Annotated in this window: 88 protein-coding genes, 1 other RNA gene, 20 pseudogenes and 1 riboswitch (1 of these 110 running past the window's edge); of the genes and pseudogenes, 58 read left to right on the forward strand and 51 right to left on the reverse strand. The window is 65.6% G+C overall.

Features of this window, described 5'->3' with window-relative positions; translation table 11 throughout:
- Positions 1-1,968: pseudogene (locus G205_RS03735) on the reverse strand (TPM domain-containing protein); the annotation flags it as partial.
- A gap of 287 nt (positions 1,969-2,255) precedes the next feature.
- On the opposite strand from G205_RS03735, the gene G205_RS03740 reads away from it, so the two are divergent.
- The 4 genes and pseudogenes from G205_RS03740 (at position 2,256) to G205_RS03755 (ending at position 6,618) form a co-directional block, all read left to right on the forward strand.
- Positions 2,256-3,842 (forward strand): S1C family serine protease, encoded by a 1,587-nt coding sequence (locus tag G205_RS03740; RefSeq protein ID WP_009356808.1) that lies wholly within the window; start codon positions 2,256-2,258, stop codon positions 3,840-3,842.
- A gap of 240 nt (positions 3,843-4,082) precedes the next feature.
- Entirely contained in the window at positions 4,083-4,874 is a 792-nt protein-coding gene (locus G205_RS03745) for an electron transfer flavoprotein subunit beta/FixA family protein (protein WP_009356809.1), read from the forward strand.
- Between the two features lie 14 nt (positions 4,875-4,888).
- Positions 4,889-5,834, forward strand: a pseudogene (locus G205_RS03750) (electron transfer flavoprotein subunit alpha/FixB family protein).
- A gap of 4 nt (positions 5,835-5,838) precedes the next feature.
- Positions 5,839-6,618 carry a PIG-L deacetylase family protein gene (locus tag G205_RS03755; protein ID WP_009356810.1) on the forward strand — a complete coding sequence of 260 codons (780 nt, stop codon included), beginning with the start codon at positions 5,839-5,841 and terminating at the stop codon, positions 6,616-6,618.
- Between the two features lie 69 nt (positions 6,619-6,687).
- Here the strand turns inward: G205_RS03755 and G205_RS03760 are convergent.
- The 4 genes and pseudogenes from G205_RS03760 to G205_RS03775 all read right to left on the reverse strand — a co-directional run bounded on the left by G205_RS03760 (position 6,688) and on the right by G205_RS03775 (position 9,820).
- Positions 6,688-7,553 (reverse strand): annotated as a pseudogene (locus G205_RS03760) (anti-sigma factor).
- Position 7,554: 1 nt separating this feature from the next.
- The gene (locus tag G205_RS03765) at positions 7,555-8,163 is read right to left on the reverse strand and encodes a sigma-70 family RNA polymerase sigma factor (RefSeq protein WP_009356811.1); all 609 of its coding nucleotides are present in this window, start codon (positions 8,161-8,163) and stop codon (positions 7,555-7,557) included.
- A 204-nt stretch (positions 8,164-8,367) separates the two neighbouring features.
- Positions 8,368-8,835, reverse strand: coding sequence for a tRNA (cytidine(34)-2'-O)-methyltransferase (locus G205_RS03770; protein ID WP_009356812.1), 468 nt, complete (start codon positions 8,833-8,835; stop codon positions 8,368-8,370).
- Between the two features lie 37 nt (positions 8,836-8,872).
- Positions 8,873-9,820: a J domain-containing protein gene (locus tag G205_RS03775; protein ID WP_009356813.1), complete on the reverse strand. Its 948-nt coding sequence runs from the start codon at positions 9,818-9,820 to the stop codon at positions 8,873-8,875.
- A gap of 181 nt (positions 9,821-10,001) precedes the next feature.
- Between G205_RS03775 and G205_RS23660 the strand changes: the two genes are divergently transcribed.
- From G205_RS23660 to G205_RS03820, 10 genes and pseudogenes are all read left to right on the forward strand, one after another.
- Positions 10,002-10,328, forward strand: a complete 327-nt coding sequence (locus G205_RS23660; protein ID WP_338058370.1) for a hypothetical protein — start codon at positions 10,002-10,004, stop codon at positions 10,326-10,328.
- Positions 10,304-10,690: a hypothetical protein gene (locus G205_RS23665; protein WP_338058371.1), complete on the forward strand. Its 387-nt coding sequence runs from the start codon at positions 10,304-10,306 to the stop codon at positions 10,688-10,690. The genes G205_RS23660 and G205_RS23665 overlap by 25 nt, the downstream gene beginning before the upstream one ends.
- Before the next feature lie 80 nt (positions 10,691-10,770).
- On the forward strand, positions 10,771-12,000 hold the full coding sequence (locus G205_RS03785; RefSeq protein WP_009356814.1) for a cysteine desulfurase family protein: 1,230 nt from the start codon (positions 10,771-10,773) through the stop codon (positions 11,998-12,000).
- Positions 12,001-12,182: 182 nt separating this feature from the next.
- The gene (gene mnmA, locus G205_RS03790) at positions 12,183-13,310 is read left to right on the forward strand and encodes a tRNA 2-thiouridine(34) synthase MnmA (protein ID WP_052014019.1); all 1,128 of its coding nucleotides are present in this window, start codon (positions 12,183-12,185) and stop codon (positions 13,308-13,310) included.
- 246 nt (positions 13,311-13,556) lie between these two features.
- Positions 13,557-15,186: pseudogene (locus tag G205_RS03795) on the forward strand (ABC transporter substrate-binding protein).
- A 109-nt stretch (positions 15,187-15,295) separates the two neighbouring features.
- Complete coding sequence (locus G205_RS03800; protein WP_009356816.1) at positions 15,296-16,387, forward strand: ABC transporter permease; 1,092 nt, start codon at positions 15,296-15,298, stop codon at positions 16,385-16,387.
- A gap of 1 nt (position 16,388) precedes the next feature.
- Positions 16,389-17,426 (forward strand): ABC transporter permease, encoded by a 1,038-nt coding sequence (locus tag G205_RS03805; RefSeq protein ID WP_009356817.1) that lies wholly within the window; start codon positions 16,389-16,391, stop codon positions 17,424-17,426.
- A pseudogene (locus G205_RS03810) lies at positions 17,423-19,137 on the forward strand (dipeptide ABC transporter ATP-binding protein). Before G205_RS03805 ends, G205_RS03810 begins: the two are co-directional and overlap by 4 nt.
- A 93-nt stretch (positions 19,138-19,230) precedes the next feature.
- Positions 19,231-19,638: a chorismate mutase gene (locus G205_RS03815; protein ID WP_009356818.1), complete on the forward strand. Its 408-nt coding sequence runs from the start codon at positions 19,231-19,233 to the stop codon at positions 19,636-19,638.
- 2 nt (positions 19,639-19,640) lie between these two features.
- A pseudogene (locus G205_RS03820) lies at positions 19,641-20,698 on the forward strand (uroporphyrinogen decarboxylase/cobalamine-independent methonine synthase family protein).
- Positions 20,699-20,726: 28 nt separating this feature from the next.
- On the opposite strand, the gene G205_RS03825 reads toward G205_RS03820, so the two are convergent.
- Genes G205_RS03825 through G205_RS03850 form a run of 7 tightly spaced genes read right to left on the reverse strand, consistent with a single transcriptional unit; the run spans position 20,727 to position 26,654 of the window.
- On the reverse strand, positions 20,727-21,440 hold the full coding sequence (locus G205_RS03825) for a DUF4166 domain-containing protein (RefSeq protein ID WP_009356820.1): 714 nt from the start codon (positions 21,438-21,440) through the stop codon (positions 20,727-20,729).
- Positions 21,441-21,473: 33 nt separating this feature from the next.
- Positions 21,474-22,766, reverse strand: a complete 1,293-nt coding sequence (locus G205_RS03830; RefSeq protein WP_009356821.1) for a DUF58 domain-containing protein — start codon at positions 22,764-22,766, stop codon at positions 21,474-21,476.
- Complete coding sequence (locus G205_RS03835) at positions 22,766-23,761, reverse strand: AAA family ATPase (protein ID WP_009356822.1); 996 nt, start codon at positions 23,759-23,761, stop codon at positions 22,766-22,768. The genes G205_RS03830 and G205_RS03835 overlap by 1 nt, the downstream gene beginning before the upstream one ends.
- Positions 23,758-24,948: a DUF4350 domain-containing protein gene (locus tag G205_RS03840; protein WP_035751981.1), complete on the reverse strand. Its 1,191-nt coding sequence runs from the start codon at positions 24,946-24,948 to the stop codon at positions 23,758-23,760. The genes G205_RS03835 and G205_RS03840 overlap by 4 nt, the downstream gene beginning before the upstream one ends.
- Positions 24,945-25,586 (reverse strand): DUF4129 domain-containing protein, encoded by a 642-nt coding sequence (locus G205_RS03845; RefSeq protein WP_009356824.1) that lies wholly within the window; start codon positions 25,584-25,586, stop codon positions 24,945-24,947. Before G205_RS03845 ends, G205_RS03840 begins: the two co-directional genes overlap by 4 nt.
- Positions 25,576-25,746, reverse strand: coding sequence for a hypothetical protein (locus G205_RS22465; RefSeq protein ID WP_235046772.1), 171 nt, complete (start codon positions 25,744-25,746; stop codon positions 25,576-25,578). The genes G205_RS03845 and G205_RS22465 overlap by 11 nt, the downstream gene beginning before the upstream one ends.
- Entirely contained in the window at positions 25,746-26,654 is a 909-nt protein-coding gene (locus tag G205_RS03850) for a DUF7847 domain-containing protein (protein WP_235046773.1), read from the reverse strand. The genes G205_RS22465 and G205_RS03850 overlap by 1 nt, the downstream gene beginning before the upstream one ends.
- Positions 26,655-27,063: 409 nt before the next feature.
- Here G205_RS03850 and mtrA point away from each other — a divergent pair, with 409 nt between their 5' ends.
- From mtrA to secA, 7 genes and pseudogenes are all read left to right on the forward strand, one after another.
- Positions 27,064-27,738 carry an MtrAB system response regulator MtrA gene (gene mtrA / locus G205_RS03855; RefSeq protein WP_009356825.1) on the forward strand — a complete coding sequence of 225 codons (675 nt, stop codon included), beginning with the start codon at positions 27,064-27,066 and terminating at the stop codon, positions 27,736-27,738.
- A 124-nt stretch (positions 27,739-27,862) separates the two neighbouring features.
- Positions 27,863-29,656 carry an MtrAB system histidine kinase MtrB gene (gene mtrB, locus G205_RS03860; RefSeq protein WP_052014025.1) on the forward strand — a complete coding sequence of 598 codons (1,794 nt, stop codon included), beginning with the start codon at positions 27,863-27,865 and terminating at the stop codon, positions 29,654-29,656.
- A complete protein-coding gene (locus G205_RS03865; RefSeq protein WP_009356827.1) occupies positions 29,656-31,368 on the forward strand; it encodes an LpqB family beta-propeller domain-containing protein in 1,713 nt (570 codons plus the stop codon). Before mtrB ends, G205_RS03865 begins: the two co-directional genes overlap by 1 nt.
- Positions 31,369-31,418: 50 nt before the next feature.
- The gene (locus G205_RS03870) at positions 31,419-32,360 is read left to right on the forward strand and encodes a ComF family protein (protein WP_083875001.1); all 942 of its coding nucleotides are present in this window, start codon (positions 31,419-31,421) and stop codon (positions 32,358-32,360) included.
- A gap of 173 nt (positions 32,361-32,533) precedes the next feature.
- A pseudogene (gene hpf / locus G205_RS03875) lies at positions 32,534-33,258 on the forward strand (ribosome hibernation-promoting factor, HPF/YfiA family).
- Between the two features lie 29 nt (positions 33,259-33,287).
- Positions 33,288-34,493, forward strand: a complete 1,206-nt coding sequence (locus G205_RS03880; RefSeq protein ID WP_009356830.1) for a winged helix-turn-helix domain-containing protein — start codon at positions 33,288-33,290, stop codon at positions 34,491-34,493.
- A gap of 99 nt (positions 34,494-34,592) precedes the next feature.
- A pseudogene (gene secA / locus G205_RS03885) lies at positions 34,593-37,332 on the forward strand (preprotein translocase subunit SecA).
- Positions 37,333-37,445: 113 nt separating this feature from the next.
- Here secA and G205_RS22035 read toward each other — a convergent pair.
- From G205_RS22035 to G205_RS23670, 3 genes are all read right to left on the reverse strand, one after another.
- Positions 37,446-37,775 (reverse strand): Rv3235 family protein, encoded by a 330-nt coding sequence (locus G205_RS22035; RefSeq protein ID WP_235046774.1) that lies wholly within the window; start codon positions 37,773-37,775, stop codon positions 37,446-37,448.
- A 230-nt stretch (positions 37,776-38,005) separates the two neighbouring features.
- Positions 38,006-38,152: a hypothetical protein gene (locus tag G205_RS21885; protein WP_160166590.1), complete on the reverse strand. Its 147-nt coding sequence runs from the start codon at positions 38,150-38,152 to the stop codon at positions 38,006-38,008.
- A gap of 859 nt (positions 38,153-39,011) precedes the next feature.
- The gene (locus G205_RS23670; protein WP_338058372.1) at positions 39,012-39,251 is read right to left on the reverse strand and encodes a hypothetical protein; all 240 of its coding nucleotides are present in this window, start codon (positions 39,249-39,251) and stop codon (positions 39,012-39,014) included.
- Positions 39,252-39,337: 86 nt separating this feature from the next.
- Here G205_RS23670 and G205_RS23675 point away from each other — a divergent pair, with 86 nt between their 5' ends.
- Entirely contained in the window at positions 39,338-39,520 is a 183-nt protein-coding gene (locus G205_RS23675) for a hypothetical protein (RefSeq protein ID WP_009356833.1), read from the forward strand.
- Positions 39,521-39,558: 38 nt separating this feature from the next.
- Here G205_RS23675 and G205_RS03905 read toward each other — a convergent pair whose 3' ends face one another.
- Entirely contained in the window at positions 39,559-39,774 is a 216-nt protein-coding gene (locus G205_RS03905; protein ID WP_009356834.1) for a helix-turn-helix domain-containing protein, read from the reverse strand.
- 152 nt (positions 39,775-39,926) lie between these two features.
- On the opposite strand from G205_RS03905, the gene G205_RS03910 reads away from it, so the two are divergent.
- From G205_RS03910 to G205_RS03925, 4 genes and pseudogenes are all read left to right on the forward strand, one after another.
- Positions 39,927-40,577 (forward strand): hypothetical protein, encoded by a 651-nt coding sequence (locus tag G205_RS03910; protein WP_035751987.1) that lies wholly within the window; start codon positions 39,927-39,929, stop codon positions 40,575-40,577.
- Positions 40,574-41,886: pseudogene (locus G205_RS03915) on the forward strand (CpaE/TadZ family protein). The gene G205_RS03910 and the pseudogene G205_RS03915 overlap by 4 nt, the downstream one beginning before the upstream one ends.
- Before the next feature lie 56 nt (positions 41,887-41,942).
- Positions 41,943-46,793 (forward strand): annotated as a pseudogene (locus tag G205_RS03920) (NAD-glutamate dehydrogenase).
- Between the two features lie 27 nt (positions 46,794-46,820).
- Positions 46,821-48,287 carry a sensor histidine kinase gene (locus G205_RS03925; protein ID WP_009356836.1) on the forward strand — a complete coding sequence of 489 codons (1,467 nt, stop codon included), beginning with the start codon at positions 46,821-46,823 and terminating at the stop codon, positions 48,285-48,287.
- A gap of 84 nt (positions 48,288-48,371) precedes the next feature.
- Here G205_RS03925 and G205_RS03930 read toward each other — a convergent pair whose 3' ends face one another.
- On the reverse strand, positions 48,372-48,620 hold the full coding sequence (locus G205_RS03930) for a WhiB family transcriptional regulator (protein WP_009356837.1): 249 nt from the start codon (positions 48,618-48,620) through the stop codon (positions 48,372-48,374).
- 338 nt (positions 48,621-48,958) lie between these two features.
- On the opposite strand from G205_RS03930, the gene G205_RS03935 reads away from it, so the two are divergent.
- Positions 48,959-49,336, forward strand: a complete 378-nt coding sequence (locus G205_RS03935) for a hypothetical protein (RefSeq protein ID WP_200859129.1) — start codon at positions 48,959-48,961, stop codon at positions 49,334-49,336.
- On the opposite strand, the gene G205_RS03940 is transcribed toward G205_RS03935, so the two are convergent.
- On the reverse strand, positions 49,297-53,373 hold the full coding sequence (locus tag G205_RS03940; protein WP_009356839.1) for an FtsK/SpoIIIE domain-containing protein: 4,077 nt from the start codon (positions 53,371-53,373) through the stop codon (positions 49,297-49,299). The genes G205_RS03935 and G205_RS03940 overlap by 40 nt on opposite strands.
- Positions 53,374-53,584: 211 nt before the next feature.
- Here G205_RS03940 and glf point away from each other — a divergent pair, with 211 nt between their 5' ends.
- The 3 genes from glf (at position 53,585) to G205_RS03950 (ending at position 56,792) form a co-directional block, all read left to right on the forward strand.
- The gene (gene glf, locus G205_RS03945) at positions 53,585-54,772 is read left to right on the forward strand and encodes a UDP-galactopyranose mutase (protein ID WP_009356840.1); all 1,188 of its coding nucleotides are present in this window, start codon (positions 53,585-53,587) and stop codon (positions 54,770-54,772) included.
- Between the two features lie 65 nt (positions 54,773-54,837).
- Positions 54,838-55,491 carry a hypothetical protein gene (locus G205_RS23680; RefSeq protein WP_338058373.1) on the forward strand — a complete coding sequence of 218 codons (654 nt, stop codon included), beginning with the start codon at positions 54,838-54,840 and terminating at the stop codon, positions 55,489-55,491.
- Entirely contained in the window at positions 55,413-56,792 is a 1,380-nt protein-coding gene (locus G205_RS03950) for a glycosyltransferase (protein ID WP_338058374.1), read from the forward strand. The genes G205_RS23680 and G205_RS03950 overlap by 79 nt, the downstream gene beginning before the upstream one ends.
- Here the strand turns inward: G205_RS03950 and G205_RS22470 are convergent, their stop codons facing one another.
- Together G205_RS22470 and G205_RS23955 are read right to left on the reverse strand one after the other, a co-directional pair.
- A complete protein-coding gene (locus G205_RS22470; protein ID WP_009356841.1) occupies positions 56,793-57,623 on the reverse strand; it encodes a DUF2142 domain-containing protein in 831 nt (276 codons plus the stop codon).
- Positions 57,624-57,634: 11 nt separating this feature from the next.
- Positions 57,635-58,120: pseudogene (locus G205_RS23955) on the reverse strand (DUF2142 domain-containing protein); the annotation flags it as partial.
- A gap of 499 nt (positions 58,121-58,619) precedes the next feature.
- On the opposite strand from G205_RS23955, the gene G205_RS03960 reads away from it, so the two are divergent.
- Positions 58,620-58,925 carry a GtrA family protein gene (locus G205_RS03960; protein WP_235046778.1) on the forward strand — a complete coding sequence of 102 codons (306 nt, stop codon included), beginning with the start codon at positions 58,620-58,622 and terminating at the stop codon, positions 58,923-58,925.
- 253 nt (positions 58,926-59,178) lie between these two features.
- Here G205_RS03960 and G205_RS03965 read toward each other — a convergent pair whose 3' ends face one another.
- The 8 genes from G205_RS03965 to G205_RS04000 all read right to left on the reverse strand — a co-directional run bounded on the left by G205_RS03965 (position 59,179) and on the right by G205_RS04000 (position 68,017).
- Complete coding sequence (locus G205_RS03965; protein ID WP_009356843.1) at positions 59,179-60,873, reverse strand: DUF2142 domain-containing protein; 1,695 nt, start codon at positions 60,871-60,873, stop codon at positions 59,179-59,181.
- Positions 60,870-61,877, reverse strand: coding sequence for a substrate-binding domain-containing protein (locus G205_RS20555; RefSeq protein ID WP_009356844.1), 1,008 nt, complete (start codon positions 61,875-61,877; stop codon positions 60,870-60,872). Before G205_RS20555 ends, G205_RS03965 begins: the two co-directional genes overlap by 4 nt.
- Positions 61,878-62,000: 123 nt before the next feature.
- Entirely contained in the window at positions 62,001-63,974 is a 1,974-nt protein-coding gene (locus tag G205_RS03975) for a DUF6541 family protein (protein ID WP_009356845.1), read from the reverse strand.
- A complete protein-coding gene (locus tag G205_RS03980; protein WP_009356846.1) occupies positions 63,971-65,203 on the reverse strand; it encodes a lipopolysaccharide biosynthesis protein in 1,233 nt (410 codons plus the stop codon). The genes G205_RS03975 and G205_RS03980 overlap by 4 nt, the downstream gene beginning before the upstream one ends.
- Positions 65,204-65,230: 27 nt before the next feature.
- Positions 65,231-65,944, reverse strand: a complete 714-nt coding sequence (locus tag G205_RS03985) for a hypothetical protein (RefSeq protein ID WP_160166594.1) — start codon at positions 65,942-65,944, stop codon at positions 65,231-65,233.
- Entirely contained in the window at positions 65,863-66,273 is a 411-nt protein-coding gene (locus tag G205_RS03990; RefSeq protein ID WP_035751991.1) for a hypothetical protein, read from the reverse strand. The genes G205_RS03985 and G205_RS03990 overlap by 82 nt, the downstream gene beginning before the upstream one ends.
- 53 nt (positions 66,274-66,326) lie before the next feature.
- Complete coding sequence (locus G205_RS03995) at positions 66,327-67,262, reverse strand: glycosyltransferase (RefSeq protein WP_009356847.1); 936 nt, start codon at positions 67,260-67,262, stop codon at positions 66,327-66,329.
- On the reverse strand, positions 67,262-68,017 hold the full coding sequence (locus tag G205_RS04000; protein WP_009356848.1) for a glycosyltransferase: 756 nt from the start codon (positions 68,015-68,017) through the stop codon (positions 67,262-67,264). The genes G205_RS03995 and G205_RS04000 overlap by 1 nt, the downstream gene beginning before the upstream one ends.
- A gap of 164 nt (positions 68,018-68,181) precedes the next feature.
- Between G205_RS04000 and G205_RS04005 the strand changes: the two genes are divergently transcribed.
- Complete coding sequence (locus tag G205_RS04005; protein WP_009356849.1) at positions 68,182-69,063, forward strand: glycosyltransferase family 2 protein; 882 nt, start codon at positions 68,182-68,184, stop codon at positions 69,061-69,063.
- Positions 69,064-69,157: 94 nt separating this feature from the next.
- Here G205_RS04005 and G205_RS04010 read toward each other — a convergent pair whose 3' ends face one another.
- The 4 genes and pseudogenes from G205_RS04010 to rfbB form a co-directional block, all read right to left on the reverse strand.
- Positions 69,158-69,547 carry a DUF2304 domain-containing protein gene (locus tag G205_RS04010; RefSeq protein ID WP_009356850.1) on the reverse strand — a complete coding sequence of 130 codons (390 nt, stop codon included), beginning with the start codon at positions 69,545-69,547 and terminating at the stop codon, positions 69,158-69,160.
- Between the two features lie 9 nt (positions 69,548-69,556).
- Positions 69,557-70,248 (reverse strand): annotated as a pseudogene (locus G205_RS04015) (glycosyltransferase family 2 protein).
- 35 nt (positions 70,249-70,283) lie between these two features.
- Complete coding sequence (locus tag G205_RS04020; RefSeq protein WP_009356852.1) at positions 70,284-71,708, reverse strand: sugar nucleotide-binding protein; 1,425 nt, start codon at positions 71,706-71,708, stop codon at positions 70,284-70,286.
- A gap of 3 nt (positions 71,709-71,711) precedes the next feature.
- On the reverse strand, positions 71,712-72,710 hold the full coding sequence (rfbB, locus tag G205_RS04025; protein ID WP_009356853.1) for a dTDP-glucose 4,6-dehydratase: 999 nt from the start codon (positions 72,708-72,710) through the stop codon (positions 71,712-71,714).
- A 56-nt stretch (positions 72,711-72,766) separates the two neighbouring features.
- Here rfbB and rfbA point away from each other — a divergent pair.
- A pseudogene (rfbA, locus tag G205_RS04030) lies at positions 72,767-73,635 on the forward strand (glucose-1-phosphate thymidylyltransferase RfbA).
- Positions 73,636-73,701: 66 nt separating this feature from the next.
- Here rfbA and G205_RS04035 read toward each other — a convergent pair.
- A pseudogene (locus G205_RS04035) lies at positions 73,702-76,601 on the reverse strand (GH25 family lysozyme).
- 285 nt (positions 76,602-76,886) lie between these two features.
- Between G205_RS04035 and G205_RS04045 the strand changes: the two are divergent.
- The 14 genes and pseudogenes from G205_RS04045 to G205_RS04105 all read left to right on the forward strand — a co-directional run bounded on the left by G205_RS04045 (position 76,887) and on the right by G205_RS04105 (position 88,284).
- Positions 76,887-78,108: pseudogene (locus tag G205_RS04045) on the forward strand (CpaF family protein).
- Positions 78,105-78,962 (forward strand): type II secretion system F family protein, encoded by an 858-nt coding sequence (locus G205_RS04050; protein WP_200859128.1) that lies wholly within the window; start codon positions 78,105-78,107, stop codon positions 78,960-78,962. Before G205_RS04045 ends, G205_RS04050 begins: the two are co-directional and overlap by 4 nt.
- Positions 78,959-79,900: a type II secretion system F family protein gene (locus tag G205_RS04055; protein ID WP_009356856.1), complete on the forward strand. Its 942-nt coding sequence runs from the start codon at positions 78,959-78,961 to the stop codon at positions 79,898-79,900. Before G205_RS04050 ends, G205_RS04055 begins: the two co-directional genes overlap by 4 nt.
- Positions 79,901-79,978: 78 nt before the next feature.
- Entirely contained in the window at positions 79,979-80,188 is a 210-nt protein-coding gene (locus G205_RS04060) for a hypothetical protein (RefSeq protein ID WP_009356857.1), read from the forward strand.
- A 5-nt stretch (positions 80,189-80,193) separates the two neighbouring features.
- Positions 80,194-80,610, forward strand: a complete 417-nt coding sequence (locus tag G205_RS04065) for a TadE/TadG family type IV pilus assembly protein (protein ID WP_009356858.1) — start codon at positions 80,194-80,196, stop codon at positions 80,608-80,610.
- 82 nt (positions 80,611-80,692) lie between these two features.
- The gene (locus G205_RS04070; protein ID WP_009356859.1) at positions 80,693-81,085 is read left to right on the forward strand and encodes a hypothetical protein; all 393 of its coding nucleotides are present in this window, start codon (positions 80,693-80,695) and stop codon (positions 81,083-81,085) included.
- A 29-nt stretch (positions 81,086-81,114) separates the two neighbouring features.
- On the forward strand, positions 81,115-81,528 hold the full coding sequence (locus tag G205_RS04075; protein ID WP_009356860.1) for a pilus assembly protein TadG-related protein: 414 nt from the start codon (positions 81,115-81,117) through the stop codon (positions 81,526-81,528).
- 87 nt (positions 81,529-81,615) lie between these two features.
- On the forward strand, positions 81,616-82,731 hold the full coding sequence (gene prfB, locus G205_RS04080) for a peptide chain release factor 2 (protein WP_009356861.1): 1,116 nt from the start codon (positions 81,616-81,618) through the stop codon (positions 82,729-82,731).
- Between the two features lie 184 nt (positions 82,732-82,915).
- Entirely contained in the window at positions 82,916-83,704 is a 789-nt protein-coding gene (ftsE, locus tag G205_RS04085) for a cell division ATP-binding protein FtsE (protein ID WP_009356862.1), read from the forward strand.
- Positions 83,701-84,615, forward strand: a complete 915-nt coding sequence (gene ftsX, locus G205_RS04090; RefSeq protein WP_009356863.1) for a permease-like cell division protein FtsX — start codon at positions 83,701-83,703, stop codon at positions 84,613-84,615. The genes ftsE and ftsX overlap by 4 nt, the downstream gene beginning before the upstream one ends.
- Positions 84,616-84,641: 26 nt before the next feature.
- A complete protein-coding gene (locus tag G205_RS04095) occupies positions 84,642-86,066 on the forward strand; it encodes a M23 family metallopeptidase (RefSeq protein WP_009356864.1) in 1,425 nt (474 codons plus the stop codon).
- 88 nt (positions 86,067-86,154) lie between these two features.
- A complete protein-coding gene (gene smpB, locus G205_RS04100) occupies positions 86,155-86,628 on the forward strand; it encodes an SsrA-binding protein SmpB (protein ID WP_009356865.1) in 474 nt (157 codons plus the stop codon).
- A 73-nt stretch (positions 86,629-86,701) separates the two neighbouring features.
- Positions 86,702-87,070, forward strand: a transfer-messenger RNA (tmRNA) gene (ssrA, locus tag G205_RS20930).
- A gap of 230 nt (positions 87,071-87,300) precedes the next feature.
- Positions 87,301-88,284 (forward strand): S1C family serine protease, encoded by a 984-nt coding sequence (locus tag G205_RS04105; protein ID WP_009356866.1) that lies wholly within the window; start codon positions 87,301-87,303, stop codon positions 88,282-88,284.
- A 30-nt stretch (positions 88,285-88,314) separates the two neighbouring features.
- On the opposite strand, the gene G205_RS04110 is transcribed toward G205_RS04105, so the two are convergent.
- The 10 genes and pseudogenes from G205_RS04110 to G205_RS04155 form a co-directional block, all read right to left on the reverse strand.
- Positions 88,315-88,692 (reverse strand): hypothetical protein, encoded by a 378-nt coding sequence (locus G205_RS04110; RefSeq protein ID WP_009356867.1) that lies wholly within the window; start codon positions 88,690-88,692, stop codon positions 88,315-88,317.
- 77 nt (positions 88,693-88,769) lie between these two features.
- Entirely contained in the window at positions 88,770-89,171 is a 402-nt protein-coding gene (locus tag G205_RS04115) for a fluoride efflux transporter FluC (RefSeq protein WP_009356868.1), read from the reverse strand.
- The gene (locus tag G205_RS04120; RefSeq protein ID WP_009356869.1) at positions 89,168-89,596 is read right to left on the reverse strand and encodes a fluoride efflux transporter FluC; all 429 of its coding nucleotides are present in this window, start codon (positions 89,594-89,596) and stop codon (positions 89,168-89,170) included. The genes G205_RS04115 and G205_RS04120 overlap by 4 nt, the downstream gene beginning before the upstream one ends.
- A 1-nt stretch (position 89,597) precedes the next feature.
- Positions 89,598-90,311: a metal-dependent transcriptional regulator gene (locus G205_RS04125; RefSeq protein WP_009356870.1), complete on the reverse strand. Its 714-nt coding sequence runs from the start codon at positions 90,309-90,311 to the stop codon at positions 89,598-89,600.
- Between the two features lie 43 nt (positions 90,312-90,354).
- Complete coding sequence (locus G205_RS04130) at positions 90,355-91,113, reverse strand: class I SAM-dependent methyltransferase (protein WP_009356871.1); 759 nt, start codon at positions 91,111-91,113, stop codon at positions 90,355-90,357.
- 63 nt (positions 91,114-91,176) lie between these two features.
- A pseudogene (locus G205_RS04135) lies at positions 91,177-92,594 on the reverse strand (aminotransferase class V-fold PLP-dependent enzyme).
- A gap of 38 nt (positions 92,595-92,632) precedes the next feature.
- Positions 92,633-92,746, reverse strand: a riboswitch (SAM riboswitch).
- Positions 92,747-92,906: 160 nt separating this feature from the next.
- The gene (hisN, locus tag G205_RS04140; protein ID WP_009356872.1) at positions 92,907-93,719 is read right to left on the reverse strand and encodes a histidinol-phosphatase; all 813 of its coding nucleotides are present in this window, start codon (positions 93,717-93,719) and stop codon (positions 92,907-92,909) included.
- A 48-nt stretch (positions 93,720-93,767) separates the two neighbouring features.
- Entirely contained in the window at positions 93,768-94,883 is a 1,116-nt protein-coding gene (rsgA, locus tag G205_RS04145) for a ribosome small subunit-dependent GTPase A (protein WP_009356873.1), read from the reverse strand.
- A gap of 2 nt (positions 94,884-94,885) precedes the next feature.
- On the reverse strand, positions 94,886-96,265 hold the full coding sequence (gene aroA, locus G205_RS04150) for a 3-phosphoshikimate 1-carboxyvinyltransferase (protein WP_009356874.1): 1,380 nt from the start codon (positions 96,263-96,265) through the stop codon (positions 94,886-94,888).
- Between the two features lie 6 nt (positions 96,266-96,271).
- Entirely contained in the window at positions 96,272-96,820 is a 549-nt protein-coding gene (locus G205_RS04155) for a DoxX family protein (RefSeq protein WP_009356875.1), read from the reverse strand.
- Between the two features lie 295 nt (positions 96,821-97,115).
- Here G205_RS04155 and G205_RS04160 point away from each other — a divergent pair, with 295 nt between their 5' ends.
- Together G205_RS04160 and rsrA are read left to right on the forward strand one after the other, a co-directional pair.
- Complete coding sequence (locus G205_RS04160; RefSeq protein WP_083875007.1) at positions 97,116-97,880, forward strand: sigma-70 family RNA polymerase sigma factor; 765 nt, start codon at positions 97,116-97,118, stop codon at positions 97,878-97,880.
- The gene (gene rsrA, locus G205_RS04165; RefSeq protein WP_009356877.1) at positions 97,877-98,137 is read left to right on the forward strand and encodes a mycothiol system anti-sigma-R factor; all 261 of its coding nucleotides are present in this window, start codon (positions 97,877-97,879) and stop codon (positions 98,135-98,137) included. Before G205_RS04160 ends, rsrA begins: the two co-directional genes overlap by 4 nt.
- 103 nt (positions 98,138-98,240) lie before the next feature.
- On the opposite strand, the gene G205_RS23960 is transcribed toward rsrA, so the two are convergent.
- From G205_RS23960 to G205_RS04185, 5 genes and pseudogenes are all read right to left on the reverse strand, one after another.
- Positions 98,241-98,315: a 50S ribosomal protein bL37 gene (locus tag G205_RS23960; protein WP_369299106.1), complete on the reverse strand. Its 75-nt coding sequence runs from the start codon at positions 98,313-98,315 to the stop codon at positions 98,241-98,243.
- 118 nt (positions 98,316-98,433) lie between these two features.
- Positions 98,434-99,048: a PadR family transcriptional regulator gene (locus G205_RS04170; RefSeq protein ID WP_009356878.1), complete on the reverse strand. Its 615-nt coding sequence runs from the start codon at positions 99,046-99,048 to the stop codon at positions 98,434-98,436.
- A complete protein-coding gene (locus G205_RS04175) occupies positions 99,048-99,875 on the reverse strand; it encodes a DUF4097 family beta strand repeat-containing protein (RefSeq protein WP_009356879.1) in 828 nt (275 codons plus the stop codon). Before G205_RS04175 ends, G205_RS04170 begins: the two co-directional genes overlap by 1 nt.
- 80 nt (positions 99,876-99,955) lie before the next feature.
- Entirely contained in the window at positions 99,956-100,555 is a 600-nt protein-coding gene (locus tag G205_RS04180) for a GDSL-type esterase/lipase family protein (protein ID WP_009356880.1), read from the reverse strand.
- 129 nt (positions 100,556-100,684) lie between these two features.
- Positions 100,685-104,488 (reverse strand): annotated as a pseudogene (locus G205_RS04185) (multifunctional oxoglutarate decarboxylase/oxoglutarate dehydrogenase thiamine pyrophosphate-binding subunit/dihydrolipoyllysine-residue succinyltransferase subunit).
- A 524-nt stretch (positions 104,489-105,012) separates the two neighbouring features.
- Here G205_RS04185 and G205_RS04190 point away from each other — a divergent pair.
- The 5 genes and pseudogenes from G205_RS04190 to G205_RS04210 all read left to right on the forward strand — a co-directional run bounded on the left by G205_RS04190 (position 105,013) and on the right by G205_RS04210 (position 110,217).
- Positions 105,013-106,351: pseudogene (locus G205_RS04190) on the forward strand (hemolysin family protein).
- Positions 106,348-107,418, forward strand: a complete 1,071-nt coding sequence (locus G205_RS04195; protein ID WP_009356881.1) for a hemolysin family protein — start codon at positions 106,348-106,350, stop codon at positions 107,416-107,418. The pseudogene G205_RS04190 and the gene G205_RS04195 overlap by 4 nt, the downstream one beginning before the upstream one ends.
- A gap of 127 nt (positions 107,419-107,545) precedes the next feature.
- Positions 107,546-108,526 carry a metal ABC transporter solute-binding protein, Zn/Mn family gene (locus G205_RS04200; RefSeq protein WP_009356882.1) on the forward strand — a complete coding sequence of 327 codons (981 nt, stop codon included), beginning with the start codon at positions 107,546-107,548 and terminating at the stop codon, positions 108,524-108,526.
- Positions 108,527-109,342 carry a metal ABC transporter ATP-binding protein gene (locus G205_RS04205; RefSeq protein WP_009356883.1) on the forward strand — a complete coding sequence of 272 codons (816 nt, stop codon included), beginning with the start codon at positions 108,527-108,529 and terminating at the stop codon, positions 109,340-109,342.
- Entirely contained in the window at positions 109,342-110,217 is an 876-nt protein-coding gene (locus G205_RS04210; protein ID WP_009356884.1) for a metal ABC transporter permease, read from the forward strand. The genes G205_RS04205 and G205_RS04210 overlap by 1 nt, the downstream gene beginning before the upstream one ends.
- A 19-nt stretch (positions 110,218-110,236) precedes the next feature.
- On the opposite strand, the gene G205_RS04215 is transcribed toward G205_RS04210, so the two are convergent.
- Positions 110,237-110,698 carry a Fur family transcriptional regulator gene (locus G205_RS04215; RefSeq protein WP_009356885.1) on the reverse strand — a complete coding sequence of 154 codons (462 nt, stop codon included), beginning with the start codon at positions 110,696-110,698 and terminating at the stop codon, positions 110,237-110,239.
- 95 nt (positions 110,699-110,793) lie between these two features.
- Here G205_RS04215 and G205_RS04220 point away from each other — a divergent pair, with 95 nt between their 5' ends.
- The gene (locus G205_RS04220; RefSeq protein WP_009356886.1) at positions 110,794-111,450 is read left to right on the forward strand and encodes an MBL fold metallo-hydrolase; all 657 of its coding nucleotides are present in this window, start codon (positions 110,794-110,796) and stop codon (positions 111,448-111,450) included.
- On the opposite strand, the pseudogene G205_RS04225 reads toward G205_RS04220, so the two are convergent.
- Positions 111,447-112,492, reverse strand: a pseudogene (locus G205_RS04225) (PLP-dependent cysteine synthase family protein). The gene G205_RS04220 and the pseudogene G205_RS04225 sit on opposite strands and share 4 nt — an antisense overlap.
- A gap of 175 nt (positions 112,493-112,667) precedes the next feature.
- Here G205_RS04225 and G205_RS04230 point away from each other — a divergent pair.
- Genes G205_RS04230 through G205_RS04240 form a run of 3 tightly spaced genes read left to right on the forward strand, consistent with a single transcriptional unit; the run spans position 112,668 to position 115,113 of the window.
- Entirely contained in the window at positions 112,668-113,552 is an 885-nt protein-coding gene (locus tag G205_RS04230) for a sulfurtransferase (RefSeq protein ID WP_009356887.1), read from the forward strand.
- Between the two features lie 2 nt (positions 113,553-113,554).
- Entirely contained in the window at positions 113,555-114,688 is a 1,134-nt protein-coding gene (locus G205_RS04235; RefSeq protein ID WP_009356888.1) for an NAD(P)-dependent alcohol dehydrogenase, read from the forward strand.
- Complete coding sequence (locus tag G205_RS04240; protein WP_009356889.1) at positions 114,685-115,113, forward strand: HIT family protein; 429 nt, start codon at positions 114,685-114,687, stop codon at positions 115,111-115,113. The genes G205_RS04235 and G205_RS04240 overlap by 4 nt, the downstream gene beginning before the upstream one ends.
- Before the next feature lie 48 nt (positions 115,114-115,161).
- On the opposite strand, the pseudogene hrpA reads toward G205_RS04240, so the two are convergent.
- Positions 115,162-115,343, reverse strand: a pseudogene (gene hrpA / locus G205_RS04245) (ATP-dependent RNA helicase HrpA); it runs 3,825 nt beyond the window's last position.

The raw sequence follows: 115,343 nt of genomic DNA on the forward strand, positions 1-115,343 counted from the left end.
CCCAGCCGCCGCCGTCGCTGTGGCCGCCGCCCCAGCCGGCGCCACCTCCGCCGTTGAGGATGGAGTTGATCAGGATGCCGCCCAGGATGGCGCCGCCCAGGCCGCCGCCTCCGCCTCCGCCGAACATGCCGCCCCGGCCGTAGCCCTGGTTGGCGTAGCCGCCGAAGTGGTCCACGTCCGCCTGTGCCAGCTGGGCTGCCTGCGCCGCCAGGGCGTGGGCCTGCTGGGCGTAGGTCAGGGCCGTGACGGGATCGGTCCGCGAGATGGAGAGGGCGTAGTCCAGATTGCGCTGCGACTCGGCCAGCCGGGTCCGGGCCTCTGTCCCCACGCCGCCGCGGCGGGCCGTGATGTAGTCCGAGGTGGCGCTGATCTGGGCCTGTGCGGACATGATGGTCTGCTGGAGCGAGGCCTGCGCACGGCGGGACTGTTCCTGCTGGTCCCGGATGCCGGTCAGGGCCTGGTCCAGGGACTGGTGGGCTGTTTCCACGCGCTGGAGCGTGGCGATCGGATCGATCTTGCCGCCCTGGATCTCCGACTTCACCTGTGCCAGCGCAGCTTCCACGCCGGCCACCGGCCCTGCCAGTTCGGGGTGGGCCCCGGACTGAATCATGGCCCGGGCCTGGGCGAGGTCCTGGGATGTGTCCACGACCGACGCTTCGAGCCTGTTCCGTGCCTCGTCGAGGTTGGACGAGACCTTGGAGATTGCGTCCAGCAGGACATTGGTCTGGTGCAGGCTCTCTTCGGCGGCACGGACAGCGACGGCCGCCAGGCTGCCCTCCCTTCACTGAGCTTTTGCTCCGCGGTGGCCGTGGCATTCTGGACGAAGGCCAGGCGTTCCTTGGCCTGCAGGATGTTGTCGGCGACCTGCGTCAGGGCACTTTCGGCATACTTTTCACGCAGGCCGGCCAGGGACTGCTCCGCGCTGGCAATCTTGGCATCGGCCTCGCGCGCTCCGGCGTTGACGGTGGCGAGGGCCTGCGGGGCGTTCTTCTCAAGCTCGCGCAGGGAATCGAAGTCCGCCTTCTGCTCCTGGAGCGACGCCAACGCGGCCTCGGAACGGCGGATGATTTCGCCGTACCACGTGCGCTGCTGCTCCTCGGTGTCCGGGATATGGTCGTCCAGTTGCTGCTGGAGCTTGAAGGACTCGCTCATGTGGCCCTTGGCTTCATCCAGCGCCTTGGTGAAGTTCCCGACGGCGGCGTCCCCGTACTGCGCCTGGGCGAACATGAGCTCCTGCTCGCTGGACTTGATGGCGTCGTCGGCCTCGATCAACAGCGAACCGCTCTTGCGCCGCAGCTCCTCGAGGCTCAGCGACGCCAGCGGGTCCACATGCTCGCCCTGGGGCCCATAGCTGGCACTGGACGCCTGGCCGGCGGCCTTCCTGCGCTTGTTGCGGAAGTACAAGTAGGCGCCCGCACCGCCTGCGGCCACAACGCCTGCCCCTACGAGAACAGCCGCACCGGCACCGTCACCCGGGACGTTGCCGCTTCCGCCGCCTGCTGCATCACCGATTGCGGCTGCAGCATTGATTGCGGCTTGGGCGTAATTGTCATTGGCAAGTTGCGGACCGATGGCCTTGCTCTTAATGTTTTCGAGCTGGGCATTGGTGATCTTGCTGCCGCCCTTGTTCAGGGTGTACTGGCGGGTTTCGGTGGCAATCGCGAAAATCAGGGCGTTGGACCCGAGGCCTGCCTTTTCCGCCACTGCATCCGTCCAAGCCTCCCGGTCACTGGGGTTCTCGAACCTCTTGACGGTGACGACGTGGAGCACGGTGGAATGCTCGGCCCCAAGCTTTTTGATGGCGTCCTGGACCTCACCCTTTTGAGACCCCAGGACGCCGGCGGAGTCCACAATCTTTGTTGCCGGATCCAGGGTGACCGGGTCCTCGGCCCAGGCCGCGCCGGCCGGCACCGAAAACAGGCCCGCAAGGCCGATCACGGCGAATGTACGTATGAACTTTGACCGCATGTGCAACCCTTCAGCACGCCTGACACCGATTCGGGACGAATCAGTCGTCTCAGAATCCAGCAGCGCCCCCACGCTTGGTGTGAAGCCGCAGGTCGCTGTGGCAATTCATCTTGATTCTATGGTGCACCCCACACCCCGTCCATTGGGGTGAATATGCCACCAGCGAAACGGTGAGGGGGCGGTCCTGAAGGGCCGCATGGACCCTTCAGGAAGCTCTCAGCAAACATCCGAGATTGATCCAGCGAAGGGGGCCATAGTTAATGCAGACGAGGATGAAAGGAAGTCCCATGACTGAGAACCAAACTCCCGGACCGGCTCCGGACGGCCGCGCCGGCCGCCAGAACCCCTGGGAGCAGCACTCCGCCCGCCAGGAGGAACGGAGCCCGGAGGCTCGGCATGAGGACAATGCGGGGGCGGCGAACGGGACAGCTCCGGCTGCCGGCGGACCGGGCACTCCGCCGTCGCAGCACCCCACCGAAAACCTGGGCCAGTACGGCACGAACCCCACCCAGGAGCTTCCCGGCGCGTCCCGCCCGGACTACCCGCAGCGCCAGCCGTTCTATGGGCAGCAAAACTACGACCAAGGCCAGTGGTCCGGCCAGCAGTACCAGCAGCACGGCCCACAGCAGCCCGGGAGCTATACCCCCAACCCCAAGGATGCGCCGCGCCGGAAGGCAAGTTTCGGCGTCGGAACCCTGGTGGCCAGCATCCTCGCTGCCGGCCTGGTGGGCGGCGGCGTGGCGACGGTCGGGTCGGCGGAGTTCTTCGGCAACACCGGGTCCTCGACGGTCGCGGGCAGCAACAGCCAGCCCGGCACCGTCATCGTCAACAACCAGGATTCCGTGAACGAGATCACCGCAGCGGCGGTGAAGGCATCCCCGAGCGTCGTGACCATCAGTGCATCCAGCGGCAGCGCGGGCGGAACCGGCTCGGGCATCGTGCTGGACGACGATGGCCACATCCTGACCAACACGCATGTCGTCACCCTCGACGGCCAGACTGCGAATGCTGCCCTTGAGGTCCGCGCCAGTGACGGCCGGGTCATCCCCGCCAAGCTGGTGGGTACCGACCCGCTCTCGGACCTCGCCGTCATTAAGGTGGACGCCGGCTCGGGCCTGACGCCCGCCACCCTGGGAGATTCCGGGAAGCTCAACGTGGGTGACACCGCGATCGCCATCGGTTCCCCCCTCGGCCTCACCGGAACCGTCACGGACGGCATTGTTTCCACCCTCAACAGGACCATCAGCGTGGCCTCCGCAGCAGCCCCCGAAGAGGGTGACAACGCCGAGGGCGACGACGAGGGCGGCTTCCAGTTCGCGCCTCCGGGCGGCGGCCAGAGCCAGCAGACGGCGGACCAGGGCGAGATTTCCATCAACGTGATCCAGACAGACGCGGCCATCAACCCCGGCAACTCCGGCGGCGCCCTGGTCAACACCAGCGGCGAGGTCATCGGCGTCAACGTGGCCATCGCCTCCGCGGGCTCCAGCGCCTCGTCCACGAGCGGCAACATCGGCGTCGGCTTCAGCATCCCGATCAACCACGCCAAGCGGGTGGCCCAGGAGATCATCGACACCGGCAAGGCTTCCCACGGGCAGCTGGGTGTCAGTGTCAAGCCGAAGGCCGCCTCCAGCACGTCGTCCGAATTCTCGGTGGGCGCGGAGGTGGCCACCGTTGAGCCGGACTCGGCAGCCGCCAAGGCCGGGATCAAGGTGGGCGACGTGATCACCAGGTTCAACGACCTCACCGTCGGTGAACCCGAGCAGCTGACCGCGGCGGTCCGCGAACAGCCCGCCGGGTCCAAGGTCAGCATCACGGTCCTGCGCAACGGCCAGGAACAGGCCCTGGACGTCACGCTGGGCGCCGCGGCCAGCTAGGCACCATAAGGCAGGACCAGCAGGCAGTGCGACGGCGGCGTCCCCACCTTGGGCGTGGACGCCGCCGTCGCACGTTCTTGATGGGTGGTGCTGACACAGGCGTTAACGGAAGAGGGCACAGGGGCGCGCCTTTGTGGTTAGCTAGGAGCTACCCGTATGCCGGGCATCCCGCGGCCATGACCTCACCCGGCTGGCTGTCCACAAGCATGGAAGGCTGCTGTCACTACAGTGGAAGATACATTGAAGATCATCGTCCTGGTCAAGCATGTACCGGACGCCCAGTTCGACCGTCACCTCAACGGGGAGGGCTTCACGACGGACCGCGATGAGAGCATCCTGTCCGAACTTGACGAATACGCGCTGGAGGCGGCACTGCAGCTGGCCGAGGCGCGCGGCGGAAGCAAGGCCGGCAACCAGGTCATTGCACTCACCATGGGCCCGGCGGGCGCGGCCAACGCCGTCAAGAAGACCCTGCAGATGGGCGCCACCGAGGGCGTCCACCTTTCCGACGATGCCTTGGCAGGTTCGGATGCCGCTGCAACCTCCCTGGCGCTGGCCGCTGCAGTCCGCCACGTGGGCCAGGCGGACCTGATCATTACCGGCATGGCCTCCACGGACGGGGAAACCTCGCTGGTGCCGGCACAGCTGGCGGAACGCCTCGGCCTGCCGCAGGTCACGTTCGCCTCGTCACTTGAGGTGTCCGGCGGGCGACTGACCGCACGCCGGGATGCGGATACCTCCTCGGAGACCGTGGAAGCGCCGCTGCCCGCCGTCGTGTCCGTCACGGACCAGATCAACGAGCCCCGCTACCCCAACTTCAAGGGCATCATTGCCGCCAAGCGCAAGAGCATCACCACCCTGTCGCTGTCGGACATCGGCGTGGACCCCTCCCAGGTGGGACACAGCGGTTCCTGGACCAGTGTGGTCAACGCCGAGGAACGGCCGCCGCGGACCGCAGGCACCATCATCACTGACGAAGGCGACGCCGGCATCAAGCTGGTCGACTTCCTGGCCGCACAGAAGCTGCTCTAAGAGGGATCACAGACATGGCAAAAGTACTCGTATTTCTTGACAACCCCGGCGCTGAACTGAAGAAGAGCAGCCTGGAGCTGCTGACGCTTGCCCGTTCCCTGGGGGAAAGCGCTGTCGCCGTGAACGGCGAGGTCTCTGACGCTGCCGCGGCAACGCTCGCCGAATACGGCGTCAGCACGGTGGTCCGGCCTTCCGCCCAGGACCTCAACGACTACCTGGTCGCTCCCAAGGCGGCCTACGTGGCAGCCGCCGCTGAGGCAACGGGTGCCGGCGTCGTCCTGCTGGACAACTCACCCGAGGGCAAGGAGATTGCCGCCCGCGTCGGGATCCGCCTCAACGCCGGCGTGATCACCGACGCCGTGGGCGTGGACGCGGACGGAACAGCGCACAAGTCCGTCCTGGCCGGTTCGTACAACACGTCCTGCAAGGCAAAGACCGCTGTGTCCGTTGTGACCCTGAAGGCCAACAACGTAACCCCCGAGCCCGCCGCCGCTCCGTCCGCACCGGAATCCCTGACCGTGGAAGTGCCCGCAACGGCAGCGGTTGCCCGCATCACCGCCCGCGAGCAGAAGGTCGCCAGCGGCCGGCCGGACCTCACCGACGCCCGAATCGTGGTGGCCGGCGGACGCGGCCTGGACGGCGACTTCGGACCAGTCGAGGAGCTCGCCGACGCCTGGGTGCAGCAGTGGGGGCGTCACGCGCCGCCACCGACGCCGGCTGGATCAGCACGATGCGCAGGTTGGCCAGACAGGCAAGACAGTCTCGCCGCAGCTGTACATCTCCGCGGGCATCTCGGGTGCCATCCAGCAGAAGGCCGGCATGCAGACCTCCAAGGTCATCGTCGCCGTCAACAAGGACGCAGAGTCGCCGGTGTTCGAAATCGCCGACTTTGGCATCATCGGTGACGTCTTCGACGTGCTGCCGCAGGCCACCGCGGAGATCAAGAAGCGTAAAGGCTGAGTCTTTGACTGCACTGGACCAGCAGGCACAGAGCCCGTTCAACCCGGCCACGGACCGGGTTGGGCGGGTCCTCTGTTTTGCGGCGCACCCTGACGACATCGACTTCGGCGCCGCCGGCACCATCGCCGCCTGGACGGCAGCGGGCGTCGAGGTGAGCTACTGCATCATGACCGACGGCGATGCAGGCGGCTTCGACCCCGCCCACCGCGCGGACATTATCGCCCTGCGGGACGCGGAGCAGCGCCGTGCCGCCAAACTGGTGGGTGTCACCGATATCCATTACCTCCACCAGCGGGACGGGTACCTGGAGCCCTCGCACGAGGTGATGAAGGAAGTGGTGCGGCTGATCCGGAAGATCCGGCCCGACGTCGTGCTGTCCATGCACCCCGAGCGGAACTGGCGGCGCATCCAGAAGAGCCACCCCGACCATCTGGCGGTGGGCGAAGCGGTGACCCGCGCCGTCTACCCGGCCCTGGAAAACCCGTTCGCCTACCCGGAACTTACCGAATCCGGACTGGAGGCTTTCAAGCTGCCGTGGCTCTGGCTGTACGCCGGTCCGGAGGAGCGGGAAAACCACTTCGTGGACGTCACCGGCCAGGTGGAGGCAAAGCTGGCCGCCATCCACGTCCACGTCAGCCAGCACCCGGACGTGGAAGCCATGGAAGCAACCGTCCGCCACGGCATGCGGGCCAATGCGGCCCGCGCGGGACTCCCTGAGGGCAACAGCGCGGAAGCCTTCCATGTGGTGGCCATCAACGGACCCGGCACCATCGCCGGGTTCTAGCCTGCAACAGGAAACGCCCCGTCCCCTTCCAGCGAAGGGGACGGGGCGTTTGCCTTTTGTCGTTCGGTCCTAGGCGCCGAGGGGTGCTGCGGCGACTGTGGGCAGGGTGGGGGACTGGGACCCGCCCACCGGTTCCACCGTGATGCCCAGGGCGGACGCGGACGAGATGCCCTGGACAACGGCCGGCTTGGACAGCGCGTCCTCGTCCATCAGGCCCTGCGAGACGGGGGCCGAGCCGTCCTTGGGGATCAGCCACATCTGGTAGACCTTGCCCTCCGGCGGAGCGGGGACATCGTTCATCTTGACCACCGCGGCGTCTTCGGACGCGAGATGAGCAGTGTGGCGGTGCCGCCTGCGGACACGTCCACGGACGCCTCGCGAAGGTCGCCGGCCCGGATCACCTGGTTCACGGGATCGTTCTGGTCCGCAAGGTAGGAACCCACGCCCACGCCGCCCAGCGCAATGGCTGCGGCAGCCGCAACCCCGGCAAGCCAGCGGCGCGCTCCACCGGGCCGTCGCCGTTCCTCCCGCCGCTGCCGTGCGGCGGCGAGTTCATCCACGCCGGCCGTTCCCGCAGCCGTGGCCGGCGGCGCCGAGATGGTTCCGGCGTTGGGCTGCCGGTCGTTCCGCTGGGTGGTGGCGTCAGGCAGTTGGGCAACGATGCGGTTGAAGAGGTCGGCCGGCGGCTCCTCCTCGAACCGGAATGTCGTGGCGAGGGTCTCGCGGGCCTGGCGGACACGCTCCAGGAAAGCAAGGCGCTCCGCGTCCGGGGCGGCCGAGATGTAGTCCTCAATAGCCTGGCGCTCGTGGTCCGCCACGGCGTCCAGGGCGTAGAGTTCTGCAAGGTCCACGGCACGGCCGGAGGCAAGGTCCATGGCAACGGTGTCGCCGAAAGCTCCGGAGCGGCCGTTAGGTCCTTGGTTCATTTCTGTCATCTCAACTCACCCCCAAACAGGTCTTCAGTCGGATCAGTCCGTCGCGGATGCGGGACTTGATGGTTGGTACTGCTGCGTTCAGCCGCTCTGCCACCTCGCGGTAGGTGAGGCCGCCGTAGTAGGCCAGGCGTACGGATTCCTGCTGTGTTTCGGTCAGGGTTCCCAGGCAGCGGACCACCGCTTCGGCCTCGAGCCTGCTGCCTACTTCATCGGAAACCGTGTCATGGTCAATGTCCTGCGTGCTTGCCCCGTACTTCGCCTCGCGGTCCGTAGAGGACTGCGAGGACCTGACCTTGTCCACCGCACGCCGGTGCGAAATGGTCATCAGCCAGGACAGCGGGCTGCCGGCGGCGGGATCGAACTTCGCCGCGCTCTGCCACACCTGCAGGAAGACCTCCTGCGTGGTGTCCTCGCTGAGCTCGGGGTCGATCAGCACCCTGCGCGCCATGCCGAACACCCTGCGGGACGTCAGCTGGTAAAACTCCGCGAAGGCCGCCTGGTCCCCCTGGGCAATGCCCGCCAGGAGAAGCGCAAGGCGGTGGCTAAGGTCAGCCGGCGGATCTGTCACCGCGGCAGAAGCCTCGGCATTTGGCGCATTGGGAGTTTCCATTACTACCAAGCATAAGTCTCCCGGCGGTGAATCCTTAGCAGTTCCGCTCCGGCTGGTGGGGTTAGCCCGAGAGCCTGCTTCCAGTAGTGTCACCTGCCGCTCCTTGATCAGCGCCGGAAATGTTTCCAGGAGTCATTCGGGGCAGAACGGGAAATGGATGGGTGGTGCAGAAGAATCTTTTGGACCGGGGGCGCGCCCGGGGTTTCAGATGCGCGCGCCCGCAAATCCCTGTTGCCGCCAGGCCTCGTAGACGGCGATGGAGGCGGCGTTGGCAAGGTTGAGCGAGCGCAGGGCAGGCAGCATGGGCAGCCGCACGGTGGCAGTGACGTGGGGGTCCTTCTTCAGCTCTTCCGGAAGCCCCACGGATTCCCTGCCGAACATCAGCACGTCGCCGGGCTGGTAGGAGATGTCCGTGTAGCTTGCCGTTCCGTCCGACGTGAAGGCATACACGCGTTCCGGCTGCAGGTGCTGCCAGGCGTCCTCGAGGGTCTTGTGGACCGTGACGACGGCGAGGTCATGGTAGTCGAGGCCGGCGCGGCGGAGTTTGGCGTCGGAGAAATCGAAGCCCAGCGGTTCCACAAGGTGCAGTTCAGCCCCCGTAATGGCGGCAAGCCGGATGGCGTTGCCGGTATTGCCGGGGATTTCAGGGGCGTGGAAGAGAATGCGGAACACGGTTCCATCCTAGCGACAGCCCGCTGGCCATGGCGTTTCAGTGCATGCCGCGCAGCAGCCGGGCCAGGACGGGGACGTTGACGGTGTTCGGCGCCGGTCCGGAGGCCAGGAACTCCTTGATGCCCCGGACCATGCCGGCCGCGTTGACGATCTGGACGGTTTCCAGGGCTCCGGACGGGCGCCGGTGGTGGTCGATGACGGGCTCGTGCAGGTTGCCGGTGGGACTGAGGACCACGGTCCAGCCGGTTACATTCAGTTCCGGAAAGATGTCCTGCATCGCCCGGACCAGGTGGGCCAGCTGCGGTGGGGCTATGGTGCGGGCGCCATGATTGAGGGTCCTGCCGTCCCAGGCATACGCGCCTTTGGGGAGGAGCATGGAATTGACCAGGGCCAACCGGTATCCGGAGAGGACCGCGTGGTCGATGTGGCTGTTGTCTGCCGGCGACTGGAGGCCGTTGACAAGCCGGGCGGCCGGAATCGCCGGCAGGACCTGGCGGGTCAGGAGCTGCACCGTGCGCATCTCCCGCTGGATCCGGGCCTCGGCGCCGAAGATGCCGCGCTTGCGTGGCATGCCGTGTACCTGCTGGCTGGCCTGTGCCAGGGGGATGAGTGGGACGCTGCCCGGCGTCACGCCGTCGTAGGCAGGTACGTAGATGGGCGGGTCTCCGGCAGTGTTCCGGGCGCTCCCCGGCCGGTGGACGGTGGCTGACGCGCGGCTGCCCGCTGGAGGGGCGTCGAAGTGGGCTTCATCGTTGGCGGTATCGCGGACAGTACCTGCCGCGTAGGACCGGTCATAGGCCTTGCGGCGTTGCGGATCGATGAGGGTCTCGTAGGCGGCAGTCACCCGGCGGAAGGCAGCAGCGTCACCCCCGTGGTCCGGATGGGCGGTGCGGGCGGCACGGCGGTACGCCACCTTGATCTCCTTGTCAGTGGCAGTGACCGCGACCTGGAGGACCTGGTAGTGGGAGCTGTTGCGCTCGCTCAAGCACACATCCTTTTCCTTGTGGACCGGCCCGTGAATGGAGCCGGGCCAGCCCAGTTTAGCCAGCATTGCTGCCGGCCCTGATGTGACAACGAGCGCCCGGGTTCCGCAGGTTCCCGCGTACCCGCAGTCTAGACTCGTGGGGGCACGGCTGGGCGGCCGATGGGGAAGGCAGTGGGTGGAGATGGAAACACCGACGGCGGGACGGCCTGCCGGAGACGGCCGGCGGAGGGCGGTGCTGGCGGCCGCGCTCGTCACGGTCCTGCTCAGCGGGTGCAGCCTGGACGTGCGGGATCCCGCCGCACCGGAAGCCGCGGAGAGTCCAACGGTACCCGCCACCCCCACCATCACCCCGGGGCATGATGCCGAAGCCGTGGCCGCGCAGGACCTGCCCTTCAGCGCCGGCGGCATCCTTGCCCGCGGCGTGCCCGTCGGGATTTCCGACGGGTTGAGGGAGGCGCCGGCTGGCAGGTCGTCAAGGAAAACGTGGCGGGGGAAAGCCAGTACCTGAAGGCGGACGGTTGCCTGGTTTCTGCCAGGGTCCGCGGCAACCAGGAAGCCCTTGCCCGGGCGGACGACCGTGAATCGACTGTTGCGCTGTTCCAGTACCTGGACCCCACTGTCCTGCCGGGCTACCTGAAGACAGACTCGTTGCGGTGGGGTGAAGATCTGGAAGCACCGGAGCGCCGGGTGGAGGTCCTGCTTCTCGAGCAGGCCGCGCCCGGCGGCAGGGCAACAGCTGTCATGGCGCGGCTCTTCGCAACGGCAGGCTCTTCGGTCTACGTCTCCGTTTCCTGTCCCGATGCCCCCTCCCTCGCGGGAGCCCGTGCGGACGTGGCCACCCGGCTCCAGGTCCTGCCGCCGTCGAACTAGGCTGCGAGGTAAACGTGGGCCATGCTTCCCGGCATGTTTTGCCGGGAAGCCGCCGCACCCGAAACGGCTAGAATTACAGGGTGCCCGCCTACCTCGATCATGCTGCAACTACCCCGCTTTCCGCTGAGGCTTTGGCTGCCCTGACCCGCGAACTGGCCCGCACCGGCAACCCGTCGTCGCTGCACGGCTCGGGCCGGCGGGCGCGCCGGACGGTGGAGGACGCCCGGGAAACAATAGCCGCTGCCGCCGGGGCGCACCCGTCCGAAGTGATCTTCACCTCCGGTGGCACCGAATCGGACAACCTTGCCGTCAAAGGCCTCTACTGGGCCCGCCGGGCCGAAGACCCTGCGCGGCGGCGCATCCTGTGTTCCGCCGTCGAACACCATGCAGTGCTGGACACCGTGGAGTGGCTGGAGCGCCATGAAGGCGCGGAGGTGACGTGGCTGCCCGTTGACGGCGAAGGTGTGGTGGACCTGCCGTTCCTCGAGGCCGAACTCGCCCGTGATCCGGCCGGCGTCGCGCTGGTGACCGTGATGTGGGCCAACAATGAGGTGGGTACCATCCAGCCGGTCCACCGCGTGGTGGAGCTTGCCCATGCCGCGGGCGTTCCGGTGCATTCGGACGCCGTGCAGGCGTTTGGTTCCCTGCCCGTGCATTTCAGGGACTCCGGCCTGGACGCCATGTCCATCAGCGGCCACAAGATCGGGGGACCGGTGGGCGTGGGTGCCCTCCTGCTCGGCCGTGCGGTCAAACTGACGCCGGTCCAGCACGGCGGCGGCCAGGAACGCGACGTCCGGTCCGGCACCCTGGACACCGCCTCCATAGCCGCCTTCGCCGCTGCCGCTGCCGGGGTAACCGCGAATCCAGCCGACGAAGCCGCGCGCATCGCTGCCCTGCGGGACCGCCTGGTCGAGGGCGTCCTCGAACGGATTCCGGAAGCCGTCCTTCGAGGCGCCCCGGGAGCCGGGCGGCTCCCGGGCAATGCGCACTTCACCTTCCCGGGCTGCGAAGGTGACTCACTGTTGTTCCTTCTGGACCTCGCAGGGGTGGAGTCATCAACGGGATCCGCGTGCACCGCCGGAGTGCCGCGCCCCTCCCACGTCCTGCTGGCCATGGGGCTTGACGAGGAGACCGCCCGGGGTGCCCAGCGCTTCACGCTGGGCCACGCTTCCACGGACGCCGATGTCGACGCCCTCCTGGCTGCCCTGCCGGATGCGTATGCACGTGCCCGCCAGGCCGGTATGGCCGGTCACGAGTCCTCGATCCAGACAGCCGGGACCATTGCCCGCCAGGTGCCGGGCAGCCGCTGACCCGGCACCCGCGGCGGACGACTTTACTCGAGGCCGTAGAATAGATAGGCAAGGATCGTCTCCGGGAGCCTGCCTGGTCGATTTGCGCAGTCCATTTGCGCAGCCGATCCGGGCAGTCGATTTTCACAGCCGGTCCGCGCCACCGGGCGCCGGCCAAAAACCTTCCCCTACAGAAAGCCAGCATGCGAGTTCTAGCAGCCATGAGCGGTGGAGTTGACTCCGCCGTTGCCGCCGCCCGCGCCGTCGAGGCCGGGCACGACGTCGTCGGCGTCCACCTGGCGCTGTCACGGATGCCGGGCACCCTGCGGACGGGCAGCCGCGGCTGCTGCACCATCGAGGACTCGCGCGACGCGTGGCGGGCCTGCGACGTGCTGGGCATTCCGTACTACGTGTGGGACTTCTCGGAGCGCTTCAAGGAAGACGTGGTCCAGGACTTCATTGACGAGTACGCTGCCGGCCGCACTCCCAACCCCTGCATGCGCTGCAACGAGCGCATCAAGTTCGCGGCGTTGCTGGAGAAGGCGATCGCCCTGGGCTTCGACGCCGTCTGCACCGGCCATTACGCCAAGGTCATCGAGGACGCCGACGGAAACCGCGAACTGCACCGCGCCGCGGACTGGGCGAAGGACCAAAGCTATGTCCTGGGCGTCCTGACCCACGAACAGCTCAAGCACTCCATGTTTCCGCTGGCCGATACACCGTCCAAGGCGGAAGTCCGGGCAGAGGCCGAACGCCGCGGGCTGTCGGTGGCCAACAAGCCGGACAGCCATGACATCTGCTTCATTCCCGACGGCGACACGGCAGGGTGGCTCGCCGAGAAGATCGAGATGACCCGCGGCGACATCGTCGACGAGACCGGAGCCAAGGTGGGCGAGCACCCGGGCGCCAACGCGTTCACCGTCGGCCAGCGCCGGGGCCTGAAACTGGGTACCCCTGCCGCCGACGGGAAGCCGCGCTTCGTGCTCGAGATCAGGCCCAAGGAGAACAAGGTGGTCGTCGGCCCCCAGGCATTGCTGGCCATCGACGAGATCCGCGGCATCAAGGTGTCCTGGGCGGGCCTGCCCATCCGGGAAGTCGAAACCGGCGAGGAGTTCGATTGCTACGCCCAGGTGCGTGCCCACGGCGACCCGGTGCCCGCCGCCGCCCGCATGGAGACGGCCGGGGACTCAGCTGGGCAGCTGGTGGTCCGGCTGGCAGACCCCCTCCGCGGGGTGGCGCCCGGGCAGACCGTTGTCCTTTACCAGGGCAGCCGGGTCCTTGGCCAGGCCACCATCGACGCCGCCCGGTCCCTGCAGCGGGCCGTGCTGTAGCCCACGAATCCCACTAACGCCGCCCCGGTCCCCGGGGCGGCGTTTTTGTTGTGGAAGCACATTTCTGCGGACCGGACGGGGCGGATCGGGCCGGCACTTAAATTTTGTGGCGCGACTCACACAAATGGTCCGAGCTGAGTGTTGACTCTCTGATTGAATCTTTCCCATCCGTACAGCGTCCCCCGCCTAAGCAGACGAACCCCATGTGGTCGGCGGGCGCGCACTCATCGAACAGAAAGTTCACTGATGACGAAGAGCACCAAAACCCTGCACGGCGCCATCGCGCTCGCAGGCATCTCTGCCCTGGCCCTGACTGCCTGCACGGGCCCCTCGGGCGGCGGCGGAACCTCGACCGGCAGCGCCGGGGGCGGCGCCATCACTTACGGGACGACGGACAAAGTGGTCACGCTGGACCCCGCAGGCTCCTATGACGGCGGCTCATTCATGGTGATGAACCAGATCTATCCCTTCCTGCTGAACTACGCCCCCGGAACCGCCGACGCCGCTCCGGACATCGCGGAATCAGCCTCCTTCACCAGCCCCACCGAATTCACGGTGAAGCTGAAGCCCGGCCTGAAGTTCGCCAACGGCCACACCCTTGACTCCTCCGACGTCGTCTTCTCGTTCAACCGGGTCATGAGCATCAACGACCCCAACGGCCCGGCCTCCCTGCTGGCGAACATGGAAAAGATCGAGGCGACCGACCCGGACACGGTGGTCTTCACCCTCAAGGCCGGCAACGACCAGGTGTTCCCGGGTGTCCTCGCCTCCAACCCCGGCCCCATTGTGGACGAGGAAGTCTTCCCGGCCGACAAGATCATGGACGATGACGCCATCGTCGCGGCAAAGCCCTTCGCCGGGCAGTACACCATCGACAGCTACAAGAAGAACGAGCTGGTCAACTTCAAGCCCAATCCCGACTATCAGGGCTTGCTGGGCGAGGCGGCGAACGACGGCGCCACGCTCAAGCACTACGCGGACCCTAACAACCTGAAACTGGACGTGCAGCAGGGCAACATCGACGTCGCGGGCAGGATCCTGACTGCCACCGACGTTGCCGACCTCGAGTCGGACAGCAACGTAAAGGTCCACAAGGGCCCCGGCGGCGAGCTGCGCTACATGGTCTTCAACTTCGACACCATGCCGTTCGGAGCCAAGACCCCCGAAGCCGACCCTGCCAAGGCCCTGGCAGTGCGGCAGGCAATCGCGCACCTGGTGGACCGGGATGTGATCGCATCCCAGGTTTTCAAGAACACCTACACCCCGGTCTACTCCTACGTGCCCAAGGAATTCGAGGGAGCAACCGAACCCCTGAAGAGCCTCTACGGGGACGGCAGCGGTAAGCCCAGCCTGGAAAAGGCCAAGCAGGTGCTTACTGATGCCGGCATCACCTCCGTGGTGGACGTCAAGCTGCAGTACACCGACAGGTACGGCACGTCCGCCGCGGACGAATACGCCCTGGTGAAGGAACAGCTGGAGAAATCGGGGCTCTTCACGGTGGACCTCAAGTCCACTGAGTGGACCACCTACACCAAGGAACGGCGCAGATGCCTACCCCGTCTACCAGCTCGGCTGGTTCCCGGATTACTCCGACGCCGACAACTACCTCACGCCGTTCTTCATCCCCGGCAACTTCCTGGGCAACCACTACGAGAACCCGGCCGTGACCGACGTCGTCAACAAGCAGCTGGTCACCACCGACAAGGCCGAACGGAGCGAGCTGCTTGGCCAGGCCCAGGAAGCCATCGCCAAGGACCTCTCCACCCTGCCCCTGCTCCAGGGTGCCCAGGTGATGGTCGCCGGAACTGATGTCAAGGGCGTGGAAAAGACCCTCGATCCGTCCTTCAAGACCCGCCTTGGCGTGATGTCCAAGTAGGTCCAGCCGGCAAGCCGCACCACGGGGCGGGGCGCCCGCACGGCGTCCCGCCCCCGGTGCTGGCTGATGGCGCTGGCAGGACCAGCGCCCAGACGATCCGAAGGTTCCCATGACCACATTGATTGACGCGCCGCCCGGCGACACGGGCGGAATTCTTCCTGCCGCCAGGAAGTCCTCCGGCGGAGGACTGGGGCAGTACATCCTGGTCCGCTTCCTGCTGATTTTCCCCACTATCTTCATCCTCGTGACCATGGTCTTCTTCCTGATGCGGATTACCGGCGACCCCATCACGGCAGCCATGGGCGGACGGCTGCCCGCCGACCAGCTCCAGGAACGCATCGAGGCTGCAGGCTACGACCGGCCCATCCTCGTCCAGTACTTTGAGTACCTCGGCCAGCTGGCCACCGGCAACTTCGGCCGTACCCTGACCGACAATCGTGCCGTCGTCGAGATGCTCACCACATACGGTTCGGCCACCCTGGAACTCAGCCTCAACGCGCTCGTCGTGGCCCTGCTCGTGGGCATTCCCCTGGGAATGCTCGCAGCCCACCGCCGCGACAAGGCGCCGGACGCCGTCCTGCGGGTTTTCGCCATCCTGTGCTACGCCACCCCGGTGTTCTTCGCGGGAATGCTGCTGAAGCTCACCTTCTCGGTGTGGCTGGGCTGGCTGCCCGTGGCCGGCAGGGCAAAGACCTCCAGCGAACTTGCCCTGACCTCGCTCGAGGCCCCGACCGGCATCTACTGGCTGGATGCCCTGCGCAGCGGCAACATGGCCGCCTTCGCCGACGTCCTGGCCCACGCCGTCCTTCCGGCCGTGGCGCTCGGGCTGCTGACGGCTGGCATCTTCCTCCGCCTGGTCCGGACCAACGTCATCGGTACCCTGGGCCGTGACTACATCGAAGCCGGACGGTCCCGCGGCATCAGCGAGTACCGGCTGGTGACCAAGCACGCCTACAAGCCGGCCCTGATTCCCATCATCACCGTGATGGGCCTGCAGATTGCCGTGATGCTCGGCGGGGCGGTGCTGACAGAAAAAACGTTCGAGTGGAAGGGGCTTGGATTCCAGCTGGCCAACTACCTGACCGCACGCGACTTCGTGGCGGTGCAGGGCATCGTGGTGCTGTTGGCGATCATCGTGGCCCTGACCAACTTCATCGTGGACATCATCGCCGCGCTGATCGACCCCCGCGTGAGGTACTGACATGGCCAATCCCGACGTGCCCCTTCCTGCGGCAAACCCCAGGGCACCGCTCCTCCGCCGCCTTCCGGTCATCTCCCATTACACCCGGAGCGTGGGACTCCAGCGCGGCATGCTGGTGGCCGGGCTGGTCCTGACCGGCGCGTTCGTACTGACGGCGCTCTTCGCCCCGCTCCTTGCGCCTTACGGCTACTCGCAACTGTCCGACGACGACGGCAACTTCCCCACGCAGCAGGCCCCGGGCGGCAAACACCTCCTGGGCACCACCGTGGGAGGGTACGACGTCCTGTCGCGGGTGATCTGGGGTGCGCAGACTGCGATCCTGGTGATCGTCGTCGCCGTCGCCATGTCAATCGTCATTGGCGTGGTCCTGGGCCTGGTTAGCGGATACCTGGGCGGCTGGCTGGACAGGATCCTCGTGGTGGTTGCCGACGCCGTCTACGCGTTTCCATCGCTCCTGGTAGCCATTGTGATGGCCATCGTCATCAGCGGCGGCCAGTCCAGCCTGGCGGGCGGCATCTTCGCCGCCGGGACCGCCATCACCCTGGTTTTCATTCCACAGTATTTCCGGGTCATCCGGGCGGAGACGGTCCGGCTGAAAGCGGAACCCTTCGTTGAATCCGCCAAGGTGGTGGGGGCGTCCAACATCCGGATCATGGGCAGGCACATCTACCGCAACGCCACCAGGACCCTGCCCCTGATCTTCACCCTCAACGCCTCGGAGGCAATCCTCACCCTCGCCGGCCTGGGCTTCCTCGGTTTCGGCATCGAGCCAAGCTCGGCCGCGGAATGGGGCTTCGACCTGAACAAGGCGCTCGCCGACACCACCTCGGGAATCTGGTGGACAGGCCTGTTCCCCGGGATGGCCATCGTGCTCACGGTGGTGGGCCTGACGCTGGTAGGAGAAAGCATCAACGACCTGAACGATCCCCGCCTGCGGGGCCGGAAATCCGCAGCAGGCAAAGTGACACCGGGTCCTGCTGCCGCGGGTCCAGGCACTGCGGCGCACGCCGCCATTGAAACGGAAGTGAGGGGATCATGAGCGCCAACGCTGCTGCAGCCACCGCGAGCGCGGACCAGCCGGATATCCGGGTCCTGGACATCGGGCATCTGAGCGTTACCTTCGCTACGGACGGCGGCGACGTCCGGGCCGTCAAGGACGTCAGCCTGGACGTCAGGGCGGGGGAGGTGCTGGCCATTGTGGGGAGTCCGGTTCCGGGAAGACGGTGACCGCCAAGACCATCCTGGGATTGCTGCCGGAAACTGCCAGCAGCTCCGGCACTGTCCTCATCAACGGGGCGGACGTGATCAGCGTCAGTGCCGAACGGCTGCGCCAGATCCGCGGGCGTGACGTGGCAATGGTCTTCCAGGAGCCGTCCACGGCGCTGAACCCGGTGTTCACTGTCGGCTGGCAGATCGCCGAGGGCATCCGTGCCCACTCCGGCCGGAACGGCGGGAAGCGTGTCTCAGCCAAGGAGGCCAAGGCCAGGGCCGTGGAGGCGCTGCGCAAGGTGGGCATCCCGGATCCCGACCACCGGGTCAATTACTATCCGCACCACTTTTCCGGCGGCCAGAAGCAGCGGGTTGTCATCGCCGCGGCCCTGGCACTCAATCCGGGCCTGATCGTTGCGGACGAGCCCACCACCGCACTGGACGTCACGGTGCAGGCCGAAATCCTGGAACTGCTCCGCGACCTGCGGGACAAGTACGGCACCTCCATAGTGCTGATAACCCACAACATGGGCGTGGTGGCGGACCTCGCCGACCGCGTGGTGGTCATGTACCAGGGCAACGTTGTTGAGGAGGCGCCGGCGCGCAAACTCTTTGCCGAGCCCAGGCAGGACTACACCCGGAAACTGCTGGCCGCCGTGCCGCACCTTGGACACAATTCGGCTTCGGAGGGCCAGACCGTGCGTCCCCACCAGGATGCGGAAGTCCTGGTGGCTGCCCACAACCTGTCCATCGAATACCCCGGCCGGCTCGGTACCCCTGCTTTCACCGCCGTGGACCGGGTCAGCTTCACCGTCTCCAGGGGTGAGGTCTTCGGGCTGGTGGGGGAATCCGGATCCGGCAAAACCACCATCGGGCGGGCCATCGCCGGACTCAACCGGACCACGGGCGGCAGCCTCAAAGTGCTGGGCTACGAGATGCTGGACTTCCGGGAGCGGACCTTCAGGCCCCTCCGCAAGGACATCGGCTTCGTGTTCCAGGATCCCGCGGCGTCCTTCAACCCGCAGCTGACCATCGGGGAGTGCATCGCCGAACCTATGGTCATCCACACAAAGCCCAGCCCCGCCCAGGCCCGCAAACGCGTCGGTGAACTGCTCGAATCAGTCCAGCTGCCGGCGTCGTACGCCTGCCGCTACCCGCACGAACTCTCCGGCGGGCAGCGGCAGCGGGCGTCCCTGGCCCGCGCCCTGAGCCTGAATCCCCGGCTGCTGATTGCCGACGAACCGACGTCGGCCCTGGACGTTTCGGTCCAGGCGAAGGTCCTGGACCTGTTCAAGGACATCCAGCAGGAGTTCGGGTTCGCCTGCCTGTTCATCAGCCACGACCTGGCGGTGGTGGACATCCTCTCGTCCTGGGTGGGGGTTCTGTACAAGGGCAGGCTGGTGGAGCAGGGAGTCGGGAGCCAAGTCATGGGCAATCCCCGGCATGACTACACCAAACGGCTCATTGCCTCCCTTCCCGTGCCGGATCCGGAGGAACAGGCGCGACGCCGGGAACAGCACCGGGCGCTGCTGGGCATCTGAGCGCAGTGCCGCCAAGCGCCGGTGCCGGGGCGGCACCCCGGCACCGGCGCTTAACACCCGGCCCATCAGGCCGGCTGCCCATAGACTGGGATCATGACGCAGCACAACCTCCCCTCACCCGACTCAGACGAATACGATCCCTCCGCCAGCTCATTGGCTGGCCAGGTTGACAGTTCGGTGATGGCTGAACTGCTGTCCATCCGCTCCAGCATCGACAACATTGACGCCACGCTGGTGTACCTCCTGGCGGAGCGTTTCAAGGCCACGCAGAAGGTGGGTTTCCTGAAGGCCGCCCATCGGCTTCCCGCGGGTGACCCGGGTCGCGAGACAGCGCAGATCGCACGGCTCCGCAGGCTCGCCGAGGATGCCCACCTGGACCCCGCCTTTGCCGAGAAGTTCCTGAACTTCATCATCGGCGAGGTCATCCGCCACCACGAGGCCATCGCCGAGGACCACCAGGCCGCCGCCGGCCAGCACCCGCAGGCATCAGCACTCGCGTGACCGTGGTTGAACGGCACGAACCCGCCGCCGCGCCGGAGAAAGCCCCGCCGGCGGAAGTAACGGCAACCGGGCTGGGACCATGGCCCGGCGAGGACCCCTTGGAAGCTGCCAGGATCATCCGCGGAGAGCTCGGCAGCCCGCACCTGCCGTTCCTGGCCGAACTGCGGCCCGCGGCGTCGGTTCCGATTCCCTGGGCCGCACCGCATCCCTGCTCGAGGAGCTGGCCGTTGATGTGCAGCCCTACGGGTGGCGGCTCGTGGACCGTCCGGGCAAGGATGTGCGCCGGGCAGCCTCGGCGCTTGCCACCGACATCAACGTCCTGGCCGATGTGGCGGGGACCGAGGAGGCGTCCGCCGAGGAAATCAAGGTCCAGCTGGTGGGCCCCCTCAGCCTGGCCGCCGGCCTGCACCTGCACAACGGCGAACGCGCGCTGATCGATTACGGTGCACGGCGGGACCTGGCTGAGTCGCTGGCTGCCGGCGTCGGTGGCTACCTTAGCCGGGTGGCCGCAGCCGTGCCCGGTGCACGCCTGATGGTCCAGCTGGATGAACCTGATATCGCCGCCGTGCTCGCCGGCACCATCCCCACGGCCAGTGGCTACCGCACGCTGCGGGCTGTTGCCACGGCGGAAGCCCGCGAAGCGTGGCGGCTGGTGATTGAAGCCCTTCGGGCCGCGGGAGCCGTTGAAGTGGTGGTGTCCGTTCCCGCCGTCGAAGCCCCTTTCGAGCCGATCCTCGCTTCCGGTGCGGACGGTGTCGCGGTGCCCCTGAAGGCCCTGACCACCCGCCAATGGGAGCACCTTGCCGGGGCCGTGGAGGCAGGCAAGCGGCTGTGGGCCGGGGCGCTGGATGTGGACGGGGACACCCTTCCCAAGGTTGCGGACTGCGTGGAATCCGTGTGGCGGCCGTGGCGGCAGCTCGGTTTGCCGGCGTCGTCCCTGCGGACCCTCCGCGTCACGCCTTCGGCTGGCCTGGCGGACCGCACCCCTGCGCAGGCCACCGCGGTGCTGGGCAGGCTGACGCAGCTGGCGGACGGGCTGAACCAGCTCGCCCTCGGCTGACCGGCGGAACCGGTCAACTCCCGTCGTCCTAGACCCGGTTCTCCCAGCGGTCCGGCTGCGCGTAGCGGGGAAGGAAGCTCTGGGCCGCGCTGCGTCCGGTGTAGGGCCGCAACCTGTAGTCGAAGCTTCCGGCGTAGACCAGGACCAGACCGATTTGCGGCTGGATGACCTTGACCTGGATGCGGTGCTTGCCGTTGGTGCCGCCCGCGGGATCCCACCACTGCTCGGCGTACGCCTTGGCGTCCACCGGTGCCGGCAAGGGCACCCGGAGCGGGCCAAGGAACAGGCGGGAGGCTTCAGAGACGCCTCGCAGCCGTCCCTCCGGGGTGACACTCAGGTTCAGGTCGGTCACCATGCGGCGGTAGCGGCCCACGTAGTCAACCAGCTGCGGTGACCCGTTGCGGATGGTGGCGCTGGTGGTGTCCTGGAAAATCCGGGTCCTTCCGGGAAAGCGGATCTCCCGGCGGGCGGTAAGGCTGGAGCGGCCAAACGGGTCCTGGTGGGCGTGATTCTCGATCCGGAATGGAATGTTCTCGCCATATTCGGGGAAGAAGGCCTCCTCGCTGCTGGTCAGCCGCAGCAGCGGCCGCAGCCATTCCTGCCGGCAGCCCACTACATCGAATGTCCCTTCACCGATGCCGTAGCGGCCCGAACCGGGCACCAGGGAGAAGTACTCCTGCAGTTCCGGCTGCAGCCTGGCAAAGTCCGTTCCAAGGACCTGCTGGTAAATCGGTACGTTCACGAAGCTCCTCCTGCGGGCAACACACTACTGGTCTCACAATTTACCGGCAGCCTTGAGCCGGATGTACATGTCCGCGACGCGCGGCGGCAGCTGGTGCGGTTCGGCGTCCACCACTTCCACACCGTACCGGCGAAGCTCGGCGCTGACGGCGGCGCGCTGCAGGAGGGCCCGTTCCGCAGCGGCGGCCCGGAATACCCCGGCAGCATCGCCGCGCTCCCGGACCATGGCGCCCAGCTGCGGATCCCGGACAGCTGCCACCACCACCACATGGTCCTGGGCCAGCCGGGCGGCGGCCGGCAGGAGCCCTTCCTCCGGCGCGCCGCCGTCGAGGGAAGTCAGCAGCACTACCAGGGAGCGGTGGGCCGTGACGGCGCGGACCTGGGCAGGGACGGCCGGCCAGTCCATCTCGATGAGCTCCGGATCCAGCGGTGCCATGGCCTGGACCAGCTGTCCCAGCAGATTGCCCTGGATGGCGGTTCCTGCCCGGGCCCGTGCCCTGCGGTCAAACGCCAGGAAGTCCACCCGGTCGCCGCCGCGCTCGGCAAGCACACCGAGGAGGAGCGCCGCTTCCATCCCGGTGTCGAGGCGGGTCTCGTCGTCGATCCTCGCTGCCGCTGTCCGTGACGTGTCGAGGACCATCACCACCCGGCGGTCACGTTCGGGCCGCCAGGTGCGGACCACGACGGCGGACCTGCGGGCGGTTGCGCGCCAGTCAATGGACCGGACGTCGTCGCCCCGGACATAATCCCGCAGGGAATCGAATTCGGTGCCGGCCCCGCGGATCTGGACGGCAGCTTTCCCGTCCAGTTCCCGCAGTTTCCGCAGTTTGGAGGGCAGGTGCCGGCGCGAATGGAACGGCGGCAGGACACGCAGCGCCCCGGGGCAGTCAATGGTGCGCTGGCGTGCTGCCAGGCGCAGGGGGCCAAAGGAGCGCAGCGTCACGTGCGGGGCCTTGAGGTCGCCGCGGCGGACCGGCCGGAGCCGGACAGTGATGCGCCGGCTTTCATGCGCGGGAACATCAATGCCCTGGACCGGGTCCTGTGCTCCGGCTGACGGCTGCCAGCCGTCCCGCAGCAAGCCGTGCAGCCGCCGGCTCCCGTCATTGCGGACAATGAGCCTGGCCTCCGCCGTCCCGTTCAGGGTGACGTTGCCGGGATCGGAGCGCAGCACCTGGACCGGTTTCAGCGCGCCGGCGAGGAGCAGGTCGGTGCCGCACAGGACGGCGAGGACGGCCAGCACGGCACATACGGTTCCCCATCCGGGCAGCAGCAGGACCGGAACCAGGCCCAGCAGCACCAGCAGGACAAAGCGCCCGGAAATGGCCATCAGCGCGGAACGGGAACGGACGCCAGGATGCTGCCCAGCACGTCATCCACCCGGACCCCGTCCATCTGGGCCTCGGGCTGCAGCGCCACCCGGTGCCGGAGGCAGGGCAGGGCCAGCGCCTTGACGTCGTCGGGGGTGACGAAGCTCCTGCCGGACAGCCAGGCCCAGGACCGGGAGGTGTTAAGGAGCGCTGTGGCTCCACGCGGCGAAACGCCCAGCAGGAAGGACGGTGCCGTGCGGGTGGCCCGCACCAGGTCCACGATATAGCCGATGATTTCCTGTTCGACGGCGACGCCCGTGACGGCCTGGCGGGCCCGCTCCAGGTCTGCGGCGCCCGCGACGGCACGGACCCCGGCCGCTGCCAGGTCGCGCGGGTCGAACCCGGCCGCATGGCGGCGGATGACTTCCATCTCCGCCGAACGCTCTGGCAGGGGCATGGTGAGCTTGAGCAGGAAGCGGTCCAGCTGGGCTTCCGGTAGGGGATAGGTGCCCTCGTACTCCACCGGGTTCTGCGTGGCGGCCACCAGGAACGGGGCGGGCAGCGGGCGGGACACGCCGTCCACCGAGACCTGCCGTTCCTCCATCGCCTCCAGCAGCGAAGCCTGGGTCTTGGGCGGCGTCCGGTTGATTTCGTCCGCCAGCAGGAGGTTGGTGAATACCGGCCCTTCCCGGAACGTGAACTCGGCGGTGTGCGCGTCGTAGACCAGGGACCCGGTGACATCGCCGGGCATCAGGTCCGGGGTGAACTGCACCCGCTTGGTGTCCAGGTCCAGTGCCGCGGACAGGGCCCGTACCAGCAGGGTCTTTGCCACGCCCGGCACACCCTCCAGCAGCACATGCCCCTGGGACAGCAGGGCGATCAGCATGCCGGTCACCGTAGCGTCCTGTCCCACCACCGCCTTCGACACCTCGTGGCGCACATCCAGCAGGGCCTGCCGGGCGGAATCGTGCTCCATCGGGTCCAGGACCCGCTGGCCGCTGCCATATTCACTCATCGGCTGTTGACCTCTTTCTCTAGGTTGTCCAGTTCCTGTGCCCAGGCGACCAGCCGGGACTCGCTGCCGGGATGGTGGTTGAGGAGGTCCCGTATATCGGCTGCCGGCCGGCCCAGCAACCGTGCCGCCGCCTCAATGACGGTGCCGGCAGAGGCTCCCGGGCCGGGCCGGAGCCTGGCGGCCAGCCGTACCAGGATCCCGGCGCGGAGGTTGTCCCGTGCCTGGTCCACCGCGTGGGCGTCGTGGTACATCCGGGCGCGGCCCTCTGCGGTTTCCACTGCCTTCACCACCACCGGCAGCGGCTCGAACACCAGCGGGCCGAGCCGCCGGCCGCGCCACGCGATCGCGGCCAGGGCAACCACCAGCAGCCACGGGCCCAGGAAACGGACCCACTCCGGTGCGAGCTCGTCCAGGGTCTGCCCTGACCCGGACGCGGCCACATCCTCCAGTGACGGCAGGTACCAGACCAGGTCCGGAGACTTGCCCAGGGTACGGAGCGCAAGGGCAGCATGGCCCCGCTCATCCAGCTGCCCATTGCCCAGGACCACCGTGCTGCCCAACACCGTCAGCTGCCCGTCGCCGCTGACAGCCAGCAGCCCGGCGGCACTACCGGCAGGCCGGTAACAGGACACCCCGCCGTCGTACACGAAACCCTGGCTGCCCGAGACCTCCCCCGCGGCCAGGGCGTCCGGGAGCGGACAGCCGGGGGCCAGCGGGGGAGCATCGTCGGGCACCACTCCCGCCTGCCTGATACCGCTGCCCAGTGCGGTGAGTGTTTCCAGCCGCGGCGTGACCACTACAACCTCCCCGGCGGCGGCCGCCAGATCACGGAGCCGGGGTTCGTCGAGGATCCCGTTGCGGTCATACAGCAGGAGGGTTGCGGCTGAACTTTCCCCCAGCGCGGCCATCGCCTCCTCGAACGTTCCGGCTGTGTGCACGTCCACTCCGTGGCGCCCCAGGATCTGGGTGACGGCCCGTGCGCCGTCCGGACCTGCGTTGCCGGGGGACAGCGGAACGGCGTCACCCCGGGGAGCCAGCTGGCCCCAGACAACCAGGCCCAGGGCGACGGCCACCACCGCGCAGAGGGCCGTCAACGCACGGTGCTTGCGGAGCCAAGGCAGTGGTGTCCGCCCGGGAGCGGGAGAAGGAGCTGCCCCGCGGACACCGGCGGGAAGGGTGTCCGTCATCCGAGGGCCGCCGGGGATTGCAGTGCCGACTCCGGTTTCGCCGCCTCGAGATCCGCGTCCAGGCCGGCCAGCTCCTGGTAGTCGCCCCGGCCTGCCGGCCGGTTCCCGTACCGCACAGCGTCGAAGACGCCTGCCGCGCGCTCCAGGCGCCCTGCTTCCCTGGGGAACGGCACGGCCAGCTCCCGGGCCACCTCGTCCGCCGTGCGCCCGGGCTGCGGTTCGAGGATGGTCCGGTCTTCAGCCGCGCGGACCAGTGCACGGAAGCGTTCGACGACGGCGTCCCCCCATTCACCAGACGCGGCCGACGCCTCGGCGCGCTGCCTGTATTCAGCGGCGGAAAGGACGCTGTCCGCCTCGAAAACATCCCTGGTCCGGCGTGGCGCTGCGTTCAGGCGCGGCCTGGCCAGGATCACGGCGGCCGCGATGACGAGGGCAATGACAATCCCGATCACGGGACCCGGCAGGGGACCTGCGGACTGCGAGGATCCGTCCAGGGACGAAAACCAGTCAAGGAAGTTCTCCCAGACTGTTTCGATCCACGACGGTGCAGTCTCACGGTATTCCGCCTTGGCGATTTCTTCCTCAGCCCACCGCCGGGCTTCCCCTGCCCCGGGGAGCACGGGGGGTTCAGCGGCCATGCGCCCACGGGCCGGAGGAAGGCCCGTTGTCCGGTCCCCGGACGTTGTCAGCCCCGCGGCCCGGAACGCCGTCGGGATCGGCGCCCGATTCGGCAAGGCGCAGGAGGCTGATGTCCAGGCCGTCTTTCCGCATCCGCAGGTCCATGTAGAGCAGCGCCATCACGGACGTCTGGAACGCATACCCGAGGGCGCCAACCAGGGCGCCGAGGACAGCAGTAACCACGCCGAGTGCCACGCGGTGGCTGCCGCGTCGCCGCCCCCGCCAAGTGGATCGGTGAAGGTGGTGAGGAACCCTGCCAGAAGGCTGACCGGGATCATCACCACCTGGCTGATGACCCCCACCAAAATGCTGACAACCAGCGTGATGCCGAGGATCCGCCACCAGTTGGCACGGGTCAGCTCCCAGGACCGACGGAGCCCGGCCAAGGCTCCCAGTTCCTCAATCACGACGGCGGCGGGAGCCACCATCAGTTTGACGGCGATCCAGATGAACAGCGCGATAAAAGCAAGGACAAGCGGAATGAGCAGGAGCGCCCCGGTTCCTTCCATGCTGGACACCAGGGCTACCGCAAGCGCCGCGAGGAGACCGAAAGCCAGGATCCCGGCGGCCACCAGCAGCAGCGCCAGGCGGACCAGCGCCCCGGCCCGCGACCGGGAGAGTGCCCACATCTGGCGGAACCCTGTCCGCCGGTTCAGGATGGCGCGCGCCACCGGGACCACCATCGCACCCTGGAGAACTGCGGAAATCAGCAGCGTGAGCAGGCCGACCACGAGGAAGGCGGAAAAGAAACCGATGCCCAGTGACGCCGCTTCCGCCGGGCTGGCACTCTCCGCCCAGGCTTCGATGGATCCCATGGAGGTGGCGGTGACGGCGGTGATGACGGCCGCAAGGATGGCTGTCAGGGACTGGGCAAGCACGGCGGCCCCCAGCATGGCTTTCGGATTCCGCCGGATGGCCTGGAAGGAGCCGTCCATGATCTCCCCGAACATCAGGGGGCGGAGCGGGACGATGCCGGGCTTGGGCGGTGCAATGTAGCGGGGCTGGCCGTAGGGGCCGCCGTTCTGCATTCCCGGCTGCGGAGCCCCGGCGTAGGGGGAGCCGGGTGCGGGCGGCGGTCCCCAAGGTGGCTGCTGGCCGGCAGGCTGCTGCCAGCCCGGCGGTCCCCAGGGCTGCTGCCCGGGAGGCTGTTGCTGGCCGGGCCACTGCGAACCTGGCGGCTTTTGTCCCGGCCAAGGTTGCTGCCCCGGCCATGGCGCATCAGAGGGCCACTGCGGGCCTGAATCCTGTGGTGACACCCTGTTCCTTCCCCCGTACCAGGCCGTCGGCTGCCCGCCGCGCCCGGCGCACTGCGCGGAGGGCGCCGGGAAGGTCCGGCATGCCCCCAGCCTATAGTTCCGGCGTCGGCCGTCCTAGCGTTCCGCCATGCCGGGGGCCGCTGAACAGGACAAAGACTGCCTGATAAGGGAATATATAACTATGAAGGCACGCATTCTGGTGGTTGATGATGACGAAGCGCTGGCCGAAATGATTGGAATTGTTCTCCGCAATGACGGCTTTGAGCCGGTCTTCTGCGCCGACGGCGCCCAGGCGCTGGACGTATTCCGGTCATCCAGGCCGGACCTTGTACTGCTGGACCTCATGCTTCCGGGCGTGGACGGCATCGAGGTCTGCCGGCAGATCCGTGCCGAATCGGACGTGCCCATCGTCATGCTGACCGCCAAGTCGGACACATCCGACGTCGTCCGCGGCCTGGAATCCGGCGCTGACGACTACGTGCCCAAGCCGTTCAAGCCCGCCGAACTGGTGGCGCGCGTCAGGGCACGCCTCCGTCCCGGCGACCAGAAAGCACCGGAAACCCTGCGGATCGCCGACATCACCATAGACGTCGCAGGCCACACCGTCAGCCGGGGCAACGAACGGATCTCGCTCACGCCGCTCGAATTCGACCTCCTGGTGGCACTGGCCCGCAAACCGTGGCAGGTGTTCACCCGCGAACTGCTGCTCGAACAGGTCTGGGGCTACCGTCATGCTGCGGACACGCGCCTGGTCAACGTCCATGTCCAGCGCCTGCGGTCCAAGATTGAACGCGACCCGGAGGCCCCGGAAGTTGTAATGACGGTGCGTGGTGTCGGCTACAAAGCAGGGGCCTGACCCCGCTGCTTCCGGTGAGGGACGCAAAGCCGGCGCAACGCCGCCCGCGCCCCACTCATCCGGAGGCCCCCCAGGCGTTCAGGGGGCAGACGGGGAGCACCCGGCCCCGGAACATACAGAGTCCCTGACCCCCGGATTCCGCGAACTGGCCTTCCGGGGGCGGATCTGGCAGCGCCGGGCCCTGATTGTCAGTCTTCGCGTGGCGCGGCTCGTCGGGACGGGCTTCCGCCGCTTCCTTCCCGCACTGCGCCACATCGGCCGCGCCCTCCAGCGCCGGTGGCGCCGCTCCCTTCAGTTCCGCACCGTCCTCACCACGCTCCTCCTGGCCGTGACCTCCTTCGCAGCGGTGGGGGCATACCTCTCCCACCAGATCGCCAACAACCTGTTCCAGGAGCGACTGACACAGGCGGAGTCGGAGACCCGGTACAACGTCAAGCAGGTCCAGGACACGTTCGACGGCGCCCAGGTCACCGACCAGTCCAGCGTCATCACCCTGGTCTATGACACCCTGAACGCCGTGGAAGGCAGGGGTTCCGTCATCCAGCGCCGCTACGTGTTCGAGGCGATGCCCGAGCAGACCAAGCCCAGGAACCGGTGGGTTGAGTCGCGCGCGTCGGACCAGTTGACGGTGAGCGTCATCCCGCCCGAACTCCGGAAGGCAGTCCAGGAATCCGGGAAGGACCAGTACTGGGCATCCACTGTCATTCCCGTGGGCACCGAGGACAGGCCCGGCATTGCCGTCGGCAACAAGGTGACATTTAACGGCACCGTGTACGAGCTGTACCTGATCTATGACCTGAACACCGCCCAGCAGACCTTGGATGAGATCCAGCGCGTGCTCTGGGCCGGTGGCGCGGTGCTGGTGCTGCTGATCGGCGCCGTGGCCTGGTACGTCACCCGCAACGTGGTCAGCCCGGTCAGCCATGCCGCCATGGTGTCCGAAAAACTAGCCGCCGGGCAGTTGCAGGAACGCATGGTGGTCCGCGGCGAGGACGAGGTGGCGCGCCTTGGTGCTTCCTTTAACCACATGGCTGCCAGCCTCCAGGAACAGATCACCCAGTTGGCCACCCTGTCCCAGATGCAGCAGCGCTTCGTCTCCGACGTCTCGCACGAGCTCCGGACACCGCTGACAACCGTTCGGATGGCAGCCGAGGTCCTGTACGACGCCCGCGACGATTTCGACCCCATTAATAAGCGGTCGGCGGAACTGCTCTACAACCAGGTGGAGCGCTTCCAGTCCCTGCTGTCGGACCTGCTGGAGATCTCGCGCTTCGACGCCGGCGTGGCCGTCCTGGATGCTGAGCCGGAGGACATCCTGCAGGTTGTTGCGCATGTCATCGAAGGGGCTGCGCCCGTGGCGGCGGAGTACGGTTCCGAAATTGTCCTCAGCGCACCCGCGCAGCCCATCATCGTGGAGATGGACGCGCGTCGTATCGACAGGATCCTGCGGAACCTGATCCTCAATGCCGTTGAACACGGTGAGGGGAAACCTGTCACCGTCACCGTCGCAGCCAACCAGGCCGCCGTCGGAATTGCCGTCCGTGACCGCGGCATCGGCATGGAGCCTTCCGAGGCTGCCCGCGTCTTCGACAGGTTCTGGCGTGCCGACCCTGCCCGCGCCCGCACCACCGGCGGCAGCGGATTGGGCCTGTCGATCGCCATGGAGGACACCAAACTGCATAACGGCTGGCTGCAGGCCTGGGGCAGGAAAGGCTCCGGCGCCAACTTCCGGCTCACGCTGCCGCTCCACCAGGGGGAAGACATCGATACGTCGCCCGTCCAGCTTGAACCCGACGACGTCATGGCACCGGGCGAACCGCGCAACATCCCCAGGGAAACGGACAACCGCAACATGCTGGTCCTCGAAACCGGCGCAGCACGCCTGGCCCCGGTGCCGACGTCGAAGGAAACTCCATGATGCCCCGCCGCCTGCGCCTGGTGAAGGGCGCCGCGTTCCTGCTGGCCCTCGTGTTCGTCCTCGCCGGTTGTGCGCGGATCCCCACTTCCGGGCCCGTGGGAAAGAGCAGCGAGGGCAGCGCGGGCAACCTCAGCGCACCCGTCTTCCTCCCGGCAGCACCGCAGCCGGGCGCCTCGCCCGAGACGATCATCGACTACTTCTACCGGGCCGGAAGCGGCTATGAGGACGACTACGCCGTCGCTCGCCAATACCTGACCCAGGCTTCCTCCGTGTCCTGGAAGCCGGACCAGCGTGCCCTCGTCTACCGGGACGCCCGGGTGGTGGCTACAGACACCGAAAACGTCTACAACTACGATCTCGACGTCGCCTACACAATCGACGCGGACGGGATCGCCACGCAATCACCCGAAGGAACAGTGGAGAAGATCCCCGTGACCGTCACCCAGGTGGACGGTGAGTGGCGCATCTCGGCAATTCCCGACGGCACTGCCATCGCCGAGGAGACCTTCAAGGTGATCTACGGCGCGTATCCCATCTACTTCTACGATCCCACTTTCACCTTTGCTGTCCCGGATGTGCGCTGGTTCATCAGGAACAAGACGGTGAAGTCGATGACCAGTGCCCTGCTTGCCGGGCCCGCCCCGTACCTGCGGGGCGCGGTAGCCAGTGCCTTCCCCTCCGGCATCAAGCTGGCCCGCGAATCCGTCCCGGTGGTGTCCGGGGCAGCGCAGGTTGACCTGACGGCCAAGGAACTGATGGAGACTTCGCCGGCGGACCGGCTCCGCATGCAGATGCAGCTGACGCTGACGTTCCGCAGCCAGCCCGATGTGGTCAATGTGGAACTGCGGGCGAACCAGGACCTGGTCCGGGTGGAGGATGACGGGTCCGTGCTGCCGCCGGTGCAGGACAAGAGCGTGCCGTCGCGCCAGATCGCCATCAGCGGCAACGAACTGGTGAGATACGAGAACAACAGGGTCTCCCCGCTGCCGGACATGCAGCCGGTCTCCGCCCTGAATCCGCGGTTCCCGGCCGAATCCCCGGTATCGCAGACAGCAGCGTTCCTCAACGACGGCAGGACCACCCTCTACGGCATCAACCCGGGCCAGCCGGCACGGTCCCTTACCACCCGAAGCACGCTGAGCCGCCCCTCCTTCGACCTCAACGACTGGGTGTGGACCGCCGGGCCGGGAGGGAACGGCGCCACTGAAGTGGTTGCCTACCGCCCCGGCGGGGTGGCCGAGGGGGCGTCCGTCCCCGCGGTCACGTTGGCGCCCGCCTGGCTCGCCGGGCGGACCGTCAAGGAACTCCGGATCTCGCGGGAGGGGGTCCGGGCCCTGGTCATCTCCGAACAGAACGGCAGGACGCGGGTGCAGGTGGCAGGCATCATCCGTGGCGGTGACGGAACACCCCGGGAACTGACGGCACCGGTCACCCTCGCCACCGACAGCAACCCTGACCAGGGGGCGTGGGTCAGCGACACAACGGTGGCGGTTATGAAGGGGGCAGCGGCGTCCAACGTCACCCCGGAACTGCTGTCCCTCACGTCCGGCCAGCCGCAGCAGCTGGCTCCGTGGCCCGGGCTTGTGGCACTCAGCGCGGGAAATGGTGCCGAGGAGGTCTACGGGCAGTCAGCCGAGGGTATTTTCCAGCGGCTGGGCAACGGGTGGTCACCGCAGATCAAGGGCCCTATCGACCCGTCGTTCCCCGGCTGACACGGAGGAGCTGCGGCGCATCCTGCCGCCGCTCCACCGGCATTGTCCACATGCGACGACGGAGCATTGTCCTTCGATGCCCGCGGCGTGGAACGTGGAGCCATGACCAGTCCAGCGCTGCTGCCTCCTCCCGGCCGCCGGCCCCGGCTGATCCGGATCTCTTTCCCCCGCCGCCGCGGTCAGCCCGGCACCGGTCAAGGCGCGGCAGCCGGCTGCTCCGCCTTGGGGATGAGCTGTCCGGCGCCGCCGCCGACCTCCTGGCATTGGCCGTTCCGGTGGATTGCGTGTGCTGCGGCGCTGAAGACTTTGAACTCTGCGCCGCCTGCGACCGCCACCTCAGACGCCTGACCAGGGATCCGTTCCGCGCGGAGACCGGGGCGCCTGCGCTGATGGACATTGGCGGCAGGGTGCTGCTGCCCGTCGTAGCCGCCGGCGTTTACCGGGAGGAGCTTGCGCAGGCGCTCCTCTCGTTCAAACGGCACGGCCAACGTCAGCTCAGGAGCAGCCTTGGCCGGGCACTGGCCCGTGCTGTCCTGGCGGCGGCGGGGGAAGATCGGGCGGTATGTCTTGTCCCCGTCCCCACCAGTTCCGCGGCCTACCTGAAGAGGGGTTTCAGCCCCGTCCACCTGCTCCTGGCAGAGGTGGCGCGGGCGACGCCGGGAGTCCCTGTGGCGGACGTCCTCGGCAAGGCAGGCAGGGCGGGACTCCGGCTGGCCGGAGGGCAGAAGGGGCTCGGCCGCGGGGCCCGGGCCAAGCGTGTTCGGGGCTCTATGAAGGTCTGCCGCCGCGCCCGGGCACGGATTGCCGGACGCCGCTGCATCATCGTCGACGACGTCCTCACTACCGGTGCCACCCTCGCCGAAGCGGCCCGGGCCTTGCACCAGGCGGGGGCCATCGTCACCGGCGCGGTGGTCCTGGCTGCGACACGCCCGCCCGACGCAGGTGCCGCCGGGGCGGATGCCTCCGGTGCCGCGGAAGCAACCATGACTTAGAAAAAAATAAACCGGGAAAGGATGAATAACGGATGGCTATGAACTAACGTCGGTGGTGGGTACCAAGAACAGAATGTACCTGTCGATGGCGGCTCGGAGAGGGGCTTGACTGTCAAACAGCTCGGCCCAGCGAAGTGCCGCCGTCGTGTCACCGAAGTCATTTGGAGGGCACCATGGAGTTTATGATCAGCGGACGAAATCTGACAGTTTCAGACCGGTTCCGCGAATATGCCGGGGAGAAGATCTCAAAGATCGAGTCGCTTGGAGACAAAGTCCAGCGCGTCGATGCCAAGGTCTCCAAGGAGACGAACGCCCGGCAGACCGGCGACCAGCTGACCGTTGAGGTGACAGTGTTGGGCCGTGGACCTGTGATCCGTGCCGAAGCCAGTGCCGCCGACAAGTTCGCAGCGTTCGATCTTGCTTACAACAAACTGCTTGAGCGTCTCCGCCGCGCCAAGGACCGCAAGAAGGTCCACCACGGGCGGCACACTCCGAAGGCCGTCCGTGAAGCGACCGCCACACTCGAACCTGCCAGTGCCCATGAACCGCTTTATGTCGAGGCGAGCCACCGGAATGACGCCGCGGCAGCCCCTGCTGACAAGTCCCCGTATGACGTGGACAACGACATCCCGGCCGGCGATTCCCCCGTGCTGATCCGCCGCAAGGTCTTTCCGGCCGCATCCCTTTCGCTGGATGACGCCGTCGACAATATGGAGCTTGTGGGCCACGATTTCTACCTCTTCGTGGACAAGGCAACCAACACGCCGTCGGTGGTCTACCGGCGCCGCGGCTGGACGTACGGTGTCATCACGCTTGACCACGAATGCGAGCCCGGGGACACGGTTATCGAGGAGAAAATCCTTGCCTACGCTCGGATGACGCTGCAGCCAACGCCTAGGGTGGCTGCAGCCACCGGGGAGGACTGATGTGCCGCCGCTGAGCCTGGAGCAGGCACGGCGGATCGCTTTGGCAGCGCAGGGACTCCACAAAGGACGGCCCGCCGGCCCCGTGACTTCACGGACGGTGGGCCGGACCTTTGCCCAGATACAGCTGGTACAGATCGACTCCGTCAATGTGCTTTCACGCAGCCATTTCCTTCCCTTTTTCTCGCGGCTCGGCAATTACGACCGCACCATCCTGCAGCGGATGTCCGGCGTCCATCCACGCCGCATGGTGGAGTACTGGGCCCACGAGGCGAGCTACATACGTCCCGAGCACTACCATGATCTCCTGCTCTGGCAGCGGCGCGCCTGGGTTGGCGCAGGACGGATGGATCCTGGCCAACGAGCCGCCATTGCCGCCAAAATACTCGACACCCTCGCGAACAGCCGCCCCCTGACTGCTTCGGAACTGACCGCCAGGATTGGCCATATCGAGGAAAGACAGGAACTGAACTGGGGCTGGAACTGGAATGCAGTTAAGCGGGTGCTGGAGCATCTGTTCGAGGAGGGCCTGGTCTCCGCGGCCGCACGGACAGAACAGTTCGAGCGCAAGTACACACTGACTCCCAGAGTGCTGCCCCACCTGGACCGGAACGGGGACCCGGATCCGGCAGGCGCGCTGCACCGCCTTACGGAGGCGGCAGCCCAGGCGCACGGTATTGGAAGCATCCGGTGTTTCGCCGACTACTTCCGCACGCCGGTCAAGGCAACGGCCCAGTCCGTTGAGCATCTGGTGCGCACGGGCAGGCTTGAGCCGGTAAAAGTGGCCGGCTGGAACCGAGACGTCTACCGGCACGTGGAAGCCGTGCTGCCGCGGCGGGCCGTGGGGCGCGCCCTGCTCAGCCCGTTCGACTCGCTGGTCTTCGAGCGCCGCCGGCTCGAGGAACTGTTCGGGTTCCACTACAGGATCGAGATCTACACGCCGGAACATAAAAGGCGGTTTGGCTACTACGTCCTTCCGTTCCTCCTCCGCGACAGGATCGTCGCCCGCGTGGACCTGAAGGCCGACCGCGCCGGCGGGAAGCTGCTGGCGAGGTCCGCCTTTGCCGAGCCGGAAGCCCCGGCGGACACCGCCGTCGAACTCGCCGCGGAGCTGGCCCTCATGGCCCAGTGGCTGGGGCTGGGGAAGGTGGAGGTGCAGCCCACGGGCGACCTGGCGCCGGACCTCGCCAAAGCCGTGGCGCTCGGATAGACGAGTATCAGCTCTGAGGGAAACCGGCGTCTGCCGGTGGTCTCTCCCGTAGACTAAAAACGCCAGAATTCGGCGGCATGAGACTGGGAGCATTTTCACGTGGCATCACTTATCGAAAAACTACTCCGCACGGGTGACAAAAAAACCCTGCGGCAACTGCGGAACTATGCCGACTCCATCAATGCACTCGAAGACTCGTTCAAGACCTTCACCGACGCTGAACTTCGCGAGGAAACGGACCGTCTGCGCGAACGGCACCAGGACGGCGAGAAACTGGACGACCTGCTTCCGGAGGCCTTCGCCGCGGTCAGGGAAGCCTCGTCCCGGACCCTGGGCATGCGGCACTTCGACGTCCAGCTGATGGGTGGCGCCGCCCTGCACCTTGGCAACATCGCCGAAATGAAGACCGGTGAAGGCAAGACCCTGGTGGCAACCGCTCCTGCCTACCTGAACGCCCTCGCCGGCAAGGGTGTTCACGTGGTCACCGTGAACGACTACCTGGCCGAATACCAGTCCGACCTGATGGGCCGCGTCTACCGGTTCCTGGGCCTGACCAGCGGATGCATCCTGTCCAACCAGGATCCTTCGGTGCGGCGCCAGCAGTATGCAGCCGACATCACGTACGGCACCAACAATGAGTTCGGGTTCGACTACCTGCGGGACAACATGGCCTGGGACCGGAACGAACTTGTCCAGCGCGGGCACCACTTCGCGATCGTGGACGAGGTGGACTCCATCCTGATTGACGAAGCACGTACGCCACTGATCATCTCCGGCCCTGCCCAGGGCGACACCAACCGGTGGTACAGCGAGTTCGCAAAGGTTGTTCTCCGGCTCCAGCCCGAGAAGGACTACGAGGTCGATGAGAAAAAGCGGACGGTCGGCGTGCTGGAGAGCGGCATCGAGAAAGTCGAGGACTACCTCGGTATTTCCAACCTCTACGAATCGGCAAACACTCCGCTGATCGGTTTCCTCAACAACGCCATTAAGGCGAAGGAACTGTTCAAGCGGGACAAGGACTACGTCATCCTCGACGGCGAGGTCCTGATCGTTGATGAGCACACGGGCCGCATCCTGGCCGGGCGCCGCTACAACGAGGGCATGCACCAGGCGATCGAGGCCAAGGAAGGCGTCGAAATCAAGGCCGAGAACCAGACGCTGGCCACCGTGACCCTGCAGAACTACTTCCGCATGTACGCCAAGCTTTCCGGCATGACCGGTACCGCGGAAACCGAGGCCGCCGAGTTCATGAGCACCTACAAGCTCGGCGTCGTGCCCATTCCCACGAACCGGGATATGCAGCGCATCGACCAGCCGGACCTGGTCTTCAAGAACGAGACCGTCAAATTCGACGCCGTGGTGCGTGACATCGCCGAACGCCACGAAAAGGGCCAGCCCGTCCTGGTGGGCACCACCAGCGTCGAAAAGAGCGAATACCTGTCCCGGCTCCTTGCCAAGGAAGGCATCCGGCACGAGGTCCTCAACGCAAGAACCATGCCCGCGAGGCTGCCATCGTTGCCCAGGCCGGCCGCAAGGCGCCGTCACCGTGGCTACCAACATGGCCGGCCGCGGTACGGACATCATGCTGGGCGGCAACGCAGAATTCACCGCTGTTGCAGAACTCGCAAAGCGGGGTCTGGACCCGGAGGAAAATTCGGAGGAGTACGAGTCCGCGTGGCCTGCCGCCCTCGAATCAGCCAAGCAGTCGGTCAAGGACGAACATGAGGAAGTGCTGAACCTTGGCGGCCTCTACGTCCTGGGCACGGAGCGGCACGAGTCCCGCCGCATCGACAACCAGCTCCGCGGCCGGTCCGGCCGCCAGGGAGACCCGGGCGAGTCCCGCTTCTACCTGTCCCTGACCGATGACCTGATGCGGCTGTTCAACTCCGGTGCTGCCGAACGCCTCATGAACAGCTCGGTACCGGACGACGTCGCGCTCGAATCCAAGCTTGTCTCGCGCGCCATCGCCTCTGCCCAGGGACAGGTGGAAGGCCGCAACGCCGAGCAGCGCAAGAACGTGCTGAAGTACGACGACGTCCTGAACCGCCAGCGCGAGGCCATCTACAGCGACCGGCGCCGCATCCTGGAAGGCGACGACCTGCACGAGAAGGTGCAGTTCTTCGTCGAGGACACCATCACGGCCCTGATCAACGACGCAACGGCAGAAGGGAACGGCGACGACTGGGACTTCCAGCAGCTCTGGACCAACCTGAAGACGCTCTACCCTGTCACCGTCACTGCCGAGGAAATCATCGAAGAGGCCGGCGGCAAGTCAAGGGTCACTGTCGAAATGCTGAAGGAAGAGCTGCTGTCCGACGCCCGCCTGGTGTACCAGGCGCGGGAGGAAGCCCTCGGCTCCGAGAGCATGCGGGAGCTGGAGCGCCGCGTGGTCCTGTCCGTCATCGGGCGCAAGTGGCAGGAACACCTCTACGAGATGGATTACCTCAAGGAAGGCATCGGCCTGCGCGCCATGGCGCAGCGCGACCCGCTCGTTGAGTACCAGCGTGAAGGTTTTGTCCTGTTCCAGAGCATGATGGAGGCCATCCGCGAGGAAAGCGTGGGGTTCCTGTTCAACCTGGAAGTGGAAGTCACCCCAGCCCAGGACGTCGTGGTGCCGGACGCGGCCGGCGGACATACCGAGCACGTTGAGCCTCAGGTGAAAGCGGCCGGCCTGGAAGCGCCGGAAAAGCCTGCGCAGCTGCAGTACACGGCACCGAGCGAAAGCGGCGGAACCCAGACCCGCGTCGAGACCCGCTCGTCCGGCCGTTCCGGAAATCCCGCCAAGGCAGCGGCACAGGATGCGGCCCGGCGTTCCACGGGCAAGAAGAAGCGCCGCTGAACCAGCAATTGTTGATGTAGCGCTGCCGGATGGCACGCAGCACAGGAGGCAGGTCCGCAAGTTCCGGACCTGCCTCTTGTCTACGCATCAGCCGATGACAAGTTCGGTCACCCTCACACTTGCTTGCTGCGCTCCAGCCGGACGGCGACGGCGCGGGCACGGACGTCATCCACCACCACCGCGCTTGCTTCGAAAACACCTTCGGCGACTTCGCAGACGCGGACCGAGCGGACGATGGAATTCCGGTGGAGGCGGGCCAGCGCGGGGTTTCCGGTGCGGGTTATCTCCCGCCTGATGAGGGAAGCCCGATGCTGCAGATTTCCCAGGCATCGCGGATCCAGCCGACGGGCCAGTTGGTGGACGGGCCGGATCCCCGCCAGTACTTCCATCGCGGCCTGGACTGTGCCGCGGGCTATGGCCCGTACCTCTGCTGTTTCGTCCACTGCCCGAAGCTCCGGTGCATTGGGAGGCCGCGGCGTCCTGCTGCGGCCGTGGTCCATCTGAGCTCCCGCTGTTCTGGGGGCGCGTCCTGTTCCCGGTTTGCTGGCTGTTGGTCCCTGGACGGCACGGATTGGCGTGACGGCAGACATGGGTTCCCCTTTGGTATTGGTTTCGTTTTTTGGATTCGTGCCTCTGGTGCCGCCGGGCCGCGTTCCTGCAGGGTGACGGCTGGTTACGCAGGTGCCGGCGGCAGCAGGATCTGTCCCGGCAGAAGGACATCCGGGTTCTGGCCAATGAGTTCCTTGTTGGCTTCATACCAGCGCGGCCATTCGAGGGCTATGTCCACGTCCGACGCCCCGTGCCCCAGATGATTCGCCACAATCGTCCACAGACTGTCGCCGGCAAGGACGGTGACGCCTCCGGCAGGCCAACCCGTTGCACGTGAGGAGAACCCGCCCCGCACGGGGGACGCGGCCAGCGGCCCAGGTTCGACGACGGGTTCCCGCGGCTGCCACCCGGGTTCAACCGTTGACGGGGGAGCGGGGCTGGAAGGGGCCTTAGAGGCCTTTGCAGCAGAGGGTCGGGCGGCTTGTGGCTGAGCCAGGGAGTCTTTCCCGGCGGCAGATGAGGTGCTTTCCTGACCTTGGCTTGTGGGTAACCATTCAGGCCCCGGTACTGCCGCGTTGGCAGCAGCGCCCGACAAGAGCTGGAACGACACTGTGGCAATGACCAGCCGCCGCATAAAAGCCGGAGACATCCTGCCTGCCGCTGCTGCGGCACGCCCCCTGCCACGTCTCTCAAACATCACACTGGCTGTCGCACAGGCGAGGGAAGCGAACCACCAGAGGAGGAGGACAGTACCGAAGGCTGCTGCGCCCGCCCCCAGAATCTGGTCCAGAGTGAACTGATGGTTCCGTGCCATGGATTCCTGCCATTGGCCGAGAAGTCCCGCTCCGATGGCGAGAAGCAGCCCGCCCAGGAGCAGCAGGGTGGCGGCCATCACAGCGTCCGCGCCGAGGGTGGTGCCCGGTCGTGCCATCTAAGTCCCCTTTAATGCACTTTGATGCAGTTTGATACTGACTGAATCAGTTTGCTCGCATATTTGCGTGTTTGTCCAGACGCTGGAGCATGGAAATTGTTTTGTTGACCGGCCGGGGATGCGGCCCTACTCTGGCCGGATGCGCTGGGATGCACTCTTCAATGACATGGAAAGCCAGATGGCGGAATCGGACCGGCTGTCACTCGACGCCGAGGTCAATGAACGCGCCAAGGTGGAGGAGGTGGAGCTGGGGCTGGCCGACAGATTGCGATCGGCACTCGGCTGCTTGGTCACTGTGCACCTGTCCGGCGGGGAAACGCTGCACGGCACACTGGCGCACGCCGGAGCGGACGCCCTGGTGCTCCATGACGATCCACACCAGATCCTGGTTCCCTACGCCGCGGCGGCCCGATATGTGGGCCTGGGCAGGTTCTCGCATTCCGAGCCGTCGAAGGTGCGCCGCGGGTTGGGTCTCGCGCACTCTCTGCGTGCCTCGCGAGGGACCGGGCGGTTCTTACCGTTACCTTGGGGTACGGCGCCGGCCCCGTCCGCCTGGAAGGGGTCATCGACAGGGTGGGAAGGGACTACTTCGACCTCGCGGCAGTGGTTCCCGGGGAACCGCGGCGAAGCGTTCACGTCACGGGCGTTTCGAGCATTCCATTCGCGGCGCTGGCAGCCATCAGGTCGCCCCTTCTGCGGGACATGTGACAGGCCCGGCCGGTAGGCCTGTGGTTGCGCGTGCCTGGTCAGACAGACCGGGACTTGGACTCCTGGATCATGCGGCTGGCCTCGGCGTAGCGCTCCTCGATGTACTGCTCGAGCATTTTCTCTTCGACACGCCACTGGCCCCGGCCGCCCACCTGGATAGCCTTCAGTTCTCCGCTTCGCACCAGTGCGTACGCGGCAGGCGAATTGATCTGGAGCTGCTCAGCGACATCCGCGAGCGTCAGGAACCTGGGCATGCCTCCATTTTGCCATCACTTGGCTCACTTTGCGTCCGTTATCCACAGATTGGCATTGTTTGCGCCAATGACTTTCGTTTGGCAGCCCTTGCCGCAACAATGAGGTGTCCGGCCGCAACGGGGGTGCCGGCGCTACCAGGGGGAGAAGCGGCATGGTTCCAGAATCGACGGCCACGGCCACGGCTGCGCGCCTGAGGCGCCCCTCTTGGAAAGATCCCCGCCTGCTGGTGGGCATACTGCTGGTCCTCGTGTCCGTGGCAGGCGTGGTCTTCCTGGTCAACGGTGCGGACCGGACGACGGAGGTTTACGCAGCCCGTGACGGCATCGCCGTGGGAGAGCAGCTCACCCCCGAAAACGTTGTCCGGGCCAAGGTCCGGCTGGGTGAAACCGAGCAGCACTACATCCCCGTCAAATCCGGTTTGCCGGAGGGGATGGTGGCCGTGCAGCGGATCGGCAAGGACCAGTTGGTTCCCCGGGCAAGCCTGGGTGAAGTAGATGACCTTGACCGCAAACCGGTGGCCATCAGCGTCGAGGGGACCCTGCCGTCGCAGGCTGTGGCAGGTGCAAGGGTTGACGTGTGGGTTGCCCAGCCTGATGCGAAGAACGGCTTCAGCGAGCCAAAGCTCCTTCTTCCCGGAGCTGAGATTGCTGAGGTGGCAGAAGGTTCTTCTGCCCTCGGTTCCACTAAAACAACCGTGCTCATGGTCCTCGTGGAGGACGGCCAGATGCCGGCTCTGCTCGGCGCACAGGCCAACGACGCGAAGATCTCGGTTGTCTGGAATCCGGGCGGCGGAACGCGATGAGCATCCCGGTGGTCACCGTAGGCCAGAGCCGGGAGGATCTGGTGGGCGGACTTGAACGGCTGCACGGGCCTGTCACGGTTGTCAGAAGATGCGCGGAGCTCGCGGAACTGCTGGCCGCATGCCAAAGCGGAATGGCGCGGGCGGCCGTAGTTGCGGATGGCAGCGAGGGATTGACGGCTTCGCTCGTGGACAGGCTTGAAGCCGTGGGAGTCGCCATCATTGCGCTGACGGACAATGCCGAAGAAGCCGCAAGGCTGCGAAAGATCGGCGTCTCCTGTGCATTGTCCGCGGTTGAATCAGCTGAGTTGTCCCAACGGATCTCGGAGGCAGTGGAGCAACTAACAGCTGGCGGCCGGGGATCAACAGGCCGGGGATCCTCCCTGGCGGACACCGGTGCAGCCCTTCAAACGAAGCTGGCGGACACACCCGCAACTTCTCCCGACGTCCCCGGGGCCGGACGCGTTATTGCCGTGTGGGGTCCGGCAGGGTCTCCGGGGCGCACCACCCTCGCGGCGAACATCGCCGGCGAACTGGCCGCGGACGGGCAGCAGGTTCTCCTCATTGATGCCGACAGTTATGGCGCAAGCATTGCCGCAGTGCTGGGTCTGCTGGATGAATCGGCAGGCCTGGCGCAGGCCTGCAGGCTGGCTGACCAGGGGAGCTGGATGATGCCGCCCTTGAACGGATTGCCACCCCTGTTGCCACTGTTTCCGCGACGTTCAGGGTGTTGACCGGCATTACCCGCGCGGACCGGTGGACCGAGCTTCGGGCGCCCGCCCTTGCGCTGGTCCTGGAGCGGGCGCGCCGGAATGCCGACGTCGTGATTGTTGATACCGGTTTTTGCCTCGAAGCAGATGAGGAGCTCAGCTTCGACACTTTGGCCCCGCGCCGAAATGCCGCCACGCTGCGTCCGCTGGAGCTGGCCGACACAATTTACGCCGTCGGCGCCGCCGATCCCGTAGGAGTGCCGCGCCTCGTGCGTGGGCTTGCAGAACTTGAGGCCGCAGTGCCGCAGGCCTCTCCCGTTGTGGTGATGAACAAGGTACGTGCCTCGTCCGTGGGCAGGAATCCCGAACGGCAGCTGCGGGAAGCATGGGAAAGGTTCGGTCCGGCGTTCGCCCTCAACGAGTTCCTTCCCTATGATGCGGCAGCTGCTGATGCAGCCCTGCTGTCAGGGTCACTGCTGCTTGAGGCAGCACCCGAGTCGATGCTGCGCCGCGCTGTGCGGAGGCTCGTTTGTGCACCTGACCAGCAAAAATCTCAATCCTCTGTCTTTTCTTCCACAGCAAGGCGTCGGGCAAAGGACTAGGCTCGCCATAAGAGCTGCAATGGAGCGGCAAAAACTTGTGATGGAGGCGTGTGTCGATGTCGTCGGGATCCAGCGTGGAGGATCAGCCCCTTTCCATTGAAGGCGCGGAAGGCTTCATTGGGGACTACTACCAGCATCTGGCCGAGGAGGACGCGCGGAGCTATCCCCGCGAAGTACTCGTTGCCCGGGCAGAGAACCACCGTGAGGTTGCGGCTGTGCGGCGGCCCGGCCAGGCGAAAACCGCCATTATTGACGAGGAAGACAGCAGTGTTGTCTTCGTGGTCACTGACGACATGCCGTTCCTGGTTGACTCGGTCAATGCCGAGCTCGTCCGCCAGCACGCCGCCATCAAGCTGGTGGTCCACCCCCTGATTGTCGCCACCCGCGACAGGGACAACGGAAACCTGGTCAAAGTGAACAGGGTCCCGTCCCACATCGGAATCTCCAGCGGTGACACGGCAGCAATGCCCAGCCTGTCCCACCTCATCGCGCAGGGTGAAAATGCCTCGCACATGGAGTCCTGGATCGCCGTCGAAATCAACCGCGTGTCCGAGGAAACCAAGGCGTCCTTGCTGGAGGGCCTGAACCGGGTCCTTAATGATGTCCGGGCTGCCGTGGAGGACTGGCCCAAAATGCGCCAGAAGGCGCGGCAGATCTCCGAAAGCCTGGACCAGGTGGCAAACCCGGCACAGATCGCGGAGCTGCGGCAGGCGAAGGACCTGCTCCGCTGGCTGGACGACGGCAACTTCACCTTCCTGGGGTACAGGGAGTACGACCTCATCAACGTGGATGGCGAGGACGTCCTTGAACTGCGCGAGGACAGCGGCTGGGGCTTCTGCGGGCGGCTGCAGACTCGCCGCACATCCAGCACCTCACCGACACCGGGCGGAAGAAGGCCCGGGAAAAGCGGGCCCTCGTCATCACCAAGGCCAACTCCCGCTCTACCGTCCACCGCTCCGCGTACCTGGACTACATCGGGGTCAAGAGCTTTGACGCCGCGGGCAACGTCAACGGCGAACGGCGCTTCATCGGACTCTTTGCCACCAGCGCCTACACCGGCTCGGTCCGGAACATCCCGATTGTCCGCGAGAAAGTCGATGCCGTCCTGCGCAGTGCCGGCTTCCCGCCTGACTCCCACTCCGGCAAGGACCTGCTGGGAATCCTGGAAACCTACCCCCGTGACGAACTTTTCCAGATTGAAGTCCCGGACCTGGCAGCAACCGCCCTGGGCATCCAAAAACTGCAGGAACGCCGCAGGACGCGGCTGTTCCTGAGGCCGGACATCTACGGACGGTTCATGTCCGCCGTCGTCTACCTTCCGCGCGACCGGTACACCACCAACGTCCGGCTCCGCATTGAACAGGAACTGCGCGAAACCTTCCAGGCCGTGTCCATCGACTATGAGGCACGCATGACCGAATCGGCACTCGCGCGCCTGTTCTTCCGCATCCGCCTGCCCAAGAACGCCGACGTCAGCCACGTGAACACCGCGGAACTTGAAAAGCGGCTGGTCCGCGCGGCCCGCTCCTGGAGCGAAGGGATTGCCGAGGTCCTGCGCGAGGGCCGGGACGCCGAGGAAGCCAAGGAGCTCGCCGCCATCTGGGCTGAAGCCTTCCCCGCGGGCTACCGGGTGGACTACGAGGTGGAGGACGCCCTCGAGGACATCGCCCGCTTCGAAAGATACGGTGCGGCCGCGGAACGTGCGGTGGGGGCCCGCCAGGAACGGCCCGGTGTGCACGTCTACCTTCCCGAAGGGGCAGGGGCGACGCTCGAAGAGGACGCCCGCGTCAAGCTCTATATGCTTGAGCCCAAGAGTCTGAGCCAGATCCTGCCCTACTTCCACAACCTGGGGCTTGAGGTGCTCGACGAGCGCCCGTTCGAGATCGAAACCGCGGACCGCCGTGACTTTTTCCTCTACGACCTGGGGCTGAAGTACCCGGCCGGTGTGGATCCCGTGTCCACCGGGGAGCTGCTGGCCGATTCCTTTGGTGCCGCCGTGACAGGCGCCGCCGAGTCCGATGCGTTTGACCGGCTGGTCCTGCGCGAGGGCATGCACTGGCGGCAGGTCACCGTGCTCCGCGCGTACGCCCGGTACATGCGGCAGATGGGCAACAGCAACTCCTTCGGCTTCATGGCGGACACCCTGCTGGCCAACGCTGACGTCGCCAGGGGCCTAAGTGCGCTGTTTGCCGCTCGCTTTGACCCGGAGCTCAACGACGCCGAGCGGCTGGAAGCCCAGGAGACCGTGCGGCAGGAGCTCGCTGCCTCCATTGAGAAGGTGGCCACGCTCGACGCCGACAGGGTCCTGCGTACGTTCGCCAACCTGATCGAAGCCACGCTGCGGACCAACTACTACCAGGACAAGCGGCACCTGAGCTTTAAGCTCGATCCCTCCCGGATCGACGGGCTGCCCTTCCCCCGGCCAATGTTCGAAATCTGGGTATACGCACCCCGCGTGGAGGGCGTCCACCTCCGCTTCGGCAAGGTCGCCCGCGGCGGGCTCCGCTGGTCGGACCGCCGCGAGGACTTCCGCACGGAGGTCCTGGGCCTGGTGAAGGCACAAACCGTCAAGAACGCCGTCATCGTGCCCACCGGCGCAAAGGGCGGGTTCTTCGCCAAGCAGCTCCCGGACCCCGCCGTTGACCGGGCCGCGTGGATGGCTGAGGGGGTCGAGAGCTACAAGACGTTCATCAGCGGCCTGCTGGACCTCACCGACAACCTCGTGACGGAAGGCGACGGCGAAAGGCTCGTGCCGCCGTCGAACGTTGTCCGGCACGACGATGACGACTCCTACCTCGTGGTGGCGGCCGACAAGGGAACCGCCACGTTCTCCGACATCGCGAACGGGCTCGCCGCCGAGTACGGGTTCTGGCTGGGCGACGCCTTCGCCTCCGGCGGATCCGTGGGATACGACCACAAGGCCATGGCATAACCGCCCGCGGTGCCTGGGAGTCCGTGAAGCGCCACTTCAGCGAACTCGACCTGGACACCCAAACCCAGCCGTTCACGGTTGTGGGCGTCGGGGACATGTCCGGTGACGTCTTCGGCAACGGGATGCTGCTTTCACGGCATATCCGCCTGGTGGCGGCCTTCGACCACCGCCACATCTTCCTGGACCCCAATCCGGACGAGGAGGCCTCGTTCGTGGAACGGCAGCGGCTGTTCGAGCTGCCGAGGTCGTCCTGGGACGACTATGACAAGTCGCTGATCAGCGAAGGCGGCGGTGTCTTCCCCCGGCAGGCCAAATCCATTCCAGTGTCGCCGCAGGTCCGTGCCGCGCTCGGGCTTCCGGCCGAGACAACGGAACTCAGTCCGCCGGAACTCCTGCGGGCTATCCTGCTCGCCCCTGCCGACCTGCTGTACAACGGCGGCATCGGGACATACGTCAAGGCCAGCACCGAATCCAACGCATCGGTGGGGGACAAGGCGAACGACGCCATCCGGGTTGACGGCCGGGACCTGCGCGTCAAAGTCGTGGGTGAAGGTGGAAACCTCGGCATGACGCAGCGCGGCCGGATCGAAGCCGCCCTGCAGGGAGTAATCCTCAATACCGACGCCATCGACAACTCTGCCGGCGTGGACTGCTCCGACCATGAGGTCAACATCAAGATCTTCGTCGACCGGATGGTCGCGGCGGGCAAGCTCTCCCCGGAAGAACGGCCCGGGTTCCTCGCCTCGATGACCGATGAAGTCGCCCGCCTCGTGCTGGAAGACAACATCGACCAGAACATCCTGCTGCTGAACGACCGGACCAAGGTGGCCGAGTGGAGCCCGAGTTACGAGAGGCTGATGGACTGGCTGGAGAAGTCGGCCGACTGAAGCGGGACCTTGAAGCGCTGCCCAGCACGGAGTCGCTGCGCGAGCGGCTGCAGCAGGGACAGGGGCTGACGTCCCCCGAGCTGTCGGTCCTCGCGGCGTACGCGAAGATCGAACTGACGTCCGCGCTCCGGGACAGCAAGCTTGCGGACGACCCATGGTTCCGGCAGACGCTGCGGGACTACTTCCCCCTGCAGCTGCGCGAGCGGTTTGACGAGGAACTGGACACCCATCCGCTGCGCCGCGAAATCATCGCAACGGTCGTGGCCAACGACATCATCAACCTCGGCGGCATCACCTTCGCCTTCCGGGTCATGGAAGAGACTTCAGCCAGTGAAGTGGCCGTCGCCAAAGCGTTTGTGGCGCTGCGGGAAATCTACGAGCTGGACTCGATGGTCGGGGAGCTCAACAGCCTGCCTGCATCCTTCCCGACCGAGCACTGGAGCGCCGTCCACCTCGACATCCGGCGGCTGCTGGACCGCGCGGTCAGGTGGCTCCTCACCCAGGGAACCATTTCCCAGCCGATCGCGGATGTGGTGGCCGAGTTCAAGCCGCTGATGGATCCGATGCGTGCCCGCCTCCTGGACTACCTGCGCGGCGATGACCGCGAACGGGTTGCCGGCTGGCTCGAAACAGCGCGTGAATGGGAACTTCCGGAGGGGCTGGCACTGCGCTGGGCCGAGCTCTTCGAGAGCTTTGTGCTGCTGGATATCGCCAAGATTGCCCGGGCCCGGAAGGAACCGGTGGAGGAGATCGCCGCCGTCTACTACACGGTGTTCAACCGGTTCCATGCAGACTCGCTGCTGGAACGGATCAGCAGCCTTCCACGGCAGGACCGGTGGCAGGCCCTGGCCCGGGCGGCGCTCCGGGACGATCTGTATTCCACAGTTTCGGATATGACGACGGCGGTGCTGGACGCAACCGAGCCGGCTGACTCGCCGGAGGCGCGGCTAAAGGAATGGGAGGCCCGGAACGCCGAGCAGCTGGGACGGGCGAAGAGCATGTTCGACGAGGTGAACGCCCTCGAGTCAGACGATATGGCTTCACTGTCGGTAGCATTGAGGCTCTTGAGGTCAATCGTCCGACGCTAGCAATCCGGCGTCGCAAATGGAGGTGCAGTGGCAATCTTTACGGACCCCATCAGGGAACACGCTGATTTCGGGCCGGGCGATGCCGAATGGCTGCACCTGCTGGTGGGGGACTGGCAGATGGTCGCGGACCTGGCGTTCGCCGACCTGGCGCTCTGGTTCCCCCACCCGGAGCATGGGTATATCGCACTGGCGCACGTCCGGCCATCCACCACGCACACGGTATTCCACGGGGACTTTGTGGGTGAGGGGATCCGGTCGGACCTGCAGCCGCTCGTGGACAAGGCATGGAACAGCCGGGCTATAGAGCGCTCGAGCGAAACAAACTGGAGCAGCGAGATGGCACTCCGGGTGGAGGCCGTGCCCATGGTCCGTAACGGCCGGACGCTGGCAGTGGTCACCACCCACATGGACCTGTCCAGTTCGCGGATGCCGTCCCGCCTTGAACTGACATACCGCCAGTGCGCCTATGACCTGCTTCGCATGGGCACGCTGGGTCTGTGGCCCGACTTTGCTTCGCCCACCGGGTCCCGGCGCGGTGCTCCGCGTGTGGGGGATGGACTGATCCGGCTCGATGCGGAGGGCGTGGTGCAGTACGCCAGTCCCAACGGGGTCTCGGCTTTCCGGCGCCTTGGCGACGGCGAGTCCCTGGAAGGCCGCTCACTCGCCGAAGTCACGGCCAGCCTGCTCAAGGACCGGCGGATGGTGGACGAGACGCTGCCGCTGGTGGTCACGGGCAGGATGCCGTGGCGGAGCGAGATCGAGTCGCGGGGTGTCAGCCTGTCCCTCCGGGCCATCCCGCTCCGTGACGAACAGCAGCGCTTCGGTGCGCTGGTCTTGTGCCGGGATGTGTCCGAGCTGCGGCGGCGCGAGATGGAACTGGTGACCAAGGATGCAACCATCCGCGAGATCCACCACCGCGTGAAAAACAACCTCCAGACGGTCGCGGCGCTTTTGCGGATGCAGTCCCGGCGGATGGTCAGCGAAGAGGCGAAGCAGGGGCTGGAACAGGCGATGCGCCGGGTCGCCACGATTGCACTCGTGCACGAAACGCTGTCGCAGGGACTGACCCAAAGTGTCGATTTTGACGAGCTGATCGGACGCCAGTTCAGGCTGTCCGCCGAAGTTGCCTCGCCTTCCCAGCAGGTCAGGACCGAGAGGTCCGGCACCTTCGGTGAGCTTCCCAGCGACCTGGCCACGCCATTGGCTCTTGTCATCAATGAACTCGTAACCAACGCAGTGGAGCACGGCCTGGAGGGCAGGGCGGGAACCGTGTGGCTCATTGCCGACCGTTCTGAAGGGGAAGACGGCGAAGAACTTACCGTAACGATCGCCGACGACGGGGTGGGATTGCCGGATACGCCCCACGTTGAAGGACTTGGCCTGCAGATTGTGCGCACGCTGGTGACCAGCGAGCTCGGGGGCACTATCCAGTGGCGGCCGCGCGAGGGCGGCGGCACGGCCGTGCAGATCCGCCTCAGCCTGTCGGGCAAGTAGCTCCGCAAGGGCGCCAGTCGCCGCCTTTGCCTTAAACGGAAAAAGCCCCTGCCGCAGTTTGCGGGAGGGGCTCTTGCGTTGTTGTTAGGAAGCGCGGCGTGCGCGGGCTGCGCGGCGCTTGAGGGCGCGGCGTTCGTCTTCGCTCATGCCACCCCAGACGCCGGCGTCCTGGCCGGATTCAAGTGCCCACTGCAGGCAGGTGTCCACCACTTCGCACCGGCGGCAGACGCTCTTGGCTTCCTCGATCTGCAGCAGGGCCGGGCCCGTGTTCCCCACGGGGAAGAAGAGTTCCGGGTCCTTATCCAGGCACGCTGCGCGGTTACGCCAATCCATGCTGATCAGTTGCTCCATTTCTGGGAAGTGCTATTTGTGAAATAATTCACTAGTAGCTACAAAGGAAAAGGGCCCGGCAGGCCCCCTTGGTCATCTGAATCAAGCCTGTCATGTTAACGCTGTGTAAACAAGGGGTAATAACGCCTGATATCCCCGTAACGCTGAGCGATACATCACACTGCCCATGCTGGCCCTCACCAATGTCCGACTATGTCCGGTAGGGTGCCAGTGTGTCAAGACCCCCTGAAAACCCCGAACCTGGGTCCCCTCCAAGCGGGCCGCAGCCTGTCCCTGGCCGCGGGAGTGCCGGTCCGGATGGAAGCGCGCCGCCGGCGGTCATCATTGTGGCGCTCATCGTGGCTGCCGAGGCGACAGCCCTCCTGGTGGCGGCAGGCTGGTACGGCTATCAGCTGCTGGCCGGAAGCCCTGTCCTGTCCTTGTGGGGGGCGGTTTTCACCCTGGTGCTCCTGCTTGCGTTCGCTGCTTGGCTGTACGCCGTGGCGGTCTTCCTCTACCGGGGGTACCGCTGGACCCGTGCTGCTGCCCTTGTGGCCCAGCTGTTCGTCCTCACCATCGGGTTCCCCACCCTCACCGGTGGCCTTGTCGCGGCCGGGCTGGCGATGCTCGTACCAGCGGTCACTGCCATCCTGCTCCTGTTCCACAACAACGTCATCAGCTATGCATCCCGCACCGGAAGCGCTCCGCCCGCGCTGTAGCGGGAAGCAGCTGCCTGGTTCCGGGCCTGCTCCTTCAATTCTGCCTCCGAGGCCCGGGCCACTTGGATGGCCTGGGCCCGTCCTGCGGAGATGAGCACCGCCCTGCCCGGGGGCGGAGCCGGTTCCACTTCGAAACGGACCCCAAACGCGTCTCCGTCCGCAAAGGATGCCGGTCCGAGCAGCAGGGCCGTTCCGGCAGCACGGGCACCCATGGCGGGCGGAACACGCTGCAGGAGCAGCGGGCTGTAGCTGGCAGTCAACACCAATGGGTGGCCGAGCGCCTGCAGTTCCGAGAGGTCGCGCATGGCGGCCGGCGACAGGAGGTCTGCGTCGTCCGCGAGAAGCACAGCATCGCTGGGCAGATCGCCGGCGCGGGCAGCCGACAGGATCCTGATCCAAGGGTTGGCCGCCGGCGTTGGGGAGTTCGGGCTGAGCCAGTGATGAGCGGGGTTCAGTTCCTGCAACGACTTCAAGGTGTTGGTCTTGCCGCTCCCGGACCTTCCGAGGACGGCGACGGTGCCCGCGGCGGCCAGCCGAAGGTAAACAGGGGAAAGCTCGTCTCCGCCCACTCCAATCAGCATGTCCTGCGTGGACCGTGTTAGTGCAGCATTTGCCGATACCCCCTCACGCTCATGGATGCCGCGGACCTCTGGCGCCGTGACCCGGAGGGGCAGCGGCTCCACCCGGAATGGCAGTGGTTCAGCGGGGTCGCCGACGCCCAACGGACCTTCGGGCCACTGCCGGCCGGGCGCCAGCCGGAACACCTGGCAAACTGCAGAGTCACCATTTGCTACCGGACCGAAAGCCACCGCCCTGCTTTTGATTGCCGTCGTGGACGGCAGCCGGGGCCAGGCCACCCTGCTGTCCTGGTTGGACCCGGCAGGAAAATACAGCCGGCTGGACAACGCCCCACAGAACCTGGCGCTGACCAGCTCCCGGTCACCCGAGATAACCACGGTGACGCCCGCCCGGACGCCGTCCCTGACCACATCGTGCATGAGTTCCTCGGCCCACGCCAGCGGACCTGATCTGAAGGCCGACACCCACGCGCCCCAGCCGGAGACCAGCACCACCAGGGGAACGGCAGCCTCCGCGGGCCTGCTGAGCCGGCGGGTCATCTCCAGGGCTATACGCTCAAGGATCCGCACCGCACGGCGAAGCTCGTGAAGACCCGTGGCAGCCCCCACACGCGGGTGCCTGGCCGCAGAACTGAAAGACCCGGTGCCGTCGAGGATGTAGCAGTGCGCCGGCTCGCGGTGGAGCAGCAGGCCCCGAAGCACCAGTTGCGCCGCTTCGTCTGCGCCGGATTCGGGGGCACCTATCAACGCCAGGTGACTGTCGGCGCCCGGTCTCCAAACGAGCGGATGAACGGACTGCTCCTTCGGCAGGTCCATCGCTCCAAGTGTGAGGGCCCAGGCCGGGTCGCCGGGAAAGGGATCGGGCCCGCTGCAACCCATCGATGGCTCCACGATGTCATCGGGCAGGGGAGGGGCGACCGGAACACGTGGCGCTGCCCCCTCCCTGGAGGTCCACGCACCGCGAATCATGGCAATCAGGGGTGCCGCGGCCTGCGCTGGAGTCTGCGGTTCCGCGTGCCCAGGCTCAGGCGCCCCTGCAGTAAGGTGCTCGGTGGTGAGCTGCACGGTGATGGCCGTGAGAGGGGCTGACTGTGTCCGGACCAGGTTTGTTGTTGCGGCCTGGAACTCCCGGGCTGGTTCCGTACCGCGCGTCATGAATGCCCGCCCCGGGGCGTCAAGCCGGATGGCAGCTGCCTCCTTGGAGCCGATGATGTCAACGGATTCCATGTCCGACTGCACCCGCAGGGCGATGCTGGAGGTAACGTTTGCCCGGATATCAGCCGTCAGGGCTCCCTGCGGCCGCTGGGTCGCCATGACGAGGTGGATCCCGAGGGACCTGCCGATGGATGCTATCCGCATCAGCTCGCGGAGTACCTCCGGTGCGTCGTCGACGAGCATCCGGAATTCGTCGATGATGATCACCAGGTGGGGGATGGGGAATCCTTCGGCTTCCGCGGTGGACCGGTATCCGGCAAGGTCCGGAACGCGCGCGGCCGCGAGCGCTTCCTCACGCAGCCGGATTTCCGCCCGCAGCGAGGTCAGTGTGCGTTCCAGTTCATCCCTGGTCAGGTCGGTCAACAGCCCCACGCAGTGCACAAGCCCGGTCAGGGGGCCGAGCCCGGAACCACCCTTGAAATCCAGGAACAGGAAGTTGATGCGGCTGGGCGGATGGGTGAGCGCCAGGGCCAGGGTGAGGCTGCGCAGCAGCTCGGATTTCCCGGCCCCTGTGGTCCCGGCCACGAGCACATGGGGTCCATCGGCCTGCAGATCAATCACCAGGGCCCCGTCCGCATCGAGTCCCAGCGGCGCGGCAAGGCCCGCTTCCCCGATGCTCGAATCCCAGCGTGCGGCCAGGTGGGCGGGTGACAAAGGCAGGACATCCTCCAGCGCGCAAGTGCGCGCGATTGGGTGTTTCCCCATGTTCGGCCGGGGTGGCGCAGCGGCCAGCTGCCGGCAGAATCCGTCGAAGACGTCGTTTTGTGCCAGGTCGGCCACGAAGGTGATGTCTTCGCCCTGTCCTCGCAGCGTTGAGCCGTGGTGGTGCAGGACGACATCGACGGCGGGTGTGCCGGCCGCTGCCCTGGAACGGAATTCAAGGACCTGCCAGCCGTGCCGGTGCGCTTCTTCCATGAGCATGGCTGCCGTCCTGCCGTCAGCTGTGGCGTCCGCGAGCAGGAGGACACCGTGCTCATAGCCGGGTGGGAATCCCTCTTTTAGGGAATCACGGCAGGCCTCCGCTGCCACCATCAGGACCACATCAGGAAGATATCGAGCGGCAAGGGGAAGACTTGTTGCCGGTCCGAAGATAATGATCCGGGTGCTCCTGCACCTGGGATATCCCGAGAGCTGCATGACAATGGCCCTGATCATTCCATCCCGGAGTGGCTTTGTCCCCACGAAGACTGTCCGGGGTTGCAGCAGGTCAAAGGTCACCGGAACCGAATCAACAGATGGGACCTCGAGGGCGGCGGCCGGCACGGTTGTGACGTTCGCGTCCTGCTCCGCCTCGCCCAGCCGCAGCCAGATGCCACCGGTATCCGGCACGGAAGCAGCTGACCTTGCCCCCTTCCGCGTGGCCAGGGCAGTAACCGCAAGCGAAGGTCCCGAGGCCAGGCGCCTTTCCCGGTCCTGGGCCGCCGCCTTCCTGACTGCCCTGGCGGCATCCCGCCGCTGGCGCCGTCCGGAAACAACGGGAACCAGGAGGGCAACCGCCGAGGTGGCCGCGAAAGCCAGGAACATCCACATGCCCGTGAAGAGGGCCAGGCCGATGCCTATGGCCAGTGGGAGCGCTGCTGTCACAAGAAGGGCAGCCCGGTTTCCCGGATCGCCCCGTCCAGGCACAGTGATCGGTTCCTGTGCTGAAACTCCGGCCATGGCCAGGGACTTGATCGGGACGTCGGCGAACATCAGCGACATGGTTGAATTACCGCACCTGATGGTTGACCCCGCAGTGACGGCAGAGTGGCGGATTCTCTCGCCGTCCACGTAGGTGCCGTTGGCACTGTCCAGATCCTCAATGAAGATGTCTTTGTCGGTCAACGTCAGGCGGGCATGCTCCCGGGACAGCTCAGCATCGGGAAGGACGATGCGTGCATTGCTCCTGCCCACGGTGTATTGGCCACGCTGCAGCGGTACGACTGTTCCGGCGCCGGCGCCGGTGTGGACGGCAAGGACGAGCCCGGCAGGATGGCCGCCACAAGGACTGCGCCGTTGCTTCCGGCGCCTTGGTTCCGGGCCGCCGTCGACAAGTATTGCGCCTGGGATGAGGGGCGGGATCCCCAACCGTGCCGACTGGAGATCCTCGCCTGCGACGGTGACCATCCCTGTTCCGAATTGTTCCGCGAGCTGCCGGCAAAGTGCGGCGCCTGGAGCGCCTTCCGGGGCGTCGATTGTCAGCTCAAGCGGGTGGGAAGCCAGGCCGGACCCGGGTCCACCCACCAGTGTGCAGTGCAGCCTCATAAGCACCGATCCTTCTTGCCGTTGACCCCACGCTAGCCATACTTGGCTGGTCCTGGCGCCGCCGAAGGAGGCTATGTGGACAACCATATGCGTGCCCTGGGCGGGCGGCGCCAGTGGCCGCTGATTCGACGGGCGCCGTGATGCCTCGGGTAGGCTAGAACAGCAGACAATGCGCATCATTGCGCTGCCCGCATTCAAACCAGGAGATTTTGTGACCGCTGACCTTGTCATCGTTGGGTCTGGCTTTTTTGGCCTGACAATCGCAGAACAGGCCGCTACCGAGCTCGGCCTTAAGGTCGTCGTCATCGACCGCCGCCACCATATTGGCGGCAATGCCTACAGCGAGAAAGAAGAGCAGACCGGCATCGAGGTGCACCGCTACGGGGCGCACCTGTTCCACACTTCCAATGAGCGGGTGTGGGAGTACGTCAACCGGTTCACCACCTTCACGAACTACGTCCACAAGGTTTACGGCGTGCACAAAGGCGAGGTCTACTCGCTGCCGATCAATCTCGCCACGATCAACCAGTTCTTCCGCGCAAACATGACCCCCGGCCAGGCGCGTGAGCTCATCCAGGAGCAGGCCGGTGAACTGGCGGGTACGGATCCGCAGAACCTGAACGACAAGGGCATCCAGCTGATTGGCCGTCCGCTGTACGAGGCCTTTATCAAGCACTACACGGGCAAGCAGTGGCAGACGGATCCGAAGGACCTCCCCGCCGGGATCATTTCGCGGCTTCCAGTGCGCTACAACTATGACAACCGGTACTTCAACGACAAGTACGAAGGCCTGCCCACCAACGGCTACACCGCGTGGATCGAGAAGATGGCCGAGCACCCGAACATCGAGGTGCGCCTGAACACGGACTTCTTTGACGAGTCGCACGAGTACAGCAAGACCAAGGTTGTGGGCAAGATCCCGGTCGTTTACACCGGACCCGTCGACCGCTACTTCGACTACGCCGAAGGTGACCTTTCCTGGCGCACCATCGATTTCGAGGAGGAAGTGCTCGACATGGAGGACTTCCAGGGCACCTCCGTCGTCAACTACAACGACGCCGACGTTCCCTACACCCGCGTCATCGAACCCCGGCACTTCCACCCCGAGCGCGAATACCAGACGGAAAAGACCGTTATTATGCGCGAGTTCTCGCGCTTCGCGGAAAAGGGCGACGAGCCGTACTACCCGGTGAATACGACGGCGGACCGCGAGCGGCTGCTGAAGTACCGCGACCTTGCGGCTGCTGAAAAGGACGTCCTGTTCGGCGGACGCCTCGGAACCTACAAGTACCTTGACATGCACATGGCCATCGGGTCGGCGCTGAGCATGTTCGACAACAAGATCCGCCCGCACTTCGAAAGCGGCGTCAAGCTGGAAAGCGGAGGCGTCGACGCATGAGTGCCGCGCCGGGCTGGTCAACACTTCAGAGGGTAATTTTCCCGCCGGAGTCCGGGGTGGACACTATGTCCCTCTATGCAGATGCCGGCCCGGCAACCGGGGTTCGCTTCAAGGAAAGCGATGAATTCGCCAGGAACCCCAAACCTGTTGAACAAAAACTGCACCTCGTCGGCTCCAATACCCGCGAAGTGCACGTGGACGATTTGCTGTCGCGGCAATCCGTCCGGGTACGGTCCGGGGAGCAACTTTCCCTGGGGACGTACTTCAACGCCTTTCCCGCCAGTTACTGGCGCCGCTGGACCCACCTTCGGGACATCCGCCTGGTCGTGGAGACTTCCGGGCGGGGATCCGTTACCGTCTACAAGTCAAATGCCCGCGGCACCATCCAGCGTGTGGATGGCGCCAGGGTTGAGGATGACGCGCGCACCGAATTTGAGTTGTCCATCAAGCCGTTCGGCGACGGCGGGTGGTATTGGTTCGATCTGGCCTCCAGCGGGGGAGACCTCGTCCTCAAGGAGGCACGGTGGGAGGGCCCGCCGCCGGTGAGGACCGGGGAGACGGTAACGATCCAGATCACCACCATGGACAAGCCGGACTTCTGCCTGGCGAATGTCCGGACCTCGCCGGCCATCCGGAAGCCTTGGAACTCGCCAGGGAAGTGCTCATTGTCGACCAGGGGTCCCGGAAGGTGGCAGACCAGCCGGGGTTCGCGGAAGTAGCGGCCCTGCTCGGTCCAAAACTCCGCGTCATTGACCAGGCTAACCTCGGCGGCTCCGGAGGGTTCGCCCGCGGCATGTACGAAAGCGTGGAAAACGGCAGCGACTACGTTCTCCTGCTGGATGATGATGTGGTCATGGAACCGGAAAGCATCATGCGGATGATGGCATTTTCGGGAAGCTGCAAGAGCCCAACGATCGTTGGCGGACACATGTTCGACCTTTACAGCCGCAGCACCCTGTACTCGATGGGTGAAACCATTGACTCCCGACGGTTCTCCCCGGGCCAGCCGCATCGTGATATGCAGATGCGGCACGATTTCAGCGTGTCCAACCTTCGGCAGACTCCCTGGCTGCACAGGCGATTCGACGTCGACTACAACGGGTGGTGGATGTGCATGATCCCCACCTCCGTCATCCGGCAGGTGGGGCTTCCCCTGCCGCTGTTCATCAAGTGGGATGACTCAGAGTACGGACTGCGTGCACGGGCAGCAGGATTCCGTACTGTTTCCCTGCCTGGAGCGGCGCTCTGGCATATCTCCTGGATCGACAAAGATGATCTTGTCGGATGGCAGGCGTATTTCCACAACCGCAACAGGCTCATCACCGCGCTGCTGCACAGCCCCCACCCAAAGGGTGGCAACGTTCTTCGCGAGTCCTTCCAGGAAGACGTCAAGCACCTCGTATCCCTCCAGTACTTCACGGTCCACAACCGGCTGAGCGCCCGGGAGGACCTGCTGGCAGGCCCCGCGCATCTCCATCCCGCACTGCACGGCAAGCTGGCCGAGATCCTGGCCCGCCGCGGCGCCTACTCGGATGCGCAGATGCTCGAGGACGTGGACGAATTCCCTCCTCCCGCGTTGGGCGCCGGGCTGTCCACCTCTGCGGACATCCAAATGCCGGCGAAGAAGGATATGGTGCAGTGGGGAGTCGCCACAGTGGCGCGGCAATTGCTGAAGCGGCCCTCTCGGGAAGCGCTGGAACGCCCGCAGGCCTACCTTGCCCATATCGATAACCGCTGGTTCCGGATCGCGCACTACGACTCTGTGGTCGTGTCCAATGCCGAGGGAACCGCGGCGTCCTGGTACAAGCGTGACCCCCGGAAACTCAGGGAAATGCTCAAGCAGTCGGCCAGCCAGCATGCCCGGCTGTACAAAGAATGGGACGACCTCGCCGAGGCCTACAAATCCGCCTTGCCGGAACTGGTGTCAACGGACTCCTGGCGCAGGACCTTCCAGGCAGCTGCCCCCGGGCAGGACCACGCCGGTGGCCCTGCCGCCAGGAGCGCTGCGGCTTCCAGCTGACTAGCCGCTGTGCGAGTGCTCGGCCGGCCGGGCAGCAGGTGCCGGGGCTGCCAGCCTGGACTGCCATGCAGGCGCGGTCAACAGGCGGTACAGCAGGGTTCCGCTGACCGCCAGCAGCACGAGGTAGGCGACGGCGAGCACCTGCCAGGTGCCCGGCGGCTGCCACTCCGGCTGGAACATCTCCGTCCAGTTGACGTGGTCCATGACGCCGATCGTGTAGCGCCGGAGTCCTTCCATGAACACGTAAAAGTGGGCCAGGGCTCCCAGCACCAAACCCCACCGCACCATGGACTTTGTCCACGGCGTGATCCTGAAGCGGCGGAAACGGGTGGTCACACCGGCAGCCAGGATCAGCGTCACCACCATGGCCAACGTATACCGTCCCTGCCAGATCCAACCCAGGGTCTCGCTTGAACTTGCCTGCAGGGCGGCCGGTACAACGATGACGGTCAGGGCCAGGAGGGCCATGACCCACCGTCCCCGGACCGGGCGTGCCGTAAAAGCCAGGAAGAGCATGGCACCGAATCCAAGGACCCACGCGTAAACTGCAGCAGGAGGAGGCAGGGTGTCGATCCACCCAAGAACCCCAACGTACTCGACCATGAAGAACACGGTCTTGTCCAGCATCGCAACGGCGGCTTCCTCGGCCGGTAGCGGAGCACCAGCGAGCAGGCTGTCAAAGCTCTTGGCGGACAGCACCCACCACAGGGCAAACAGGCTGGACAGGCCGACAGCGAGGACGGCCAGTTGGAAGCCACGGACCGCAAAAGTGCGAATAAACGTCTTGAATCCGAAGCAGAGAATAGCGGACACGGCGGCGATCGCAAGCATAGCAGGGAAAGCGGCCGGGTATGGGCCAGCAGGCTGCCGGACAGCGCTGCAATGACAAAGAGCAACCTGCTGCCGGGCATTCCGGCCGCGGTCCGCTCGAAGATCGCACACAGGCTCATGAAGACAGCACCTGCCGCAGCGATCTCAAGGCCGTTGGGATTAACGGAGCCGGACAGGAAGAAGACGGCAGGCGTCAGCGCGATGGCGCAGGCTATGACCGGTCGATGGTAGTGACGCAACGACGATGCAGCGCACATTATGGCCGCGAGGAAAAACGCAACCAGCCATGCGCTGATAAGCCGCATCGCATACAGCGCCGGCTCACCACTGAGACCACGGCTTCCGATTCCCACGATGCCGTAGTACACCGGATTGTAATTTCCGGCGGAAGTCTGTGCGGGTACCCAGCCGCGGTCTGTCGAATCGATGGGTGGCGCGCACGCCGGAGTCAGGTAGGGGTGGTGGGCGAAGCACTTGTAGGCGTCGAGGCTGGCCACATAGCCTGGAACGTTTACAGTCAGCCGTTCCCCCTGGACACCGGTACTGGCGCCGCTGAACTGTCCCCGGGCAACGGCCGCGGCTTGATGGCGTGCGCCGGCTCATCGGGTATGGACATCAGGGGAGAGGCGAAGCTCCAGAGGGTGCCAATGCAGCCGAACAGAAGCCAGGAAACCAACAAAACGCGCAGCGGCGAAGGGCGTTTTTTGTCGGGCAGGGGTGAGTTGAGCGGACGCGGCAGCGTCGGCCTGAGGGAATTTTGCATGATAGGTTTAACCATACTTTGGACGTACGGGGTTTATATCTGTGCGCTCCAGCTTCCGGGGAGGATAACAACGATGCGCAGTTCTATTTCTGGTGCATCGTCGTCTCCACAATCACCTGCAAGCGCCCCCGTCAGTCCCGGGGCTTGCCCTTGGCCTTTACCAGAACGCTGTTGTCCGGTTCCTGTTTGTCGGCGGTCTTTCCTTCGCCCTTGACCTGGGGCTCCTTGCACTGCTGCATGAAGTCTTCGGAGTGGAACTGTGGCTTGCGACACCTATTGCATTCGTCGTCAGCCTGGTGTTCAACTTCCTGTTGCAGAGAATGTTCACCTTCCGCGCCACCAACAAGGGCAGCGTTTCCGCCGTTAAGTACATCCTGCTGGTGATTGTGAACATCGCGGTCAGCGACCTCGTGGTGACAGGGTTTGACGCCCTCGGCTGGTCCTACCTGATCGGTAAGGCATGTGCCACGGTCATGACCACGGTCTGGAATTACTTCCTGTACCGCCACTGGATCTTCAAGCGGGACGCGGGAGAATAGCGCTGGCGCTCACTGTCGGGTTCTCCTGAACACGCCAGGACTCCGCCTCCCGCTCCAGCCGCCGGGTACCGCATCCTAAGTGGTCAGGCGGATACAGCTTCACCCATAGCCGGCAGGTCACGCGCCGGTGAATCCGACGGCAGCGCCGTCCGGGCGACACAACGTAAGCCCCACGGCCTTTGACGGGCTGAAACCGTCTCCCCGGGCGGCGGGAGATGACGCCTTTGTCCCCTCCCGCCCCTTGGAACGGAACCTAGGACTGGCCGGGACCTGTCTTTACCTCGGACCCGGAGGTAACAGGGTCTCCGGTATTCGGCATTGTAGAGGCCGTTTCCCCCACGTGCGGCTGCTCATGCTGCCTGCCCGCCCTGGCCGGACCCTTACCCTTGCCGCCAGAAGCGGCAGCCCGGACAATCAGCGGCTGGCCCGGGTGCAGGTAGCGGAACAGGAGCAGGACCCCGGCTGCGGTCACCAGCAGATAGGCCGCCGTTAGAGTGAACCAGCCGAGCGGCGGCTGCCAGTCGGGTGAAGAGAAAAGTGTTTGCCAGTTGGCAATCTCACTGATTCCCACCACATAACGGCGGAGGACGTAAACGAACGTCAGGGTGTGGCAAAACACAATCAGCCAGAACATCACCCGCGAAATGTGCACTGCAACCGGGGAGGTCGGGAACCGGAGCTTCCGGAGCCCCAGGCCAACACTGACGAACAGCACGACGACGAGAGGCAGCGTATACCGTCCCTGCCAGATGAATCCCATGCCGCGCCAGAGCGCCGTCTGCAGGAGTGCAGGGACAAGGTAGAGCATGGCGAGGGCCACCCAGTAGCCCGTCCAGTTGCGCAGGGGGCGGACGCAGAAGGGAACAACCAGTGCGGCGATCATCAGGCCGCCCCACACAAGTGTCACCAGCTCAGGCGCCGGTGTGTCCAGCCATCCCATGGTGCCGATGTACTGCGGGAAGAAATCGTAGGTCCGGTCGAGCATGATCATGAAGCCGCGGTAGAGAGGGGCGTCCGGGTGCGGATTCGCTATCCCCTCCGGTGCCACGCCGACATTCGCAGGCCCGTTGGCGGCAACGTACATCCACAGGAATCCCAGCAGCGCGCCCGGGACAGCCACCGCGACGGCGGTCAATACACGCTTGTCGGTGAAGACGGCGAGCGTGCGGCGCAGCCGGAACGAACATACGCCGACGATCAGGGCACACAGCAGCCACACCAAGGAAATCTGGCGTGCATTTGCCAGGACCACTGTCGCTGCCACGACCGTTGCGAGCGCTGGCAGGACCCGTCGTGTGTTGCGCCAGTTGTCCAGCACCACGACGAAACCGGCAAAGGCTGCCATGGTGGCTGCGATTTCGAGGGAGTTCGGGTTGATGCCTCCGCCGAGGAACAGGATCATCGGAGTCATGGTGAGGGCCGCGACGAGGACGGGGTATTTGGGGCGCCGCAGTTCGGTCAGGGCGGTGAACCCGGCGGCAAAGAACAATGCGCAGAGAGCTGCACTGACAAGCCTCATCGCATAGATGGCCGGAGCGCCGGACATGAACAGGGTGGGGAGCCCGACCACCCAGTAGTACATCGGGTTGTAGGAGCCGGCGGAGGTCACACCGATATTCGTGAAAGTGTCGTCCGCATAGACCGGCGCTGCGCAATCGGCTGCTTGTGCGCGGTTGAATTTATAGCAGCTTTGGGCGTGAAGGCTTGCGATGTAGTTGGGGACCCGGACATGAACACCGTGACCGAAGGAAGTGCCCTCCTCCACGAGGACCTGGCCGCGGACCACGGCTGCGGCCTTGATCGTGTGTGCGGGCTCGTCGGGTGCACCCATGAGCGGGGTGGCAACCGCCCACAGCCCGAACAAGAGGGCGAAAATTGTGGCCAGGAGCCCGAATGTCGGCAGGGGACGTGGAAGTCCGCGTCGGACGTTGCTGAGGAAAAGGGTCATTGTCCGTCTCCGTTGGTGCCAATCAATGCACGGGCTTCGCTTACTGCCGTCTTGCTGGGTGACATGACAAAGGCGAATGCGTTGGCGTTCTTCTGCGCGTCTTCGCTGAGGAGGCTCTGGCCCAGGGACCGGCTCAGCCGGGTCAAGGCGGGCTCGGAGTATTCCCGGCACATATGAACGTAAAGCACGGTGCCCAACGCATAGCCGGAGGCCCCGTCCAGTTTCTGAACCACGCCGCGCGGGGACGAATCCACTTCCCCTGTGGTGACGGCGTCGACGACAGAGGAGGCCTGCAGCCGCCTCGGCTTGCCGTCAAAGACGAGCTGCGCTGCAGTGAAACGGTTGCCGATGATGCTTCCGTCGAGAATGGAAAGCCCGCCGTTGGTGTCATCCAGCTTGTCTGCGAGGTCCAGCGGCGGCGAAGATACCTGTCCTATGACCGTGGACGGCCAGCTGTCCGGGGAATCGGGGTCCCAGGCAACACCGGCCTCCCCGTTGAGGTAATCGTTTACCGGACGTACCGTATCCGAGGGGCCTTCCGGCGCGATGACGGTGATTTCAAGGTCGGGGAGCTCGGTTCCGGTATTCAGGCCGGTGATGCGGGGATCATTCCAGCGCGTGATCTCACCCTGCAGGATCGCGGCGAGGGTGGGGGCGTCCAGCACCACATCGTTGACACCCTTGATTTTGATGGCAACGCCCACAGGCAAAACCCCGGCCGCCACCGATACGGCGCCGTCAGATGTGCACATGCCGCGAACGGATATGGCTTCCTGCTGGGTAAGGGGGGCGGAACTTACCGCGAAATGTGCCTGCCCGTCCTGGAAGGCCTTGAGCCCGGCTGCGGAGCCGTCGGGGGAGTAGCTCACCGAGGTGCCTTTGACGGCACCGCCCCATGCCAGCCCCCACGCGCTGACCGCGCCCTGGGCAGCGTTGCTGCCGATTCCTGTGAGGGCACCCTGAACAGTGCCCGGGGGAGTGGTGGCACATGCAGACAGGGACAAGAGCCCCGTCAACAAGGCGGCAGCCTTATTTTTGCTCGGAGAGAAACGGGAATCACCCTTCCAGCCTAGTGCCCGTGCCACGGATGTTGAGGCAGGGCAACGTTCGATGGTGCAGGGGGTTTGTCATGCGCACGCCGAAATTTCGTACAGCCGGGCAGATGGGCCCTGGGAATCGACCAGCTTAAAGCCGGGGGCATCCCCGATGTCGGTGACGCCTGGATACTCTCCGGATCCGGGGAGATCTATCAGGTACCGGCTGCCGAAGTCCAGCACGTACCGTACGTTTTTGCTTTTCAGTGCTTCGCACATCCGGGCATCATCCGGTGTGTCCTTCAGGTGTTCGTCAATCAGGACTGCGTCCTGGTCCTTTTCCGCGAACAGGTGGGCGGTCAGAACAGGCCGGTCGCTGTAGGCGTAGGCGAGGGAACTGCCGTTCCAGGGGTTGTCTGCAATGACCGCATCGGCGGGAACATGATGTGGGAGACGCTTCAACAGCGCGAGCTCATCCGGGGTCAGCAGCTCTGAGGCTGCATCGAACCGGTAAACAGTGGACGCACCACCGATATAGTGCGTGACAGGGCCGGCGAATGTCGCCAGCAGTGCGAACACAGCAGTAGCAAGAGCCGCCCCGGCAACCGGTCCCCGGTCTGCCAGCCAGCGGAACCGCCGCTCCAGGGTGCCGTGCAGGCGGCGGGCAGCAGCGGAGTTCCGCCATGAATCCCAGAGCCGCAGGCCGCCCACGACCGCAAGCGGGGTTGCGAACAGCGGCAGCAGGGCAGCAAGCCGGTACGTGTCCTGGTACCACGTGCCTATGAGGGCATCGCGCAGGGCACCCTTGGGAAACGACGCAGCCACCACGTACAGTGCACCGACGACGCCATAACAGGCTGCCAGCCAGCGCAACCTTCGGGTTTGGAAGACCGTGAGCAGACCGGCAACCGAAAGGATGGCGACAACCAGCGCCGGTATGGCTGATTGCATGGGGCTTACAGTCAGGATTTCCCCGACGGCGGCGCCAGGTTTCACCGTCGGCCCCCAGTTGTCGTAGGGTGCAGGGCGCAATTTCAACCAAAGTGCGGCAGCCAGCACAAGGGAGAGCAGGGTCCCGCCGATGAAGAGCCATGCCCGCAGCACGCTGGCTTGGAACTTGGTGTTCCTCGCGAGGTGCCACCAGAGCAGTCCGAGAATGGGAAAACTTACGGCGATGGTGGTGTTGATCGAACTGGTATGTGCAAAGGCAAGTCCCGCAAGTGCGAGCAGCAGTGCCGGGACCCAGCTGCGCAGCGGGTCTGTCCGTGTACGGCCCAGCCGGGCGACAGCCGCGAGGCAGGCTATGACCGCCGGCATCATGCTGAGCGCCAGCGCATACGGAAACAGCGGACCCCAGACGATCATGAGGAACGGGAAGGCGACCTGGGCGGCAGCGATCACTGAAGCGACCACGAGGGCGGCCGGCCGGCGCGAGATGGTCTTGGCCACCAGGAACAGGCACGACGCCGGCCAGAGGACAGCCGCGAGGACCAGGTTGAGCACGTTTTGCGACGTAGGGATGTCGACGGCGGCCACCTGGACCAGGAGCGCCGCGAACGAATGCCACGCGGCAGGATACACAGCATCGAAACCGGAGACCCCCTGGAGCGACGCGAGATTCAGCGACGAGGCGTTGCCGGTGTCCAGGATGTACCGGATGGCGTTCAGGTGGAAGACGTTGTCGAAAACCTGGGAGGGGTGCTCGGGGGAGCCGACCAGCTGGATGAAGCGTACGGAGATAGGGACAGTGGCAAGGGCCATGGCAGCGAAAGGCAGCCACTGCCGCCAGGGCGGCGCGCCCGCAATCCGATGGCGGAGGCCGCGCGTGACCAGCAGGGCGGCCCCGGCAAGCAGAGCCGTCACTGCGGCAAACGGCAGGACGCTCCAAGGGACGCCAAGGATACCGGCGAGCACTCCGGCCAGTCCTGCCGCTGCCGTCGACAGAAGGGGGGCAAGGCCGAGGATGCCGCCCAGACGGAATTTCAGGCATGCCGCCACCACAGCACCGGGAACGTAGAGCAGGAGGATGGCGGTCACCACCGCGGGAAGAATACCAATCCAGCTCACGAAGGTACTTCCTCGGTCCTGTCCTCCGGCGCCTTGTCCTGGAGAAGCTGCAGGACAGCGCGCAACTGGATGGCTGTGACTGCGATTTCACCGATCGCCAGGCCAAGCGCGCCTCCTGCGCCACCCATCAGGCCGGAAAGGATGATCATGGCGGGCAGGCCCACCACGGCGCCGGTAATGGTGCTGGAGAACACAACACGCATCCGCTTCGCCGGCACAAGCCAATGGGCGCCGGTGGATGTTGTTACGCAGACAAGCAGGAACGACAGGCCAAACCAGAAGCACGTCCAGAAGTCGGCGGCCAATGCTGCACCGAAGAGCACCGCACTGGCCCAAGGTCCCACCAGGGTCATGATCAACCAGCCGGCAAGGCCCAGGCCGGTGAGCGCCATGAGCGAGAACTTCCGGCGGTGCTTATGGTCAGCACCGAATTCGCTGACCCAGCCCTGGAGGCTGTTGCCCAGCGCTGCCGTGGCAAGCTGCCCGATGCGGTAGAGCTTCTCGGCAGAGACGAAGGCGGCCAAACCGGCAGCTGAAGCGGCAAATTGCACCACCAGAACAGGCGTGGAGGCGTAGGCCCCGGCGGCTACAGTGATGCCTGCGCCGGCCCGAAGTCCCCAGATTTCTCTCAGGACGACGGGCAGGGTGAGTCCTTTGAAATCCTCGCGCTCCGAATGGTCCTTGTTGAACCACAATGTTCCTGCCAGGCCCAGTACCAGCAGGATCAGGGGGTAGAGGTAGATCTCACCCGTTGCGAACAGCAACGGAATGACACCAAGGGTGGCAATCATCCGCGGGACGACGTCGTACTTCGCGATCCGCCCCGCATGTCCTGTCGCGATGCAGTACCAGGCCGGGGTCAGGCCGGCCGCAGCCTGGGCGCACGCCATCAGGAAAGCGACCCAAAACTGGTTGGTGCCACTGGTGAACACCAGCGCAACCGCCATGAGGGGCACAGTGCAAAGGAACATGAACGAGCGGGTGACGAAGCTGACGGCGTAGTGACGCCGTCGTACTGCCTCTTCCGGCGCGGACGCCACGGCAGCCGGTCCCGTGAGCGGCCATCCCAGTGCTATGACAATGGCGGCGATGGCGCCCACCGCCTGGCCGACGGCAAGGGAGTTCCAAGCCGGGGCTCCGCCTACCCGCGCGATGATCGGCAGAAGGATGAACGACGCCAGCGAGGCCAGCAGCGGCAGCCCGGCGAACGCTGCAATCCTTTTGATCATGCCTGTCCCCCTGGCCTGGGGCGCGCACTACAGGTAGTCATAGGCGTCCTTGCCAAGCCGGCCCCGCACAAATACGTCTTCGACTTCGCTCTTGAACCTGGAGCGCTCGTTGAGGATGGCGGACCGGTAGGTGTCCTGCTTTGCCACCTCGGCGTCAAAGTTTTCGATGAGTCGGGGAAGCATGGCTGCAGCCGTCGGCACTTCATCGCGGCCCGGCGTGACCTTGTGTTCCCAGGGAACGGGAACGTCGGCGTAGAAGGCCCCCGAACCCCTCCGGGCGACCACGGTGAGTGCACCGGACAGGGCCGCCTCGCGGGGCATCCGGTCCTTGCCCGGGTGGTGCCCCAGGTCCAGGTAGATGCCGCATCCCTGCAGTGTCGCTACAACCTCGGACCGAGTCATCCCCGCGATAGGGCGCCACTCGATAGACGGCGGGCACTGGGCCCTGACCGCGTCAATCAGGTGCCCACCCTTGGCAGGGTTGTAGGTGACCAGTTGCCGGTTGCGCGGTGACTCGGGCGTGCCCTGGAACTCAGCGTTTGGCGTGTAGTCGGAAAGGAGCGAGGGCACCACGTCCAGGCGGGTGGCAATGAAGGCCCAGGCGTAGGACGACTGGACCAGGTGGACTACGTCCCGGTCTTTCCGGAGCATGCCGGGATTCACCCGGTTCTTCCACATCCGCGCGAACGGAACAGCGCCTTCTTTCGCCTTGTCCACCAGCCTGCGGTGTTGCGCTGCCACATCCTCTCCGCCATGAACGTAAGCGAGTTGTCGATGCTCAACCACCAGCACATGCGCCGGGCGAGCTTCACCTTCGGCATTTCGTAAATGTAGGTTTCCGGGAAGACAACCACGTTCTCGGGCGAATCCACAATCTCAGGAGCTTCGGGCGCGTTGTAGACGTTGTACTGCTCCACCCGCGAATTGTGGGCTGTGTGGGGGTGCGGAACCAGGTAGGCATCCTGCCCAAGCTCCCGGAGCATATCCACGAGCTGGTGCAGGGCTTCGGGGCCGCCGGTCCTTAATCCCTTGTGGTAGAGGACAAAGATTGTTCCTGAAGTGGTGGTCATGACTGGTCTTTCGGTCTCGGCCGGGCCAGGGCACTGCTGGATGATGGGTTTTGCTACCGCAGCCGGGCGGCGAGGGAGTCGTCGATCTTGCCCATCTTCTGGCGTAGGGCATCACGAACGCCCGCCAGCGCGGCGACGAGGTGCTTTTTCCGGTTGGGGCCAAATCCGAACCTGACAACGTGGCTCTGGATCTCCATGTAGATCCGGCGAAGGACCCACGTCGGCTGTTTCAGGGCGTAACGCCGGGCGAGAATCAATGAGTTGCGCGTGATGTAGTACACACGGAACGGTGCGTGGTAGTAGACATACAGTTTCTTGGAGCCCACCCGTGCATGCCAGCCAAGGATCTTCATGGGACGTGCATTGCCCAGGCTGTGCTCCAGGTTGCAGCCCCTCCCGGCCAGGGCGCGCAGTCCACGTTCACGCAGCCGGGCGTTGAATTCGGAGTCCACGCAGTCAATGAAGAAGCCCTCGTCGAAGAAACCAACGGCCTTGAATGAGCTTGTGCGTACCAGGGTGCCGCTGGTCATCGGATCGAAGATCTGGGGTTCGTCCGGGTTGCCCCAGGTCGGCAGGGGAATGTTGTTGTGTGATTCAGCGCAGACCATGCCTACCGTTTCCGGTTCATGGGAGTTGCGCGCCGTTGCCAACGCCGAAACCACATAGTCGCCGGTAAACCGCGAATCCTGGTCCATGGTCACCACCCACTCGGGATTCCAGCGGGAAATGGCTTCCTTGATGCCGACGTTCAGCGCGCGGGCAATCCCGGAATTCGTGGCCAGCCTTATAACGACGGCGCCCGCCCGCTCCATCTCTTCCAGTGCCGGGGAGACGTCGTTGGGTGACCCGTCGTCAACCACCACAACGTGCTCAACAAAGCGCAGGAGCCAGGTGACGTTGGCCACGTTCTCCGGGCCGGGGTTGAAAGCCGAAACGACTCCGCACACGTCCCGGGCCGGCTGGGCTCCTGCCAACTCTTCGGGAACCATCACGCTGCCCTGGCCCGCCGCGCGCGCCGGACGGCCTCATAGACGTTGCGGAGGAAGACGATCCGTGCCTTCAGGATCTTGGATGCGGAACGGATGCCGTGTGGGGTCAGGTTTTCACCGTGTAAACGATGCAGGATGGTGTCTTCTTCCAGGTAAACGATGGAACGGTTAACGTTGCCCACTGTGGCCAGCCACTGGTCGTGGGACTCTTTCATGTAGGTCGGGAAAGGCAGTACCTGCTCGAGGAGCCTGTGCCGCACAGCCATGGCGCATCCCCAATGCAGCCGGTACCCGACCACGATGCCGAGGATGTTGCGGACGGCGTGCGAGGAATCTTCGGGCCGGAGGCGGATCTCATGGAATGGTCCAAGGGGCCCATCGAAGTGTTTGCAGTTGCTGACCACCATGTCCTTGCCGTCCATGGCCGAGATCATGCGTTCCACCCGGCCAGGCAGCCACACGTCGTCCTGGTCCGAAAGGAACACGAACTCGCCGCGGGCCTCACTGAGGGCCCACTCGAACGTACGGACGTAGCCGTTATTGCGCTCGGCCTGGATCAGCCGGATCCGCGGGTCGTTCATTCCGGCGACAACCGCCGGCGTTTCGTCGGTGGAACAGTCGTTGACAACAATCAACTCGTCCCCTGGGCCGATTTCCGCCAGGATCGAGTCAATTTGTTCCTTGATGTGGCGGGCGCCATTATATGCCGCCATGCATACGCTGACGCGCGGCTTCGGGGCGGATGCGGGCTCCATAAGTTTCTCCTCGTGCCTCCGGGCGGTGCCAGCGGGGCGGGCAGGTCCCAAGCAGTCTAGCAAGCTGCGCCTGCCGGGAAGGACGCGGGTGCCGGTCAACTATACTCGAGGGGACGCAGCCGCCGAGCTCTTCGAGCGGAAACCACGGAAGGAACCTCAGGTCCATGACCGTTGACGTAATGTTGCCGTACTACGGCGATGTCCATCAAATGAAGCTCGCCGCCCGCAGCGTGATGAATCAGGAGAACCAGGACTGGCGGCTTGTTGTCATCGACGACGGGTACCCCGATCCAGAACCCGAGCGCTGGTTTTCAACCATCACGGATCCCCGCGTCACCTACATGAAGAACGAGCAGAATCTCGGTGCCAACGGTAACTACCGCAAGGCACTGACGCTGGTCGAAGCGCCCTATGTGGTCATCATGGGTGCCGACGACATCATGCTCCCCAACTACCTGGACGTTGTTGTCAGCGCCTTTGAGGAATACCCCAAGGCCGACGTCGTCCAGCCGGGTGTCCAGGTGATTGACGAACAGGGCATTGCGTGCACCCCCCTGGTGGATGCCGTGAAGAAGGTCTACGCCCCGAAGACCAGTGAGCGCATCGAACTGAAGGGCGAGGCAATGGCAACCAGCCTCGTCCGCGCCGACTGGGCCTATTTCCCCTCGCTGGCGTGGCGTTCCGAGACGGTGAAGCGTATCGGCTTCACGGAGGGCCTGGACGTGGTCCAGGACCTCGCACTCCTGCTGGATATCGCAGCAGAGCACGGCTCCATGATTGTGGATCCCGTCCTGGCATTCCTGTACCGCCGGCATTCTGCATCTGATTCATCCGTGCGTGCATTGGACGGCAGGCGTTTTGACGAGGAGCGGCGGTTCTTCCAGCAGCAGGCCGAGCGTTTCGGCAAGCTGGGCTGGAAAGGGGCAGCGCGGGCCGCAAGCTTCCACACGACATCCCGGCTGAACGCCGCTTCCCTGATCCTGAAGTCGGTCCAGAAGGGCAAGTTCGATTCGCTGCCCCGCCTCGCCAAACACATTGTGAGCTAAAGGCTGCAAAGAAAGGGACGCCCGGCCGGGCGTCCCTTTTCTTGTTTTCGCTTCTTTAGTTGTGCGGCCTTTTGCCGTGCCGCCCAGGAGGGAGCTAGTGCCCGTGCGGCTCCGAACCGTTGACGGGCCCGCGCCCCACTTCAATCTGGTTCCGGACATCAGCCAGTTCTGCGCGGAGCAAAGCCACTTCCTCGCAGAGGATCCTTACCTCGTCTTCAGCCTGCGACTGCTCCCGGGAGAGATGGAGGCAGACGCCTACCAGCAGAATGAGCGTCATGATGAACAGAAGGTTCGCCGGCACCTGGATGCCGATGAGTCCGCTGGCTTTTTCGAGGAGTGACGGAAAAGCGGAAAGGAGGAGGGTGCCTATGCCGATGACAATCCACAGAACGGCATACTTCTCCCGAAGTTTCTGCCGGCGGAGCATCTCGAAGACAAAGAAGAGGATCGCCACGACGACGATGGAGCCCATAAGGAGCGACATATTGGAATCCTAGTTAGTGGATGGCTCGGTTTTCTTCCGCGTCAGGGCAAACAGCAAGGCCATTCCTGAGCGTCCGAGGTATATGGCGGCCTTTATTGGGTCGTGGCTGGGCGTGCCGCCCTGGCGGGCACGCATCGAGACCGCGACTTGCCTGACGGTACATCCGGAGCGGATCGCAACAACCAGCGAATCGATGGTGTCGCCAAGATACTCCGCCGGATAGTGGTCAACATACTGGCGGATCGCTTTCATGTTTGCTGCCCGGAATCCGGAGGTAACGTCGGTCAGCGTTGTTCCGGCGACCCTGGAGATCGTCCACGCCAGTACCTTCATGGCCCATTTCCGCGGGCCGCGCACCGTGTAGTTGCCTTTGTCGGCGAACCGGGCACCAATGGCGATGTCGGCGTGCTGGAGGCCGTCGAGCACAGCCTTGATGTCGCGGGGATCATGCTGGCCGTCCGCGTCGACCTGGATGACCTGGCTGTAGCCGTGGCTTTTCGCGTACTTGAAGCCGGTCCGCATCGCGCCGCCCACGCCCATGTTGAACGGCAGTTGCAGGACAGTGGCTCCTGCGCCCGGGCAACCTGGGCTGTATTGTCGCGGGAGCCGTCATCGACGACCAGGACATCGCAGGGAGGGCCGAATTCGAAGACTTCCCGGATGGTGTTTCCGATGGACTCGGACTCGTTCCACGCGGGCATGATGACGAGTGTGTCGGGGGTGCGGGCGGGCACGGTCACTGTTTAATCAGTCCGTTCTTGACGTAGGACTCCAGGCGGGTGCTCGACAGGGCCGGCTCGTACCCGGCTGCCTTGATCTTGGTCAGGTCCAGCACGCTGTTGAGGGGACGGGGCGCCGCTTCCTTCCCCTTGAAGTACTCGGCAGTGCTGACGCCGGTCACAGCGGCACGGTCCTTGCCGGACAATTCGTACACGTCGGCCGCGAGGTCTGCCCAGGATTGCGGCTCGCCGTCACTGGTGAGATTGTAGGTCCCATACTCCGCACCCGAATCAAGCAGGTGGCGGATGCCGGCGGCAATGTCCTCCGTGAAGCTGAGGCGGCCGATTTGGTCATTGACCACGGAGGGCTCAATGCCCCGGTCAGCCAGGGATGCCATGGTGCGGACGAAATTGTTTCCGTCGCCGATGACCCAGCTGGTGCGGACGATGTAGTGGCGGGGCACCACCTGGACAATCGCATCGCCGGCGGCTTTCGTCTGGCCGTAGACGCCAAGCGGGGTAAAGGGCTCGTCTTCGCCATGGCGGACCTGGGTGCCATCGAAAACGTAGTCGGAGGAAACATGGACCAGCGTGAGGTCATGCTCGACGGCGGTCCTGGCCAGCGCGGACACGGCCGCGACGTTGACGGACCAGGCTTCGCCGCGTCCCTCCGGGGATTCTGCAGCGTCAACTGCCGTGTAGGCGGCCGCGTTGATGATGGTGGAGTAGTTCTTCCAGTTCCGGCCGGCGAAGGATTCCCGGTTGCCCAGATCGAATTCGGAGCGGCCGGCGAACTCGACCGACGAATCTCGTTCGTAGAGATTACGGAGGGCTTTGCCCAGTTGTCCGTTCGCACCCACAACCAGGGTCTTCTTCGGCGGCATCGGCACGACGTCGGCCAGGCGGGGATGCGCCTTGTCCTTGTCGGACAGCTCGGCCTGGCTCAACGGGATGGGCCAGGGGACCGAGACCGTCTCGTCTGCAAGGTTCAGGAACGTGTACTGGCTTTGCGCATCAGCTGACCAGTGGTCGTTCACAAGATAGGTGTAAGCCGTGTTGTCCTCGAGCGTCTGGAACGCGTTGCCCACGCCGCGGGGAATGAAAATAGCCTGGCTCGGGTCCAGTTCAGCAGTGAAAACAGTGCCAAACGACGGCCCTTGGCGAAGGTCGACCCAGGCACCGAAGATCTTGCCGGTGGCTACCGAAATGAACTTGTCCCACGGCTCCGCGTGGATGCCGCGGGTGGTTCCAGCCTTCTCGTTGAACGAGATGTTGTTTTGGACCGGGCGGAAATCCGGAAGTCCAAGGGCGACCATTTTCTCCCGCTGCCAGTTTTCCTTGAACCAGCCCCGGTTGTCTCCGTGCACCGGGAGGTCGTACAGGACGACTCCGGGGATAGGGGTCTCGCGGGCAGCAAGCTTTTTCGAGAATTCCAAAGGCATGGACTACTGGCCCTGTTCCTTGTACTTGGCTTCGGTGGCTGCTTTCTGCGGCCGCCACCAGTCCTCGTTGTCGCGGTACCAGGCGATGGTGTCCTCGATGCCGGCGTCGAAGTTGGAGAACCGGGGTTCCCAGCCGAGTTCATCGCGGAGTTTGGTGGAGTCGATGGCGTAGCGCAGGTCGTGTCCGGGCCGGTCCACCACGTGGTCGTAGGCGTCCGGGGACTGGCCCATGTGCTTGAGGATCAGCTCGACGACGTCCTTGTTGTTCTTCTCGCCGTCGGCGCCGATCAGGTAGGTTTCGCCGATCCTGCCCTTGGCGATGATGGCAAGCACGGCCGAGGAGTGGTCGTTGGCGTGGATCCAGTCGCGGACGTTTTCGCCCTTGCCGTAGAGCTTGGGCCGGACGCCGTCGATGACATTGGTGATCTGCCGGGGGATGAACTTTTCCACGTGCTGGTACGGGCCGTAGTTGTTGGAGCAGTTGCTGATGGTCGCCTGCAGCCCGAAGGACCGCACCCAGGCCCGGACCAGCAGATCAGAGCCCGCCTTGGTGGAGGAGTACGGGCTGGAGGGGTTGTACGGGGTCTGCTCGGTGAACCGCTCCGGGTCATCCAGCTCCAGGTCGCCGTACACCTCGTCGGTGGAGATGTGGTGGAAGCGCTTGTTGTGCTTCCGGGCCGCCTCGATCAGCGTGTAGGTGCCGATGATGTTGGTGTCCAGGAACGGGCGCGGGTCATGCAGCGAGTTGTCGTTGTGCGATTCGGCCGCGTAGTGGACCACCACGTCTGTCGCGGCGACCAGCCCGTCCACCAGCCCGGCGTCGGCGATATCACCCTGGACAAAGGTGAAACGGTCCTCGGGAAGGCCGCGGAGTGATTCCAGGTTGCCTGCGTAGGTCAGCTTGTCCAGCACGGTCACGTGGTCATCGGTGTTATCAAGTACGTAATGGACGAAGTTGGAACCGATGAACCCGGCACCGCCGGTAACAAGAAGTCGCTGCATAATTCCCAAGGGTACCGGATTTGCCGCGGCAGTTAGCGAAAGGAAAGATGGGGGACATGCGCGGAATAATACTTGCCGGCGGTACCGGCTCCAGGCTTCACCCCATCACGCTGGGCGTCAGCAAGCAGTTGGTCCCGGTCTACGACAAGCCAATGATCTACTACCCGCTGTCCACACTGATCCTTGCGGGCATCCGGGACATCCTGATCATCACTACCCCGCATGACGCGGACCAGTTCGAACGGCTGCTGGGGGACGGCTCGCGTTTCGGCGTTTCCATCACCTACAAGCAGCAGCCCTCCCCGGACGGCCTGGCACAGGCCTTCATCCTGGGCGCAGAGCACATTGGCGATGACAATGTTGCCCTTGTCCTGGGTGACAACATTTTCTACGGCCAGGGCATGGGCACGCAGCTGCGCCGCTTCGAGAACATCGACGGCGGCGCGGTCTTCGGTTATTGGGTAGCCGATCCCAAGGCATACGGAGTGTTGAATTCGATTCCGAAGGCCGGGCCATTTCGCTTGAAGAGAAGCCCGACAAGCCGAAAAGCCACTATGCGGTTCCCGGTCTCTACTTCTACGACAACGACGTCGTGGAAATTGCCCGGAACCTCAAGCCCTCTGCGCGGGGGGAACTTGAGATCACGGACGTCAACCGGACGTACCTGGACAGGGGAAAGCTGCAGGTGGAGATCCTTCCCCGCGGAACTGCGTGGCTGGACACCGGAACCTTCAATGACCTCAATGACGCGTCCAACTTTGTCCGCACCACTGAGAACCGGCAGGGCCTGAAGATCGGGGCACCCGAAGAAATTGCCTGGCGGCTTGGCTTCCTCACGGACGACGAACTGCGGGAGCGGGCGGAGCCGTTGGTCAAGAGCGGATATGGCTCCTACCTGATCGACTTGCTGGAGTACGGCCACTAGCCAGTAGTCCAAATAGAAAGGGAGGCGGAACCCGCTGTGCGGGTTCCGCCTCCCTTTTCTTTTTAATCAGCGCAGGGTGATCCTTGCGCCGCCTGCCGCTGTCCAGGTGATGGTGCCGCCCTGGAAAGACTGGCTGCAGGAAGTCCTGTCTGCTGTGCAGGTCTGGCTGCTGGTGGGATACCCCAGGGCCCCGGCTTCGAATCCCTGGCTGGCCCAGCTCTGCTGGATCGGCCCTGGCGTTATCAGGTGGGCGCCGCTGGTGGATGACCACATGATGGTGCCTTTTTCGAAGTTCTGGAAGCAGCCGCCGTTGCGAAGGCCGCAGATGGTTCCGCTCGTGGGGTAGCCCAGTGAGCCGGATTCGTACCCTGTGGCGGCCCACCGTTCCCTGATGGGAGTTGACGTGAGAGCCTGTGCCCCGGTGGCAGGGGAGTACATGACCGTGCCCTTGGAGAAGTTCTGGAAACAGCCACTGTTGCGCAGCCCGCAGATCTGCCCGCTGACCGGATAACCGAGCTTGCCGGCCTCGAATCCGGAGCTGACCCATGCGTCCCGCACGGGGCCGAACATGACCGCATTGGCTCCGCTGGCCGGCGACCACAGCACCGTTCCCGAGGAGTAGTTCTGGAAGCATCCGCCGTCTACCAAACCGCAGATCACAGCGGATGCCGGGTAGCTGAGGGAGCCGTTTTCAAAACCCGTCTTTTGCCACAGGTCACGGATCGGTCCCAGGATGCTCGGCTGGGCGCCGGTGGCCGGCGAGTACATCAACGCACCCTTGGTGAACATCTGGAAGCAGCCACCGTCCTTCAGTCCGCAGTACTGGCCTGAGGTTGGATAACCCAGGCTGCCCGCACCCCAGCCTGTGCGTTCCCAGCCGGCCGCCATTGCTCCTGCCGCCACAGTTTCGGGCGGCGTGGTGGCGGAATAGGCTGCCACGCCTTTCTCAAATGACTGACGGCATTCGGTCTGGACGGCCCCGCAGCTCGCGGGGCCGGTCGGGTAGCCGAGCCGGCCGTTCTCGAATCCGGATTTTTGCCAGTAATCAAGGATCCGGCCAGTGAGTGTGGACGCTCCGGTGGTGGGGGAGAACAGCAGGACACCGCCCTGGAACAGCTGGTAGCAGCCTCCCCCGCGGAGCCCGCACACTTCTCCCGCAACCGGGAAGCCAATCGGCTCGCCCTTTGTCCGGGCGTCCTTCCACGTCTCACCCATGCCCATGAACACCGGCCAGGCGCCTGAGGTGGAGGTCCAGGCTACAACGCCGCCGGCGAAGTTCTGGGTGCAGGAGGTGCTGGTGCAGACGGCATCCGCGCTCGGGTAGCCGAGCAACCCGTTCTCGAAGCCCGCCCGTCCCCACGCATCCAGCACCGGGCCGGTCTTGACCAGGCGTGCACCCGTCGCCGGGCTCCACAGGACGGAACCGGCCTGGAAAAGCTGGAAGCATCCGCCGTTCTTAAGGCCACAGACCTGGTCGCTCAACGGGTACCCAAGGGCTCCGTTTTCGTAGCCCTGCGCCGCCCAGTACTCACGGATAGCTCCGAACGGCACCAGGGCCGCTCCTGTTGCCGGCGACCACATGATTGATCCGCCCTGGTAATTCTGGAAGCAGCCGCCGTTCTTCAATCCGCAAATGACTCCGGATACCGGATACCCCATCTGGCCGTTTTCGTATCCCTTGCGGGCCCAGGCATCGCGGATGGGTCCGGCGAGGCTGGGTTGCGCTCCCGCAGTGGGCGACCACATGACGATTCCGGTCTCGTATCCGCGGAAGCATCCGCCGTCTCGAAGCCCGCACACTGTGGATGAAATGGCAGCGCCCAGGGACGGCATGGACGCCCGAAGTGCGTCGATGGCCCGGGTGGCAGCCGGCGGCACCCCACTTGAGGCGAACGCCTTCAGTCCCGCATAGTCGCCATTCCAGACATTCGAGTCACCGGCAAAGGGGCCTGTGCTGCTGTACTGCCAGATGCTGTATGTACCCCAGCTGGCCGAGGGGACCGGTCCTGCGTTGTTGGTGGGGGAGCTGGGGTAGGCAGCGACCCAGAGCGGGTAGTCACCGAAGCCTGCCGGGTTGCCGAGGCACTGGTTCCACCAGTTTGTGTTGGTATAGATGACCGGCAGCCTGCCGGTCAGCGACTGCATTGTGGTGCCGAAGTCCCGCACCCAGGTTTGCAGCTGGGCGGGAGACATGTTGTAGCAGGTGTTGCCGAAGTAGAAGCCGTTGATAGTCCGGCCTTCGTAAGGGTTGAACTCAAAGTCCAGCACCGGCGGCATGGTGTATCCGTCGCTTGACCAACCACCGCCGTTCTGCACAAAGTACCGTGCCTGGTCCGCACCCGAGGACCAGTTGGGAATCGCGAAGTGGTAGGCGCCGCGGATCATGCCGACATTCCGCGAGCCCTGGAACTGGGAGCCGTAGTAGGGGTTCGTGTAGTAGTTGCCCTCCGTGGCCTTGACGTAGGCGAAACGCGCCCCCATGTTCACTGGTGCTGCCAGTCCACGCTTGGCTGGTGCCCGCTGACGTCCAGTCCCTGCACACCGAATGTCGGCATCCAGGTGCCTTCGCTGGCCAGCGGTTCCGTGCTGAGTTTCTTCAGCGAGTCCGAGCGGCCAGAGGTTACCCGGGCGGACCGCTGCCCCATTTCCGCCCCGCCCACGCCGACCGCATCTGCCATCGACTGCGCCGTCTCGGGTGATGGAGCCGGGGCCGGAGGTTCGCTGGCTTGCGGGCTGGCTGCAGCCGGGGATGTGGCGCTTGCCTCCGGGGTCGACGTCGGAACCGGCGCCGGTGCCGAAGGCTCGGCCGTGCCCGGCGCAGGCGAAGACGTGGCAGGGGCCGGAGCGGGTTCCACCGCCAAGGCAACACCTGAGACGCCTGGGCCGGTGACCAGGGCGGCCAACAGCAGTGCTATGCCCAGCGGTCTTCTGGCGGGGTGACGGGACTGAGACAGGTTCCGTTTCATTATGGCTCCGGAGACAATGAGGCGCTCCACGAGCCTCATGCGGGTTGCTGTTCCGGCCGATCCCCCAGGAACAAACCGGACAGGTTTCTGATAATTAACGCGCTCACCATAGCACCGTGTTGCTGGTGTAAACAGTGGTGCGGATGATGCATTTGATGATCTTGTGACTATCCTGCGCTTATCCACAGCTGATACTGCACACTTGTTGCAATGCTTTGGGCTCCTTAGGCTTTACCCAATCGCACTGCCGTCCGCTGGGGGAGGCAGTCGTCTGGGGGAACACTTATGGATGCTCTGGCAATTGTCGAGGATGAAGTCCGCGAGCTCATCCGGCGCAGGGGCCTCGATCCGTTGAGGCAGGCAGGCGAGGTCCGCAGGCTGGTAGAGGCCGCCGTCGTTGACTACGACGAGCGGGCGCTCACGGGACCACTGCCGCCACTTGGCCCCCTGGACACGGCCCGCCGGTTCCTCTTCGATGCAGTGGCCGGCTTTGGAATCCTGCAGCCACTCCTCGACGATCCCTCCATTGAAGAGATATGCTCAACGCCCCCAACGAAATCTTTGTCGCCAGGAACGGCGAGTCCGAACTGACGTCCCTGAGCCTGTCCGACCAGCAAGTGCGGGACCTGGTGGAACGGATGCTCAAGAGCTCCGGCCGCCGCCTGGACATGTCCTCCCCGTTCGTTGACGCGGCTTTGCCGGACGGCTCCCGGCTGCATGTGGTGATTCCCGATGTCACGCGCCGGCACTGGGCCGTGAACATCAGGAAATTCGTCGTCAAAGCCAGCCGGCTCGAACATCTCGTCGAACTGGGCACCCTGACTCCGCAATCAGCGCGGTTCCTTGGCGCTGCTGTTTCAAGCGGGCTCAACATCCTGGTGTCCGGGGCCACGCAGGCGGGCAAAACCACCATGCTGAATTGCCTTGCCGCGAATATTGGCAGCAGGGAGCGGGTTATCACGGTTGAGGAGATCTTCGAACTGCAGCTCCCCCTGCGCGACGTTGTGGGGCTTCAGTGCCGGCAGCCGAACCTCGAAGGAGAAGGCGAGATTCCACTCCGCCGCCTGGTGAAGGAAGCCCTGCGCATGCGGCCGGACCGCCTGGTTGTTGGAGAAGTCCGCGAAGCGGAGAGCCTGGACATGCTCATCGCGCTCAACTCCGGCCTCCCTGGTATGTGCACCGTGCACGCCAACTCCGCCCACGACGCCGTGACAAAGATCTGCACCCTTCCCCTCCTGGCGGGGGAAAACATCTCGTCAGCCTTCGTTGTGCCACGGTCGCCTCGTGCATCGACCTTGTGGTGCACTGCAGCCGGCAGCCAAACGGACGCCGGGAGGTTACCGAAATACTGTCCCTGGGCCGCCGGGTGGAAAACGGCATCATCGAGTCATCACTTGTTTTCGCCAAGGCGGACGGGGTCCTGCAGCCCCGTGCAAACAGCATGCCGGCCGCGGAGAAATTCTCGCGTGCCGGCTTCGACGTCGCTGCACTATTGGATCCGCGATGATTTCCGCCTTACTGGGGGTAACAACAGGAACGGGCCTGTTCCTGATCTGGTGGTCGTTGTGGGAATCCCCGCAGGTGGGGCGCCGAAACCGTAAACCAAGCCGGGTCGCCGATCTCCTGGTTGCAGCCGGGGTGGACAAGGTATCCGTCAGCGGGCTGCTGGGCACCTGCGCGGGCCTTGGACTGTTTGTGGTCCTGGTCTTCTTCGCGGTCAGCCGCTCCTGGCCAATCGCGGCCTGCTTCGGGCTGTTTGCAGGGTGGCTTCCCGTCACTATCCTGCGCTGGCGTGCCAAAAAGAGGACGGCCATGCTCCGTCAGCTGTGGCCCGACGTTGTGGACCACCTGCGGTCCGCCATTCGGGCGGGGCTGCCGCTGCCCGAGGCGCTGATCCAGCTTGGCGACAAGGGCCCCGAAGAACTGCGGCCGGTATTCCGTGAATTCGGCGCCGACTACCGTGCCGGCGGACAGTTCGACGGATCGCTCAACAAGCTCAAGCACAGGCTTGCCGATCCTGTCGCGGACCGGATTGTCGAAGCCCTGCGCCTGACACGGGAAGTGGGTGGCTCAGACCTCGGCAAACTGCTGGGCACCCTGGGCGAGTTCCTGCGCGAAAGCGCCCGCACCCGCAGCGAACTGGAAGCACGGCAGTCCTGGACCATCAACGCGGCCCGGCTGGCTGTAGCGGCGCCATGGATCGTCATGATCCTGCTGGCTACCCGGCCGGAGGCGGTGCAAGCGTACAACACGCCCGCAGGAGCCGGGGTACTGCTCGGCGGCCTCGTCGTCTCCCTGGTCTGCTACTCCATCATGCTGAAAATAGGAGCCCTTCCCCAGGAAGAGCGGGTGCTCCGGTGACTGCTCCCTCTCCTGCCGCCATCATCTGCGGAGCACTCCTGGGCATTGGCCTGTGGCTCGTCATCTTCAGGTCGCCGTATATGCGGGCAACGACGTTCGCCGAAAGGATCGAGCCCCAGCTCAAGTCCCAGAACCTGGAGTCGCGGCTGCTGCATACCGGAGAGCACACAGTTACTCCCTTCGGCCCGCTGGAAAGAATTCTGCGCCCCGTCATACGCGACTTGCTGACCGCGCTCGGAAGATTGAATCCCTCCCCGGGGGCCACGGTCCGGCGGCTTGCGCAAGCAGGACTCAGCAAGTCGCCCATCGATTTCAGGGCAGAACAACTTCTTTGGGCAGCAGCCGGTTTTGCCGCGGCCCTGGGCTTGACGTTTGTCGGTGCTGCCGCAGGCCGGTTCAACCCGCTGTTCGCAGCGGTGGCCGTCCTCGGGAGTGCCATCGGCGGTTTCATGCTGCGTGACTATTGGCTGGGGGTCCAGGTCCGGCGCCGGGAGGCCAGGATGATGGCTGAATTTCCCAGCCTGGCAGAACTCATGGCGCTGGCAGTGGGTGCGGGGGAGAGTGCGACCGGTGCACTGGACAGGGTCTCCCGGAGCGCACAGGGCGAACTGGCAAAGGAGTTTTCCAGGATCCTCGCAGAGACGAGGGCCAGCAAGCCACTCGTCCTCGCGCTGCAGGAGTTCTCGGCACGAACCGACCTGGCCGCACTGGTCAGATTCGTGGACGGCATCGTTGTTGCGGTTGAACGCGGCACGCCCTTGGCCGATGTGCTTCGTGCCCAGGCGCAGGACGTGCGCGATACAGCCAAACGCGACTTGATGGAAACTGCCGGCAAAAAGGAAATCGCCATGATGGTGCCGCTCGTCTTCGGCGTGCTTCCGCTGACAGTGGTCTTCGCCGTCTTTCCTGGCATCGCGGCCATCAGCCTGGGCTTCTAGCGCGCGGAGAAACGCGGTGCCCTGGCAAATCCAGAGACATTGAAAAATCGGACTATCAAACAAGGAAGAGGAAGAAGGATGAAGAACCTGGGAATGCGCTGCGGGATGCTGCTTCTGGCGCTCGCCGCCGCGCGCCGCCCTGCCACCGACCACCCCGAGCGGGGCGACGTACCTGGCTGGGTGATGATCACACTGATGTCCGCCGTCCTTGTTGCCGCCCTCCTGGCGCTCGCGGGACCGGCCCTGGAAACGATGTTCAACCAGGCGATGGACAAGGTGGGCAGCTAAAGCTCATGAGGAAGTCCGGCCGCCGGCGCCTGACGGCCCACCACGTACCTGCGCCGAGGGAACAGGGCTCGGCCGTGGTGGACTTTGTCCTAGTGGGCGGACTGCTCACGATGTTTTTCCTCGCGGTCATTCAGCTGGCATTGGTGCTGCACGTCCGCAACACCCTCATTGATGCCGCAGCCTCCGGGGCCCGCTACGGGACCCTTGCTGACCGCACCGCCGCCGACGCTGAAGAGCGCAGCCGCGCCCTCATTGCCACGGCGCTGAACCCGGGCTTTGCCGAACAGGTCAGCACCAGCGAAGTGACCGTCCAAGGTATGCGGACACTGGAAGTGACAGTGCGGGCACCCATGCCGGTCATTGGCCTGATAGGTCCGCGGGACCTGCTGGAGGTGAAAGGCCATGCGGCCCTGCAGCCCTGACGCGATGCACCGTGTCCGAGGTCGTCTCCGGGACGCACTGTGCCTGGGGCCAAAGAAGGACAGGAGCGAGCAGGGGAGTGCCGTGGTTGAGTTCACTTTCCTTGCCCTTCTGCTGATGGTCCCGCTGGTTTACTTCATCATCACCGTGGGGCAGATCCAGGGCGGTTCGTTTGCCGTCGTCGGCGCGGCGGACCAGGCCGCCAAAGTCTACGTAGCCCAGCCCGACGCATCCACCGCCCAAGCCGCCGCGGAACAGGCCGCGGCCCTGGCACTTGCCGACTTTGGGCACGGCACGGAACAGGCCCAGGTTGCCATCAGCTGCAGCCCCGACGATTGCCAGGCCCCGGGAACCGCGGTCACCACAACCGTCAGTCTCTCCATCCCCCTGCCGTTCATCCCCTTCGGCGACGGCCTCCGGCTGTCCGCCACTGAGGTGGAAGCATCGGCGACCCAACTGGTGGGCAGGTTCCGGTGAGAAAAAGCAGGCCCAATGACGACGGCCAGATGATGGTGATGATCCTTGGATTCGTTGCGGTGGCCCTGCTGGTCGCAACGGTCATGATCGGCATCACCGCGGTCTACCTGGAGCACAAACGGCTGCTTTCACTCGCGGATGGCGCCTCCCTCGCGGCAGCAGACAGCTTCACGCTCGGCGAAGTCGAGTCCCACGGAGGAAGCCCGTCTGCCGTCCTCAATCCTGCCCGCGTCCGGAACGTGGCTGCTGACTTTGTTGCCAGGAGCCCGGCAGCGGAACGTTTTGATGCCCTTGCTGTAGCCGGGGCGACGGGATCGCCCGACGGGTTCACCGCCGTCGTGGTTCTCACCGCCGCCGTGCACCCGCCCGTGGTGAACTTCCTGGTCCCCGGCGGCATTCCAATCGAAGCGACGTCGACGGCGCGCTCCCGGCTGACTCGCTGACCGTTACCAGGGCAGAACAACGGGGCAGAGGGGCCGTACCACCATGGGACAAGGGCCAGGGGACGGATAGCGTAGGCTTAAACGACCATGGCCAATATTGATTTTTCCGCTGAAATCCGCGCGCTCCGCGCCACTTACGCTTCCATCGAACGCGTCACTGACGTTGAGGCACTCAAGGAAGACATCGCCGAACTGAGCGAGCGGGCAGGGGAGCCGGACCTGTGGGACGACCCCGCGGCGGCGCAGAAAATCACCTCGAGGCTCTCGCACCGGCAGTCGGAACTGGAGCGCCTCACCAGCCTGGAATCCCGTATCGACGACCTCGAGGTGCTGGTGGAACTGGGCCAGGACGAGGATGACGCCGACTCCATGGGAGAAGCGGCCACCGAACTGGAGTCCATCCGCAAGGCCCTCAAGGAACTCGAAGTCGTGACACTGCTGTCCGGCGAATATGACGAGCGCGAGGCCGTCGTTTCAATCCGCGCGGGAGCCGGCGGCGTGGATGCTGCCGACTTTGCCGAAATGCTGCTCCGGATGTATCTCCGCTGGGCCGAACGCCACGGCTACCCCACCACGGTCATGGACACGTCCTACGCCGAAGAAGCCGGACTGAAGTCGGCCACCTTCGAAGTAAAGGCGCCCTATGCCTACGGCACACTCAGCGTTGAGGCGGGAACGCACCGCCTGGTCCGGATCAGCCCGTTCGACAACCAGGGCCGGCGGCAGACCTCGTTTGCCGCCGTGGAGGTCATCCCGCTGATCGAGCAGACTGACTCCATCGAAATTCCGGACAACGAAATCCGCGTTGACGTCTTCCGATCATCCGGCCCGGGCGGCCAGTCCGTGAACACCACGGACTCGGCGGTGCGCCTCACGCACATCCCCACGGGCACCGTGGTGTCCATGCAGAACGAAAAGTCGCAGCTTCAGAACCGTGCTGCGGCCATGCGCGTCCTGCAGTCCAGGCTCCTCCTCCTCAAGAAGGAACAGGAAGACGCCGAAAAGAAGGCGCTCGCCGGCGACGTCAAGGCCTCCTGGGGTGACCAGATGCGCTCCTACGTCCTCAACCCGTACCAGATGGTCAAGGACCTGCGCACGGAGCACGAAGTCGGCAACACATCGGCTGTATTCGACGGTGAGATCGATGACTTCATCGACGCCGGAATCCGCTGGCGGACGGACAACCGCAACGCCGAAAAGTAGGAGCCTTGCGGGCCCCGGCCCGCGGATCCGGCGACACGCCCCCTGAAAACGATGTAATGCGCGGGCCTTCCTGCGTATAGTCGAGGGGCCGGGGCCCTATTTCCCCAACAGAAACCCGTGCACCGGCTGCAGAACTGGGCTGCATTCGCAAGGATCGGCCATGCCCTGCAGGGTACTTAGGGCCATGATCCGATTCGAAAATGTCACCAAGGTCTACGACCAGAAAGCCCGGCCTGCGCTGGACTCGGTCACCCTTGAGATTGACCGCGGCGAATTCGCCTTCCTGGTCGGCGCATCAGGCTCCGGCAAATCCACGTTCCTCCGCCTGGTGCTGAAGGAAGACCGTGCCACGTCCGGCGCCGTCTACGTCGCCGGACAAAACGTTGCCAGGATTTCCAGTTGGCGGGTACCGCGGCTGCGGCGAGGCATCGGCGTCGTCTTCCAGGACTTCCGGCTGCTGCCCCAAAAGAACGTGTTCGCCAACGTGGCGTTTGCCATGCAGGTCATCGGCAAGAGCCGCAGCGTCATCCGGGACACCGTTCCCGAGGTGCTCAAGACCGTTGGGCTGGAGGGCAAGGAACACCGCATGCCGCACGAGCTCTCCGGCGGCGAGCAGCAGCGCGTGGCCATTGCCCGCGCCGTCGTCAACCGGCCCGGGATCCTCCTTGCCGACGAGCCCACCGGAAACCTCGACCCCACCACGTCCATGGGCATCATGGGCATCCTGGACAAGATCAACCAGAACGGCACCACCGTGGTGATGGCCACGCACGACGACGACATCGTCAACGAAATGCGCAAACGCGTGGTTGAACTGAAGAACGGGGTGGTCATCCGTGATGAGGCCAAGGCCCTGTACACCTCAATGATCCCCGTGGTGGGACAGTCCCGCAGGCTCAAGGACGCCAGCGGCAGGGAAGAACCCGACGCCGGCCTGCCGGGCGACGGGCGCGAAGGCGGGGCACAGCGATGAGGCTCGCGTTCATCCTCTCCGAGATCGGCAGCGGCCTGCGCCGCAACCTGTCCATGGTGGTCTCCGTCATCCTGGTCACCTTCGTGTCGCTGACCTTCGTGGGCGCTGCCGGCATGCTGCAGATGCAGATCAACCAGATGAAGGGCTACTGGTACGACAAAGTCCAGGTGGCCATCTTCCTGTGCAGTGAAGGGTCGACGGCGGCCGGTTGCGCGGGCGGGCCCGTCACCCCGGAACAGCAGGAGAGCCTGAACGGCCTCCTGGAGTCACCCGCGGTTGCGCAATACATCAACGACTTCCAGTACGAGTCCAAGGAAGAGGCCTACAAGCACTTCAAGGACCAGTTCTCCAACTCTCCCATCGTGGATTCCGTTACCCCGGACCAGCTGCCGGCATCGTTCCGGATCAACCTGAAGGACCCGGAGAAGTACCAGATCATCAGCGAAACCTTCTCGTCCCAGCCGGGCGTGGAAACCGTCATTGACCAGCGCCAGCTCCTGGAGCGCCTGTTCTCGGTCATGAACGGCGCCTCCCTGGTGGCTGTCAGCATCGCCGGTGTCATGATCGTCTGTGCCATCCTCCTGATCGCCACCACCATCCGGCTCTCCGCATTCAGCCGGCGCCGCGAGACCGGCATCATGCGCCTGGTGGGCGCTTCGAAGACGGTCATCCAGTTGCCCTTCATTTTGGAGGGCGTCATCGCCGCCGTGATCGGGGCGGCACTTGCCTCCGGAACGTTGTGGGCTGTTGCCCACTTCTTCCTCGGCGAGTACATGTCCCGGCAATATCCGGACACCGCTTTCATCTCGTCGGGGCAAACCCTGATCCTCGCGCCTGCCCTGCTAATCCTTGGCGGATCCTTGGCTGGAATTTCGTCTCTCTTGACCTTGCGCCGATACCTTCGCGTCTAGGTATGCAAACCAAACAAGGAATGCCCATGAACTTCACTCAGCAGACGTCCCACCGCCCCCTCCAGAGGGCCCGCGGCAGGGTGCGCCGGACAGGTGTCCTCAGCGGCGTACTTGCCGTGGTCCTCGCTGCAGGCCTGGCGGCATCAACCCCTGCAGCGGTCGCTGACGAGCTTGAGGACCGCCAGAAAGCCCTCGAGGCGGAAGCTTCGCGGGTCCAGCAGTCGCTGGAGTTCGTGGATTCGCGCATTGCCAAGGCGGCGAGCGACCTGGTCATTTACCAGGGCCAGCTGCCCGGCGCGCAGCAGGCGCTCCTTGAGGCGCAGGGCCGTGTTGCCAGTGCTGTCAAAGAGGTGGAGGCCCTCTCGGCGCGCGTCGATATGGCGCAGCAGAACAAGGCGAAGATCACCCAGCAGCTGGAAACGGACAAGCAGAAGATCGCCGATACCAAGAAGCTCATTGGGCAGATTGCCACGCAGGCCTATAAGTCCGGCGGAGTGCCCTCCAACCTTTCCCTGTTTTTTGGCTCCAACAACGGCGGCAGCCTGACCGAGACCATGGACCTCGCGGACCAGGCCATGCGCAGCCAGAACGCCGCCATGGACAAGCTCTCCCAGCAGAGTGCCTCGAACGTCAACTCGGAAGCCCGGCTGCAGGCCGTAGAGGCGGAGATCAAGGACCTCAAGGCCAAGGCTGACGCGGCCCTCGAGCGGGAAAAGGCGGCGCGCGACGAGGCTGAGGCCAAGAAGGCGCAGGTGGACCAGCTCATTGCCGATACTGTCCGCCTCGACGCCGAACTCCAGGCTGCCAAGCCGGGCATCCAGTCGCAGCTGGCGAACGTGCAGGCGAGCCAGAACGCCGTCGCCGCCGAAATCCAGGAACGTGACCGGAGGCTCCGCGAGGCCTGGGAAGCCGAGCAGCGCAGGCTTGCGGAAGCGGCGGCCGCCGCGGCCGCGGCAGCTGCCGCAGCAAAGGGCCAGGCGCCCCCGCCCGCGCAGCCGTTCGTGCCGCCCGTGGGATCGCCGTCGGCCTTCGGACTCCGCCATCCGTTCAACGGCGGCGTCCCCATCACCTCCGGCTTTGGTTGGCGGGCCACACCTCCCGGAACCATCGACTTCTATGGCCAGGGCGGCTATATGCACACCGGAATCGACTTCGGCGCAGCCTGCGGTACGCCGGTTTATGCGGCAGCGGCCGGCGAAGTTTTCGGCTCAGGCTGGAGCTCCGCGGACGGCGGCGGATGGCGGGTGAAGATCTCCCACGGACTGGTGGAGGGCAACACCCTGAACACCATCTACTACCACAACGCCAGCATTGTGGTGTCGAACGGCCAGCGGGTTTCCCAGGGACAGCTGATTGCCTACTCCGGCAACACCGGCAACTCGACCGGCTGCCACTCCCACTTCGAGACGTGGCTTAATGGCAGTGCTGTGGACCCGATGGGACTGCTGTAGCCGCGTTACGGCGCTGCCGTAAACTGGTATGACTCCGGACCGGGCCGGCCTGGAGGACATCGCAACCTGAAAACTGAGGAGCTTTCCCGTGCCTAAAGAAAGTGGCCGTAAAGTGGTGGCCACCAACCGGAAGGCCCGGCATGACTACCACGTGCTGGACACCTACGAGGCTGGCATCGCGCTCATGGGAACTGAAGTGAAGTCCCTGCGCGAAGGACATGCATCGATGGTGGACGGTTTCTGTACCTTCTACAACGACGAGCTGTGGATGGAAGCCATCCACATCCCCGAATACAACCAGGGAAGCTGGACCAACCATGCCGCACGGCGGCGCCGGAAGCTGCTGCTGCACCGCGAGGAGCTCATCAAAATTTCCCACAAGGTGCGCGAATCGGGGTACACCATTGTGCCGCTGCAGCTGTACTTCGTGGACGGCAAGGCCAAGGTGGAGATCGGCGTCGCCCGGGGCAAGCGCGAGTACGACAAGCGGCAGACCCTGCGCGAACAGCAGGACAACCGGGAAGCGCAGCGGGAAATGCGGGAACGCAACCGGCGCAGGTAGGAATGAATCCCGGAGAACATGCGTTACTATAGATAGTCCGGTGGGCATGCCTGCCGGTTTGGTAACAAAATATGGGGATGATCGGTTTCGACGGTGTTTGTCGCGACAGGTGAAGCGGGCCGAGGATGCAGAATTATCTCGTTAACGCTTTCTGCAAAACAATAAGTGCCAAACAAACGCGCACTGACTTCGCTCTTGCTGCCTAAGCAGTAAGACAGTCCGTCAGCCCGGGGTTGCTATCGCCCCGGTTCCTGGCGTCATTTAGATAGCCACTGCTGTTTTCTCCCGTCATCGGAGTAAACGGGACTTTTAGATGACTGGGCCCGGATCAGCCAGCTGTTTGCAGCATGGCTGGGGCCGAGAAAATCCGACGCAAACTGCGCCCGGAGAAGCCCTGACAACACGACATCGGACGGGGGTTCAATTCCCCCCATCTCCACCAAAAAAGCCCCGGATTTCCGGGGCTTTTTTGTGCCCTCCCGCGGGAGGAAGCCAGTGCGGGCGCCGTAGCGCCCCGGCCCGCGGTCCGGGTGCTTTGCGTTCCCGGGCCGGCGCTGCCCGTTCACCCACGGCGTAGCCTGCACGGGACTAGGAGGCCGCCGCCGCTCGTTGTCATCGGTAAGGCCCGGTACCGCAAGGGCGGTCCGGGCGGGCACAACCAGGAGGTGCGCCGTGGACCAGGCGCGGGAACCGGCTTTCGTCGAGGACGACGGCGAGGTGCTGGATTCGTATTCACAGACAGTCATGCGCGTGGCGGCGGCCGTCACCCCGCACGTGGCGGCGATCGAGATGACGGCGCGGCGGCGCAACGGCAGGATGCGCATGGGAGCCGGCTCCGCAGTTCTCTTCACCCAGGATGGCTATCTCCTGACCAACTCCCACGTGGTGGCCGGGACAGAGAGGGGCCATGCGGTCTTCGCCGACGGCAGCCGGATGGAACTCGAACTGGTGGGCAGCGATCCCTTGTCCGATCTCGCCGTCGTCCATGGCAGGCGCCCGAAAGTTCCGCCCGCTGAATTCGGAGCCGCGGAAACCCTGCGCGTGGGACAACTTGTTGTGGCGGTGGGAAACCCGTTGGGCCTTGCCGGCTCTGTCACGGCGGGCGTCGTGAGCGGCCTTGGCCGTGCCATCCCTGTGTGGTCGGGCAACAACCGTAGGGTCATCGAAGATGTCATCCAGACGGACGCGGCGTTGAACCCCGGTAACTCCGGGGGTGCCCTCGCCGACACGCACAGCAGGATCGTGGGCATCAATACTGCAGTGGCCGGCGCTGGGCTGGGACTGGCGGTTCCGATTAATGCGACCACGCGGCGGATCATCTCCGCCCTGCTGTCCGACGGGCGGGTCCGGCGCGCCTACCTGGGCCTGGTCAGCACCCCGATCCGGCTGAACCCCAGCACAGTGATCAGGACAGGCCAGCGGGAAGGGCTGCGGATCGTGGAGGTGCTGCCCGGCTCACCGGCTGACAGGGCGGGCCTGGCAGCGGGAGACATCCTCCTGACGGCAGGTGGGCGGCCCGTCAGCAACGCCGAAAGCCTGCAGCGGCTGCTCTTTGCGGACGCGATCGGCCAGCCGCTGGATCTCGCGGTACTGCGGGATGGAGCGGAGAGCCATCTGGTGGCCGTGCCGGACGAGATGACCAGCAACGGCAGCTAAATGCGCCGGAACAGCCAGGGAAAAGCCGCGTCAGCGCCCTGTGTCCGGCGCCGCAACGTCGGCGATGCCCACGAAGCGCGTCCCGACGCCGTCGAACTCGCTGCGGACGAACCCCGGAGCGGGAGGCGGCACGTCCGCGGGGGAATGATGATGGCAGACAACGTACGTGAAGTCCGGCCACCATTTCTTGGGGCGCGCCGCCTCCTCGTAGCCGCAGACCGCGCACTCAAGGTGGACCCAGACCGGCCGCTTGCCCGTCCGGTTGGCGCGGGACTGGACCAGCCAGGGCGGCGGATCATCCAGGATCGCACCCAGTTCGGCCTCGGTCATCCATTTGGGAAGGCCGTGGCGCTGGGCCATTTCCAGCGGCACATCCAGGGCAATTGCCGCGTCACGTCTGCTAATCATCACTGTCCACCATACGGGAGCCCGCCAAATCAGTGCCGGGCCCCGGCGCTGGCGGACCGACTATCCGGGCCGCGTGACTAGGCTGTCAGAGCGATGCCGGCAGCAGCCGCGGCGAATCCGAGCACCAGGTTGACGGCGATATTGAGGGCTGCCGCGCCGACGCGCGACTCCGCAATGAGCCGAACTGTGGCCGTGGTCCAGGAACTGAAGGTGGTCAGCCCGCCCGCCAGTCCGGCCGACAGCCCGGCCTGCCAGTCTGGGCCCAGTTCAAGCCCCGCTGCCGCGCCATGGGAAAGCCCGATGATGAAGCATCCCGCCACGTTCACCAGCAGGGTTGCCCACGGCCAGTGCAGCTTCTGCTTTCCCCTGCCGGTCCGGATACTGCGGGTGGAGCTGTGGTGCGCGAACCAGCTGTCGACGGCAAAGCGCAGGAGCGCCCCCATCACGCCGAAGACGCCCACCAGGACGGCACCGATCATGGCCGGCCGCCGGAAACAGTGTCCACGGGCTGGCGGGTGAGCCGCTTGCCCAGCCGCCATCCCGCGGCTGCGGCAGCCAGGCCCAGAAGCAGCGATAGTGCCAGGTAGGCGATCCACACCGTGTGCTGGCCCGCCCGGGCCAGCTGGTCCACCGCGAAGACCACGGCAGAGAACGTGGTGAAGGAACCAAGCAGTCCGGGTCCCAGTCCGGCGCGAAGCCAGAACGCAGTCCGGGGCCGGGCCATCCACGCGGTGGTCAGCGCGGCCAGGACGAAGCTGCCGGCAACGTTGATGCACAGCGTCGCCCACGGCAGCGACGCGGGCTGGTCGGGGAACGCCAGCGCCAGGCCGTACCGGAGTTCGCTGCCAACCAGGCCACCGGCGCTAACGGCAAGCCAGGCCCGCCAGGCGGGCGCCGGCCCCACGTCAGCTGTCTCCCAGCAGGCAGCCGGGATGGGGATGGTCGCTGTGGACCCAGAGGGCGGAGGTGACCTCATCCGCCAGGTCGTAGTCCCTGGTGTGGCCGGAGTTCCGGATCCGCACCATCAGGGCCCCGCCGAACGGCCGGCGCCCCACCACCTCGACCTCGGCGTCAAGGTCGATCTCTTCAGCCGACAGATAGCGGAGCAGGTCCGGGTTGTCGTCGCTGATGCGGGTGATCCTGCCGGTGTGCCCCTGATCCAGCTCGCCCATCAGGTGGGCCCGGGGCATCAGGACCTTGCCGTCTGCGGTGGGGATGGGATCCCCGTGCGGGTCCCTGCTGGGATCGCCGAGTTTCGCGGCGACACGCTCAATGAAAGTGTCCGACACCGCGTGCTCGAGCAGTTCGGCTTCGTCGTGGACCTCATCCCAGCTGTAGCCGAGCTGCTGGACAAGGTAGGTTTCGATCAGCCGGTGGCGCCGCACCATGGACAAGGCAAGCCGCAGGCCTGCATCCGTGAGGGTGATGGCACTGTACGGCTTGTGGTCAACAAGGCCCTGGTCCTTGAGCTTGCGGACCATTTCCGACACCGACGAATTCGCCACGCCCAGCCGTTGGGCAAGCTGCGAGGACGTGATGGGCTTGTCCTGCCATTCGGTAAAAGAGTAGATGACCTTGACGTAGTCCTCGATGGAGGAGGAGGGCGCGCTGGTCTTCACAGGACCAAGCCTACCGAATGGCCAGGGAGCGCGGCGGAACCGCTCATACTTTGACTGCCCGCCAACACAAGGTCAGGTACGGCAGCCCGATGGCTTCGTCCGCGGCATGCCCCAGGTGTTCATGCAGGTACCAGTCGAGGTTGGCGAGGACCTTGGCGCGGGTGGCATCGCCGGCACGGAGGTAATAGCTGCGCGATTTGGTCAGTTCGATCAGGTCTTCGGTGCTGACGGTGTCCTGCCAGTGCGTAACGTGGCCCTCCAGCTGGCCGAATTCCGGACCCACCACTGGCCGGTGGCCGGGCTTGTAGACGTCCCCGGCGTGCATGATCCGCGAGAGCCGGTGTACCCAGGGGACGGTGGTGTCCAGTTGATTCCAGACAAGCCCGAGGATGCCGTGCGGACGGAGGACGCGTGCCAGTTCAGTGCTGGCGGCAAGGGGATCACACCAGTGCCAGGCCTGGGCAACGGTGACGACGTCGAAGGCGGACGACGGGAGGCCGGTGGCCTCGGCGGTTCCCAGGACCGCGGTGGCGCCGGGATAGTGTGCCTTCAGCTGGTCCAGCATGTCCGCTGACGGGTCGACGGCGGTGACGGCCAGGCCGCGTTCCAGCAGCAGTTCGGTGAACTTGCCGGTTCCTGCGCCCGCGTCGAGCGCATCACGCGCACCGGCCGGAAGCAGCCAGTCCGCAGACTCCACGGGATAACCGGGCCGGACCCGCTGGTAGTGCTGGCCGCCCTGCTCGAAGCTCTTTCCCAGCTCCCTGCGCCGCCCGTGATCCAGCCTGGGGCCACCCCGAACCACCTGCGGCCTCCTTCAGTCAATGCCTTGCGGTACCTTCCGAATTTACCGCATCAGCCGGACCGGTCAGTCGTCGGTGCAGGGAGCAGCGCCGGCGGTGCCCGGCGTGTTCGGGGCCCAGTGCGGGTAGGTGCGGGAGTCGTTGGCGGGAACCCAGCGTCCCGCGTCCACCACGTAGTCCCAGCCGAGCCCGTCACGGCGCAGCTTGGCGATCCCGGCCAGGAGCCGCTCGGCATCCTCCAGCCGGGAACCCACGCCGAAGCTGGCGCGGAGCGAACCGGAAGGCAGGCCCAGCCGCTTCAGCAGGGGGTGTGCGCAGAAGCGCCCGTCCCGGAGGCCCACGCCGTGCTCGGCCGAGAGGTACGCAGCCACCAGGCCGGCGTCGTAGCCTCAACGGAGAAGTTGACCACACCGATGGTGTCCGTGTCCGGATTGCTGTCCTTGAAGATCTGGTGCACTGTGACGCCGTCGATCTCCTGCAGGCCCTCCACCAGGAAGGAGCGGATGGCGGACTCGTGCGCGTGCCAGCGTTCCTGGTCCAGGCCCGCGATGACCTGGGTGGCCTTGGCCAGCGTGGCGGCACCCAGGACGTTGGGGGAGCCGCCTTCGTGGCGGGCCGGTCCGGTCGCCCAGCTGACGCCGTCGAGCCTGGCTTCCTTGACGGCGCCGCCGCCGGCAAGGTGGGGGGTACCGGCGTCGAGCCAGTCCGGCCTGCCCACCAGGACGCCGGCGCCGAAGGGCGCGTACAGCTTGTGGCCGGAGAAGGCGACGTAATCGACGTCGTCCGCGCTGATGTTGATGCGCCGGTGCGGCGCCAGCTGGGCCGCGTCCACCACGATGCGGGCCCCGTGCTGGTGGGCCAGGGCAGCAAGGGCGCGGACCGGGAGGATCTCGCCCGTGACATTGGAGGCACCCGTGATGGCCAGCAGGCTGACGCCACCCTGTTCCAGTTCGGCGCGCACGGCGTCGATGGTGCCGGCGATGGTGTCGGCAGCAACGATGCTCCGGTGGGGAACGCCCTGCCACGGCAGGAGGTTGGCGTGGTGCTCGATGTCCAGGTACAGGACGTCACCGGCGGGCCAGCCATCGGTGAGGGGCAGGCAGCCGGCCAGCAGGTTGAGCGAGTCCGTGGTGTTCCGCGTGAAGATCACGGAGTCGTCCGGGCGGCCGCCCACGAAGTCGCGGACGATGCTGCGGGCGTTTTCGTAGACCGAGGTGCTGATCTGGGACGCGTAGCCGGCACCGCGGTGGACGCTGGCATAGAAGGGAAGGATTTCGTTCAGGTAGGCGGAGACCACCGAGAGGGCGGGGGCCGAAGCGCCATAGTCGAGGTTCGCGTACCGGATGTGGCCGCCCGAAATCAGCGGTGCCTGGATTTCCGCTCCGGTGACGGCTGCAAGCGGACGGCCGGCCAGCGCCTGGCGCTCGTCGAAGACGGAATCGGCGGTTATGGCGGCGTTGGGGGAGACGGTGGCAGTTGTCACAGAGACCTCACTTCAAAACAGGACTCCGGTATCAAGGGAATCCGCGCTTGCCGCATCCGCTCCGGACCGGCCTGGTCGTCACCCGGGGCACCCCACCGCGAATGGAGGGTTGCCGGCCAGCAAACCGGGGTTTTGCGCTGGCACTCGTGACCTGGTTAAGAGCGTAGAACATGGGGCGGCCAGGACTGAAGCCGGCGCAATTGTTAAGGCTTTTGTTACGCGCGGATGGAAATCGCGCCTTTCGGCGAAGAACACGACGCGGACACCTCCTTCCGGAGGTATCCGCCGTCGTTTGTTCGGTTGCCGGGGTCTTTAGAGCAGGTCGTCCAAACCCGGGTTCAGCCGCTGCAGCACTTCCGAGTGCAGGATGGAGTTGGTGGCCAGGGCGTTACCGCCGAAGGGGCCGTCCTCACCCTCCAACGAGGTGAAGCGTCCGCCGGCCTCCACCACGATCGGCACCAGGGCTGCCATGTCGTACAGGTTCAGCTCCGGCTCGCAGGCGATATCCACCGAGCCCTCGGCCACCATGCAGTAGGACCAGAAGTCGCCGTAGGCGCGGGTCCGCCACACCGACTCGGTGAGCCCCAGGAACTCGTCCAGGTTTCCCCGCTCCTTCCAGCCGGAGAGGCTTGAGTAGGAGAGCGAGGCGTCGGACAGGCTGGAAACGTTGGAGACCCGGAGTCGGGTGGCCGCGGCGAGCGAGCGCCCCATGTAGGCGCCCATGCCCTTGGCGGCCCACCACCGCTTGCCGAGGGCCGGGGCACTGACGACGCCGACCACCGGCTCGCCCTCGTCGACGAGGGCGATCAGGGTGGCCCACACGGGGACGCCGCGGACGAAGTTCTTGGTCCCGTCAATGGGGTCGATGATCCAGCGGCGCGAACCGTGGCCGGTACTGCCGAACTCCTCACCAAGGACCGCGTCGCGCGGGCGGGAGCGGGAGAGCTGGCCGCGGATGGCTTCCTCGGCGGCCTTGTCCGCGTCGGTGACCGGCGTCAGGTCGGGCTTGGTCTCCACGTGGAGGTCCAGTGCCTTGAAGCGGCTCATGGTCTGGTCATCCACGGAGTCGGCCAGGACATGGGCCAGGCGCAGGTCATCGTTGTAGCTCGAAGCGGGTTGGATCATGGTTCCAAACTACCGTCTGCAGGCAGTTCTGCTGGGAGATCGGCGTTGTCAGTTGACGCTGCCGAGCTCCTTTGCCTCCTGCGCTTCCTCCCGCGGATCCGCTCCGAGCAACCGGCGCAGCGAGGCCAGCCGCGCTTCTCCGGTGGGTCCGGCATGGCCCGCGGCGACCCATTCATCCAGGCCGCAGTTAACGGCAGTTGCCGTGTGCTTGCAGCCGCGTTCGCAGGCGTCGGTGCCGGGTGAGAGGTCGGGGAAGGACCGCAGGATCCGGTCCGGGTCCACATGCGCCAGGCCGAACGAACGGATGCCGGGGGTGTCGATGATCCAGCTGCCCGGCGGGGCGTCCACCAGCCGCAGGGCCAGGGCGGACGACGACGTGTGCCGGCCCCTGCCGGTGACCGCGTTGACGCCGCCGGTGGCCCGCTCGGCTCCCGTGAGCGCGTTGACCATTGTTGACTTGCCGACACCGGAGTGTCCGAGCATGACGGTGACCTTGCCGTCCAGGTAGGACCGGAGCGCGGCAACTGCCGCGCTGTCCAGCCGGGCGGACAGGCCGTCGTCGGAGCGGGCGTCGATGCCGGACGCCTGGGTGTCGGCGGTGCGGCTGATGATCACGGGAAGGTCGAGGTGCGTGTAGTTGGACAGGAGCTCCGCTGGATCCTTGACGTCCGCCTTGGTGACGAGCAGGACCGGGTCGATGCCGGCGTCGTAGGCCGCCACCAGTGCGCGGTCGATGAAGCCCGTGCGGGGTTCCGGGTTGGCGGCGGCCACCACGATCACCAGCTGGTCGGCATTGGCCACCACGGCCCGCTCCACCGGATCCGTGTCGTCGGCGCTGCGCCGCAGGAGGGTTTTGCGGTCCTGGATCCGTACCAGCCGGGCCAGGGTATCGGGGTCGCCGGAGACGTCCCCCACGAGGGAAACGAAGTCGCCCGCCACCACGGGGGAGCGGCGCAGTTCCCGGGCCCGGGCGGCGATAACCGTACGCTCGTTCGCGGAGTCCTCGCCCACCACGGCCGTGTATCGCCCCCGGTCAACGGTGATGATCCGACCGGTCACGGCGTCGTCGTGGCTGGGACGGTCCTTGGTGCGGGGCCTGGAACCCTTCTTGTTGGGCCGGATCCGGACGTCCGATTCGTCCCAGGAGTCAGTGCGCCTGGCCACCGCTAGCCTTCCGCCCCGGTGCGGGCCTCCTGCTGCGGGGCACCGCCCTGGGCGAGCATGTCCGCCCAGATCCGGGGGAACTCGGGCATGGTTTTCGCCGTGGTGGCGATGTCCTCCACCTGCACTCCTTCCACCGCCAGGCCCAGGATTGCACCTGCAGTGGCCATGCGGTGGTCAGCGTAGCTGTGCACGACGCCGGCATGCAGCGGGGCGGGCCGGATCACCAGGCCGTCGCTGGTTTCCTCGGCGTCACCGCCCAGGCGGTTGATTTCCGTGACCAGCGCGGCCAGCCGGTCCGTTTCGTGCCCGCGCAGGTGGGCGATCCCGGTGAGCCGGGACGGGCCCGACGCCAGCGCGCACAGCGCCGCTACCGTGGGTGCCAGTTCGCTGGTGTCGGCGAAGTGGGCGCCCTTGATTTCCGGGCCGCCCGTGACCGTGAGGACGCCATCCTCCAGTGTCACTGTGGCGCCCATCTCGGCCAGGATGCTGCGCCACAGGTCACCCACCTGCTGGGTCTCCTCCGGCCAGCCGGGAATCCGGACAGTCCCGCCAGAAGCCAGCGCTGCCGCGAGGAAGGGACCGGCGTTGGAAAGGTCCTGCTCGATCCGCTGGTCAAAAGCGCGGATGGGGCCAGGTTGGACAACCCAGTGGTTGGGCACCGAGTCGTCAACCTGGACCCCCGCCCCGCGGAGGACGGCGACCGTCATGTTGATGTGGTCCAGGCTGGGTACCGGCTTGCCCACGTGCTCAAGATGCAGGCCTTCCGTGAACCGTGCCCCCACCAGGAGGAGCGCCGAGACGAACTGGGAGGACGCGCTGGCGTCGATCACCAGGTGCCCGCCACGGACCTCTCCGCTGCCTTCCACCACGAACGGAAGCGACGACGGCATGCCCCCATCCTCGGCGGATACCGCCACCCCCAGTGCCCTCAGCGCCTCAATGATGGTTCCCATCGGACGCTTGCGTGCGTGCGGGTCGCCGTCGAACACGCTGGCGCCGTTGCGAAGCGCCGCGATGGGCGGAACGAAGCGCATGACCGTGCCGGCCAGGCCGCAGTCGATCCTGGTGAGCGGCTGCTCCGCGTCCTGCCCCAGCGGGACTACTTCGAGGTCCGGCCCGAAGGCGCCGTCGCCCGGCACTTCCGTGATGGTGGCGCCCAGCTGGCGGAGCGCCTCGATCATCAGGGCCGAGTCACGGGAGTGCAGGGGTGCACGCAGGCGTGACGGTCCGTCGGCCAGCGCCGCGAGGACGAGGTACCTGTTGGTCAGGGACTTCGAGCCGGGGACCGTGACGGTGGCGTCAACGGGGCTCGAGGCGAAGGGTGCGGGCCAGTGGGGGACAGGAGTTCCGGAATTGTCCCGGGTGGCGGCTGCAGCGGTCATGCGTGCTTATGCCCCCGTGGCCTGTTCAACGGCGCGCCGGACGGCCTTGTCCGCCTTGGCCAGCTTCTTGTTGGTGGTCCTCCGGGCGTCGGAGGCAAGGTGCGATGCGCCCTTGCGGGCATCGGCTGCCAGGTGCTCGGCGCGCCAGGCCAGGCCCGGCTTGCCCGCCGTGTCCACCGAGGCGAGCAGTGCCCCGCCGCTCAGGGACAGGTTCTTCAGCAGCTGGTTGCGGCGCGTCTCGCGGCCCTCCTTGCTGCTGATGTCTGCGCTGCGCCACTCCACGAAGGTGTTCAGCAGGGAGATGACGGTGAGCAGGGTGGCCGAAAGCCTGGAGAATTTGCCCAGCCCGAAAAGTACACCAGCGCCCACCTGGGTCCCGCCGATCACACGGGCCAGCATCTTCTCGTCCGCCTGGAACGGCAGCGACGCTGCAGCCTTGCGCAGCAGGGGGGAGAGCTGCTGCGCCGTGTCGTCAGTGTTCTTGAGCTTATCCACTCCGGCAAGGACAAAGCTGGAGGCCAGCATGGGGCGGGCGAGCGTGCGTACAAAGGGCATGGATTTCCTCCTGGATGGACGAACCGCGTCTTCGGCGGGGAGTCCGTTCTAGTCTTGCACTTTTGGGGAATATTTGCCTGCGGCCGGGGGTTATGGAAAAGGCGGGTCGGCCAGGCCGGCTGCCATTCGAAACCATGGAACCGATGTACCACGACATACAGAGCGGAGCTGGGCCTTGAGGCAGGTGTTGGACGGAGTGCAAGCAGTTGGCCCGGTGGGAGTTGGCCTGGTGGACGCGGATGCCTCCGGGTACGGCTCGCCGCGTGCGCGGAGCCTGACAGTAGACTTGAAGGCAATGAGCACCCTGGATCCGGCCGTCTCGGCCATGTATGAGGCTTCGAACAGCGAAGTGAAGGGCGCGCCCGGCGCGACGCCCCAGCCCGAAGCGGCCGGCGGCCCCGAGCCAGGGCCCGGGACCACGGAAACGCTGGTGGACGTCTCGACGGAAACCGCGGAACAGCGCCGCGTCCGCTTCGAGCGTGACGCCATGCAGTACGTGGACCAGCTGTATTCGGCTGCGATGCGGATGGCCCGGAATCCCTCGGATGCCGAGGACCTCGTCCAGGAGGCCTACACGAAGGCCTTTTCGGCCTTCCATCAGTACAAGCCGGGAACCAACCTCAAGGCCTGGTTGTACCGCATCCTGACCAACACGTACATCAACCTGTACCGCAAGCGGCAGCGCGAACCGCTCCAGTCCAACTCGGACACGATCGAGGACTGGCAGTTGGCGCGGGCCGAATCGCATACCTCAAGCGGGCTCCGCTCCGCCGAGGCAGAGGCGCTGGACCACCTTCCGGATTCCGACGTCAAGCGCGCGCTCCAGGACATTCCGGAAGAATTCCGCCTTGCGGTGTACTTCGCGGATGTCGAAGGCTTCGCGTACAAGGAAATCTCAGACATCATGAACACGCCCATCGGCACGGTGATGTCCCGGCTCCACCGCGGCCGGCGAATGTTGCGGGACATGCTGGCGGAATACGCCGCCGAGCGCGGCTTCAAATCGGCCGCGGATGCACAGGACACGGCTGCAAGCACACAACAGGAGAGCAGGAAATGAGCGACTGCCAGGGATTGGGCGATTGCGACGACACCCGGATGCAACGCATCTACGAATACCTCGACGGAGCTTTGACCCGTGAGGACATCACGGAGATCAAAAACCACCTGGATGACTGCCCGGAGTGCACGGAGCAGTACGACCTTGAGTGTGTCATCCGGAACATGGTCAAACGCTCCTGCACCGAAGCTGCACCGGACAACCTGAAGAACGCCATCCTGGACCGGATCCACTCCATCCGCACAGTGGAGGCATAGGGCCCGCGCGCCGCGGCCGGACAGCTGCAAGTGAAAAGCGAAGGACCCCGGAAGCCGTTTGGCTTCCGGGGTCCTTCGCTTGAACCGTAGTCCCTGGCATTTGCTAGGTGTTGGGGCGCTTCCCGTGGTTCGCGCCGCCACGCTTACGGTCACGACGCTTGCGTGCACGCTTGCTCATAGCTGGCCTCCTTACTGTCGGTACTCAAAAGAGCTGCCCTCAAGTCTCCCACAACATCAGACCGCCCGCGAACCGGGAACGCCTGCATGACCTGCGGCGGGGCACTGCATGCCGCGTCTCAGGGCTTCAGGGAGTTCCGGACGGCGATGCGCGCCTGTTCCAGCACTGTCCGCATGGTCTCCAGGGTGACAGGGCCCAGGGGCTGGCTCCGGGCATGCAGCCGGAGTTCGGTGCGGAGATCGTCGCGGAACTCCTGGAGCATCAGCTCGGCCTCCTTCAGTGACCGTGATCCTTCCGGCGGCACCCTGCCGCCGGGAACCCGGAAGTCAGCTGCGTGCGCGGCTGTCCGCGCGGCCTCCGCCGTGGCAGCCAGGTCCGCCCGCAGGCCGCGCATATTGCTGCGGATGTCCTCCCGCAGCCCGTCGGCCAGCCTGCGCACAGAAGCCGAGATGTCGTTCTCCACCCCGGCGAGCTCGTCCCGCCGCCGGTTCAGCTCGGCGAGTCCTGCAGCGGTGATGTGGTAGTTGGTGCGGCGGCCGGCCGATTCCGTGGCCACGAGGCCCTCTTCCTCCAGCTTTCCCAACCGGGGATAGATGGTGCCGGCGCTGGGGGAATAGGTGCCGCCAAACCTGTCCTTCAGGGCCTTGATGAGTTCGTAGCCGTGTTTGGGGCCGGATTCAAGGAGCGCCAGCAGGTAGAGGCGCAGTGCACCATGCGCGAATACCGGGGGCATCAGTGCCCCGTTTCCGCATTTCCGGCGTTGGAACCGTGGAAGATGGACGTCTTCCCGGAAACGGAGTTAGTCCGGACCAGCATCAGTTGTTCGTCCGGCCCTGCAATGGTCTCCACTTTTCCGCCCACGGACGTGTAGCGCCGGTTGCCGATGACCACGGCTCCACTGGCGGACTTGGCGACGATGTCCACTCCGACGTCGTGCGGCAACCGGATGGTGACGTCGCCGGAGACTGAGTTGGCCACGAAGTCGTTGGTGAAGCCGTGCAGGTCGAACGTCAGGTCGCCGCTGACGGTGTTGGCGCGGATGTTCGTGAAGCGGCCGGACGCGGTCACCTCGCCGGAAACGCTCCTGGCGGTGAGGACGCCGGTATGGCGGCGGGCAGTCACCTCGCCGCTGACGGTGTTGACGTGGAGTTCCCCGCTTGTTCCGTCCGCCATGACAGATCCGGAGACCGTGTTGAGCCGGGTGTGCCCGGCTGCTCCGGACACCAGGCCGTCGCCGCTGACAATGCCTGCCTCGACCTCCACGTTTCCGGGAACGGCAATGCTGACCACCGCCGAGTTTTCGCTGTTATGGTTGACCGCTCCCATGAGGTTCTTGAACCACCCCTGGGGGCCATGCAGTTGGTGGCGCACTTCAAGGCGGCCGTTGCTAACGGAGACATCCACCGGGTCACCGTGGACGTCGGATATTTCGATCCGGGTGACGGGCTCCTGGTGGACAACGACATCAAACCTGCCATGGACCATGCCCAGCTTGAGGGACGTTACGCCGTCCACATCAATGGTCTGCGGGCTGGTGACGGTCCAGTTCTGCTCAGACATGGGAACCTCCAAAGGCGATATATCGTGTAACGGTCACGCTACTCCTGGGTAGGGAGGGCGTCAAGATATATCGCGAACTGCTAGGCGGGGGCGTCCAGTCCCAGCCACTGGAACCAGCCGCGGTGCAGCACCAGCCACGCCATGAGGCCATACCCGGCCTGGCCCGGCGTTCCGGCGTTGGCCGCCAGGTCCTGCCGCCACTGCTCGTGATTCAGCAGTGGGGAGAACGTATCGACGTAGAGGTGCTTGCGCCGCGTGGTGACGTCGGCGAATGCCGTGTTCAGCTCGTCCAGCCGGCGGTTCTGGGCAGGATCGAGGGTGGGCGGCGGACCCACGACGAATACCTCGATCCGGTTCTGTGAGGCCGAGTCCAGGATGTTTGCCAGATTCAGCCTGCTGCGCGCGGTGGAGAGGCCGAATTCGATATCGCGGCCGGAGAGGCCGATCACCAGGCGGTTCTCGGCGTTGGTGCTGAACCTCCGCCCGGCCTCCTCCAGCCACCGGGCGGCCAGGCCCTCGGTGCCTTCCTGCGGGCAGGGGAGGGCGTAGCTTTCCAGGAGCAAGCCGTCCTGGGGAGTGCGGGCCAGGACACGGCCCAGCCAGCCGAGCGCCCGGGGATCTCCGAGTCCGGCCAGCAGTTCATCTCCTACAGCCGCAATGCGCAGCTTCCTGTCTTCCACACGATCCTCTTTACTTCGTTCCCTGGCCGCTGCCACCGTTGGTGCAAAGGGGCGGCGCTGTCCATCCATTAAACAGAACTGCCCGGCCGGAGTCTGGGATTTCGACGTCCGGCCGGGCAGCCTCACTGCTTACTTCCGTGCAAATGCCTGCTTCAGGAGCACGTCCTGCTCCGCGGCGTGCCGCTTCATGGAGCCGGCTGCCGTGGAGGCCGACGCAGGCCGCGAGACGAGCCGGATGCGGCGGTCCAGGGCGTCCGGCAGGTTCAGGCCGATGAACGGCCACGGACCCTGATTGGCGGGCTCGTCCTGTGCCCAGACAACCTCGGCGTTCGGGTACTTGGCAAGCTCGGCCGCGATCTCGGCATGCGGCAGCGGGTAGAGCTGCTCGACGCGCACGATGGCCGTGGTCTTGTCGCCGGTCTTCTGCCGGGTGGACAGCAGATCGTAGTACAGGCGGCCGGAGACCAGCAGCACGCGCTCGACGCCGTTGGCGTCCAGCTGCTCATGCTCACCGATGACCGGGCGGAACGTGCCGCTGGTGAAGTCCTCGACGGACGACGCGGCAGCCTTCAGGCGGAGGAGCTGCTTGGGCGTGAAGATGATCAGCGGCTTCCGCGGCCGGCTGTACGCCTGGCGGCGCAGCAGGTGGAAGTGCGAGGCGGCCGTGGTGGGGTTGGCCACGATCATGTTCTCTTCGGCGCACAGCTGCAGGAACCGCTCGATCCTGGCGGAGGAGTGGTCCGGGCCCTGGCCTTCGTAGCCGTGCGGAAGCATCAGTACCAGCGAGGACCGCTGGCCCCACTTCTGCTCGGCAGAGGAGATGAACTCGTCGATGATGGTCTGGGCGCCGTTGACGAAGTCGCCGAACTGGGCCTCCCAAAGGACCAGTGCGTCGGGCCGTTCCACCGAGTAGCCGTATTCGAAGCCCATGGCAGCGTATTCGGACAGCAGGGAATCGTAGATCCACAGCTTGGCCTGGTTGTCGGAGAGGTTGCCCAGGGGCAGCCATTCCTGGCCATTGGCGCGGTCGTGGAATACGGCGTGCCGCTGGACGAAGGTGCCGCGGCGGGAGTCCTGGCCGGCGAGGCGTACGGGCACGCCTTCCATGATCAGGGAGCCAAACGCAGCGATCTCGCCGAAGCCCCAGTCGATGCCGCCTTCACGGGACATCTGCTCACGCTTTTCGAGCAGCTGCTTGAGCTTGGCGTGGACCGTGAAGCCCTCGGGGATCTCGATGTGGGCCTTGCCGATGCGGGCCAGGGTGTCTGCCGAAATCGCCGTGGCGACCGGTGCGTTGGCGCCGGAGTCGGACTGCTGGGCAATGGGCCGCTCGATATCGGAAACTGCGGCGGAATCCGCCGTCACGATCGGGATCGGGGAGGTCTGGGCTGCGTGGGTCTCCGCGAAGACGCGCTCCAGCCGCTCCTGGTAGTCGCGGAGCAGCTGCTCTGCTTCTTCCTCGGTGATGTCGCCACGGCCGATCAGCGACTCGGTGTACAGCTTACGGACGGAGCGCTTTGCCTCGATGAGGTTGTACATCAGCGGCTGGGTCATCGAGGGGTCGTCGCCCTCGTTGTGCCCGCGGCGGCGGTAGCAGACCATGTCGATGACGACGTCCTTGTGGAAGCGCTGGCGGAACTCGTAGGCGAGCTGGCCGATGCGGACCACGGCTTCGGGATCGTCACCGTTCACATGGAACACGGGTGCCTGGATCATCTTCGCGACGTCGGTGGAGTACGTGGACGAGCGTGAGGAGGACGGGGCGGTGGTGAAGCCCACCTGGTTGTTGACCACGATGTGGATGGTTCCACCGGTGCGGTAGCCGCGCAGCTGGGACAGGTTGAGGGTTTCAGCAACCACGCCCTGGCCGGCGAAGGCGGCGTCGCCGTGCACCACGATGGGCAGCACGGGGAAGGATTCGCCCTGGTCCAGCCGGTCCTGCTTGGCGCGGACGATGCCCTCGAGCACGGGGTCCACGGCCTCAAGGTGGGACGGGTTGGCGGCCAGGTAGACCTTGGTCTCCTTGCCGGTGTCCGAGGTGAACGTGCCTTCGGTGCCCAAGTGGTACTTCACGTCACCGGAGCCTGGACCGAGCGGGGATCCTGGGTGCCCTCGAACTCGCGGAACACCTGTGCGTACGTCTTGCCGGCAATGTTGGTCAGCACGTTCAGGCGGCCGCGGTGGGCCATGCCGATGGCAACTTCGTCCAGGCCGTCGTCGGCGGCGTCGGACATGATGGCGTCCAGGAGCGGAATCAGCGACTCGCCGCCTTCGAGGGAGAAGCGCTTCTGGCCCACGAACTTGGTCTGCAGGAACGTTTCGAAAGCCTCGGCAGCGTTCAGCTTGGAGACGATGCGCAGCTGCTCTTCACGACTCGGCTTGGAGTAGGGGTGCTCCAGCTGGTCCTGGAACCACTTGCGCTCGGCCGGTTCCTGGATGTGCATGTATTCGATGCCCGTGGTGCGGCAGTAGGCATCGCGAAGGACGCCCAGGATGTCGCGGAACTTCAGCTGCGGCTTGCCGCCGAAGCCGCCGGTGGGCCACTCGCGGTCCAGGTCCCACAGGGTCAGCCCGTAGGTCAGGACGTCGAGGTCAGGGTGCTTGCGCTGCACGTATTCAAGCGGATCGGTGTCCGCCATCAGGTGGCCGCGGACGCGGTAGGAGTGGATCAGCTGCTGGATCCGGGCAACCTTGTTGATTTCGTCGGCCGGGTCCACCTGCTTGTCGGCGCTCCAGCGGACGGGCTCGTATGGGATGCGCAGGGCTTCGAAGATCTCGTCGTAGAAGTTCTGGGCACCCAGCAGGAGCTGGTGGACAAGCTTGAGGAACTCGCCGCTGCCGGCACCCTGGATGACGCGGTGGTCGTACGTCGAGGTAAGGGTGAGGACCTTGCTGATGGCGTTCTGGGCGATGATCTTTTCGCTGGCACCCTGGAACTCGGCAGGGTAGTCGAGGGCGCCGACGCCGATGATGGCGGCCTGGCCCTTGGAGAGGCGGGGCACGGAGTGGACGGTGCCGATGCCGCCGGGGTTGGTCAGCGAAACCGTGGTGCCTTGGTGGTCCTCGGCGGTGAGCTTGCCGTTGCGGGCGCGCTTGATGAGGTCCTCGTAGGTGTGCCAGAACTCGGCGAAGTTGAGCGTCTCAGCCTTTTTGATGTTCGGAACCATCAGCAGGCGGGTACCGTCCGGCTTGGGCATGTCGATGGCGATGCCGAAGTTGACGTGGGCCGGCTGGACAGCGGAGGGCTTGCCGTCCACCTCGTCGTAGTACACGTTCATGGACGGGAACTGCGACAGGGCGCGGATCACTGCGTAACCGATGAGGTGCGTGAAGGAGACCTTGCCGCCGCGGGCGCGGGCGAGGTTGGAGTTGATGACAACACGGTTATCGATCAGCAGCTTGGCCGGAATGGCCCGGACGCTGGTGGCCGTGGGTACCTCGAGGCTGGTGACCATGTTGGTGGCGATGGCCTTGGCCGGTCCGCGGAGGACGGAAACAACGTCTTCTTCGGGGGCGGGTGGGCGCCTTGACGTTCTTGGGCAGCTGGGCCGGGATCGGCTGTGATCCGGTTGTGCCCTCGGTCTTCTTGCCGCCGTCGCGGGCGACGGTGGCGGGAGCCTTCTTGACCGGCGCGGGCGCCGGTGCGGCAGCCGGCGCGGCCGGGGGAGTGGCAGGCGCTGCCGCCGGCGACGGTGCCGGAGCCGCAGGAGCCGCATTCACAACAGGCATTTCCCGGGTAGGAGGATGGGCAGTGGCCTGCCCCGAATTACCGTTGGAAGAAGAACTGCTGCCCGAGTCGAACGATTCAAACAGCGGCCACCACTTGGCATCCACAGCGTTCTTGTCCTGCTGGTACTGCTCGTACAGTTCGTCAACGAGCCACTCGTTTCCGCCAAATTCCTCTGGTAGACGGTGGCTTGGCTGCTCTGGCACTTGAAATACGCCTCTTCCATGAGTTTGATTTCTCTCCGGCCCCACGGTGCGTCAGCACTACGTTCGAACCAGTCTCTGCGTCCTCTGAACCCAGACCTTTGCAAGTCTAGTAACCATGTTGTGCTAACTGCCAATAAGGGTGACCCAAATCATGAAGTGACGCGGGAACCGCCAAATATGGCGGCCGGAAGCGTGTGAAGAAGGGGTTTTGGGGGTATCTCATTACGGCGCTTCCGGGCCGCCTTCGGAGCGCAGGGAGGCCCGGGGCGTACCTGTAGACTGAAGTTCTTATGGACAGTAAATCTAGGTGCCGGCCTGGGGGCTGTCAGCGGAGCACGAAGAACAGCGCCGCACAGTCCACCCGCAGAGCCGGCAAACCCCGAACACGCGCCCATCACCCGCCGGCGGCCCCTTCGGCCGCGGCCCGCCAGGAAAGAGGCTCGGCCTCCGCCGACCATCCTCCGCCGGGCAGACATACCGGTTATCCCGCTTCACGCCCGTGCGCAGTACAGGCGGGATGCTGAATGGAATGGCTCTTCCTTGCCGCAGGCCTGCTGCTGATTGCAGGCACCGGCTTCTTCGTAGCCGTTGAGTTTTCCCTCATTGCACTTGACCAGCCGACCGTCCAGCGTGCCGTGGACGACGGCGATGCGGGCGCGGTCCCGCTGCTCGCCTGCCTCAAGTCCCTGTCAACGCAGCTCTCCAGCTGCCAATTGGGCATTACGCTCACCACGCTCCTCACCGGTTACGTGATGGAACCTTCGGTTGGGCAGCTCCTGGAAGCCCCGCTGGCCGCCCTCGGACTGCCCGACGTCGCTGTGGCCTCCATCTCGCTGGTCCTGGCCATGGTGATCGCCACCCTGCTCTCCATGCTGCTGGGGGAGCTGGTCCCCAAGAACATGGCCATTGCCCTGTCCTTCCGGGTGGGCAAGGCCCTTGCCCGGCCGCAGCTGGTCTTCACCGCGGTTTTCAAGCCGGCCATCGTGCTGCTGAACGGCTTCTCCAACCGGGTGCTCCATGTCTTCGGCCTGGAAGCGAAAGAAGAAATCTCCGGGGCGCGCACCCCGGGCGGAGCTTGCCTCGTTGGTCCGCCGTTCGGCGGCAATGGGAACGCTCGACGCCGGAACGGCGAACTTCATCGCCCGCACCCTCAATTTCTCCACCAGGACGGCCGCGGACGTCATGACGCCGCGCATCCGCGTGGAGACGATCGACGCCGACCAGCCCGTCGCCGACATCGTCGCCGCTGCCCGCAGGACCGGCTACTCCCGGTTCCCGGTGATCGGCGACTCGGCGGACGACATCCGTGGCCTGGTCCACGTCAAGAAAGCCGTGGCCGTTCCGTGGGAGCGCCGGCAGAACCTTGAAGCCGGTGCCATCATGACGGAGGTGCTGCGGGTCCCGGAGACCATCCACCTGGATGCCCTGCTGGCCGAACTCCGTGAAGGAAACCTGCAACTCGCCGTCGTCCTGGATGAATACGGAGGAACTGCCGGCATCGCCACCCTTGAGGACTTGGTGGAAGAAATTGTCGGCGAGGTGGCGGACGAGCATGACAAGGTCCGCCCCGGCCTGCTGCAAAGCGCCTCCGGCGACTGGTATTTCCCGGGCCTGCTGCGCCCGGACGAGCTGTCCGAACAAATCCCCGGACTAACCGTGCCCGACGAGGCTGCCTACGAGACTGTGGGCGGCTATGTCATGAGCAAGCTCGGCCGGATCGGTGCGGTGGGAGACACCGTGCCCGTGGGCGGTGGAACGCTGAGCGTCACGCGTATGGACGGCCGCCGGATCGACCGGATCTGCTTCCGGCCGGTCCCGCCGGATGACCTGTCCGGGAACACGAACGACAGGAACGGCCGATGAGCGACTGGGCAGGAATCGTATGGCTCGGGGTCCTGCTGCTTGGCAACGCCTTCTTCGTGGGCGCGGAGTTCGCCGTCATGTCGGCCCGCCGCAGCCAGATTGAGCCACTGGCAGAGGCCGGCTCCAAGCGCGCACAGACAACGCTGAAGGCGATGGAGAACGTCTCGCTGATGCTGGCGTGCGCCCAGCTGGGCATCACCGTGTGTTCGCTCCTGATCCTCCTGGTGGCCGAACCCGCCATCCACCACCTGCTGGCTGTCCCGCTGGAAACCTTGGGCCTGCCGATCGAGGTGGCCGACGTGGCCGCGTTCGCGGTGGCGCTGATGCTCGTCACGTTCCTGCACGTGACCTTCGGTGAGATGGTCCCGAAGAACATCTCCGTGTCCATCGCGGACAAGGCCGCACTGCTCCTCGCACCGCCGCTGGTGTTCATCTCCCGGCTCGTCAACCCGGTAATTTCGGTCCTCAACTGGTCGGCAAACCACATCCTCAAGCTGCTGCGGATCGAGCCCAAGGATGAGGTCAACTCCTCGTTCACGCTGGAGGAAGTCCAGTCGATCGTCCAGGAATCCACCCGTCATGGCCTGGTGGACGACGACGCCGGCCTGATCACCGGCGCGCTTGAGTTCTCGGAGCACACCGCCGGGGACATCATGGTGCCGCTGGAAAAGCTGGTCATGCTCAGGGCTGCCACCACGCCCGTGGAATTTGAAAAGGCCGTCAGCCGTACAGGCTTTTCCCGCTTCCCGATGCTGGACGACGAGGACATGCTCTACGGCTACCTCCATGTGAAGGACGTCCTGTCCATCCCGGAACCGGCGTATGGGCTTCCGATCGCCGAGAGCCGGATCCGGTCGCTGGCCAACCTGGCATTGGACGACGAGATTGAAAAGGCGATGTCAGTCATGCAGCGGACGGGCTCGCACCTGGCCCGCGTTATTGGACCTGACGGCAAGACCCAGGGTGTGCTGTTCCTCGAGGATGTCATCGAGCAGCTCGTGGGCGAGATCCGGGACGCCACCCAGGCCACCGGGATCCGCCGTCTCGGCCACCCGAACGGAGGCTGAGCGCCCGCGCCTCCCGCTCCGGGGGGGTGGGAGGGCCGCGGCGCTGGGCTCTAGATAGGAATGATTCCTATTTAGGTATAGACTTGGAGGGTTGTTTCTTCCCTCCCCAGTGAACCGAGGTCTTTCCGTGCGCCGTTCCGCAGCCGCCCGTTCGTCAGTTGCCGCCCTCGCCGGGCTCGGACTCCTGCTGACCGCCTGCAGCCCCCAGGCAGAGCCCTCGTCAGAAGCCGCCGACGGCATCAACATCGTGGCATCGACCAACGTTTACGGCGACATCGCCAAGACCATCGGCGGAGACAAGGTCAGCGTCACCGCCATCATCAGCAAAACCAGCCAGGATCCGCACTCCTACGAGGCGACCGCGCAGGACCGTCTGGCGGTGTCCAAAGCGGACCTCGTTATCGAGAACGGTGGGGGCTACGACGATTTCCTCCACACCCTTGCCGAGGACAGCAACCTCGACGGCGGCAAGGTGCTTAACGCCGTCGAACTCTCCGGGCTGGCCCATCCCGAAGGGGAGGAAGCTTCTGCCGGGACCTCCGCACCGGAATCCGAACCTGCCGATGAGCACGACCATGGCGAATTCAACGAGCACGTCTGGTACAGCCTGCACGCAATGGAGGAGCTGGCCGGCGACATCTCCGCCAAACTCTCGGAACTGGACCCGGCTTCGGCGCAGACGTTCGAGACCAATGCCGAAAACTTCACCTCCACCCTCGAAGGCCTGCACGGAAAGCTTGATTCCCTCAAGGGCGCAGCTGCAGGGGCGCCGGTGGCAGTGACGGAGCCGGTTCCGCTTTACCTGCTGGAGGACGCCGGGCTGGTTAACGCAACGCCTGAGGACTACACTGCTGCGATCGAGGAAGGCTCAGACGTGCCGCCCGCAGTGCTCAAGGCCGCAACCGACCTCGTCGCCTCCAAGTCGGTCCGGTTCCTCGCCTACAACCAGCAGACCGAGGGCCCGCAGACGGAAGCGTTGAAGAAAGCAGCCGAGACGGCAGGAGTTCCCGTGGTGGATTTCAACGAAACCCTGCCTGAGGGCAAGACGTACCTGCAGTGGATGACGGACAATGTGGACAACATCGGCAAAGTTCTGGAGAGCAAATAGTTGAAACCCGTCGTCAGCCTCACCGGAGCGTCCCTTAAGTTTGGCAAGCGGGCGCTCTGGGAGGATTTGGACCTGGACATCAAGCCCGGCGAATTCTTCGCCGTGCTGGGTCCGAACGGAAGCGGCAAGACCAGCTTCCTCAAGGTCCTGCTCGGCCTGCAGGATTTGCACCAGGGGCGGGCTGCACTCGGTGGCCGTCCGGTTGAGCGCGGCAGCCGCCTGATCGGGTACATTCCGCAGCAGAAGTCCTTTGCCCAGGACACCCCGATGCGCGCCAGGGACCTGGTGGGGCTCGGAGTGGACGGCCACCGCTGGGGGCTGCGCCTGTCCCCGGCCAAGGCAAACCGCCGGATCGACGAGCTCCTCGAGCTGGTGGGCGCCAGCGATTACGCCAAGGTGCCCGTGGGACAGCTGTCCGGCGGCGAGCAGCAGCGGCTCCGGGTTGGCCAGGCACTGGCAACTGATCCCAAGGTCCTTCTCTGCGACGAACCGCTGCTGTCCCTGGACCTGCACCACCAGCAGGCCGTGAGTGCCCTGATCAACAGGCAGTGCCGCGAGCGGAACAGCGCCGTCGTATTCGTGACCCATGAGATCAACCCCATCATCGACTACGTGGACCGCGTGCTGTACCTGGCCGGCGGCCGCTTCAAGGTGGGCACTCCGGAGGAAGTCATGACCACCGAAGTCCTCTCCGATCTCTATGGCAGCCACGTGGAGGTGATCCACGCCAACGGCCGGATCGTGGTGGTGGGGCTTCCGGATGCCACCACCCATCACCACGCCGAGTCGCATGCCCTGGCGGGGGAGGCTGCCTGATGGACGCAGACAGTATCCTCGCGGCAATCTTCAACTTCGAGAACTACGGCGAGCTGCTGGTCCTGGTCCAGAACTCCATCTGGGCCGGGGCCGTCCTGGGCCTGCTGGGCGGCCTGGTGGGCACCTTCGTTATGAAGCGGGACCTGGCGTTCGCCGTCCACGGCATTTCTGAACTCTCCTTCGCCGGGGCGGCCTTCGCCCTTCTGGTCGGCGCCGACATCGTGTTCGGGTCGCTCGTAGGGTCTGTGGCGGCGGCACTCCTCCTCGGCCTGATGGGCGTCAAGGCCCGGGACAAGAACTCCACCATCGGCGTCATCATGCCGTTCGGACTCGGCCTGGGCATCCTGTTCCTGTCCCTGTACGAGGGCCGCGCAGCCAACAAGTTCGGCCTGCTCACCGGCCAGATCGTCTCGGTGGATACGGTCCAGCTCACGGCCCTCGCCGGAACGGCGCTGGCTGTGATCGTGGCGCTGGTGGCCGTCTGGCGCCCGCTGAACTTCGCCAGCCTGGACCCCGAACTGGCCGAGGCCCGTGGTGTCCCCGTCCGCCGGCTGGGCATCGTCTTCATGGTCCTGCTGGGTATCAGCGTTGCCCTGTCCATCCAGGTGGTGGGAGCCCTCCTGGTCCTTGCCCTGCTGATTACCCCGGCGGCAGCGGCCCTGCGGGTGACATCGTCGCCGGTGGCTGTGGTGGTCCTGAGCGTCGTGTTTGCCGTCACCGCCACAGTGGGCGGCATCCTGCTGGCACTGGGCGGGCGCATCCCCATCAGCCCCTACGTCACCACGCTGTCCTTCATCATCTACGTGGTATGCCGCGCCATCGGTTCCGTCAGGGCCGGCAAAGGCATCAACGGCAGGGTCCTGCAGGCGCAGTAGCCGCTGACGGCATGGCCTGCTACAGCTTACCTGCAGCCTTCAGGGCCGTGCAGTCCGGGCAGAGGCCAAAGATTTCCACCGTGTGGGCAACCTCGCTGAACCCATGTTCCGCGGCGGTGTGCGCTGCCCAGGTTTCGACGGCGGGCGCCTCCACCTCAACGGCTTTGCCGCAGTTCCGGCACAGCAGGTGGTGATGGTGGCCGGTCACGGCGCAGCGCCGGTAGACCGCTTCGCCCTCACCGTTGCGCAGAACGTCCACCAGGCCTTCATCGGCAAGCGACTGGAGGATCCGGTAGGCCGTGGCGAGTGAAACGGACACGCCCTGGTTCTGCAGGATCCGGTACAGCTCCTGGGTGCTGACGAAGTCGTCCAGCTCATCCAGGGCGGCACTGACGGCCCGGCGCTGCTTGGTGACGCGCTGTTCCTTGCCGCCCGTTGCCGGGGATGGCGTAGTGGAATCAGCCTTGGCGCCGAGCGGCATGGATGGACTCGCTTCCGTGGGGATCATGGCAAAGATCCAGATTACCAGCCAAGCCCTCGTGGACACCGTTCCGGACAGGACCCTAGGCTGGCGCTATGAAGCTGACGAAATTCACCCATGCCTGCGTGCGCCTCGAAAAGGACGGCCGGGTTCTGGTCCTGGATCCCGGTAACTTCTCCGAAACCGGAGAGGCGCTGGCAGGCGCCGAAGCCGTGCTGATCACCCACGAGCACGCCGACCACATCGACGTTCCAGCTGTTGCGGGGGCGCTCCGAAGCGCCACGGACCTGGTGCTTTACGCCCCCGCGGGTGTGGCGGACCAGATGCGGACCGAAGTTCCGGAAGCAACGGCGCGGATCAACGCGGTGGACCCCGGAACGTCGCTGGATGTGGCGGGCTTCGCGGTGCGCAGCTTCGGGGGCCAGCACGCCCTGATCCATCCACAGATCCCGGTGGTGGCCAATATCGGCTACCTCATTGATGACAACGTCTACCATCCGGGCGACTCGTTCATCGTTCCGGACGGCATCAGCGTCAAGACCCTGCTGGTTCCGCTGCACGCGCCCTGGAGCAAGTCGGCCGAAGTAGTGGATTTCGTCGTCAGCGTCCGGGCGCCGCGGGCATTCCAGATCCACGACGGGCTCCTCAACGACAATGGCCTGAAGGTCGTCGAGGGCCACGTGAAAAGGATCGGTGCCAAGTACGGCACCGAGTACAACCACCTGCGCGCCGGGGAGTCCGTGGAGGTCTAGGCGACGCCCGGGTCCCACCGTCCGGTATCGAAGAATCTCCGGATCACCGCTTCGTACGGGGCGGGGTCCAGGCCCTGCACTGCCAGCCAGTCCTGGTTGTAGTAGTTGCCCGCATAGCGTTCCCCGCCGTCGCACATCAGCGTCACAATGCTGCCCTTGCGGCCTTCGGCGACCATCCCGGCGATGGTCTGCCATACACCCCACAGATTGGTGCCGGTGGAGGGGCCGGCGTGGAGCCCGGCAAGGTCGGACAAGTGGCGCATGGCTGCCACGGATGCGGCGTCGGGAACCTGGACCATCCGGTCGATCACGGACGGCACAAAACTTGGCTCCAGCCGCGGCCGGCCAATTCCCTCGATCCGGGACGGCAGGCCCGCCGGTACGCCGTCGGTCCCGCCTCGCCACCCCGGGTAGAACGCCGAGTTTTCGGGATCCACCACCAGCAGCCGGGTGGGATGGCTGTGGTAGCGCAGATAGCGGCCAATCGTGGCACTGGTCCCCCCGGTCCCGGCGCCCACCACGATCCAGTCCGGAACGGGATGCTCCTCCAGCTGGAGCTGGCCGAAAATCGACTCCGCGATGTTGTTGTTGCCGCGCCAGTCCGTGGCCCGCTCCGCGTAGGTGAACTGGTCCATGTAGTGTCCGTTGCAGGTGGCGGCCACCTCCTCCGCTGCTGCATACACGTCCGAGGCGTGTTCCACCAGCAGGCACGAGCCGCCGAACTGTTCGATCAGGTCAATTTTCTCCTGGCTGGTGGTCCGGGCCATGACGGCAATGAAGGGCAGTCCCAGCAGCTGGGCAAAGTATGCCTCGGAGACGGCGGTGCTGCCGCTGGACGCCTCCACGATGGTGGTGTCCGCCCGGATCCAGCCGTTGACCAGGCCGAAGAGGAACAGCGAGCGCGCCAGCCGGTGCTTCAGGCTGCCGGACCGGTGGTCGATTCGTCCTTCAGGTACAGCTGCACGCCCCAGTGTTCGGGCAGCGGCACCGAGTAGAGGTGCGTGTCCGCCGAGCGGTTGTTTTCGGCCCGGATGGTGCGGATGGCCTGGTCCGCCCAGTCACGGTCGGACCACCCGCGGCCTGCCCAGTCCGTGTCCCTGCTGTTTCCGCCGTCGCCGTTGCCGTCGTCCTCAATCTTCACCAATCCAGCCTACCCGCGGGCGGACCTGTGGCGGCCTAAAGTGGAACCGACGGTATGACCACCCCGAAGGAGCCCGATGAACCCCCTGATGGACGTGACCACGCTGAGGAACCGCCTTGCCGGCGGGCAGCGTACGGTGCTGCTGGATGTCCGCTGGGCGCTGGGCGATCCGCACGGCCATGAGCACTACCTCGGCGGGCACTTGCCGGGGGCCGTTTTCGTGGACCTTGGCGCCGAGCTCGCGGCGCCGCCTGTTCCCGCGCGGGGACGGCACCCGCTGCCGGCGCCGGAGGACTTCCAGGCCGCCGCGCGCGGCTGGGGTATCAACAATGGCGAGGTCGTGGTCGCCTACGACGACACCGCCAACATGGCCGCCGCGAGGGCCTGGTGGATGTTAAGGAACGCGGGGCTCCGGGAGGTCTACCTGCTCGACGGCGGACTGGCCGCCTGGCGCGCGGAAGGCCTTGCGGTGGAGCAGGGCCCGGTGGTGGCGGAGCCCGGAAACGTGGTGCTGGCGGACGGCGGAATGCCCCGGCTCGACGCCGGTGCTGCCGCCGCCTGGCCGGACAGGGGCGTGCTGCTCGACGCACGGGCGGGGGAGCGGTACCGCGGCGAGGTGGAGCCCGTCGACCCCCGGGCAGGCCACATACCAGGGGCGGTGAGCGCCCCAACGTCGGACAACGTGGACGCAACCGGACGCTTCCTTCCCGCTGATGAGCTGCGAAGCAGGTTCGAGGCGCTGGGCGTCAAGGACGGGAGGCCGGTTGCCGTCTATTGCGGCTCAGGGGTGACCGCTGCGCACGAGGTGGCGGCCCTGGAAGTGGCAGGGTTCAGCGCCGCGCTGTACGCGGGCTCGTTCTCGGAGTGGTCCAACACCCCGCAGCTTCCCGTGGCCACCGGCGCTGACCCCGGCGGATCTTTCCCGGCTGGAAAGTTGGCTGGCCGCAACGGTAGCGTCTGACTATGACCCCAGGACGTCCCGTACCGCCGCCCCTTGCCACCCCGATCCTGCCCGACGCCGGCACCCTTGCCGCCGCGTACGGTGCTGTGTCCCCTGACAGCGGACTGGTCCCGCTGACCGTGGCCCGCCGCGCGCCCAAACCCGACGACGTCGAAATTGCCATCGAGTTCTGCGGCCTGTGCCACTCCGATGTGCACGCGGCCCGCGGGGAATGGGGCGGGCAAACCTATCCGCTGGTGCCCGGACACGAGATCGTGGGAACCGTCACCCGGGTGGGCTCAGCCGTCACCGGTTTTGCGGTGGGCGAGCGGGTGGGCGTCGGCTGCATCGTGGACTCGTGCCGCGAGTGCGAAAGCTGCCTGGACGGCCTGGAGCAGTACTGCGAAAAAGGAATGACCGGCACCTACGGGGCCGTCGACCGGCGGAACGGTGACACGCTCACCCAGGGCGGCTACGCGTCCTCCATCGTGGTGGACCACCGCTACGTGGTCCGGGTGCCCGCATCGCTGGACCCGGCCGCCGTCGCGCCTTTGCTGTGCGCCGGGATCACCACGTTCTCCCCGCTGCGGCACTTCGACGTCGAAGAGGGCGACGTTGTGGGCGTGGTGGGCCTGGGCGGGCTGGGGCACATGGCGGTCAAGCTGGCCAAAGCCATGGGTGCCCGGGTGGTGGTGTTCACGACGTCGGAATCCAAGGTGCCCGCCGCGCTGGAACTGGGAGCCGATGAGGTTGTCCTGTCCCGGGACGAGGATGCGATGGCCGCCGCGAACCGCACCATTGACGTCATCATCGACACAGTTGCCGCTCCGCACGATCTCAACCCCCTGTTCCGCACCCTGCGCGTGGACGGTGCGCTGTTCCAGCTGGGCCTGCCGTCCGAGGCCATGCCGCCGGTGAATCCGCGCGCCCTCATCCGGCGCCGCATCGCGTACGCGGGCTCGCTGATCGGCGGGATCGCCGAAACGCAGGAGATGCTGGACTTCTGCGCAGAGCACGGCGTGGTTGCCGACATCGAGATGGTCGACGCCGGCCACCTCAACGAAGCCTATGACCGCATGGTCGCAGGAGACGTGAAGTACCGGTTCGTGCTGGACACCAGCACCTTGCAGGCACCCGCCAAGGAGGCAGACGCATGAGCACGCTCTTTACCAGGATCCTCAACGGCGAGATTCCCGGCCGGTTCGTCTGGCGTGAGGACGATGTGTCCGCCTTCCTCACCACCGGGCCGCTGGCCGACGGGCATACCCTTGTGGTTCCCACCGAGGAAGTGGACCGCTGGACCGACGCGTCACCAGAAACCCTGGCGCGGGTGATGGAGGTGGCCCGCCGGATCGGCGCCGTCCAGGTGGACCTCTTCGACGCACCGCGGGCAGGGCTCATCGTGGCGGGATACGAGATCAACCACCTGCACGTCCATGTATGGCCGTCGCGCAGCATGGCGGACTTCAACTTCGCCTCAGCGGACCAGAATCCCGATCCCGCAGTCCTGGACGCGAACGCGGAGAAATTGCGCCGGGGACTGCGTGACGCCGGCTGGGGCGAGTTCGTTCCCGCCGGTTAGCGCCTCAAAGATGTCCGGCCCGTGCCGGGACATCTTTGTTTAAGGTCTTCAGGCCGGCGCCAGGGCCTTGTTGAGTACCGTGCGGATGCGCTTTTCGGACACCGAGTACGCCGTTCCAAGCTCGACGGCGAAAAGGCTCACCCGCAGCTCCTCGATCATCCAGCGCACCTGGGTTAACTCCCGGCCGGCGCGCCGTCCGGGGAGCAGGGCGGCCGCGGCATCGTCGTAGT

Source organism: Arthrobacter nitrophenolicus (assembly GCF_000332815.1).
Classification (GTDB): Bacteria; Actinomycetota; Actinomycetes; order Actinomycetales; family Micrococcaceae; genus Arthrobacter; species Arthrobacter nitrophenolicus.

Bases quoted from the DNA above. Each gene is read 5' to 3' on its own strand.
- G205_RS03740 (WP_009356808.1), top strand. From the start codon at position 2,256: ATGACTGAGAACCAAACTCCCGGACCGGCTCCGGACGGCCGCGCCGGC.
- G205_RS03765 (WP_009356811.1), bottom strand. From the start codon at position 8,163: ATGGAAACTCCCAATGCGCCAAATGCCGAGGCTTCTGCCGCGGTGACA.
- G205_RS23660 (WP_338058370.1), top strand. From the start codon at position 10,002: ATGGAAACACCGACGGCGGGACGGCCTGCCGGAGACGGCCGGCGGAGG.
- mnmA (WP_052014019.1), top strand. From the start codon at position 12,183: ATGCGAGTTCTAGCAGCCATGAGCGGTGGAGTTGACTCCGCCGTTGCC.
- G205_RS03800 (WP_009356816.1), top strand. From the start codon at position 15,296: ATGACCACATTGATTGACGCGCCGCCCGGCGACACGGGCGGAATTCTT.
- G205_RS03805 (WP_009356817.1), top strand. From the start codon at position 16,389: ATGGCCAATCCCGACGTGCCCCTTCCTGCGGCAAACCCCAGGGCACCG.
- G205_RS03815 (WP_009356818.1), top strand. From the start codon at position 19,231: ATGACGCAGCACAACCTCCCCTCACCCGACTCAGACGAATACGATCCC.
- G205_RS03830 (WP_009356821.1), bottom strand. From the start codon at position 22,766: ATGGCCATTTCCGGGCGCTTTGTCCTGCTGGTGCTGCTGGGCCTGGTT.
- G205_RS03835 (WP_009356822.1), bottom strand. From the start codon at position 23,761: ATGAGTGAATATGGCAGCGGCCAGCGGGTCCTGGACCCGATGGAGCAC.
- G205_RS03840 (WP_035751981.1), bottom strand. From the start codon at position 24,948: ATGACGGACACCCTTCCCGCCGGTGTCCGCGGGGCAGCTCCTTCTCCC.
- G205_RS03845 (WP_009356824.1), bottom strand. From the start codon at position 25,586: ATGGCCGCTGAACCCCCCGTGCTCCCCGGGGCAGGGGAAGCCCGGCGG.
- G205_RS22465 (WP_235046772.1), bottom strand. From the start codon at position 25,746: ATGGCGCTGCTCTACATGGACCTGCGGATGCGGAAAGACGGCCTGGAC.
- G205_RS03850 (WP_235046773.1), bottom strand. From the start codon at position 26,654: ATGCAGAACGGCGGCCCCTACGGCCAGCCCCGCTACATTGCACCGCCC.
- mtrA (WP_009356825.1), top strand. From the start codon at position 27,064: ATGAAGGCACGCATTCTGGTGGTTGATGATGACGAAGCGCTGGCCGAA.
- G205_RS03865 (WP_009356827.1), top strand. From the start codon at position 29,656: ATGCCCCGCCGCCTGCGCCTGGTGAAGGGCGCCGCGTTCCTGCTGGCC.
- G205_RS03870 (WP_083875001.1), top strand. From the start codon at position 31,419: ATGCGACGACGGAGCATTGTCCTTCGATGCCCGCGGCGTGGAACGTGG.
- G205_RS23670 (WP_338058372.1), bottom strand. From the start codon at position 39,251: ATGCGAGAACCTGCCCAGGCCCACATATCGGGCCGCCGCGGCGTAGGG.
- G205_RS03905 (WP_009356834.1), bottom strand. From the start codon at position 39,774: ATGCCCAGGTTCCTGACGCTCGCGGATGTCGCTGAGCAGCTCCAGATC.
- G205_RS03910 (WP_035751987.1), top strand. From the start codon at position 39,927: ATGGTTCCAGAATCGACGGCCACGGCCACGGCTGCGCGCCTGAGGCGC.
- G205_RS03930 (WP_009356837.1), bottom strand. From the start codon at position 48,620: ATGGATTGGCGTAACCGCGCAGCGTGCCTGGATAAGGACCCGGAACTC.
- G205_RS03940 (WP_009356839.1), bottom strand. From the start codon at position 53,373: ATGAGGCTGCACTGCACACTGGTGGGTGGACCCGGGTCCGGCCTGGCT.
- G205_RS23680 (WP_338058373.1), top strand. From the start codon at position 54,838: ATGTCCCTCTATGCAGATGCCGGCCCGGCAACCGGGGTTCGCTTCAAG.
- G205_RS22470 (WP_009356841.1), bottom strand. From the start codon at position 57,623: ATGCTTGCGATCGCCGCCGTGTCCGCTATTCTCTGCTTCGGATTCAAG.
- G205_RS03965 (WP_009356843.1), bottom strand. From the start codon at position 60,873: ATGACCCTTTTCCTCAGCAACGTCCGACGCGGACTTCCACGTCCCCTG.
- G205_RS03980 (WP_009356846.1), bottom strand. From the start codon at position 65,203: ATGATCAAAAGGATTGCAGCGTTCGCCGGGCTGCCGCTGCTGGCCTCG.
- G205_RS03990 (WP_035751991.1), bottom strand. From the start codon at position 66,273: ATGACCACCACTTCAGGAACAATCTTTGTCCTCTACCACAAGGGATTA.
- G205_RS03995 (WP_009356847.1), bottom strand. From the start codon at position 67,262: ATGGTTCCCGAAGAGTTGGCAGGAGCCCAGCCGGCCCGGGACGTGTGC.
- G205_RS04000 (WP_009356848.1), bottom strand. From the start codon at position 68,017: ATGGAGCCCGCATCCGCCCCGAAGCCGCGCGTCAGCGTATGCATGGCG.
- G205_RS04005 (WP_009356849.1), top strand. From the start codon at position 68,182: ATGACCGTTGACGTAATGTTGCCGTACTACGGCGATGTCCATCAAATG.
- G205_RS04010 (WP_009356850.1), bottom strand. From the start codon at position 69,547: ATGTCGCTCCTTATGGGCTCCATCGTCGTCGTGGCGATCCTCTTCTTT.
- G205_RS04020 (WP_009356852.1), bottom strand. From the start codon at position 71,708: ATGCCTTTGGAATTCTCGAAAAAGCTTGCTGCCCGCGAGACCCCTATC.
- rfbB (WP_009356853.1), bottom strand. From the start codon at position 72,710: ATGCAGCGACTTCTTGTTACCGGCGGTGCCGGGTTCATCGGTTCCAAC.
- G205_RS04050 (WP_200859128.1), top strand. From the start codon at position 78,105: ATGATTTCCGCCTTACTGGGGGTAACAACAGGAACGGGCCTGTTCCTG.
- G205_RS04060 (WP_009356857.1), top strand. From the start codon at position 79,979: ATGAAGAACCTGGGAATGCGCTGCGGGATGCTGCTTCTGGCGCTCGCC.
- G205_RS04065 (WP_009356858.1), top strand. From the start codon at position 80,194: ATGAGGAAGTCCGGCCGCCGGCGCCTGACGGCCCACCACGTACCTGCG.
- G205_RS04075 (WP_009356860.1), top strand. From the start codon at position 81,115: ATGATGGTGATGATCCTTGGATTCGTTGCGGTGGCCCTGCTGGTCGCA.
- prfB (WP_009356861.1), top strand. From the start codon at position 81,616: ATGGCCAATATTGATTTTTCCGCTGAAATCCGCGCGCTCCGCGCCACT.
- ftsE (WP_009356862.1), top strand. From the start codon at position 82,916: ATGATCCGATTCGAAAATGTCACCAAGGTCTACGACCAGAAAGCCCGG.
- ftsX (WP_009356863.1), top strand. From the start codon at position 83,701: ATGAGGCTCGCGTTCATCCTCTCCGAGATCGGCAGCGGCCTGCGCCGC.
- G205_RS04095 (WP_009356864.1), top strand. From the start codon at position 84,642: ATGAACTTCACTCAGCAGACGTCCCACCGCCCCCTCCAGAGGGCCCGC.
- G205_RS04110 (WP_009356867.1), bottom strand. From the start codon at position 88,692: ATGATTAGCAGACGTGACGCGGCAATTGCCCTGGATGTGCCGCTGGAA.
- G205_RS04115 (WP_009356868.1), bottom strand. From the start codon at position 89,171: ATGATCGGTGCCGTCCTGGTGGGCGTCTTCGGCGTGATGGGGGCGCTC.
- hisN (WP_009356872.1), bottom strand. From the start codon at position 93,719: ATGATCCAACCCGCTTCGAGCTACAACGATGACCTGCGCCTGGCCCAT.
- aroA (WP_009356874.1), bottom strand. From the start codon at position 96,265: ATGACCGCTGCAGCCGCCACCCGGGACAATTCCGGAACTCCTGTCCCC.
- G205_RS04155 (WP_009356875.1), bottom strand. From the start codon at position 96,820: ATGCCCTTTGTACGCACGCTCGCCCGCCCCATGCTGGCCTCCAGCTTT.
- G205_RS04160 (WP_083875007.1), top strand. From the start codon at position 97,116: ATGAGCACCCTGGATCCGGCCGTCTCGGCCATGTATGAGGCTTCGAAC.
- rsrA (WP_009356877.1), top strand. From the start codon at position 97,877: ATGAGCGACTGCCAGGGATTGGGCGATTGCGACGACACCCGGATGCAA.
- G205_RS04170 (WP_009356878.1), bottom strand. From the start codon at position 99,048: ATGCCCCCGGTATTCGCGCATGGTGCACTGCGCCTCTACCTGCTGGCG.
- G205_RS04175 (WP_009356879.1), bottom strand. From the start codon at position 99,875: ATGTCTGAGCAGAACTGGACCGTCACCAGCCCGCAGACCATTGATGTG.
- G205_RS04195 (WP_009356881.1), top strand. From the start codon at position 106,348: ATGAGCGACTGGGCAGGAATCGTATGGCTCGGGGTCCTGCTGCTTGGC.
- G205_RS04210 (WP_009356884.1), top strand. From the start codon at position 109,342: ATGGACGCAGACAGTATCCTCGCGGCAATCTTCAACTTCGAGAACTAC.
- G205_RS04215 (WP_009356885.1), bottom strand. From the start codon at position 110,698: ATGCCGCTCGGCGCCAAGGCTGATTCCACTACGCCATCCCCGGCAACG.
- G205_RS04220 (WP_009356886.1), top strand. From the start codon at position 110,794: ATGAAGCTGACGAAATTCACCCATGCCTGCGTGCGCCTCGAAAAGGAC.
- G205_RS04230 (WP_009356887.1), top strand. From the start codon at position 112,668: ATGAACCCCCTGATGGACGTGACCACGCTGAGGAACCGCCTTGCCGGC.
- G205_RS04235 (WP_009356888.1), top strand. From the start codon at position 113,555: ATGACCCCAGGACGTCCCGTACCGCCGCCCCTTGCCACCCCGATCCTG.
- G205_RS04240 (WP_009356889.1), top strand. From the start codon at position 114,685: ATGAGCACGCTCTTTACCAGGATCCTCAACGGCGAGATTCCCGGCCGG.